Below are 114,053 nucleotides of genomic sequence, written 5' to 3'. Positions count from 1 at the left end.
TGGCCTGACCCCACCGCACATCGCCGCCGGGATCAACCTGAACATGCCGGTGATCGGCAGCCTGCTGCGCCGTGGCGGTGCGTTTTTCATGCGCCGCACCTTCAAGGGCAACCCGCTGTACACCTCGGTGTTCAACGAATACCTGCATACCTTGTTCACCAAGGGTTTCCCGGTGGAGTACTTCGTCGAAGGCGGACGCTCGCGTACCGGGCGCATGCTGCAGCCGAAGACCGGGATGCTGGCGATCACCCTGCGCAGCTTCCTGCGCTCATCGCGCATGCCGATCGTGTTCGTGCCGGTGTACATCGGTTATGAACGCGTACTCGAAGGTCGTACCTACCTCGGTGAATTGCGCGGCGCGAGCAAGAAGAAAGAGTCGATCTTCGATATTTTCAAGGTGGTCGGCGCCCTCAAGCAGCGCTTCGGCCAGGTCGCGGTCAACTTCGGCGAACCGATCAAGCTGGCCGAATTCCTCGACAGCGAACAACCGGACTGGCGTGCCCAGGAGCTGGGGCCGAACTACAAGCCGGCCTGGCTCAACGAAACCACCAACCGCCTCGGCGAACAGGTGGCACGCCACTTGAACGAAGCCGCCGCCGTGAACCCGGTGAACCTGGTCGCCCTGGCGCTGCTGTCCACCACCCGCCTGGCCCTGGACGAACAAGCCATGGCGCGCCAGTTGGACCTGTACCTGGCGCTGTTGCGCCGTGTGCCCTACTCGCCTCACACCACCTTACCCGAAGGTGATGGCCTGGCGCTGATCAAGCATGTGAAGGACATGGATTTGCTGTCGGAACAGAGCGATGCCTTGGGCAAGATTCTGTACCTGGACGAGCAGAACGCTGTCCTGATGACCTACTACCGCAACAACGTGCTGCACATCTTTGCCCTGCCGGCACTGCTGGCGAGTTTCTTCCAGAGCAGCTCGCGGATGAGCCGCGAGCAGATCCAGCGCTACACCCACGCGCTGTACCCGTACCTGCAATCGGAGCTGTTTATCCGCTGGTCGCTGGAAGAGCTCGATACCGTGATCGACCAGTGGCTGGAAGCCTTCGTCGAACAAGGTTTGCTGCGTTTCGAAAACAACGTATACCTGCGCCCGGCGCCGAGTTCACGGCACTTCGTGTTGCTGACGCTGCTGTCCAAGAGCATCGCCCAGACCCTGCAACGCTTCTACATGGCGATTTCGCTGCTGCTCAACAGCGGCCAGAACAGCATCAGCGCCGAAGAGCTGGAAGACCTGTGCACGATCATGGCCCAGCGCCTGTCGATCCTGCATGGCCTCAATGCCCCGGAATTCTTCGACAAGAGCCTTTTCCGACATTTCATCCAGACCTTGCTGGAACAAGATGTGCTGCGCCGCGATGACGCCGGCAAGCTGAGCTATCACGACCTGCTCGGCGAACTGGCCGAAGGCGCGGCCAAGCGCGTATTGCCAGCAGATATTCGCCTGTCGATTCGCCAGGTGGCATTGCATCGTGTGGATGGCGCGGCCGAAATACCCATCGAACCTGAAGAAAACCGCTAGATTTGAAAAGGCGTTGGTTGGATGCCGGCGCCGTTGAAAAGGAGCGACACCGTGAAAAAGATCATCCTCCTGGGCCTTACCGCCCTGCTCGGAGCTTGCCAGTCCATGAGCCCCACCCCCAAGGCCAGCCTCGATGGCGAAGTGTTCTACCTGCAACGCATCGCCCTGCCGCCAACCGCGACCTTGAGTGTGAGCCTGCAAGACGTTTCCCTGGCAGATGCACCGGCTGTGACCCTCGCCGAGCAGAAAGGCCCGGTCAAAGGCCAGGTGCCGCTGCCGTTTCACCTGAGCTACGACCCGGCCCAGGTCAAACCCGGCCACAGCTACTCGGTCAGCGCTCGCATCGAAGTGGATGGCAAGCTACTGTTTATTACCACCGAGCGACACGCTGTACAGCTCAACGGCCAGGATCCTCAACCACTGCGTCTGCGCGTTGACGCGGTGGCCCACTGAATTCGATAAAAAGGAAGCGCCCATGCTCCGTAACTCCCTTCGCCTGACTGCCCTGTGTGCCGGCCTGCTGCTCGGTGCCAACGCCATGGCCCTGGACCTCAGCAGCCTGTCCCAGGGCGACGCCAGCGGCGGCCTCAAGGACGCCCTGACCCAAGGCGCGCAAATCGCCGTGAAACAACTGGGTGTACCCGGTGGTTTCAGCAACAACCCGGAAGTGAAGATCGGCCTGCCTGGCAAGCTGGGCAAAGTCGCCGACAAGCTGAAGATGTTCGGCATGGGTGACCAGGTCACGCAGCTGGAAACCAGCATGAACAAGGCCGCTGAAACCGCCGTGACCCAGGCCCAGCCGATCCTGGTGAATGCCGTGAAAAACATGAGCGTGACGGACGCCAAGGGCATCCTCAGCGGTGGCCAGGATTCCGCTACCCAGTACCTGAACAAAAGCAGCCGTGAACAGATCCGCGCCAAGTTCCTGCCCATCGTCAAGGCGGCTACCGACAAGGTCGGCGTAGCCCAGCAGTACAATGCCCTCGCCGGCAAGGCTGCGGCTTTCGGTGCGGTGGACGCCAAGAGCGCCAATGTGGAGAGCTACGTGACCGAGCAGGCACTGGACGGGTTGTTCAAGATGATTGCCAAGCAGGAAGAAACCATTCGCGAGAACCCGGCGGCGGCGGCTACCAGTTTGGCGAAGAAGGTGTTTGGGGCGCTGTAATACCCGTAATGCCCACGGTTCAAGAAGACGTGGGCATTCGTTAAATTAACGAGAAGTCTTCAACCAGTTTTTTTGTATTTCTGCTTGATCACGCATTGAAAAAACCCATTCACGACCCTGCTTCTTCTTGACGAAGATGTTCAATTCAACAAGACCGTTCAGGACGGCTGACGCCGTGTTGTAGGAACAGCCCAGATTTTCCTTCACATTGACCGCAGTGAACTGCTTCGCGGTGCCACTCTTGGCGACCTGAAATACAGTCTTCTGTTTCTCGTTCAACTCTTTGTAAAGCCCTGACTCCCAGAGCCATTGCTCGAACGACTCAGCCTCCTTAACACTTTTTTCGTAAGACGCCTTGAAGCTATCAACCGCCCGCTGGACCACAGAGCACTGGTAGTCAATAAAGTAAGTCAGATCCAGTTCATCTGTCTCGGTATAGAGGTAAGACGTACCGTACTGAACGGCGGCATTCTTAAGCAGAACACTGATGGAGATATACCTGAATGCCGCGTAATCGCTTTTAAACATAAACCAATAAAACAACGCACGCGCCACGCGACCATTGCCATCCCGAAAAGGGTGCTCGTAACCCAGCGCAAAATGCAGAGAAATACCTTTGATCAACGGATGGAGGTAGCGGCTTGTCGTAGCGTCGTCGTGGCAGGTGTTGATCCAGTCAGCTAATCGCCCCAATCTTTTGGCGATGCCTTCTGCAGGAGGGGGCGTATGGACCACATTGCTATCACCATCTTGGACAACTACGTCATCATTTAGACGAAAGCTGCCGGGAGAATATTTGTCATCGTCAATGCCTTGAACACCCACCTCATGCATTTCAGCGATCAGTTCGGCACTGAGAGGAGCGTTTCTCTTATCCCAAGCGAAACGCATCATCCGGTAATTACCAATGATCATTTTTTCATCGGGTGTTCTGGGTAGCCGCTCTCTTTTCAACATATCTTTTGCTACGAGCGTCGTGGTTGCTGCCCCTTCCAGCTGACTGCTGCTGATGGCTTCATCTTCAATCAAATCATTGAGCAGATACTTGATGTGAGCGGCCTTCCCAATCTTGCTGCTCATGTACTCAAGTGCTGCAGTTGAGGCGTACCTGTCGACCGTGGATACCACGCGCTGTGCGGTCGGTGTCAGTAAAAACTTGCACCAGGCCTCAGGCGTACCGACGGGCAATATTTGCTGGTACAGACGAGAGCGCTCGTATTTTACGATGCCCCAGCATATCGCCTGATCCAAATGCTTTGGGAAGCGGTGACGTAGTTGATCAAAGTGTAAGTAACGCCCCTGGCTATCGGTTGGCTGAGTCAGCTTCATATAGTCAGAAAGATGCTGAAGATGGGGTTCCTGGCCAATTAAAACGAAAACCCCTTCCGGCACCCTCGGTGGCAACTTGATCATCAAAATCTCAATTTTTCGATTTCTGAGACTTGAGTACAGCAGAAAACTGCAACTATCTCAATAAACATCAAATCTGAGACGCGCGCTCCCTCAATTCACCATCGATTCCGCCAACCGCCCCACCATCAGCGTGGCAAAGCAGCCAATCGCAATAGAGGTCGCACGGTTGATCTTCAATGGCGTGAGCCAGGCCTTTTGAATTCCTTCAAAGCGGCTGCCCAGCATGATCCACCCCGCCCCCACTGGAATCACCACCAGCACCAGCGTGGCCATGAACCCGGCATAGCCGGGTAGCGTGGCAAAGGTGCCGAACGGTGCAATGAATGACACGATCAGCAATCCCTTGGGATTCATCACCGTCAGCCAGAAGAAGTACAGCCCGGAGAAACGGTCGGAACCGGGGTGGATGACACTGTTCTTACGCTGCCAAAGCTTGTAGGAGACATAGAGCAAGTAGCAGGCTGCCGCCAATTGCGTTGCCTTCAGCGCCCATGGCGAGTACGCCGACAGGTACAGCAATGCCACGCCCCATACCGAAACTTGCAGCAGGTACGCCAGGCACTCGACAAATGCCAGCCTCCACGAAGCCCGCAAGCCACACAACACACCGGCACGAAATAACAAGGTGTTGGTAGGGCCTGGGGCAAGCAACAACAACATCAGGGCTGAAACGGTGGCCAGCATGATTACGCGACGTCCTTCCTCACTCGGAACCACGCAGCATACAGGGCCGGCAAGAACAAAAGTGTCAACGCCGTCGCCACTATCAACCCGCCCATGATCGCCACGGCCATCGGCCCGAAGAACACACTGCGCGACAGCGGGATCATCGCCAATACCGCCGCGAGGGCGGTCAGCACAATCGGGCGGAAGCGGCGGACGGTGGCTTCGATGATCGCTTGCCACGGCGCCAGCCCCGCCTTGATGTCCTGCTCGATCTGGTCCACCAGGATCACCGAGTTGCGCATGATCATCCCCGACAGCGCAATGGTCCCGAGCATGGCGACGAAACCGAAGGGTTGGCGGAATACCAGCAGGAACAAGGTCACCCCGATCAAGCCCAGCGGTGCCGTCAGAAACACCATCGCGGTACGCGAGAAACTGCGCAACTGCAGCATCAACAAGGTCAGCACGACCACGATAAACAGTGGCACCCCGGCTTTCACCGAATTCTGTCCACGGGCGGAATCCTCCACGGTCCCGCCCACGTCGAGCAGGTAGCCATCCGGCAGTTCGGCACGCACGCCTTCCAACGTCGGCAGGATCTGCTGGACCAGCGTCGCGGGCTGTTCCTTGCCGTAGATATCGGCGCGTACGGTCACCGTCGGCAAGCGGTTGCGGTGCCAGATGATGCCTTCTTCGAAACCGTATTCGAGGGTGGCAATTTGTGACAGCGCCACGCTTTTGCCGTTGTCCGTCGGCACTGCCAGGCTCGGCAGCAATGACAGTTCGGTGCGTTCGTGCACGGTGCCGCGCAGCAGGATTTCGATCAACTCGTTGTCCTCCCGGTACTGGCTGACGCTGGAACCGGTCAATGAACTCTGCAGGAATTTCGACAGGTTGGCCGTGCTCACGCCGAGGGCGCGGGCGCGGTCCTGGTCGATATTGAGGTAGACGATCTTGCTCGGTTCTTCCCAGTCCAGGTGCACGTTGACCACGTGAGGGTTTTCGCGAACCTTGGCCGCCACTTTGCGGGCGAGCGCGCGGACCTCTTCGATATGTTCGCCGGTCACACGGAACTGCACCGGGTAACCCACGGGCGGGCCGTTTTCCAGGCGGGTGACCCGTGAGCGCAGGTCGGGGAATTGTTCGTTGAGGGTTTCGATCAACCAGGTACGCAGGCTTTCGCGCTCTTCGATGGTTTTGGCCAGCACCACGAACTGGGCAAAACTGGCGGCCGGCAGTTGTTGATCCAGCGGCAGGTAGAAACGCGGCGATCCAGTACCGACATACGCCACGTAGTTGTCGATGCCGGCGTGATCCTTGAGCAGGGTTTCCAGGCGCTTGACCTGCTCGGCGGTGTTGCTCAGGGAGGCGCCTTCGGCCAGCTTCAGGTCGACCATCAGTTCCAGGCGACCGGAAGCCGGGAAGAACTGCTGCGGCACAAAACGGAATAGCGCGACCGAGCCGATAAACAGCAACAGGGTCAGGACGATCACGGTTTTGCGGCGACGCACGCACCACTCCACCAAACCTCTTACGCGCTGGTAGAACGGTGTGCCGTAGGGGTCAGGACCATCGGTGCCATGTTTGGCTGCGTGAATTTTCGCCAGGTCCGGCAGGAGCTTTTCCCCCAGGTAGGGCACAAAGACTACGGCAGCCACCCACGAGGCGAGCAACGCAATGGTCACCACCTGGAAAATCGAGCGGGTGTATTCGCCGGTGCTCGACTGCGCAGTGGCAATCGGCAGGAAGCCGGCGGCGGTGATCAACGTACCGGTGAGCATCGGGAACGCGGTACTGGTCCAGGCAAAGCTGGCGGCCTTGAGCCGGTCGTAGCCCTGCTCCATTTTGATCGCCATCATCTCCACGGCGATGATCGCGTCATCCACCAGCAAGCCCAACGCCAGCACCAGTGCGCCCAGGGAAATCTTGTGCAGGCCGATGCCGAGGTAATACATGGTGGCAAACGTCATCGCCAGCACCAGCGGAATCGCCAGGGCCACCACCATGCCGGTGCGCACGCCGAGAGAGAAGAAACTCACCAGCAACACGATGGCCAGCGCTTCGGCCAGTACCTGCACGAATTCGCCGACGCTGGTCTTCACCGCTGCCGGTTGGTCCGACACCTTGCGCAGCTCCATACCCGCCGGAAGGTTCTTCTGCAGGCGTGCGAATTCACCTTCCAGGGCCTTACCCAATACCAGGATGTCGCCGCCATCGCGCATCGCCACGGCCAGGCCGATGGCGTCTGCGCCCATGTAGCGCATGCGGGGTGCCGGTGGATCGTTGAACCCACGGTGGATGTCGGCCACATCACCGATGCGGAAGGTGCGGTCACCCACGCGGATCGGGAAATTGCGGATCTCTTCCACGCTCTTGAAGTTGCCCGATACACGCAGTTGCACACGTTCACTCGGGGTTTCAAAGAAGCCCGCAGTGGACACCGCATTCTGTTCCTGCAACGCCTGTTGCACCGCCGCCAAAGGCAAGCCGAGGGTGGCGAGCTTGAGGTTGGACAGCTCGATCCAGATTTTTTCATCCTGCAGGCCGAGCAACTCGACCTTGCCCACATCCGCCACGCGCTGCAGTTGGATCTGGATGCGGTCGGCGTAGTCCTTGAGCACCGCGTAGTCGAAACCGTCGCCGGTCAGGGCGTAGATATTGCCGAAGGTGGTGCCGAATTCATCGTTGAAAAACGGCCCCTGGATATCCGGCGGCAAGGTCTGGCGGATGTCGCTGATCTTCTTGCGCACCTGGTACCACAGCTCGGGGATCTGCGCCGAATGCATGGAGTCGCGGGCCATGAAGGTGACCTGGGATTCGCCGGGGCGCGAGAAGGAGACGATACGTTCGTACTCGCCGGTCTCCATGAGTTTTTTCTCGATGCGTTCGGTGACCTGCCGCGAGACTTCCTGCGCCGTTGCGCCAGGCCAGTTGGTCTTGATCACCATGGCCTTGAAGGTGAACGGCGGGTCTTCACTTTGCCCCAGCTTGGAGTAGGACAGGGTGCCGACCACTGCCAGCAGGATCATCAGGAACAGTACGATCTGGCGATTGCGCAACGCCCATTCGGAAAGATTGAAACCCATCGGGGACTACTCCTTGGCCGCCAGATTCACCACACGGTTGGAGCGGTCCACCGGGCGCACTTGCTGGCCCTCGTGAAGCACGTGCACACCGGCGGCGATCACCCAATCCGTCGGGGCCAGGCCTTCCAGGACCGGGACGGTTTTCTCACCGAAGGCACCGATGCGCACCGGCGTGCGCTTGAGCGTGTTGTCGGGCTGGACGCGCCATACGTAGGACGCACCGTTCTCCGCACTGAGGGCAGACAGCGGCACCGACAACGGAACATCGCCGTCGACCTGTATGAATACCCGTGCGCTCTGGCCCAGTTCGGCCGGGACCTTGCCGCCGGTGAACGCCACACGCGCCGCAAACGTGCGCGACTTGGGATCGGCCGCCGGTGACAGCTCGCGAATACGCCCAGTAAAACGCTGATCCGGCTGGCTCCACAACTCCACAGAGACCGGCTGGCCGATCTTGAAGCGGCCGAAACCTTGTTCCGGCAGGCTGATCAGCACTTCGCGCTCACCATCGGTCGCCAGGGTAAACACAGTTTGCCCGGCGGACACCACTTGGCCGACTTCCACCGCACGCTTGGCCACCACCCCGTCCTGAGGTGCACGCAGAACGGCATAGCCGGCCTGGTTGCTGGCCACGTCGAACTCGGCCTTGATCTGCTTGAGGCGTGCTTCACCGGATCGGTAGAGGTTTTCGGAATTGTCGTACTGGGAACGGCTGACCATCTGACGGTCCATCAGTCTCTTGTAGCGGTCGCGCTCGGCCCGCACCAGGCTCAGGTTGGCCTCAGCGGCGGCAACCTGGGCGCGGGTCGCTTCCAGTTGCAGGCGCACGTCCTGAGGGTCCAGCTCCGCCAGCGGCTGGTTGGCCTTGACCCTTTCGCCCTCCTCCACCAAACGCTTGCTGACTTTGCCACCGATGCGAAAGGCCAGGTCCGGTTCATAGCGGGCGCGCACTTCGCCGGGGTAGCTGTCCATCGACTGCGAAGAAGGCTGAGGCTGCACCACCATGGCTGGGCGGATGGTAACCTGGGCCGCTTCTTCATGGCCGCAGGCGGCCAACAGCACGACCAAACTGACAGGCAAAGCAAAGGGCAGGAAGGTGCTGCGCATGCTGTAGGACCTTTCGCGAGTAGAGCTAGGAATAATTATACTGGCAGGTATGGTATTAATACCAAACTCGCCAGTCCAGTATTAAAGGTGAAAATGTCCGACAATCCTCTGAACACCAATAGCCCCGGGCGCCCCAAGGACATGGCAAAACGCCAGGCAATCCTCGAAGCAGCGAAAATCCTGTTTTTGAGCAATGGCTACGCCAGTACCAGCATGGACGCGGTGGCACTGGAAGCTGGCGTGTCGAAACTGACCGTCTATAGCCACTTCAACGATAAAGAGACCTTGTTCACCGCCGCGGTGGTGGCCAAGTGCGAAGAACAACTGCCGGTGATGTACTTCGAGTTGCCCGAGGGCATACCCGTACAAACTGTGCTGTTGAATATCGCGCGGGGGTTCCATCGGCTGATCAACAGTGAAGAGTCGGTCAACCTGCATCGCCTGATGATGACCACCGGCAACCAGGACGTGAAACTCTCGCAGATCTTCTTCGAGGCCGGCCCCATGCGCATGCTGCAGGGCATGGAACGCCTGCTCGGCAAGATCAACCAGAGCGGCGCGCTGAGCATCGACAAGCCATTTACGGCGGCCGAGCACTTCTTCTGCCTGCTCAAAGGCACGGCGAATTTCTGCTTGCTTTATGGCTGCGGCGGGCAACTGAGCGAAGAAGCCGCCGAAGCCCATGTACAGGAGGTGGTGGGGCTGTTTATGCGGGCTTATAGGAGAGAGGCAGCGGTAAGTTGTTAGCTGCAAGCTGAAAGCACTTTAGCTTGCAGCTTGTGGCTTAAGGCTTGAGTGCTTTTTTAGGGTAGATGTCATAGCGACTGGATTTGCCATCCAGCGCATGGCTCGGCTTTGGCCCGTCAATGCACGGCGCCTTGCGCGGGCGCTTGACCACCACGCGGTGGCTGGCCAGGGCCAGGGCGGCGGCCAGTAGCGCGGGGGCGTCAGGATCATCGCCAACCAGCGGCCGGAACAGGCGCATTTCCTTCTTCACCAGGGCAGTTTTCTCACGGTGCGGGAACATCGGGTCGAGGTAGATCACCTGGGGCGGCTCGCCTTCCCAGTTACGCATCACGTCGATGGAATTGCCCTTGAGCAGCTTCATGCGCGCCACAATCGGCGCCACTTCAAAATCCTCCGCGCCGCGCGCCAGCCCATCTTCGAGTAAGGCGCCGATCAGCGGCTGGCGCTCGATCAGGCTCATCTCGCAACCCAGGCTGGCCAGTACGAAGGCGTCCTTGCCAAGGCCAGCCGTAGCGTCGAGTACCCGTGGGCGCACGCCTTGGGCGATGCCCACGGCCTTGGCGATCATCTGCCCGCTACCGCCCCCATAGAGGCGCCGATGCGCCGCGCCACCCTCGACAAAATCCACGCGCACCGGCCCCGGTGCATCAGGCCCGAGCTGTTGCAATTGCAGGCCATGCTCCCCCACTTGCAGGGAAAAGTCCGCATCCGCCTGCAGCAACGGCAAGCCAAGCCGCTGCGCCCATTGCTCGGCGCGGGCCTGGAAAAACTTGCCCAAGGCCTCGACCTGGATGCGGCTGGCCGCTGGTTGTTCGCTCATCAATCGCTACGCTCAAAAATATTAAGGATCGGCAAACAGCGGCCGATAAAAACAACAGTCAGGTATTTTGCCAGAGCTGAGCGTCGACCGAGAAAAATGTCAGACATTCTTCCCCTAACCATCGGTGTACTGCCGACCCACAACCACTACGGCCTGCGCAATACTCAAGCGCTGGCCGGGGTGAGTCATGTGTGGCAGGACTTCTTCGCCCGGGCACTGGCCGAGCAGCTCGGCGATACGCCGGACACGCTCGCCGTGCAGGCGCCAGCACCGGCGGACCCGGCGGTAGAACCCAGCGAAGGCGCCGACCTGCTGTCGCAGATCCTCACCCAGCGTGAGTGCGACGTGAAAGATACCGAGATTGCCCCGCCGGAGCCGCTGTTCCTGCCGATTGCCGAGTTCGAGACTGACTTGCTGCCACCGGCCGCCACACCGTATCCGGAAGAAGAAATCGTCGCGCAGCAACGCCAGCAGAATTTCGAAAGCGGCTGGGTCCGCCCCATCGTGCTGACGGCCGGCCAGCCGCTGCCGGAACCGGGCCCAGCCCCGGAGCCGCGCCCTCTGCACCTGCCCATCGCAGAATTCGAACTGGACCTGCTGCCTCCACCTGCCACGCCATTCCCGGAAGAAGAGCTGGTCGCGCAACAAAAGGCCCTGGATTTCGATTACTACTGGGCTCGCCCACTGGTCACCCAGAACCTGCGCCTGGCCGCCTGAGTCTCAGCGACACACCCACCAACGCCCCATATCCAGGTGGAAGTGGTTGCGGTGCGCGGCGTTGTAGTCAGGGCTCAGCACGACATTGAAATCATCACAGGCACTGTCGCGGACCTGACGCAGGAACCGCGCCTTATCGCCCTCCCCCGGCCAGTCCTTGAGCACGCTGATGCTGCGCCCATCCGCCAGGCGAAAGCCGGCAATATCCAGCGCATTGGCCGACGCATGCTGGCTGAGTCGCCCTTCGGCACGGTTATACATATTGCGACAGGCAAAGCTGCCCAGGTGATCGACCCGCGTCACTGCCTGGCCGAATACCGACTGGGCCGCCGGTTGCAAGCTGTGACGCTCAAACAGGGCGAACGCCACCGCCAGTGGGCAACTGGCGAGAAAACTGCTGCTCAGCCCCACCGCCGAACCCTGTACGCGCAAGGTATTGCGCAGGGGGCAAGCGGCATCTGCCGGCGAGTCCGCCTGATGACTGACGCGCAGGCCCGAGGTTTCCAGCACCTGGTCGCACAATGCCGGATCATCCTGCAGACGACCCAATTTGTAGCGGGTCAACACGTTAGGGGTCGCCCGCACGTCCAGCGGCGCCCATGGGTTCCAATCGGCCGGCAGTGGGACCCATCCACGCCAGACACCCACGGCAACGGCACCCGCCAGGATCAGCAGCATGCCCATGACTTTGAAAAAACGCACCGCCTAGCCCTTGAAGAACTGGTTGGCCTGGCTGAACGGCATCTTGCGCTCGGTAAAGGTGAACGTGCCCCGTTCATAGATTTCCTGGGCTGCGCGATAGAACTCACCATAGGCGGCCAACGCCAGCGCCGAGCCGACGCTGATCCGCCGCACGCCCATCTCGCTCAACTGCGCCACGCTCAGGTTCAAGCCACCGGACATCAACACATTCACCGGCTTGGGCGCCACGGCCTTGACCACCGCCAGCACTTCCTCGGCACTGCGCAGGGCCGGCGCATACAGCACGTCGGCACCGGCTTCGGCGTAGGCTTGCAGACGGCGGATGGTGTCGGGCAAATCCAGGCGGCCATGCAGGAGGTTTTCCGCACGGGCCGTCAGGGTGAAGGCAAAAGGCAGGCTGCGGGCGGCGGCGACGGCGGCTTCCACACGCTCGACCGAAAGTTCGAAGGGATAGATCGGGTCGGCGGCAATGCCCGTGGCGTCCTCGATGGAGCCGCCGACAATGCCGACTCCCGCTGCGCGCAGGATGGTCTGGGCGCAGCCTTCAGGGGTGTCGCTGAAGCCGTTTTCCAGGTCGGCGGCCACCGGCAACGGGGTGGCGTTGGCGATCATACCGGCATTGACCAACGTGTCCTCCAGGGACAACGCGCCTTCCGCATCCGGTCGCCCCAGGCTGAACGCGTAGCCTGCACTGGTGGTAGCCAGCGCTTCGAAACCCAGGCTGGCCAACATTACAGCGGAGCCCGCATCCCACGGGTTGGGCATCACGAATGCGCGGTCGCGCTCATGCAAGGCCTTGAAGGTTTCGGCGCGAAGGGTTTGGGCATCCATGTCGGGCTCCTGGCGGAAAAAGGAGCCCTAGAGTAACCCCAGTTGCTCCACGGCGGGGGCACGATCCAGCACGGGCAGGGGCTGCAGGCCTGGTAGGCGCGCCATCAGTTGATCGTGGAAACGCAGGGCCAGTTGCGCGGCCAGGCGGTTATCCGAGGTGTGCAGGAACACGTAGGGGGTGCGCCCTTCTTCGATCCAGCCCGCGACTTTTTCCACCCATGGCATCAGGAACGAATCGTTGGCCTCCAATTCGGGATGGCCAATAAAGCGTACCTGGGGAAACTGCGTCAGCGCCGCCGGGCGGGGTGGCACCTTGGGCTTTTTGGATTGGGCGTGCAGCACGGCGGCCGAGGTGGACGTGCAACTGAACAACGCACGCGGATCCAGGCAGATGCGCTCCACGCCGCGGTCACGCAACAAACGGTTAAGCATGCGCTCGGCATCCCCCTTGGCGAAGAATTCCAGGTGGCGCACTTCCACCGCCATCGGCCGCTCCAGGCCATCGATAAAGCCTGCCAACTCCCCCAGGCGCTGCGGGGTGAAAGACGCGGGCAGTTGCAACCACAGCGGCGATACCCGCTCACCCAACGGGCTCATCAAGCCCACGAAGCTTTCCGCTGCCGGTAGCTGCTCGATCAGGTTGCCACTGTGGCTGATATCACCGGGAAATTTGGCGGTGAAGCGAAAGTCCTCAGGCATGATTTCGGCCCAGCGCTGCACGGTGGCGGCGGAGGGGCGAGCGTAAAACGTGGTGTTGCCTTCAACGGCGTTGAAGACCTGGGAGTACAGCGCGAGGTAATCGCTGGAACGGGCATCGGCGGGGTACAGGTACTCGCGCCAGGCATTTTCACTCCAGGACGGGCAACCGAGGTAGTAAGGCAGACGCATCAGATATGGATGTCGAGGCCCAGCACTTCCATATCCCATTCGACAAAGCCGGCGGTGGTCAGGTAGCTGGCCAGGGCGGTGGCGACGCTTTTGCTCATGGAGCGCGGGAAGACCATGTCTTGCTGACGGGCGGGAAGACCGCTGATACGGGCTTGGGCGTTGGCTTGCGCATCGGCTTGGACTTCGATGAAGTCCGGCGAGTCCTCGACCGACTCATCCACCGTGACGTTCGCCTTACGCGGCTTGCGCTTGATTGGGTAAGACTGTGAGGAAAAGCCATCAATACGCATGGGCGCGAACTCGCTATCAGTAATGGCATTTTGGCAGCACTGTCCGTAGTGCGCAAATGCTCTGGTGATAACTAGAACACATAATTTGAAAAAGGTTTAAAACCCAGGGGAAATTCTGACGATTGGTGCAAGTTTGGGGGATTTTAGCGCTGCTTCGCAGCCCAATGCGGGGCAAACCCGCTCGCCACAATTAAAGGCCGCGCTCTGCCTTGGTCTGCGCCACTTTATCGCGCAGATAGACCGGCGCCGCCTGGTCGGCCGGAATCGCCTCGCCACGCGCAAAGGCAAAACGTGCCAATGTCAGCAAGTCCTCGGCGTGAGGCAACATCGCCGCGTCCTGGCCCACCAACGGCACAGCGAGGCGCTCGCCATACCCCCAACCAGTACCAGCCCCGAACCAATCGCCGCTGGCGTCGGCTGGCAATTGCGATGACTCCGGCGGTTGCACGGCTTCCACGCCGACCAGACGCATCTCGCCCGCCGTTTCGCGGTAGCAACCCCAATAGACTTCATCCATGCGCGCATCGATAGCCGCCGCCACCTGATGCGCGCCATGTTCACGCAAGGCGCGCTGGGCCAGCACGGCCAGGTTGGACACCGGCAACACCGGACGCTCCAGCGCAAACGCCAGGCCCTGCACCACGCCAATGGCGATACGCACACCCGTGAATGCACCCGGTCCGCGACCGAAGGCGATGGCATCGACCGCAGCCAGAGTGGTGCCGGCGTCTTCCAGCAGTTGCTTGATCATCGGCAACAGCTTCTGCGCGTGCAGGCGCGGGATCACCTCGTAGTGGCTCGTTACCTTGCCATCGTGCAGCAAGGCAACGGAGCAAGCTTCAGTCGCGGTGTCCAGGGCCAGCAGGGTGCTCATCGGTGTAGGTGTCCAAGTCGAAAAAAAGTGCGCCAGTATAAACAACAACGGCCCGCAAGCGGGCCGTTATCCATGAAGCCGGTCGAGGGATCAGCTCAGTGCTTGCAGCACTTTGGCGGTGATCGCCTCAACCGAGCCGACGCCAGGAATGTGGCTGTACTTCGGCTTGCCTTGGGCGGCGGACAGCTTCTGGTAGAAGTCCACCAGCGGCTTGGTCTGGGAATGGTAGACCGACAGGCGATGACGCACGGTTTCTTCGGTGTCGTCTTTGCGCTGCACCAGGTCTTCGCCGGTGACGTCGTCCTTGCCTTCCACCTTTGGCGGATTGTAGACGGTGTGATACACGCGCCCCGAGGCTTCGTGGACGCGACGACCGGCGATACGCTGGACGATTTCTTCGTCTTCAACCGCGATTTCGACCACGGCATCCAGCTCGACGCCGGCCTTCACCAGGGCCTCAGCCTGGGGAATGGTGCGCGGGAAGCCGTCGAACAGGAAACCGTTCTTGCAGTCTTCCTGGCTGATGCGTTCCTTGACCAGGTTGATGATCAAGTCATCGGAAACCAGGCCACCGCTGTCCATCACGCTCTTGGCGATCAGGCCCAGCTCGGTGCCGGCCTTGACGGCCGCGCGCAGCATGTCGCCGGTGGAGATTTGTGGAATGCCGAATTTTTCAGTGATGAACTTTGCCTGAGTACCTTTACCGGCCCCGGGAGCTCCCAGCAGAATGACGCGCATTGATGTGCTCCTCAATTTTTTATAGAGATGACGCTCGGATTCGCCGCGGCGGGCCAATCGCGTAAAAATAGAATTCGGGCCGCCCAAACGGCCAAAGGCTGATCAAGATACACAGCAGGCCTTAAGCACACAAGCCGCCAAAAGTCGCAGGAACCCGTGCAGCGCTTACGTCATAGGTAGGGTGTGCCTGGGTGCAACCCGACGCCATAAACGCCGACCGCCCTTTTCAGGGCGGCCGCCGTGGTTTATCTGCAAGCCGTTGAGAACATGCAAAAAACCTTAGCCGGTATTACGCAAACCGGCGGCAATACCGGCCACGGAGACCAGCAGCGCCTGTTCCAGAGGGCTGTCCTGTGCCGCTTCCTGCTGGCGCGAACGCGCCAGCAACTCGGCCTGCAACAGGTGCAGCGGGTCGAGGTAGGTGTTGCGCAGGCGGATGAACTCCAGGGTGTCCGGGCTATGGGCCAGCAGCTGCGACTGGCCAGTCAGGCCAAGCACCACCTTGCAGGCCTGCGACAATAGGTCGCGCAAATGCGCACCCAGTGGCAACAGGTCCGGCTGCACCAGGCGCTCGTCATACAGACGGGCGATGTCGGCGTCGGCCTTGGCCAGCACCATTTCCAGCATGTCGATGCGGGTGCGGAAGAACGGCCACTGCTCACGCATCTGCCCCAGCAAGTCGCCTTCACCACGTTCCAGGGCCTTGCTCAGCGCCGCTTCCCAGCCCAGCCAGGCCGGTAGCATAAGACGGGTCTGGGTCCAGCCGAAGATCCACGGAATCGCACGCAGGCTTTCAATCCCGCCCGCACGGCGCTTGGCCGGGCGGCTGCCCAACGGCAAACGGCCCAGCTCTTGTTCCGGCGTGGACTGGCGGAAATACTCGACGAACTGCGGATTCTCGCGCACCACGGCGCGGTAAGCGCTGACACCGTCTGCCGCCAATTCGTCCATCAAATGGCGCCAGGCCGGTTCGGGCGGCGGCGGTGGCAACAGGGTCGCCTCCAACACGGCGGCCAGGTAAAGGTTGAGGTTCTGCTCGGCAATATCCGGCAGGCCGAACTTGAAGCGGATCATCTCGCCCTGTTCGGTGGTACGGAAGCGCCCCGCCACCGACCCAGGCGGCTGCGACAGGATCGCCGCGTGGGCCGGGCCGCCGCCACGCCCCACGGTGCCACCACGCCCGTGGAACAACAGCAGTTCCACTTGCTGTTCACGGCAGATATCCACCAGGCGTTCCTGCGCCCGGTACTGCGCCCAGGCAGCGGCAGTGGTGCCGGCGTCCTTGGCCGAATCCGAGTAGCCGATCATCACTTCCTGCGGGCCTTGCAGCCGCGCGCGGTAGCCCGGCAGCAGCAACAGTTGCTCGATCACCGGGCCGGCGTTATCCAGGTCGGCCAGGGTTTCGAACAGCGGCACCACGCGCATCGGCCGTTGCACGCCTGACTCTTTAAGCAGCAACTGCACCGCCAGCACGTCCGACGCAGCGCCGGCCATGGAGATGACATACGAGCCCAGGGACGCCGCCGGGGCCGCGGCGATTTCCTTGCAGGTGTTGAGCACCTCGGCGGTATCCGCCGACGGTTTGAAATAACCCGGCAGCAACGGTCGACGGTTGGCCAGTTCCTTCATCAGGAAGCTGATGCGCATCTCTTCGTTCCAGTCCTCGTAGCGACCGAGACCAAGATAATCGGTGATTTCGGTCATGGCCGCGCAATGGCGACTGGAATCCTGGCGCACATCCAACCGCACCAGGAACAGGCCGAAAGTCACCGCCCGCCGCAGGCAATCGAGCAACGGCCCATCAGCGATCACGCCCATGCCGCATTCGTGCAGCGACTGGTAGCACAGCTCCAGCGGCTCCAGCAGGTCGCGGTTGTTCTGCAATACCTCGGCAGGCGCTGGCGTGCTGCTGCTCAACGCCGTATGCGCCCATTGGCGCGTGGCACGCAGGCGTTCACGCAGTTGCTTGAGCAAGGCACGATAGGGTTCGACGCTGTCGCCGACCCTGGCCTGCAACGCCGGGCTGGCGCGCTGCATCGACAGCTCGGAGGCCAGGTGATCGATATCGCGCAGGTACAGATCCGCAGCCATCCAGCGCGCCAGCAGCAACACTTCGCGGGTGACCGGTGCAGTGACATTCGGGTTGCCGTCACGATCGCCGCCCATCCAGGACGCAAAGCGGATCGGCGCCGCTTCCAGCGGCAATCGCAGGCCTGTGGCGGCGTGCAGGGCCTGGTCGGCCTTGCGCAGGTAATTGGGAATAGCGTGCCACAGCGAATGCTCGATCACCGCGAACCCCCACTTGGCTTCGTCTACCGGCGTGGGCCGGGTGCGGCGGATTTCTTCGGTGTGCCAGGCCTCGGCGATCAAGCGTTGCAGGCGCTGGCGGATCTGCTCACGCTCGGCCGTGGTGAGGTCGCGGTGATCCTGCAGTGCCAATTGGGCGGCGATGGCATCGTATTTCTGGATCAGGGTGCGGCGCGCCACTTCGGTGGGGTGGGCGGTGAGGACCAGTTCGATCTCCAGGCGCCCCAACTGGCGGGCCAGGGATTCGTTGCTGTGGCCTTCGGCTTGCAGGCGCGCCAGCAACTCAGGCAATACGCGGGATTCGAAGGGTGCCGGTTGCGACTCATCGCGTCGATGAATCAGCTGATACTGCTCGGCAATGTTGGCCAGGTTGAGGAACTGGTTGAAGGCACGGGCGACCGGTAGCAGCTCATCTTCCTGCAACTGGTTGAGGCTGGTGCTCAGTTCATCGCCTGCGCCACGGCGGTCGGCCTTGGCGCCCTTGCGGATCTGCTCGATCTTGTCGAGGAAATCATCGCCGTATTGCTCTCGAATGGTGTTGCCCAACAGTTCACCCAGCAGGTGAACATCCTCACGCAAGCGTGCATCGATATCACTCATCAGCCAATCTCCAGCCAGAAATCCGGGACGCGCAGGTTTGCCAGAGTGCCGCCAGCGCTCATTTATGACAAGACTTTAAACCTTGCGAGTTGCAGCTAGTCTCAACACTAAGTCGCCGCGTTTATCCGCGCGAGCGGCGGGTCACTCATCACCGCCTGCTATCGCAGGCTTTACTGAGGTTGCCATGAAAATCCGAGAACTGGCCCAGCATTGGGAAGAGAACGCCAAGGGTCGCCTGACCAAGACCGAGTACGCCATCCATCTGGATGTGGAAGCTGCGGCACGCCTGGCAGCGATCGCCGAGATGTACCCCAAGCGCAGCACCGAAGAACTGCTCGGCGAACTGATCGGCGCCGCACTGGAAGAGCTGGAAGCCAGCTTTCCGTATATCAAGGGGCAGCAGGTGATCGCGACTGATGAAGAGGGCGACCCGCTGTACGAAGATGTCGGCCCTACTCCGCGCTTTCTGACACTGTCGCGTCGCTATCTGCATGACTTGTCAGCAAGCAGCGACAAACCGAACCACTGAAACCCCTTGTACGCCGGACTCTTTATGGGTCCGACGTACCGCTGCGCAACGCAGAAGTTCCAAGTTTTTTCGCTGACCGAACAGTCAGATATTTTTTTAGGCAAATCGCCATCTTCTCTGAACTTTTGAAAAAAGCCTCCGGTCACAGCCAGTAAGCCATCACTTGGAACGGCCGTTTTAAAGGGCTTTTTGTACATCACCCTGAAGCCCCGGCCGAGTACCAGTGACATGGATTTTGATGTTTTTCAGGAGTTATCCAATGGAGTTGAAGACGATGAAGACCAGCACTGCCAAATCCTCGTTTAACCACCTGCGCGGGCTCAAATTGGCCGCGCTGGCAATCGGCACCAGCTTCGTTCTGGCGGGCTGCGCCGGCAACCCTCCGACCGAGCAGTACGCGGTGACCCAGTCCGCAGTCAACAGCGCAGTCAGCGCTGGCGGCACTGAGTTTGCGGCTGTGGAAATGAAGTCGGCTCAGGACAAGCTCAAAGAAGCTGAAATCGCCATGCACGACAAGAACTACGACAAAGCTCGCCAGTTGGCTGAACAAGCCGAGTGGGACGCTCGCGTCGCAGAGCGCAAGGCCCAGGCTGCCAAGGCTCAACAGGCTGTGAAGGATTCCCAGAAGGCTGTTGACGAACTGCGTAGGGAAGGCATGCGTCCGGCTGCTATCCAGCCGAAGTAAGACGCCCCTTGACTGCTTCGCACTTGATATCGAATTGAAAGGACGACACGACTATGCGTAAACAATTGATGATCCCTGCCCTGCTGGCGATGAGCGTTGCCCTGGCGGCCTGCTCCACCCCGCCTAACGCGAACCTGGAAAACGCACGGACCAACTTCTCTTCCCTGCAGACCAACCCGCAGGCCACCAAGCTCGCGGCGCTGGAGACCAAAGACGCCAGCGAATGGCTGGACAAGGCAGACAAGGCCTACCGCGACAAGGAAGACGAGAAGAAAGTTGACCAACTCGCCTACCTGACCAACCAGCGCGTTGAAGTGGCCAAAGACACCATCGTGCTGCGCGAATCCGAAGCCAAGCTGAAAAATGCCGGTGACGAACGCGCCCGCGCCCTGCTGGAAGCCCGTGACGCGCAGATCAAGCAACTGCAAGACAGCTTGAACGCCAAGCAGACCGATCGTGGCACCCTGGTGACCTTCGGTGACGTGCTGTTCGCCACCAACAAGTCCGACCTGAAATCCAGCGGCCTGGTGAACATCACCAAGCTGGCGCAGTTCCTGCGCGATAACCCGGACCGTAAAGTGATCGTCGAAGGCTACACCGACAGCACCGGTTCCGATGCGTACAACCAGAGCCTGTCGGAGCGTCGTGCGGCCTCCGTACAACGCGCACTGGCGCAACAGGGCGTGGATATCTCGCGCATCGTGACCCAGGGTTATGGCAAAGAATACCCGGTTGCCGATAACGGCAGCGTTTCCGGTCGTGCCATGAACCGCCGCGTTGAAGTAACCATCTCCAACGACAACCAGCCGGTCAAGCCACGGTCTTCCGTCGCCAACTGATGCTGGATGCCCTAAAAGCCCCGTCTATATAGACGGGGCTTTTTAATTTCTTGTGTATTTGAAAGGCACTGAGATTTTAGTAGTTGATACCCACACGGCGATTGCCGTTCTGACCAGAGTTGATGTAACTGCTGAACCCGCCGAAGTTGCCATTATTCCCATAGTTTCCGTAGTTGCCGAAACCCGCGTAGTCACCGAGCGAGTCCCTCCACCGCCCGATCATTTCATTGCCGTTCTGCCCGTGATTTGCATAGTGACTGTGTGCGCCGCGATTTCCGTTATTGCCGTAGTTACCGTAGTTACCGTTATCACGGCCACCTTGTGCACGACCCCATACCCGTTGCCCTCCCACCGTCTTCCAAGTGTGCTCATCAGAATAACGCGGATAAGATTGAGTGTAGTGGTCATATCGCGAGCCTAATCGCTGAGTCATATTGATACCCTCTCCAAACTGAATAATTTATAAACCAGGCCATAACAAGCCACACTGTATTAATACGCTCTGAACTTTGACGCCTCAGGCGCGAATGCGCTAGGCCAGGCCAGGCTGGGAGAACCTGGCGCTTGCGGAATTTCGAAGATTGCCGTTGCTACCGTGATTGGCATAACGGCTGCCACTTCCGCTGTTGCCGTTATTTCCATAGTTCCCGAAATTGCCGTTATTCATACTGCCGTTGCCGCTATTGACGTGCACGCCGACCTGGGATGACTTAACATCCCCGACACTCACATAATTCGTGTTGAACACATAGTTGATATGGTTGACCGTAGACGGTTGTTGCAACGCCGGCGGTTGGGCGCCGGAAAACCTTGGTTGCTGGCTCGGTTGAGAGCGGGAGTAATGAAGTGTGTTGCCGCTCCACCTGCCACCTCTACCCTGCCCTGTAAAAACATTCCATGTCGTGTGAATAGTCGCGAGGGTATTCATCAAAACCGTACTCATCAACGAGTCCAATCTCATTATTTCACTCCAAATTTAATTTCCCATGAGTCCGGGTTTGATCTCCTGACCGATATAGCAGTGGTCGCTGACAGCTATCAGTTCCCGACGGTATACGCTGGTAATAAATGTTGGGATGAAAATAAAAAACCCACCAGGAACGGTGGGTTTTTCACACTTAGAATTTGATCGGACGCTTGTCGCTTTCGAAGCCTGCATAGCCAGGTTTCTCCTGGGACCGCTCCCCCTGCTCCTTTTTCGCGATATCGTCGACGGCTTCACGGAGCGCTTCAACGAGCTCCTGCGTCCTGGACATCTTCAACATCCTGTCTATCGCGCTTATCTCACCCAACATAACCATGACACTCCCCTGGCTGGCGGTTCGCAAATCTCACCATGAACGCTGACAAGCCCTTGAGTGGTCTGTTACGCAAAACGGTTCCAGATATTCCAGGTGCGATGCGTCCGGCTTACTGCTGGAGTTGTGGTGTTTCCTGCCCCAGGCAGCGCACAGCCTGTTTCTTGTTATTCACCAACACACCGCTCAGGCCTTTCTGCTCAGTGTCGAACATCACCAGTACACCATCCACGCATTGCGCCACCTGAGCGGCTGGCGCCAGGGAGATCTTGTAGTCCTCGCCGGGCACGGTCTTGAGCATGGTGAAGTCGCTGAGCAACAACGCATCTTCCGGCTTGGCGAAGTGCAGGTAGCCGTAATACCACAGGCAACCGACAGTACCGATGATGGTGCCGATACCGGTGAGGATCAGCGGGATCATATTGCGTTCTTCGCTCATTGCGGGCTCTCTGATGAGTCAACTTTAGGAATCGGGTAATTCGGGATTTCGCCCAGGCGACGCAGGCCGTTGAAGTGCTGAGGGTCATCCAGGTAACGCAGCATCACGGTTTGCCAGGTCTTGTCGGCAAAGGTCTGCACATGCCCGCCGCGGGTCAACTGCAACACCCTGGGTGGCGGTGCGGCCTGGTACAGGCGGATCCCGTTGGCCACCGGCACAATCGGGTCATCCAGGCTGTGGAACAGCAGCTTGGGTACTCCTGTCAGCCGGGGCATGGCGTAAATGGCACTGTCGGCGTCCGGGACCAGCCAGGACAACGGCACCTGAAACGGCCATGTTAACCAGGAGGTACTCAGGGCGAATTGTCCTACGTCACGATAACTGGCGGGCACGCCGTCCAGCACCAGCGCCTTGAGCCGGGGTTGGCGCTCCGGGTGGGCGGCCAGGTAATGCACCGCCAATGCGCCACCCAGGCTCTGGCCCAGTACTATCAACGGCTGGCCTTGGGTTTCGGGAGCCTTGTCGATCCATTGGAACGCCGCGTCCAAATCCTGGTAGATCGCCGGTAATGATGGCTTCCCCTCCGACAAGCCATAACCGCGATAGTCCACCAACAGCACTTGGTAGCCCTGCTCGGGCAACCACCAACTGCCGCCCAGATGCCAGGCCAGATTGCCGCCGTTGCCATGCAGGTGCAGCACCGTTCCCTTGAGCGGCACTCCGGGGTTGGCCGGTAGCCACCAGGCGTGGAGCTTTATGCCGTCGGCAGTGGTGAGGGTGACGTCACGGTATTGAAGGTGAGCTTTTTCCGGCGTGAACGGCAGGCCGGGCTCGGGGTAGAACAGCAGGGAACTGCAGCCGTTCAATGTGAGTAGCAGGCACAGAATGCCGAGGATTCTCATCCGTTGAAGCCTCGCGAATAGCACGGTTTAAAGGATATTGGAGTAATCCGCCTCGATCCGATCCAGGCTCAGGTGGTTGAGGAAGTTGGAGAAGCACATCCACGCCGCCAGCGCGTTCATGTCGCGGAACTGCTCGGGCAGGTACTTGGGTGGCACCACCAGGCCTTCGTCGACCAGTTGGCGCAGAGTACGCATGTCTTCCAGGGTGGTCTTGCCGCAGAACAGCAGCGGTACTTGTTCCAGCTTGCCTTTGCGCACGGCCAGCTGGATGTAGTTGTAGACCATGATAAAGCCCTTGAGGTAGGACAGGTCCTTGGTGAACGGCAGACCGGTCGGCACCGAACCACGGAAAACACGACTGGCGTTGCCGTAGCTTTCAGCCATCTCAAAGCCTTGCTCACGGAAGAACTCGAACACCTGCAGGAAGTCGGCGCCCTCTTCCACCATATGGATGGCGCGGGTGCGGTTGGTCAACTTGCGCAGGCGGCTCGGGTAGGAGGCGAAGGTGATGATCTCCATCAAAATCGCCAAACCTTCCTGGGTCACGGTGGACGAGGGCGGGCCCTTGGACAGGAAGGTGCAGATCGGCTGGTTCTGGCCATTGAGGGTAGTGCCGACATGCACCAGGCCTTCATGCACCTCCAGGGCGCGCACGTCGCGGTCGTTGAACATCGCGTCGGCGCGGATCTTGATGTAGTCGGCGCCCGCTGCGGCGTCAGCGACAATACCGTCGGACTCGAACACGCGGATGGTCTCTTCGGCCTCACCGAACACCTTGTTCAGGCGGGTTTGCAGCAAGGCGACGGCGTCCTTGGCGGTGAGCGTCTTGGCCTCATCCTTCAGGTCACCACGGCCATCGATATTGTTAAGGTAATCGGAAAGCATCAGGCCCAAGTCAGCCAGGGTCGGGTCGCCGGCGTGAAACGCATCGGAGGCAGCGCCATACAGTTCCTGGGAAATCAGGCCGAAATCCTCGGTACCACGCGCTTCGAGCATGCGCACCACCATGCGGTATTCCTTGCACATGCGGCGCATGATCTGCCCCACCGGGCTGAATTGGCCGAGGCGGCGGGTGATGTCGCGCTCGATGTTCTGGAACTCCAGCTTCACCGCACTGGAGTCGAACGACAGTGGCCGATTGAGGTAGTAGTCGCGGCTCACCGCCGGCATTTCCTTGCCCTTGGCCTTGAGGAATCCCTGGCGAATGTTTTCGTCCCACTTCACGGCGTCGAGGACGCGAATCGGTGTTTGCGCCAGCACAATGCGATCAGACAAGGTGCGTATCGTCTGCTGGTAATCGTCCACCCGGTGCTTCCTCTTTAAACGTTATTGGCCCGTGTGCTGGTAGCGCACGGCTTCCACGAATACATCGGCATTGGCCGGGTCATCCAGGTAGGCAAACACCTGGTCCAAGGGGCTGTCGACCAGCACCCCGGCGCCCTCGACCGTGTCCACGGTGCTGCCGTGCAACGCCTGCTGGCCTATGGCTTGGTGGATCTGCTCAAGGTCGAGGTTGTAGACCACCAATTCGTGCTTTTCGTTGATCTCAAACCCCGCCAGGATGAAATGCCCACCCAGCTTGGCCGGCAGCGGCGCCGACAAATACCAGCGGCTGCCATGGCGCGAAACGGTAAACAGGTATTCGTCACGCTGGCCGGGCTTGGCTGTAGGGTAGCTCACGGCTTTATAGCGGTGTTCACCAACGGCACTGATATGCAGGTTGAGCGGCTCGCCCCAGGCATTTTTGCTCGACCACTGGCCGAGCAGGGCCGGCGGCGCGGCCTCATGGGCTGGCAGCGGGTCCTTGAAGGTCACCAGGCAACCGCTGAGCAGCAGGAACGACAAGGCGATTGCAACCACGCGCCAGGCTTTCATTGGACATCCCCCGGTGTCAGACCGAAGCCAACACCAAATGCATATAGCGCTTGAGGATCTCAAGCATCTCTTCACCGGTCAGAGGCTCTGCGCTGCCCAGCAGGCCCTGATATTCCATCCGACTGATTATCGCCGTCAACACTTTGGCATCCTGTTGCGGCTCGCGCGAGCCCAACACCTGGAAGAACTGCCCGGTCCCCTGCAACAGAATCTGCTGGTGGGAACGCACCAGCTCCGCCAGGCGCGGGTTGAGCAGGGCTTCCTGGCGAAACGCCTGCTCGGCCATCAGGTATTCACGGCGGTTGGTCAATTGGCGCAGGACGTAATCAGCGGTCAGCCGTGCAATGTCATCGGCCAGTTGTGAACGCGATTCGGGGCTGCCATCGCCATAGGCGACCATTTCGCGCAGCAGGCCTTCGTTACGCACCCACAGCTTGCCCATGAATGCGGCGCTGCGCTCGACGTATTGGGCGAAGGTATCGGTGAGCAGGTCATCGATATCCTTGAAGTAATAGGTGGTGGCGGACAGGGGCACGCCCGCCTCCGCCGCCACCGCTCGATGGCGCACGGCCCGTACGCCGTCACGTACCACGATGCGCATGGCCGCATCGAGAATGTCTTGCCTGCGTTGCTCGCTGCCCCGACGACTGGCCTTGCGGCCCTGGTACTGGACGCTTTCAGCCACGGCAGCGGCAATGCCGGCGGCGCCTTCTTGAGCGGTTACGCGGTTCACGACACACATCCTTGAATAGATCAAAACCTGGCGCTGTTTGCTTGACGCTTATTAACGCCACATAAAAAAGCCGCCTTATAAAAGGCGGCTTCGGATTTCGCTACGGTTACGCTTGTGGCCGCATGTGCGGGAACAAGATCACGTCGCGGATCGATGGCGAGTTGGTCAGCAGCATCACCAGGCGGTCGATGCCGATCCCTTCACCGGCGGTCGGCGGCATGCCGTATTCCAGGGCGCGGACGAAGTCGGCATCGTAATGCATGGCTTCGTCATCGCCGGCGTCCTTGTCGGCCACCTGGGCCATGAAGCGCTCGGCCTGGTCTTCCGCGTCGTTCAACTCGGAGTAGGCATTGGCGATCTCACGGCCGCCGATGAACAGCTCGAAACGGTCAGTGACGTTCGGGTTGTCGTCGTTGCGACGGGCCAGCGGCGACACTTCGAACGGGTACTGGGTAATGAAGTGCGGCTGTTCCAGCTTGTGCTCCACCAACTCTTCGAAAATCATCACCTGCAATTTGCCCAGGCCTTCGAAGCCCAGCACCTTGGCGCCGGCTTTCTTGGCGATGGCGCGGGCCTTGTCGATGTCGTTCAGGTCGTCGGCGGTCAGTTCAGGGTTGTACTTGAGGATCGAGTCGAACACCGACAGGCGCACGAACGGCTCGCCGAAGTGGAACACCTTGTCGCCGTACGGCACGTCGGTGCTGCCCAGGACCAGCTGCGCCAGTTCGCGGAACAGTTCTTCGGTCAGGTCCATGTTGTCTTCGTAGTCGGCGTAGGCCTGGTAGAACTCCAACATGGTGAATTCTGGGTTGTGACGGGTCGAAACGCCTTCGTTACGGAAGTTGCGGTTGATCTCGAAGACTTTTTCGAAGCCGCCAACCACCAGGCGCTTGAGGTACAGCTCCGGCGCGATACGCAGGAACATTTCCATGTCCAGGGCATTGTGGTGGGTTTCGAACGGCTTGGCTGCGGCGCCGCCAGGAATGGTCTGCAGCATCGGCGTTTCGACTTCCAGGAAGTCGCGCTTCATCAGGAAGCTGCGGATGTGCGCGATCACTTGCGAACGCACGCGGAAGGTCTGGCGTACTTCTTCGTTGACGATCAGGTCAACGTAGCGCTGGCGGTAGCGCTGTTCGGTGTCGGTCAGGCCGTGGTGCTTGTCCGGCAGTGGGCGCAGCGACTTGGTCAGCAGGCGCACGTTGGTCATTTCCACGTACAGGTCGCCCTTGCCGGAACGGGCCAGGGTGCCTTCGGCGGCGATGATGTCGCCCATGTCCCAGGTTTTCACCGAGGCCAGGGTTTCTTCCGACAAGGTCTTGCGGTTGACGTAGACCTGGATACGCCCGGTCATGTCCTGGATCACCATGAACGAGCCACGGTTGAGCATGATGCGACCTGCCACCTTGACCGGGATCGCAGCCTCTGCCAGTTCTTCCTTGGTCTTGTCCGCGTACTGTTTCTGCAAGGCATCGCAGTAGTTTTCGCGGCGGAAGTCGTTGGGGAAGGCATTGCCCTTGGCGCGCTCGGCAGCAAGCTTTTCCTTGCGCAGGGCGATCAGGGAGTTTTCTTCCTGTTGCAGGGCTTGCGGGTCGAGTTGTTGGTCGCTCATGTCTTTTGAAATTCCATCACAGATACGTTTTCCCCAGCCTTCGGCTGGGGATCGCGGGCAAGCCCGCTCCTACAAGGTTCTTTAGAGGCCGGATTTCAGGCTGGCTTCCAGGTATTCGTCGATATCGCCGTCGAGCACCTTGTCACAGTCGCTGCGTTCGATGTTAGTGCGCAGATCCTTGATCCGCGACGCATCCAGCACATAAGAGCGGATCTGGTGACCCCAGCCGATGTCCGACTTGGTGTCTTCCAGCGCCTGGGATGCGGCGTTGCGTTTCTGCATTTCCTGCTCGTACAACTTGGCCCGCAGCATTTTCATGGCGGTGTCCTTGTTGGCGTGCTGGGAACGTTCGTTCTGGCAGCTGACCACGGTGTTGGTCGGTACGTGGGTGATACGTACGGCCGAGTCGGTGGTGTTTACGTGCTGGCCACCGGCACCGGAGGAGCGGTAGGTGTCGATGCGCAGGTCGGCCGGGTTGATCTCGATCTCGACCTTGTCGTCGATCTCCGGCGAGACGAACACCGCGCAGAACGAGGTGTGGCGACGGTTGCCGGAGTCGAACGGGCTCTTGCGCACCAGGCGGTGCACGCCGATTTCGGTACGCAGCCAGCCAAAGGCGTACTCACCCTTGATGTGCACGGTCGCGCCCTTGATTCCGGCAACTTCACCGGCGGACAGCTCCATGATGGTCGCTTCGAAACCGCGCTTGTCCGCCCAGCGCAGGTACATGCGCAACAGGATGTTGGCCCAGTCCTGGGCCTCGGTGCCGCCGGAACCGGCCTGGATGTCCAGGTAGGCGTTGTTCGGGTCCATTTCATGGCTGAACATGCGGCGGAATTCGAGTTTGGCGAGGTTTTCCTCGAGACGGGCCAGCTCGGCGACGACATCGCCCACTGCGCCTTCGTCGTTTTCTTCGACGGCCATGTCCAGCAGGTCACGGCAATCGGCCAGACCGGTGTTCAGCTCGTCAAGTGTATCGACGATCTGCGCCAGCGCAGCGCGCTCGCGCCCCAGTTCCTGGGCGTATTCAGGTTTGTTCCAGACAGCAGGATCTTCAAGCTCGCGATTGACTTCGGTCAGACGCTCATGCTTTTGATCGTAGTCAAAGATACCCCCGAATAGTTTCGGAGCGCTCGGACAGGTCCTTGATGGTGTTAAGGATCGGGTTGATTTCCATGGCGGGCAGCACTCGTTGGCGAACTTTTGAAAGCCGGCGAGTATAACGGCAAATGGGGGGGAACGGCAGTCCGCTGGGCGAAAAGGCAGGATTTGTACACAACCCAAGACCCATCAAGATCCCAATGTGGGAGGGGGCTTGCCCCCTCCCACATTGAATGGGGTAAGACTTCAGGTCACTCGATACCGACCTGATTGCGCCCATTATGCTTGGCCGTATACAACCCCTTGTCCGCCGCCACAATCACCTGCCGACAATCCGTGCCCTGCTGCGGCGTCATCGTGGACAAACCAATGCTGATGGTCAGGCTGGAACCCTCGGTCGGCGCAATGTGCGGAATTTTCAGCGCAGCCACCGCCATCCGCAGCTTCTCGGCCACCAACCGCGCCCCGCCCGGCGAGGTATTCGGCAGCACCAGGGCAAACTCCTCACCGCCATAGCGCGCCGGCAAATCCGAAGGCCGACTGCTGGCCTCTCGGATGGTCGCCGCCACCTTGCGCAAAGCCTCATCACCTTCGACATGCCCGAAGCTGTCGTTGTAAGTCTTGAAGAAATCCACATCAATCATCAACAACGACAACTGAGTCTGGTCACGCATGGCACGCCGCCATTCCAGTTCCAGGTACTCGTCGAAATGGCGACGGTTGGACAGCCCGGTGAGGCCATCGGAGTTCATCAGCCGTTGCAGCACCAGGTTGGTGTCCAGCAGTTGTTGCTGGCTGACCCGCAACGCACGGTACGCCGCATCCCGCTGCAACAGGGTCATATAGGAGCGCGAGTGATAGCGAATGCGCGCCACCAATTCGATGTTATCCGGCAACTTGACCAGGTAATCATTGGCCCCGGCCGAAAACGCCGCGCTCTTGATCAGCGGGTCTTCCTTGGTGGAAAGCACGATGATCGGGATGTTCTGCGTGGCCGGATGGTTGCGGTATTCGCGCACCAGGGTCAGGCCATCGAGGCCGGGCATTACCAGGTCTTGCAGGATAACGGTCGGCTTGATGCGGATCGCCTGGGCAATCGCCTGGTGCGGATCGGCGCAGAAGTGGAAGTCGATATTTTCTTCATGGGCCAGGCCACGCCGCACGGCTTCGCCGATCATGGCCTGGTCGTCGACCAGCAACACCATGGCGGCGTTTTCGTCGGTCTTGATGTCGTCGATCTGTAAATCATTCATGTGCAGTCACCTGAATTACTGCCTGCAAGCCAGCACCGCAAGAGGCCTTGTTCATTTGGCAAAGACCTCCAGCAATCGGGGCGCAATTCTATCCAGTGGGCGAATTTCAACAGCAGCATCAATCGCCGCCGCCGCTTTGGGCATGCCGTACACCGCCGAGCTCTGCTGATCCTGGGCGATGGTCAAATAACCTTGTTCACGCAGCAATTTTAGGCCCTGGGCCCCGTCGCGCCCCATGCCGGTCAGCAACACGCCGACGGCATCGCCATTCCAGTGGCTGGCCACGCTTTCGAAAAACACGTCGATCGACGGCCGGTAAATCTCGTTCACCGGCTCTGCGGTATAGGCTAGCGTGCCATTCTTCAATAAACGAATGTGGTGGTTGGTACCGGCCAGCAGCACCACCCCGCTTTGCGGTGGCTCGCCCTCGCGGGCCAGGCGTACCGGCAGGCCGGAGGCGCTGCTCAGCCACTCGGCCATGCCGGCGGCGAACACCTGGTCCACATGCTGCACCAGTACGATGGCGGCGGGAAAGTCCCGGGGCAAGCCCTTGAGCAGGATTTCCAGGGCAGCCGGGCCACCTGCCGAAGACCCGATGGCCACCAGGCTCTGGCGTTTGCCGGTAGTCCGCGGCGTGACGGTTTCGGCGCGTACACGGCTGCCGCGCTGGCCGATCAGCCAGCCGATATTGAGGATCTTGCGCAGCAGCGGCGCCGCCGCATCCTTGGGATTGCCCACGCCCAGGGTCGGCGTGTCCACCACGTCCAGGGCGCCATGGCCCATGGCTTCGAACACCCGGCTGACGTTGGCCTGGCGGTCGACGGTCACGATGACGATGGCGCACGGGGTCTCGGCCATGATCTGGCGGGTAGCCTCCACGCCGTCCATCACCGGCATGATCAGGTCCATCAGGATCAGGTCCGGGGTCAGCTCGGCGCAGCGCTGCACCGCTTCCAGGCCGTTGCTGGCCACCCACACCACTTCGTGCGCGGGCTCGAAACTCAAGGCGCGGCGCAAGGCCTCTACCGCCAGGGGCATGTCATTGACGATCGCAATCCTCATGCCCGTGCGCCTCCGATCAGCTCCACCACGGCGTCCAGCAGGGCGTCATCGTGGAAACTGGCTTTGGCTAAATAATAGTCGGCGCCGGCGTCCAGTCCACGACGTCGGTCTTCTTCACGGTCTTTGTAGGACACCACCATCACCGGCAACGATTGCAGGCGACTGTCACGGCGCAAGAGTGTGACCAATTCAATACCGTCCATACGAGGCATATCAATATCAGTGATCAACAGGTCAAAGTCTTCGGAACGCAAGGCGTTCCAGCCGTCCATCCCATCGACCGCCACGGCCACTTCATAACCACGATTAAGCAGCAATTTGCGTTGCAGTTCGCGCACTGTCAGCGAGTCGTCCACCACCAGCACCCGCTTGCGCGGTGCCTCGGTGGCTTGCTGGCTGCGCCGGGCAATGCGCTCCAAGCGGCCGGTGTTGAGCAGTTTGTCCACCGAGCGCAGCATGTCTTCGACGTCGACGATCAACACCACCGAGCCGTCGTCCAGCAAGGCACCGGCGGAAATATCCTGGACCTTGCCCAGGCGATCATCCAGCGGCAACACCACCAGCGTACGCTCGCCGACAAAGCGCTCCACGGCAATCCCATACACCGCATCACGCTCGCGGATCACCACCACTTTCAAGGTGTCCGACTGACTCTGCCCCGCCGGGCGCTGCAACAACTGGCTGGCGGCGACCAGCCCGACATGCCGGCCCTCGTGCCAGAAATGCTGGCGGCCCTCCAGTTGCACGATGTCGTCGGGCGCCAGGTCGCACATGCGTTCGATATGGGCCAGCGGGAACGCGTAGGCTTCTTCGCCGACCTCCACCACCAGGCTGCGCACCACCGACAGGGTCAGCGGCACCTCCAGGTGGAAACGACTGCCCTGCCCTGCCGTTTGCTCCAGCACCACCGCACCACGCAGTTGGCGGACCATATGCTGCACCGCATCCAGGCCGACCCCGCGCCCGGACACTTCGGTGACCTTGTCGCGCAGGCTGAACCCCGGCAGGAACAGGAACGTCAGCAGTTCTTCTTCGCTCAGGCGCAGGGCGGTTTCCACCGGTGACAGGTGCCGGTCGACGATGGTGCCGCGCAGGCGCTCCAGGTCGACGCCATTACCGTCATCGCTCAATTCCAGCACCAGCAACCCGGCCTGATGGGAGGCGCGCAGGCGGATCAAACCTTCCGCCGGCTTGCCCGCCAGCAGACGTTGCTCAGGCATTTCGATGCCGTGGTCGACGGCATTGCGCAATAAATGAGTGAGTGGCGCTTCGAGCTTTTCCAGCACGTCGCGGTCGACCTGGGTCTTTTCGCCTTCGATCTCCAGGCGTACCTGTTTGCCCAGGCTGCGACCGAGGTCGCGCACCATGCGCACTTGCCCGGCCAGCACATCGGCAAACGGGCGCATGCGACAGGCCAGCGCGGTGTCATACAGCACTTGGGCGCGCTGGCCGGCTTGCCAGCCAAACTCGTCCAGTTCAGCGGTTTTTTCCGCCAGCAGGGCCTGGGCTTCGCTGAGCAGGCGGCGGGTGTCGGCCAGGGCTTCCTGGGCTTCGAGCGGCAGTTGTTGAGTCTTGAGTTGCCCGTCCAGCGTATCCAGCGCTCGCACGCTCTGGCTCTGAAGGCGCTTGAGACGCTGCAGGCTGGCCAGATACGGCTTGAGCCGCTGGGTCTCCACCAGGGATTTACTCGACAGGTCGAGCAGGCTGTTCAAACGCTCGGCGGTCACCCGCAGCACGCGTTCGCCGCCTTCGGTCATGCGTTTGTTCTGGCGTGGCGGCTCGGCGACCACCGGCGGCGCGGGCTCCGGTTCGGGTTCGGGCTCCGGCAGCAGTGTTTCGACGATGGGCGCTGGCTCTGGCACAGGCGCCTGGGACGGGTCCAGCAAGCGCTCCATCAACGCCACATAGGCGTCGATGTGCGCCGGCCCCACATCATTGCCCGGCGTGGCAATGCGCATCAGCAGGTCGGTGCCTTGCAGCAGCGCATCGATATGTTCGGGTTGCAGGTACAGGCGACCTTCCTGGGCACTGACCAGGCAATCCTCCATGACGTGGGACACGCTGACTCCGGCGTCCACCCCAACGATCCGCGCGGCGCCTTTGAGCGAGTGCGCCGCGCGCATGCATGCTTCAAGCTGATCGGCCTGGGTCGGGTTGCGTTCCAGGGCCAGCAGGCCCGCGCTCAATACCTGAGTCTGCGCATCGGCTTCCAGGCTGAACAGTTCCAGCAGCGAGGCATCGCGCATCTGGTCGGGGGTCATGTGAGGCTCCGGGTCACGGCAGACAACAATTGCGCCTCGTCCAGCCAACGCAGGCTGCGGCCTTTCCACTGCAACACGCCTTGGGTGAAGCGCGCACTGGCCTGGGCGCCCGAGGCCGAGGCGGCCTTCAAGGTGCGCTCATCGATGGCATGGATGCCGTCGACTTCATCCACCGGCACCACCACCGGACCATCCTGCGCGGCGATGATCAACATGCGCGGCATGATGCGCCCACCGCTGGCGCCGTTGCCGGTGGCATCCAGGCCCAGCAGTTCCACCAGCGACAGGCACGCCACCAGCGCACCACGGACATTGGCCACGCCGAGCAAGGCGCGGGAACGCTGGTGGGGCAGCGAATGAATCGGTTGCAGCGGCGCAACTTCCACCAGGCAGCGGGTGGCAATGCCCAGCCATTCCTCACCGAGGCGGAACATCAGCAGGGAGCGGGTGACCACGTCTTCGCCGACGTCAGCAGCGGCAACCGGACGATGATCATCCTGCTGCAAGGCATAACGGTCCAGCAAACGTGTGGCCGCTGCCGAGTACACCGAGCAGTTGCGGCAGTGAATATGGTCCGCCAGCAGCGGGCAGGACTTGTCGCCATGGATGCCGATGCGGTTCCAGCAGTCGTCGATGGCCTGGGTATCGGCCAGGGTCAGGTCCAGCCCTGCGGTATCGAGTGCGTCGGTGTTACTCATCGTTTGGACTCACTGTCAGCTCGCTCACTCCGCGCGGCACGCGCCTGCAAGCGGCGCGCCCCCGCACTGTCGCCCTGGGACTCGAGCAACGCCGCCAGGTGCATCAAGGCCTGCGGGTGCTGGGGTTCCAGGTACAAGGCTTTTCGATAATAACCCTGGGCTTCCAGGGCGCTGCCGGCCACATCGCTGAGCAGCCCCAGCCAGTAGAACACCTGGGCGGCCGGCGGATGGTTACTCAAATACTGTTCGCATGCAGCGCGGGCTTCGGCGCTTTTGCCTTCGTTGGCCAGGGTAGCGATGCGGCTGAGCAAGTCGCCCGCATCGGTTTGCACCGTCTTGATCGGCACCACCTGGGCGCTGGCCTTGCTGAAAGGCCGTGGCTTGCTCGGGATCGGTGCCGCACTGCGTTGCGGGACGGGCGCGGCGCTCGGCACAAATACCGGCTCGGGCTTGACCGGCTCGGCATGCCGACTGAACGCAAAGGACTGCGGCACACCAATCGAACGCATGCCGTGGCGCCCCAGCAGGCTGCCCTCGGCCGGACCGATAAACAGCACGCCGTCCACGTGGGTCAGGCCCTTGAGCACCTCGAACACTTGTTTCTGGGTCGGCTGGTCGAAGTAGATCAGCAGGTTGCGACAAAACACGAAGTCGTAGCTCGCCTCATTGGCCAGCAGTGTCGGGTCGAGCAGGTTGCCGACTTGCAGGCGCACCTGTTCGCGCACGCGGTCGGCAATGTGATAACCGTCACCGTACTCGGTGAAATGGCGGTCACGGAAGGCGATATCGCCGCCGCGAAAGGAGTTTTTGCCATACACCCCACGCCGTGCGCGCTCCACCGACAACGGGCTGACATCCACGCCCTGCACCTTGAACTGATGCGGCGCCAGCCCGGCATCCAGCAACGCCATGGCGATCGAATAAGGTTCTTCACCGGTGGAGCACGGCAGGCTGAGGATGCGCAGTGCGCGCATCTGCTTGATTTCGGCCAGGCGCGCCTTGGCCAGGCGGGCCAGGGTCGCAAAGGATTCGGGGTAACGGAAAAACCAGGTTTCCGGGACGATCACCGCTTCGATCAGCGCTTGCTGTTCATCCTGGGAGCTTTGCAGGTACTGCCAGTATTCGCCGGGGGTCTGCGCGTTGACAGCCTGAGTGCGTTGGCGCACCGCCCGCTCGATAATGGCTTCGCCGACCGAGGCAACGTCCAGGCCGATGCGTTCTTTCAGGAAGGCAAAGAACCGCGGATCGTGGCTCATAGGCTCAACCCGGGGCAAAACAGCACGGCGCGCACGTCGTCGGTCAGCAGGTCATTCACGCCGATCCACTGCATCAGGCCCTGCGCATCTTCGCGCACCGGTCCCAGGTACGGCGCCTGGCGGTTGTCCAGGCCATAGGGCTGGAACTGGGCCGGGTCGCAGCGCAGGGTGTCGGTGGCCTGTTCCAGGATCAACCCCAGCCAACGCGGCTCGCGCCAGGGCTCCGGCTGGTAATTGACCAGCACCAGCCGCGTGCTGGTACGCGCCTGGGCAGCGGTGCCGAAAGTCAGAGCGCTGAGGTCGATCACCGGCACCAGCGCGCCGCGATGGGCAAAGATGCCCGCCACCCACAGCGGCGCATGGGCAATCGGTTTCAATGGCAGGCGCGGCAGCACCTCGGCCACTTCCGTGGCCTTGAGGGCATAACGTTCGTTGCCGATGTGGAACACCAGGAACAACGCCTTTTTCGCTGCCGGGACGGCGCCGCGTTTAGCCGCGAGGTCGCTCATCAGACTTTGAAACGCGACACGCCGCTGCGCAGACCGACCGCCACCTGGCTCAACTCATCGATGGCAAAGCTGGCCTGGCGCAGGGACTCGACGGTCTGGCTGCTGGCATCGCCCAGTTGCACCAGGGCGTGGTTGATCTGCTCGGCACCGGTGGCCTGGGCCTGCATGCCTTCATTGACCATCAAAACCCGCGGCGCCAGCGCCTGTACCTGGTGGATGATCTGCGACAGTTGCTCGCCCACTTGCTGCACTTCGAACATGCCGCGGCGTACTTCTTCGGAGAACTTGTCCATGCCCATCACGCCCGCCGACACCGCCGACTGGATCTCGCGCACCATCTGCTCGATGTCGTAGGTGGCCACGGCAGTCTGGTCGGCCAGACGCCGCACTTCGGTGGCAACCACGGCAAAACCACGCCCGTATTCACCGGCTTTCTCGGCTTCGATGGCGGCATTCAACGACAGCAGGTTGGTCTGGTCGGCGACCTTGACGATGGTCACCACCACCTGGTTGATGTTGCCGGCCTTCTCATTGAGGATCGCCAGCTTGGCGTTGACCAGGTCGGCGGCGCCCATCACCGAGTGCATGGTTTCTTCCATGCGCGCCAGGCCTTGCTGGCCGGAACCGGCGGCAACCGAGGCCTGGTCGGCGGCGGTGGACACTTCGGTCATGGTGCGCACCAGGTCCTTGGAGGTGGCCGCGATCTCGCGGGAGGTAGCGCCGATCTCGGTGGTGGTGGCGGCAGTTTCGGTGGCGGTGGCCTGTTGCTGCTTGGAGGTGGCGGCAATCTCGGTCACCGAGGTGGTCACCTGCACCGACGAGCGCTGGGCCTGGGACACCAGGGCCGTGAGCTCGGTCATCATGTCGTTGAAGCCGGTTTCGACCGCGCCGAACTCGTCCTTGCGTTCCAGGTTCAAGCGTTTGCTCAGGTCACCGTCGCGCATGGTTTCGAGGATATCGACGATGCGCTGCATCGGCGCCATGATCGCGCGCATCAGCAGCAGGCCGCACAGGCCGGCAGCGAGGATTGCCAGGGCCAGCGATACAAACATGCTGATTTTCGCGGCGGATACTGCATCATCGATCGCGTTGGTCGCACGGTCGGCGACGTTCTTGTTCTCGGTGATGATGTCGTTGAGCTTCATGCGGCCTGCGACCCAGCTGGGCGTCATCTGCGTGTCGAACAGTTTGCGTGCGCCAGCTATGTCCTTGTTCTGCAGGCGCTCTACGACGGCAGCCAGCGCCTTGTTGTAGGCCTGGTGCTGGATTTCGAATTTATCGAACTCGGCCTGGTCCTCGCCCCCACTGATGGTCGCCTGGTAGTTGGCCATCTGCTGCAGGATGCGCGCTTCATAGGACTTGAAGTCGGCTTTGTCGGTGTCGGTGAGCCCCTTGTCTTCACGCAGGCCGATCAACTCCAGGGTCTGCAGGTAACTGTCGACCCACGCGCTACGGATCATGGAGCTGAGGTAGACCCCGGGCACCGCGTCGTCGCGCACCGCGACTTCACTGGTTTCGATCTTCAGCAACCGTGAATAAGAGACCACGACCATTAACAGCATGATGGCGATAATGACCGCAAAACTTGCCAGGATGCGTTGGCGCAAGGTCCAGTTCTTCACAGTAATTCCTCGGAGGGCCATTCAAATGGAGGGGAGTATAGCTGAGCAGAAGCCCTCATTTATCAACGGGTTTTGCTGTAGCGTCCACAGAATGCAAATGTGCGAGGGGACTTGCCCCCGATGGCGATGTGCCAACCAACTGTAAATAGGCTGAAACACCGCTACCGGGGCGAGTCCCCTCGCACATTTTGATCGCTGCACGCCCCGTCTTTACGCGTTCAGCCGCACCTGTTTTTCCAGTTCCAGCTTCAAGCCGGGCTCGAGCTTCAGTTGGCGGGCCAGCTCGTCAAGGTAGGCTTTCTCCATGAAGTTCTCCTCGTCCACCAGCATCACGCTGGCGATGTACATCTCGGCCGCCATTTCCGGAGTGCCGGCAGCCCGCGCCACATCGGCCGGGTCCAGGGGTTTGTTGAGTTCGGCGTGCAGCCAGCTTTGCAGCTCGCGGTCGTTGTCCAGTCTGGTGAATTCGCCTTCGATCAGCGCACGCTCGCGCTCGTCCACATGGCCATCGGCTTTGGCCGCCGCAACCAGCGCCTTGAGGATGCCCTGACTGTGTTGCTCGACCTGGGCCGGTGGCAGGCGATCGATAGTCTGTGGCTCGCCCTGGGGCGCGCTGGCCTGATTGGCCTGCCAGTTGCCGTAGGCCTTGTAGGCGATAACGCCCAACGCCGCCAGACCGCCGTAGGTCAGCGCCTTGCCGCCGAATTTACGCGCCTTCTTGTTGCCCAGCAGCAGGCCCATGGCCCCCGCCGCCAGCGCGCCGCCGCCAGCACCACCGAGCAGGCTGCCCAGGCCGCCACCGCCGAGCAGACCGCCCAGAGCACCTTTGTCGTCCTGCCTACGCTGGCCGCCAGCCTTGTTTTGCAGCATGTCCTGGCCAGACTTGAGCAACTGATCGAGCAATCCACGGGTATTCATTCGCAGCCTCCAGACACTTGGGTTCATAGGACCAATAGGCCCCCAGCGTAAAACTAAGTGCCAAAAAGCCCTGATCTAGAGTGCTTCCAGATGTAACGCGACCGCCCTTCACTTAAATCGATATACACTCGAACAAATCTATAAAAACACCCCACTGGTAATTCCAGCATGATGACCTTGCGTCAAATCCGGCACTTTATTGCCGTGGCCGAGACTGGTTCGATCTCCGCCGCCGCGCAGACGGCGTTTATTTCCCAGTCGACCCTGACCCTGGCGATCCAGCAACTGGAACAGGAAATCGGCGTCAACCTGTTCAACCGTCACGCCAAGGGCATGACCCTCACCCACCAGGGCCATCAGTTCCTGCGCCAGGCGCACCTGATCCTCGCCACCGTCGACAACGCCAAGCGCAGCCTGCAACAGAGCACCGACCAGGTCGCCGGGCAGTTGATCATCGGCGTGACCAGCCTGGTGGCCGGTTATTACCTGGCCGATTTGCTGACTCGCTTCCAACGCGCCTACCCCAATGTGGAAATCCGCGTGATGGAGGACGAACGCCCGTATATCGAGCATTTGCTGGTCAGCGGCGAAATCGACGTGGGCGTGTTGATCCTCTCCAACCTCGAAGACCGCCACGCCCTGCAGACCGAAGTGCTCACCCACTCCCCGCACCGGCTTTGGCTGCCCGCACAGCATCCGCTGCTGGAGCACGACAGCATCAACCTGGCCGACGTGGCGCGCGAGCCCTTGATCCAGCTGAACGTCGATGAAATGGGCCACAACGCCCAACGCCTGTGGACCAGCGCCGGCCTGCAACCGCGCGTGACCCTGCGCACCGCCTCCACCGAAGCGGTGCGAAGCCTGGTGGCGGCAGGCCTGGGCGTGTCGATCCAACCCGACATGACCTACCGCCCCTGGTCGCTGGAGGGCGACATTATTGAAGCGCGGCCGATTGCCGACCTCAGCCAGACCCTCGACGTGGGCCTGGCCTGGCGCCGTGGCACGGCGCGCCCGGCGCTGGTGGACCCGTTCCTGACCGTTGCCCGCGAACAGCCGCACCCGCGCAAGCCATCTATTTAATCGAATGCTGTATTCAGTATTTAGTATTTGTTGACCTCGCGCCTGACCTCTAGTCTCTGCTTATCCCCTAAGAGAAAGGTCAGGCCCTCGTAAGAGAACGCCCATGGCCGCACAAGAAAAGAGATCACGAAAAATGTCCGGCGCGCCCACCCCGCTGCTCACTGCGTTGCTGATCGACGGCGAACTGGTCCCGGGCCAGGGTTTTGCCGAGCCGATCCTCAACCCGGCCACCGGTGAAATCCTCACCCAAATCGCCGAAGCCAGCGCCGAGCAGGTCGAGACCGCGATCCTTGCCGCCCACCGTGCCTTGGCCGGTTGGTCGCGGACCACGCCGCAGCAACGTTCGAACATCCTGCTGGGCATTGCCGACGCCATCGAAAAACACGCCGATTACCTGGCCCGCCTGGAGTCCCTGAACTGCGGCAAGCCGCTGCACCTGGCACGCCAGGATGACTTGAGCGCCACCGTGGATGTGTTCCGCTTCTTCGCCGGGGCCGTGCGTTGCCAGACCGGGCAACTCAGCGGTGAATACCTGCCGGGCTACACCAGCATGGTGCGTCGCGATCCGATTGGCGTAGTGGCCTCGATTGCGCCATGGAACTACCCGCTGATGATGGCCGCGTGGAAAATCGCTCCGGCCCTGGCGGCCGGTAATACGCTGGTGTTCAAGCCATCGGAACACACGCCGCTGTCGATCCTCGCCCTCGCCCCGGTGCTCAAAGACCTGTTGCCGCGTGGCGTGATCAACATTCTGTGTGGCGGCGGCGAAGGTGTCGGCAGCCATCTGGTCAGCCACGCCAAGGTGCGCATGGTTTCGCTGACCGGCGATATCGTCACCGGACAGAAGATTCTGCAGGCTGCCTCCAAGACCCTGAAACGCACGCACCTGGAACTGGGCGGCAAGGCGCCGGTGATCGTATGCAACGACGCCGACCTGCAAGCCGTGGTCGAGGGTGTGCGCGCCTACGGTTACTACAACGCTGGCCAGGACTGCACCGCCGCATGCCGCATCTACGCCCAGGCGGGTATCCACGACAAACTGGTCGCCGAGCTCGGCGCCGCTGTCAGTAGCCTGCGCTTTGCCGGCAAGCGCGACACCGACAATGAGCTGGGGCCGCTGATCAGCACACGCCAGCGCGACCGCGTGGCCAGTTTTGTCGAACGCGCCCTCGGCCAGCCACATATCGAACGCGTCACCGGCGCCGCCGTGCATTCCGGTGCCGGCTTCTATTACCAGCCGACGCTGCTGGCCGGCTGTAAACAGAACGATGAAATCGTGCAGCGCGAAGTGTTCGGCCCGGTGGTCACCGTAACGCGCTTCGACGAACTGGAACAGGCGGTGGACTGGGCCAACGACTCCGAGTACGGCCTGGCCTCGTCCGTGTGGACCCAGAACCTGGACAAGGCCATGCAAGTGGCGGCGCGTCTGCAATACGGCTGCACCTGGATCAACAGCCATTTCATGCTGGTCAGCGAAATGCCCCATGGCGGCTTGAAGCGCTCGGGGTATGGGAAGGATCTGTCCAGCGACTCGCTGCAGGACTACAGCGTGGTGCGGCACATCATGGCGCGCCACGGCCAGCATCTTTAAAACAACAACTAAGCTCTTGCGTTACCGGTTCAAACAACTGCCCCGACCATAATTAAAGAAGAGGGAACCCCCATGTCTGCGCACAAGACCGCACTGCTCAGTGCTTTGACTACCGCGCTGCTGGCCAGCGCCAGCCTGCAGGCCGCCGAACCGCTCAAAGCGGTGGGTGCCGGTGAAGGCCAACTGGATATCGTCGCCTGGCCCGGCTATATCGAACGCGGCGAAAGCGACAAGGCCTACGACTGGGTCAGCGGTTTCGAGAAGGAAACCGGCTGCAAGGTCAACGTGAAAACCGCCGCTACCTCTGACGAAATGGTCAGCCTGATGGCCAAGGGTGGCTATGACCTGGTGACCGCGTCGGGCGATGCGTCGCTGCGGCTGATCGTCGGCAAACGGGTGCAGCCAATCAATACCGCACTGATCGCCAACTGGAAGAACATCGACCCCCGCCTGAAGGACGCGCCGTGGTACGTGGTTGGCCAGCAAACCTACGGCACCCCGTACCAGTGGGGGCCAAACGTGTTGATGTACAACACCAACGTATTCAAGACCGCGCCCACCAGCTGGAATGTGCTGTTCGACGCGCAGAACCTGCCGGACGGCAAGCCGAACAAAGGCCGTGTGCAGGCGTATGACGGCCCGATCTACATCGCCGACGCGGCGCTGTACCTCAAGTCGGCCAAGCCGGAACTGGGCATCCAGAACCCGTACGAACTCACCGAAACACAGTACAAGGCCGTGCTTGAATTGCTGCGCGCCCAGCAACCGCTGATCCACCGCTACTGGCACGACACCACCGTGCAAATGAGTGACTTCAAGAACGAAGGCGTGGTGGCCTCCAGCGCCTGGCCGTATCAGGTCAACGGCCTGCAGAACGAGAAGCAGCCGATTGCCTCGACCATTCCGAAGGAAGGCGCCACCGGCTGGGCCGACACCACCATGCTGCATGCCGAAGCCAAGCACCCGAACTGTGCCTACAAATGGATGGACTGGTCGCTGCAACCGAAGGTCCAGGGCGATGTGGCCGCCTGGTTCGGTTCGCTGCCAGCCGTGCCGGCAGCCTGTAAGGAGAGCGAGCTGCTCGGCGCCGAAGGCTGCAAGACCAACGGCTTCGACCAGTTCGACAAGATCGCCTTCTGGAAAACCCCGCAGGCGGAAGGCGGCAAGTTCGTGCCCTACAGCCGCTGGACCCAGGATTACATCGCGATCATGGGTGGCCGCTAGACACCATCGGTCTCCTGTGGGAGGGGGCTTGCCCCCGAGTGCAGTGTGTCAGTCAGCACATCTGTAACTGATCCACTGCTTTCGAGGGCAAGCCCCCTCCCACATTGACCGCATTCACAGATGTTTTGTTTTTTCAGAAGTCCAGGCCGGGCCGCTGCGACGACCCGTGCCTTTTCGGAGCACCGCACCATGACACTTGCAGTCCAATTCACTCACGTTTCCCGTCAGTTCGGCGAAGTGAAAGCCGTTGACCGGGTTTCCATCGATATCCAGGACGGCGAGTTCTTTTCCATGCTCGGGCCTTCCGGCTCGGGCAAGACCACCTGCCTGCGCCTGATCGCCGGGTTCGAGCAGCCGAGCGCAGGCTCGATCCGTATCCACGGCGAGGAAGCCGCCGGCTTACCGCCCTACCAGCGCGACGTGAACACCGTGTTCCAGGATTACGCGCTGTTCCCCCATATGAATGTGCGCGACAACGTCGCCTACGGCCTCAAGGTCAAGGGTGTGGGCAAGACCGAGCGCCTCAACCGCGCCGAAGAAGCCCTGGCCATGGTAGCCCTCGGCGGCTACGGCGAGCGCAAGCCGGTGCAGCTCTCCGGCGGTCAACGCCAACGGGTGGCCCTGGCCCGCGCCCTGGTCAATCGCCCGCGTGTGTTGTTGCTGGATGAACCCTTGGGCGCCCTCGACCTCAAGCTGCGCGAGCAGATGCAGAGCGAACTGAAAAAGCTGCAACGCCAGCTGGGCATCACCTTTATCTTCGTGACCCACGACCAGACCGAAGCGCTGTCGATGTCCGACCGCGTCGCAGTCTTCAACAAAGGTCGCATCGAGCAGGTCGACACCCCGCGCAACCTGTACATGAAACCGGCCACCGCCTTCGTCGCCGAGTTCGTCGGCACCTCCAACGTGATACGCGGCGAACTGGCGCAGCGCCTCAGCGGCAGCACGCAACCCTTCTCGATCCGCCCGGAACACGTGCGCTTCGCCGATGGCCCGCTGGGCGCCGGCGAAGTGGAAATCAGCGGCCTGCTCCACGACATCCAGTACCAGGGCAGTGCCACCCGCTATGAACTGAAACTGGAAAACGGCCAGGCGCTGAACATCAGCCAGGCCAACAACCAGTGGCTGGACATCAGCAGCGGCCACCAGGTCGGCCAGTCCATCACCGCCCGTTGGGCGCGGGAAGCCATGACCCCGCTGACCGACAGCGCAGGCGAGGTGTGACATGAGCCTGGCTATTTCCCACCCGCCGATGCGCAGGTTTTCCAACCTGCTCTACCGCAAGCCCAACCTCTACCTGGCAATGCTGCTGGTGCCGCCGCTGATCTGGTTCGGCGCGATATACCTCGGTTCGTTGCTGACCCTGCTGTGGCAAGGTTTCTATACCTTCGACGACTTCACCATGGCGGTCACGCCAGACCTGACCCTGGCCAACTTCGCCGCGCTGTTCCAGCCGTCGAACTTCGACATCATTGTGCGCACCTTGAGCATGGCGATCGTGGTATCGATCGCCAGTGCCATCGTGGCCTTCCCCATCGCCTACTACATGGCGCGCTACACCACGGGCAAGACCAAGGCGTTCTTCTACATCGCGGTGATGATGCCGATGTGGGCCAGCTATATCGTCAAGGCTTATGCCTGGACCTTGCTGCTGGCCAAGGGCGGCGTGGCGCAGTGGTTCGTGCAGCACCTGGGCCTGGAGCCTGTGTTGCAGTTCGTGCTGGGCGTTCCCGGCGTGGGCGGCAGTACCTTGAGCACCTCGCATCTGGGACGGTTCATGGTGTTTGTCTATATCTGGCTGCCGTTCATGATCCTGCCGATCCAGGCGTCCCTGGAGCGTTTGCCGCCGTCCTTGCTGCAAGCCTCTGCCGACCTGGGCGCCAAACCGCGCCAGACCTTCATGCAGGTGATATTGCCGCTGTCGGTGCCAGGGATTGCCGCAGGTTCCATCTTCACCTTCTCGCTGACCCTGGGCGATTTCATCGTGCCGCAACTGGTCGGCCCGCCCGGCTACTTCGTCGGCGGCATGGTCTATGCGCAGCAAGGCGCCATCGGCAACATGCCCATGGCGGCGGCGTTCACCCTGGTGCCGATCGTGCTGATCGCGGTTTACCTGTCCATCGTCAAACGCCTGGGGGCCTTCGATGCACTCTGAAAAATCCTCATTGGGCCTGAAGATCGCCGCCTGGGGCGGGTTGGTGTTTCTGCACTTCCCGATCCTGATCATCTTTCTTTATGCCTTCAACACCGAAGAAGCTGCGTTCAGCTTTCCGCCCCAGGGCTTCACCCTGAAGTGGTTCAGCGTGGCGTTCGCGCGGCCGGACGTACTGGAGGCGATCAAGCTGTCGCTGCAGATCGCCGCCATCGCCACGCTGATCGCCATGGTGCTCGGCACGCTGGCCTCGGCGGCGCTGTATCGCCGCGAGTTCTTCGGCAAGCAAGGCGTGTCGCTGATGTTGATCCTGCCGATTGCCCTGCCGGGGATCATCACCGGTATCGCACTGCTGGCGACGTTCAAGACGCTGGGTATCGAGCCTGGGATGTTCACCATCATCGTCGGCCACGCGACCTTTTGCGTGGTGATCGTCTACAACAACGTCATCGCCCGCTTGCGCCGCACCTCCCACAGCCTGATCGAGGCCTCGATGGACCTGGGCGCCGACGGCTGGCAGACCTTCCGCTACATCATCATGCCCAACCTGGGCTCGGCGCTGCTGGCCGGCGGCATGCTCGCCTTTGCATTGTCGTTCGACGAAATCATCGTCACCACCTTCACCGCCGGCCACGAGCGCACCTTGCCGCTGTGGCTGCTCAACCAGTTGAGCCGCCCACGGGATGTGCCGGTGACCAACGTGGTGGCGATGCTAGTGATGCTGGTAACGATGTTCCCGATTCTCGGTGCCTATTACCTGACCCGCGGCGGTGAAAGCGTGGCCGGGAGTGGCGGCAAATAACGATGCTATTGAAGGAACACGGTTCAAATGTGGGAGGGGGCTTGCCCCCGATGGCAGTGGGTCAGTTGTAGAGGGTGTGACTGGAAGATTGCTATCGGGGGCAAGCCCCCTCCCACATTTAGAGCCAGTTTATTCAAGGAAATAACGATAGTTGGTGGAGAGCTGAACCATGCAAACCAAATTACTGATCAACGGCCAACTGGTCGAAGGCGAAGGCCCGGCACAAGCCGTATTCAACCCGGCGCTCGGCCGCGTACTGGTAGAAATCAAGGAAGCCAGCGAAGCCCAGGTCGACGCCGCCGTGCGCGCCGCCGACGCGGCCTTCGAAGGCTGGTCGCAAACCGCGCCCAAGGATCGTTCGCTGCTGCTGCTGAAACTGGCGGACGTGATCGAGGCCCACGGCGAAGAGCTGGCCAAGCTGGAATCGGACAACTGCGGCAAGCCCTACAGAGCCGCGCTCAACGATGAAATCCCGGCGATTGCCGATGTATTCCGTTTCTTTGCCGGCGCCAGCCGTTGCATGAGCGGTTCGGCCGGCGGTGAATACCTGCCCGGCCACACCTCGATGATCCGTCGCGACCCGGTGGGGGTGATCGCCTCCATCGCGCCGTGGAACTACCCGCTGATGATGGTCGCCTGGAAAATCGCCCCGGCCCTCGCCGCCGGTAATACCGTGGTGCTCAAGCCGTCGGAGCAAACCCCGCTGACCGCATTGCGCATGGTCGAACTGGCCGCTGAAATTTTCCCGGCCGGCGTGCTCAACCTGGTGTTCGGCCGTGGGCCTACCGTGGGCAGCCCACTGGTGACGCACCCTAAAGTGCGCATGGTGTCGCTGACCGGCTCCATCGCCACCGGCGCAAATATCATCTCCAGCACCGCCGACAGCGTGAAACGCATGCACATGGAGTTGGGTGGCAAGGCGCCAGTGATCATCTTCAACGATGCGGACATCGACGCCGCCGTGGAAGGCATTCGTACCTTCGGTTTCTACAACGCCGGCCAGGATTGCACGGCGGCCTGCCGGATTTACGCGCAGGCGCAGATCTACGACAAGTTCGTCGAAAAACTCGGCGCGGCGGTCGCCAGCATCAAGTATGGATTGCAGGATGACCCGGCCACGGAGTTGGGCCCGTTGATTACTGCGCAACATCGCGACCGTGTTGCCGGGTTTGTCGAACGCGCCGTGGCGCAACCGCACATTCGCCTGGTCACGGGTGGCAAGGCGGTGGAAGGCAATGGTTTCTTCTTTGAACCCACCGTGCTGGCCGACGCACAGCAGGACGACGAGATCGTGCGCCGCGAAGTATTCGGGCCGGTGGTCTCAGTGACCAAGTTCAACGACGAAGCGCAGGTGCTGGGCTGGGCCAACGATTCGGACTACGGCCTGGCGTCGTCCGTATGGACCGCCGATGTAGGACGTGCCCACCGCCTGGCGGCACGCCTGCAGTACGGCTGCACCTGGGTGAACACCCACTTCATGCTGGTCAGCGAAATGCCTCACGGCGGTCAGAAACTGTCTGGCTATGGCAAGGACATGTCCATGTACGGGCTGGAGGACTACACCACCGTGCGTCATGTGATGTTCAAGCACTGACGATTCAACCCGGCATTCCCTCTGGATGCCGGGAACCTATAACAATAATTTTCAGGATCCCCCATGGATATCACCCGCCGCGACTTCCTCAACGGCGTCGCTGTCACCCTCGCCGCCGGCATGACCCCACTGCAAATCCTGCAAGCCGCCCCTGATGGCCGTTACTACCCACCCGCCCTTACCGGCCTGCGCGGCAGCCATGCGGGCTCGTTCGAAGTGGCGCACCAGATGGGCTGGGAAAAGAAGGTGTTCGACACCGACAAGCTGCCGGTCACCGAAGACTATGACTTGGTCGTCGTGGGCGGTGGCTTGAGTGGGCTGTCGGCGGCGTGGTTCTATCGCGAGAAGCACCCCAAGGCGAAGATCCTGATCCTGGAAAACCACGACGACTTCGGCGGCCACGCCAAGCGCAATGAATTCCAGGCCGGTGGCCGCATGATCATCGGCTACGGTGGCAGCGAGGCGTTCCAGTCGCCCAACCACCTGTACAGCAAGGAAGTGAACGGGCTGCTGAAAAAGCTCGGCGTGAACATCAAGCGCTTCGAAACCGCCTTCGACCGCCGGTTCTACCCCGGTCTCGGGCTGTCGCGCGGGGTGTTTTTCGACAAGGAGAACTTCGGCGAAGACAAGCTGGTGACCGGCGACCCGACGCCGATGGTCGCCGACGACATCGCCCCCGACCAACTCAACGCACGGGCGATTCGCGATTTCATCAATGACTTCCCGTTGCCGGCGGCAGACCGTCAGGCCCTGATCGAGCTGCACACCGCGCCCAAGGACTACCTGCCGGGCAAGACCGCCAAAGAAAAGGCCGACTACCTGGCAGCCACCAGCTACCGCGATTTCCTGCTCAAGAACGTCGGTTTGTCGGAAGGCGCGGTGAAGTACTTCCAGAGCCGCACCAACGACTTCATGGCGCTGAGCATTGATGCCGTGGCGTCGGCCGATGCCTACAGCGTGGGTTTCCCAGGTTTTGCAGGGATGAACCTGGCGCCAATCAGCGAAGAAGCGGCAGCCGAAATGGAAGAGCCCTACATCTATCACTTCCCGGACGGCAATGCGTCGGTGGCACGGTTGCTGGTACGCAGCCTGATCCCGGGCGTGGCGCCGGGACATACCATGGACGATATCGTGCTGGCGGCATTCGACTACGCCAGGCTCGACCAACCCAAGGCGGCGGTGCGGCTGCGCTTGAACAGTACGGCGGTCAGCGTGCGTAACGTCGGCGACGGCGTGCATATCGGCTACAGCCGTGGCGGCCAACTCGCACAGGTGCGTGGAAAACGCTGCATCCTGGCCTGCTACAACATGATGATTCCGTATTTGTTGAAGGATTTGCCGGCACCGCAGGCTCACGCCTTGAGCCAGAACGTGAAGTACCCGCTGGTGTACACCAAGGTGGTTATCCGCAATTGGCAGTCCTTCCAGAAGCTCGGCGTTCACGAGATTTACGCGGCAACCCAGCCCTACAGCCGGATCAAACTGGACTACCCGGTGAGCATGGGCGGCTATGACCACCCGCGCGACCCGACGCAGCCGATCGGCTTGCACATGGTCTACGTGCCCACCAGCCCCAACAGCGGCATGAACGCCCGCGACCAGGCCCGCGCCGGGCGTGGCAAGTTGTATGGGCAGACGTTCGAACAACTGGAAGCGCAGTTGCGCGACCAGTTGCAACGCATGCTCGGGCCCGGCGGTTTCAATCATGAGACCGATATTCTGGCGATCACTGTCAACCGCTGGTCACACGGTTATGCGAGCTTCTCCAACAGCTTGTTCGATCAAGCCGATGAAACCGAAGCGTGGATGCAACTGGCGAAAAAGCCGGTGGGGCATGTGAGCATCGCCAACTCGGATGCGGCGTGGAGTGCGTATGCCCATGCGGCGATTGATGAGGCTTACCGAGCGGTGGGTGAAGTCGCCTGAAATGCAGTCTAAATGTGGGAGGGGGCTTGCCCCCGATTGAGTTGGACCTGCGCAGTATTCAGTGACTGGCACACCGCTATCGGGGGCAAGCCCCCTCCCACATTTGGATCTTCATATTTCTTAACTGATGTGTTCGGTCACAGAATCGGAAATGTCTTGTCGCATTTGCAACGCCATCACCACGCTATCAATCAATTTTCCTGCGTCATCGAACCGCTTAAGCTATCCGGCGTCTGTTTAATGTCCGTTGCGTTTGGTCGAAGGCATGTCCGAACCGTAATTTCTGATCCGCTACGTGCCAGGAACGGCGCGGGATTTGCTCACGACAGGTTGTCTCTATGCACCGCAGGAATTTGCTCAAAGCGTCCATGGCCATTGCGGCTTACACCGGCTTGTCGGCCAGCGGCCTGCTCGCCGCCCAGGCCTGGGCCGGGAACCGTGCTGCCGATGGCAAGGCCGTGGCGTTCGACTTCGACACGCTCAAGGCCCAGGCCAAACAACTCGCCGGGACCGCTTACAAGGACACCAAACAGGTGTTGCCGCCCACGCTGGCGACCATGACCCCGCAGAATTTCAACGCCATCGGCTACGACGGCAACCATTCGCTGTGGAAGGAATTGAACGGCCAACTGGACGTGCAATTCTTCCACGTCGGCATGGGCTTCAAGACGCCGGTGCGCATGCACAGCGTCGACCCCAAGACCCGTGAAGCCCGTGAGGTGCATTTCCGCCCCTCCCTGTTCAACTATGAAAAAACCACGGTCGACACCAAGCAACTGACCGGCGACCTGGGCTTCTCCGGCTTCAAGCTGTTCAAGGCGCCGGAACTGGATCGCCATGACGTGCTGTCGTTTCTCGGTGCCAGCTACTTCCGCGCGGTGGATTCCACCGGCCAGTACGGCCTTTCTGCCCGTGGCCTGGCCATCGACACCTACGCGAAAAAACGCGAGGAATTCCCCGACTTCACGCAGTTCTGGTTCGAAACCCCGGACAAGAACGCCACCCGCTTCGTGGTCTACGCACTGCTCGACTCGCCGAGCGCCACCGGCGCGTACCGCTTCGATATCGACTGCCAGGCCAACCAGGTAGTGATGGCCATCGACGCCCATATCAATGCGCGTACCACCATCGAACAATTGGGCATCGCGCCGATGACCAGCATGTTCAGTTGCGGCACCCACGAACGCCGCATGTGCGACACCATCCACCCGCAGATCCACGATTCGGACCGCCTGGCGATGTGGCGCGGCAACGGCGAGTGGATCTGCCGACCGCTGAACAACCCGGCCAAGCTGCAATTCAACGCATTTGCCGACAAAGACCCGAAGGGGTTCGGCCTGGTGCAGACCGACCATGAGTTCGCCAGTTACCAGGACACCGTGGACTGGTACAGCAAGCGCCCGAGCCTATGGGTCGAACCGACGACCGCCTGGGGCGAAGGCTCGATCGACCTGCTGGAAATCCCGACCACCGGCGAGACCCTCGATAACATCGTGGCCTTCTGGACGCCGAAAACACCCGTGGCCGCTGGCGACTCGCTCAACTACGGCTACAAGCTGTACTGGAGCGCGCTGCCGCCGGTGAGCACACCGTTGGCGCAAGTCGATGCAACCCGTTCGGGCATGGGTGGCTTCACCGAAGGCTGGGCACCGGGTGAGCACTATCCGCAAGTCTGGGCGCGTCGTTTTGCCGTGGACTTCAAGGGCGGCGGCCTGGATCGCCTGCCGCCAGGCACCGGGATCGAGCCGGTGGTGACCTGTTCCCATGGCCAGGTGAAGGACTTCAGCGTGCTGGTGCTGGATAACATCAAGGGCTACCGCATCCTGTTCGACTGGTACCCGACCAGCGACAGCGTGGAGCCAGTTGAGCTGCGCCTGTTCATTCGCACCCAGGACCGCACCTTGAGCGAAACCTGGCTGTACCAGTACTTCCCGCCGGCGCCGGACCAGCGCAAGTACACCTGATGCACCGCGTTCCCACGCTTGCGTGGGAACGCCCCCTCTTCGGTTCAGAACCGCGACACACTCTTCATTGCCCCAATCAAATAGCGCATCGCCACCTGATCGTTCTCGGTCAGCGCTCGATACTGCGCCAGCAACTCCATTTCATCCGAGCTCAACCTTCGCCCCCGCAATGACACCCTGCGGGTCAGAAAAGACGCTACCGCACCCGCCACACCATAGGACTTGGCCATGGACTGCTTCTCCTGTTATCCAACAAATACTCCTGGTGCCCATAACCCCTTCCCGTGAAGCGCAATGCCTGCGTGGGAAAACCGACTGACTCCCTGGGCCAGAAATCAGGCTTACCCTAAGCGTAGAAACGATCTCGCCAAGCGTGCGATTTTTTTAGAGTAATCACTTAAATAATTACATCGGTAACGAATACCTACAGTGCTATCCCACGCTATGACCGTAAAAAAACCCACCGGGTCAGGGTGGGTTTCGGCGGAGCGTGTCAGGGCTCAATCTCTCAAATCCGACTCGTGGATGGGTTGGTCACGATGGGTAGCACGCTGGTACTGCGCCGGCCAGATCGCCTTGCGCCCGCCCAGGTCATCATCGGCGTGCAACGGCCAGTACGGGTCGCGCAACAGCTCACGGGCAAGGAAGATAATATCGGCCTGACAGGTGCGCAGGATGTGCTCGGCCTGGGCCGGCTCGGTGATCATGCCCACGGTGCCGGTGGCGATGCCCGACTCCTTGCGCACGCGTTCGGCGAAGCGGGTCTGGTAGCCGGGGCCAGTGGGGATCTCGGCGTTGGCGGCGGTACCGCCTGACGAAACGTCGATCAGGTCCACGCCCAGCTCTTTCAGGCGACGCGCCAGCTCCACGGTTTCATCCGGGTTCCAGCCGTCTTCCACCCAGTCGGTGGCCGACACCCGCACAAACAGCGGCAGCTCCTGGGGCCAGATATCACGCACGGCCCTGGTCACTTGCAGCACCAGGCGGATGCGGTTTTCGAACGAGCCACCGTACTGATCCTGACGTTGGTTGCTGATCGGTGACAGGAATTGATGCAGCAGGTAACCATGGGCGGCGTGGATTTCCACCACTTCAAAACCGGCGGTCAGCGCACGTTTGGCAGCGGCGACGAAATCGGCGATCACTTGCTGGATCTGCCCTTCGTCCAACTGCCTGGGTTGGGTGTGCTGAGGGTCGAAGGCAATCGGCGACGGCCCCACCGGCACCCAGCCGCCGTCCTCCGGCTTGACGCTGCCATGCTTGCCGATCCACGGCCGATGGGTGCTGGCCTTGCGCCCGGCGTGGGCCAGTTGAATGCCGGCCACCGCGCCCTGGGCGGCAATGAAGCGCGTGATGCGTTGCAGCGGTTCGATCTGGGCGTCGTTCCAGAGACCCAGGTCCTGTGCGGTGATGCGGCCATCGGCGGTCACGGCGGTGGCTTCGGTGAAAATCAGCCCGGCGCCACCGACGGCGCGGCTGCCAAGGTGCACCAGGTGCCAGTCATTGGCCAGGCCGTCATCGCTTGAGTATTGGCACATCGGTGAGACCGCGATGCGGTTGAGCAGGGTCAATTGACGGAGGGTATAGGGTTCGAGCAGCTGACTCATGGCGCACCTCTTCTGGGTTCTGTGGGCACTATTCAAACGGTGCTTAGAGCCTAGTCGACAACGCTGGATTGCACAGGGTTCAGAAGGAAAAGCGGGAGCCGATTGCCGGCCCCCGGTTGGCTGCCGCTTACATTTCGACCTGGGTGCCCAGCTCGATCACGCGGTTTACCGGCAGTTTGAAGAAGCGCAGGTTGCCGTTGGCGTTCTTCAACATAAAAGCGAACAACGCTTCGCGCCAGCGGGCCATGCCTTTGATTCGCGAAGCGATCACCGTTTCGCGGCTGAGGAAGTAGGTGGTGCGCATCGGGCTGAAGTCCAGGCCATCCAGGTGACACAACTTCAGCGCTTCGGGCACGTCCGGCTCATCGGTGAAACCAAAGTGCAGGATCACGCGGAAGAAGCCTTCGCCGTAGGAATCCACCTCGAAACGCCGTGTGGCCGGTACGCGGGGAATATCCTCGTAGACCACCGTCAGCAGCACCACTTGCTCATGCAACACCTGGTTATGCAGCAGGTTGTGCAACAGCGCGTGGGGCACGGCGTCCGGACGCGCCGTGAGGAACACGGCGGTACCCTGCACGCGATGGGGCGGTTGCACGCGGATACTGCCGATAAAGATCGGCAGCGGCAGGCCGCCTTCGTCGAGGCGCTCAACCAGCAATTGCTTGCCGCGCTTCCAGGTGGTCATCAGCACGAACAGCACAATCCCCGCCAGCACCGGGAAAGCACCGCCCTGGATGATCTTCGGCACGTTGGCGGCAAAGTACAGCCCGTCGACCAGCAGGCAGCACACCAACACCGGCACGGCCAGGATCGGGGGCCATTTCCACAGCAGCAGCATCACCGCCGACACCAGGATGGTGGTCATCAGCATGGTGCCGGTCACCGCCACGCCGTAGGCCGATGCCAGTGCGTTGGAAGATTCGAAGCCGAGCACCAGCAGGATCACGCCGACCATCAACGACCAGTTCACCGCGCCGATGTAGATCTGGCCCTGTTCGGCGCTGGAGGTGTGCTGGATATGCATGCGTGGGATGTAACCCAACTGGATCGCCTGGCGCGTCAACGAGAACGCACCGGAAATCACCGCCTGGGATGCGATCACCGTAGCCAGGGTGGACAACACCACCAGCGGGATCAGTGCCCAGCTCGGGGCCAGCAGGTAGAACGGGTTGCGCGCGGCTTCCGGATCGCCCAGCAGCATCGCACCCTGGCCGAAGTAATTGAGCACCAGCGCCGGCAGCACCAGCATGAACCAGGCCCGGGCGATGGGTTTGCGCCCGAAGTGGCCCATGTCGGCATACAGCGCTTCGGCGCCGGTCAGTGCCAGCACCACCGCGCCAAGGATGGCCACGCCAATGCCGGGGTGAGCCTCGAAGAAGCGCACGGCCCATATCGGGTTCAGCGCACTGAGCACTTCAGGGTGCAGGGTGATGCCATACACACCGAGGCCACCCAGCACCAGGAACCAGGTCACCATCACCGGCCCGAACAACTTGCCGATGTGATCGGTGCCGTGCTTCTGGATCAGGAACAGCGCCACCAGCACCACCAGGGCGATGGGCACGACCCATTTCTCCAGGCCGTCGAACGCCAGTTCCAGGCCTTCAACGGCGGACAATACGGAAATGGCTGGGGTGATCATGCTGTCGCCATAGAACAGCGCCGCGCCACACAGGCCGCACACCACCAGGAAACTGCGCAGCTTCTTGCGCTCCCCTGCCGCCCGCCGTGCCAGAGCCGTAAGGGCCATGATGCCGCCCTCGCCCTGGTTGTCGGCGCGCAGCACGAACAGCATGTACTTGATCGAGACCACCCAGATCAGCGACCAGAAGATCAGCGCCAGGATCCCCAGCACGCCATCATGGTTGACCTGAACCCCATAACCGCCGTTGAACACCTCTTTGAGGGTGTACAGCGGGCTGGTCCCGATATCGCCGTAAACCACCCCGACCGCTGCCACCAGCATGCCAATCGGCTTGGCGTTTGACTGCTCGGCACCTGCTGCCTGACTACTCGCGTGACCCATCAACCACTCCTGCCCTTTGACCTGCGGTCTTTTATTAACAACGCGTCTAAGCTGACCCTAGCATGCGCCGTTTTACTTCTCGTAACAGACGTTTTGTTGACCTTAGGGTTTTACCTACGCACAACGGCGCGAAGCATAGCGCAGCACTCGTCGCATTTCCCTGCATAAAGCTGGTCAAGTGCGCTGCCCGTCGCTAGAATTGCGCACTTTTTGATCAGAGGCGCGCCAAGCGCCCGTCCGCAGCCCTGTCGTGCCCGATGGGCGGCGTCATTCAATACCGAGGTTAGACATGTCCACCACCATCGCAAAAGCCAACCCCAAGGTTGGCTTTGTTTCCCTGGGTTGCCCGAAGGCTCTGGTCGACTCCGAGCGCATCCTCACGCAACTGCGTATGGAAGGCTATGACGTTGTGTCCACCTACCAGGACGCTGACGTGGTGGTGGTCAACACCTGCGGCTTCATCGACTCGGCCAAGGCAGAGTCGCTGGAAGTGATTGGCGAGGCCATCAAGGAAAACGGCAAGGTCATCGTGACCGGCTGCATGGGCGTGGAAGAAGGCAATATCCGCAACGTGCACCCGAGCGTGCTGGCCGTGACCGGCCCGCAGCAGTACGAGCAGGTAGTCAACGCCGTGCACGAGGTGGTGCCACCGCGCCAGGACCACAACCCGCTGATCGACCTGGTACCGCCGCAAGGCATCAAGCTGACGCCGCGTCACTACGCTTACCTGAAGATTTCCGAAGGCTGCAACCACAGCTGCAGCTTCTGCATCATCCCGTCGATGCGCGGCAAGCTGGTCAGCCGTCCGGTCGGTGACGTACTCGACGAGGCCCAGCGCCTGGTCAAATCCGGCGTCAAAGAGCTGCTGGTGATCTCCCAGGACACCAGCGCCTACGGCGTCGACGTGAAATACCGCACCGGTTTCTGGAACGGCGCGCCGGTGAAAACCCGCATGACCGAACTGTGCGAAGCCTTGAGCAGCCTGGGTGTGTGGGTGCGCCTGCACTACGTCTACCCGTACCCGCACGTGGACGAGCTGATCCCGCTGATGGCCGCCGGCAAGATCCTGCCGTACCTGGACATCCCGTTCCAGCACGCCAGCCCGAAAGTGCTCAAAGCCATGAAACGCCCGGCCTTCGAAGACAAGACCCTGGCGCGCATCAAGAACTGGCGCGAGATCTGCCCGGAATTGATCATCCGTTCGACCTTCATCGTCGGTTTCCCCGGCGAAACCGAAGAAGACTTCCAGTACCTGCTGGACTGGCTGACCGAAGCCCAACTGGACCGCGTCGGCTGCTTCCAGTATTCGCCGGTGGAGGGCGCCCCGGCCAACCTGCTGGACCTGGCCGTGGTGCCGGACGACGTCAAGCAGGACCGTTGGGAGCGTTTCATGGCGCACCAGCAGGCCATCAGCTCGGCGCGCCTGCAACTGCGCATCGGCAAGGAAATCGAAGTGCTGATCGACGAAGTCGACGAGCAAGGCGCCGTTGGCCGCTGCTTCTTCGACGCACCGGAGATCGACGGTAACGTGTTTATCGACGATGCCAGCGGCCTGAAGCCGGGCGACAAGGTCTGGTGCACCGTGACCGATGCCGATGAATACGACCTGTGGGCTGAAAAGCGCGACTGATCGGCGTAAAAATTTGAAAAAGCCCTGCTTCTGGACAAGATGCGGGGCTTTTTTAGGTCTATCGTTTTGCCCATCAACGCCGATCATCGGCAAGGGGCAGCGGGCATGCGTCAGCATTCGGTTATCCACACACCTAAAACCAGCGACTACACCGAGTTGGCGCGGATCTGGGAGGCCTCGGTACGCGCCACCCATGACTTCCTGCCGGACAGTTACATCGAGTTGCTGAAAAACCTGGTGCTGACCCGCTATCTGGATGCCGTGATGCTGATCTGCACCAAGGACGCCCGTCAGCGCATCACCGGGTTTGCCGGGGTCGCGAGCGGCAAGGTGGAGATGCTCTTCATCGACCCGCAGCACCGGGGCCAGGGCCTCGGGCGGCAGTTACTGCGCTATGCCATCGAACACCTGAATGCCGACGAACTGGATGTCAACGAGCAGAATCCCCAGGCGCTGGGGTTCTACTTCAAACAAGGCTTCGAGGTGATCGGACGCACGGAGCATGACGGCCTGGGCCAGCCTTATCCGTTACTGCATATGCGTCTGGTAACGCCTGACACAATGGTGAACAACTGTGGGAGGGGGCTTGCCCGCGATAGCCGATCACCAGCCACTGGTTTCTTTGCTGATACACCGCCATCGGGGGCAAGCCTCCTCCCACATTCAGACCGGGTTGAGCCAAATAAGACCGCGCCCTGAAATGGAGCCGGGATTAACCGGCGCCAGGCAGGTACAATAGCCACCCCCTTTTGTTACGGCCCTTGTCATGACTGACCCCATACGCCTCTCCAAACGCCTCATCGAGCTGGTCGGTTGCTCCCGTCGGGAGGCTGAGCTGTTCATCGAAGGCGGCTGGGTCTCGGTGGACGGTGAAGTGATCGACGAACCGCAGTTCAAGGTCACCACCCAGAAGGTCGAACTCGACCCCGAGGCCAAGGCCACCGCGCCCGAGCCGGTGACCATCCTGCTGCACGCCCCGGCCGGCGTGGATGCCGAAACGGCCATGGCGTCGATCAGCGCCGAAACGCTCTCGGAAGAACACCGCTTCGGCAAGCGCCCGCTCAAGGGCCACTTCCTGCGCCTGACCGCCAGCGCCGACCTGCAGGCCAAGGCCAGCGGCCTGCTGGTGTTCACCCAGGACTGGAAGATCCTGCGCAAGTTGACCGCCGATGCCGCCAAGATCGAGCAGGAATACGTGGTGGAGGTTGAAGGCGACATGGTTGCCCACGGCCTCAACCGCCTGAACCACGGCCTGACCTATAAAGGCAAGGAACTGCCGGCCGTCAAAGCCAGCTGGCAGAACGAAAACCGCCTGCGCTTTGCGATGAAAAACCCGCAACCGGGAGTGATCGCACTGTTCTGCGAAGCGGTTGGCCTGAAAGTCATCGCCATTCGCCGTATCCGCATCGGTGGCGTGTCCATCGGCAAGGTGCCAGTCGGCCAATGGCGTTACCTGTCCGGCAAAGAGAAGTTCTAAGCCGCCGCACTTTTTCCGACACCGCCTGATTGGCGGTGTCCTCAGTTGAATACCAGGATTGCCCACCATGATTCACAACGACGTACTGCGCAGCGTGCGCTACATGCTCGACATCAGCGACAACAAGATGGTCGAGATCATCAAGCTCGGCGGCATGGACGTGACCAAGGACGACCTGCTCACCTACCTCAAGAAGGACGAGGAAGAAGGCTTCGTGTTCTGCCCGGACGACGTCATGGCGCATTTCCTCGATGGGCTGGTGATCTTCAAGCGCGGCAAGGACGAAAGCCGTCCGCCGCAGCCGATCGAAACGCCAGTGACGAACAACATCATCCTCAAGAAACTGCGTGTGGCCTTCGAACTGAAGGAAGACGACATGCACGCCATCCTCAAGGCCGCCGAGTTCCCGGTGTCCAAGCCGGAACTGAGCGCGCTGTTCCGCAAGTTCGGCCACACCAACTACCGTCCATGCGGCGACCAGTTGCTGCGTAACTTCCTCAAGGGCCTGACCCTGCGGGTTCGTGCGTAAGCCATGAGTTACCAGGTCTCGCCCGTCGGGTTCGTGCGCTCCTGTTTCAAGGAGAAGTTCGCCATTCCGCGCCAACCGCAGTTGGCGCCAGCCGCCCGTGGCATATTGGAGCTAGTGGCGCCGTTCGACAGCGGCGAGGCGGTGCAGGGCCTGGAGCAGGTCAGTCATGTGTGGCTGCTGTTTCTGTTCCACCAGGCCCTGGAAGACAAGCCACGCCTGAAAGTGCGCCCACCTCGCCTGGGCGGTAACACGTCCATGGGCGTGTTTGCCACCCGCGCAACCCATCGCCCCAACGGCATCGGCCAATCAGTGGTGAAGCTGGACAAGGTGGAACCGGGGCGCCTGTGGATTTCCGGGATCGATTTGCTGGATGGCACGCCGGTCCTGGATATCAAGCCGTATGTGCCGTATGCCGACATTGTCGACACGGCCACCAACAGCATCGCCAGCGCAGCGCCGCAGCTGATCCCCGTGCAGTGGCTGAAGACTGCGCTGCAACAGGCACAAGGGCATGCTCACCGCCTTGGCGAGCCCCTGGTGGAACTGATTGATCAGTGCCTGGCGCAGGATCCACGACCGGCGTATCAGGTGCCGGGACCGGAGCGCGAATACGGCGCGCAGTTCTGGGATGTGGATGTGCGTTGGCACTATCCCGAGGCGGGGGTGATTTGTGTGTTGGAAGTGCTACCGGCTGGATAAACCGAAAACCCAATGTGGGAGGGAGCTTGCCCCCGATAACAGTGTGTCAGCTACAGATGTATCAACTGACACGCACTCATCGGGGGCAAGCCCCCTCCCACATTTGGATACTCTGTGTTGCACAGCCAGCACATGGCCTGACTCTCTTACTTCTCGACGAACGCGCGCTCGATCAGGTAATCACCCGGCTCACGCATGCGTGGCGAAACCTTCAGGCCGAAGCTGTTCAGCACTTCGCTGGTTTCATCCAACATGCTTGGGCTGCCGCACAGCATGGCGCGGTCGTCCTCGGGGTTGATCGGGGGCAGGCCAATGTCGCTGAACAGCTTGCCGCTGCGCATCAGGTCGGTCAGGCGGCCTTCGTTCTCGAACGGCTCGCGGGTCACGGTCGGGTAATAGATCAGCTTGTCACGCAAGGCCTCGCCGAAGAATTCGTTCTGCGGCAGGTGCTCGGTGATGAATTCGCGGTAGGCGACTTCGTTGACGTAACGCACGCCGTGGCACAGGATCACCTTTTCGAAACGCTCGTAGGTTTCCGGGTCCTGGATCACGCTCATGAAGGGAGCAAGGCCGGTACCGGTGCTGAGCAGGTACAGGTGTTTGCCTGGCTTCAAATCGTCAAGCACCAGGGTGCCTGTCGGTTTTTTGCTGATGATGATCTCGTCGCCTTCCTTCAGGTGTTGCAATTGGGAAGTCAGCGGGCCATCAGGCACCTTGATGCTGAAGAACTCCAGGTGCTCTTCCCAGTTCGGGCTGGCAATGGAGTAGGCGCGCATGAGCGGGCGGCCGTTGGGCTGTTGCAGGCCGATCATCACGAACTGACCGTTCTCGAAGCGCAGGCCCGGATCGCGGGTGCACTTGAAGCTGAACAGAGTGTCGTTCCAGTGATGAACACTGAGGACACGCTCGTGGTTCATGTTGCTCATGTACGGGGGACTCCTGGAAATGGGTCTGCGCCAAATGTAGTTGCGCAATTGCACAGCATTCTAATGGCGGCGACAATATCTGTTAACTGGATTATTAAGATAAGGGTTATCGGTTATATCGATATGCGATTTACTCTCCGTCAACTGCAAGTCTTCGTCGCCGTCGCCCAGCAGGAGAGCGTCTCCCGCGCTGCTGGCCTTCTGGCCTTATCTCAATCCGCCGCCAGCACTTCCATTACCGAGCTGGAGCGTCAATCCAGCTGCCAATTGTTCGACCGTGCAGGCAAACGCCTGAGCCTCAACGCGCTCGGTCATCAACTGTTGCCCCAGGCGGTAGCGCTGCTGGACCAGGCCAAGGAGATCGAAGATCTGCTCAACGGCAAGTCCGGCTTCGGCTCCCTGGCGGTCGGCGCCACCCTGACCATCGGCAACTACCTGGCCACCCTGCTGATCGGCAGCTTCATGCAGCAGCACCCCGAGAGCCAGGTGAAACTGCATGTGCAGAACACTGCACATATCGTGCACCAGGTTGCGCATTACGAAATTGACCTGGGTCTAATCGAAGGCGACTGCAGCCACCCGGATATCGAGGTGCAAACCTGGGTGGAAGATGAACTGGTGGTGTTTTGCGCGCCGCAGCATCACCTGGCCAAGCGTGGTATGGCGAGCATGGATGAGTTGACCCACGAGGCGTGGATCCTGCGGGAGCAAGGCTCGGGCACACGCTTGACCTTCGACCAAGCCATGCGCCATCACCGCAGCGCGCTGAATATCCGCCTGGAGCTGGAACACACCGAGGCGATCAAGCGTGCGGTGGAATCGGGACTGGGGATTGGCTGTATTTCGCGGCTGGCGCTGCGCGACGCGTTTCGCCGCGGCAGCCTGGTGCCGGTGGAAACCCCGGACCTGGACTTGGCCCGGCAGTTCTACTTCATCTGGCATAAACAGAAGTACCAGACCTCGGCCATGCGCGAGTTCCTGGAGTTGTGCCGCGCCTTCACCGCCGGGGTTCAGCGCAGCGACGAGATCGTGTTGCCGAGCATTGCCTGAGGCTCAGATCAGGATGACGGCCCACACCAGGGTGATCATGGTCAGGGCCACGAATTGCGCAGCGCTGCCCATGTCCTTGGCGTTTTTCGACAGTGGGTGGCGGTCCAGGGAGATGCGGTCGATCGCCGCCTCTACCGCTGAATTGAGCAACTCGACGATCAACGCCAGCAGGCACACGGCGATCAACAACGCTCGCTCGACCCGGCTGACATTCAGGAAGAAGCTCACCGGGATCAGGATCACGTTGAGCAACACCAACTGACGGAACGCCGCCTCGCCGGTGAACGCCGCGCGCAGGCCATCCAGGGAATATCCCCCAGCATTGAAGATACGTTTGATACCGGTTTGACCCTTGAAAGGCGACATAGATGTAGGCAACTGAACCAAAGAAGTGGGGAAACTAGATCACGCAAAGTCAAAAAAGCGTGAATCGGTAACAAGCTAGTGCTGCGAAATTGACTCAAGTTGTTGCAAGAGCAGCGCCGCCTGGGTGCGTGTACGTACGCCCAACTTGCGGAAAATCGCCGTCACATGCGCCTTGATCGTCGCTTCCGAGACGCTCAGCTCATAGGCAATCTGCTTGTTCAACAGGCCTTCGCAGACCATGGTGAGCACCCGGAACTGCTGGGGCGTCAGGCTGGCGAGGCCATCACGGGCAGCCTTGGCTTCGTCGGACACGTTGATTTGTTCAAAAGCCTGCGGCGGCCAGGACACGTCGCCATCCAACACTGTGCGCACGGCTTTCTGGATATCTTCCATCGCACTGGACTTGGGAATGAAACCGCTCGCGCCGAACTCCTTGGAGCGCACGACCACGTCGGCTTCTTCCTGGGCCGAGACCATCACTACGGGGATCTGCGGGTATTGGCCGCGCAACAGCACCAGCCCGGAGAAACCGTAGGCGCCCGGCATGTTCAGGTCGAGCAGCACCAGGTCCCAGTCGGACTTTTCGGTGAGGCGGGCTTCCAACTCGGCAATGCTGGCCACTTCAACCAGGCGCACGTCCGGGCCGAGGCCCAGGGTCACGGCCTGGTGCAACGCACTGCGAAACAGCGGGTGGTCATCGGCTATCAGGATTTCGTATGTGGCCATTGATTAAATGATCCTGTTTTCAGGGGTGCCCTGATCGGCGCCCAGCATGCCCAGCGTAGCCTGGAGGGTCAAGCACTACGCCCGTGGGCATTTTAGCGGGTTGCGGGTGCGTGGTGCCATCATGCAAACGTCGTCTGGTTATGCCGTCGGAATATAGGGCGCAAGGCGCGTATGCACAGTGTCCGCAGGATCCAGCGGCATCTGGAACTTGGCGGCCAGGTAATGGGTGCTGAAGACATCCAGATAGGCGTCCAGGACTTCACTGGCTGCCAGATCATCGGCCAGCTCAAGGCACAGGGCAGCGACTTCAGCGGTACAGAAATGGTCGTCGCGCTTGGAGCGGCGCAATTTGTAGCGCGACAGCTGTTCCGGCGCCAGGCTGAGTACCGGCAAATGCTCCAGGTAGGGGCTTTTGCGGAACATCTTGCGCGCTTCACTCCAGGTACCGTCCAACAGGATGAACAGCGGGCGCTTGCCCTCCTCCACCTTCACTTCACTCACAACGCGCTCGGGCACGACGAATTCGCCGGGGAACACGATATAGGGCTGCCAATGCGGATCGGCCAGCAAGGTGAGCAGTTCAGGGTCGACCTCAGTGCGCGACCAGGCGAATGCCGTGGTGTCCTGGATGACATCGGCGATCAACCAACCGGTGTTGCTGGGTTTCATCGGCTCAACGTCATGCATCAGCAGGCACATGGCGGAGCGCGCTTCGACCTTGGGCCGCCAGGCGCATAGGCAGTATTCGGGGATGACTCGGCAGCCAGGGCAGCGTTCGGCACGCGAGCCACGATTGAGAAACGGCCGCACGGCACGGGCCAGGCGCTGGGTGCGCAGGCGGGAAACGGCGTGGCTCATCGGCTGTGCCGTAGGGACGGGTAAATCGACACGGTGAAAACTCGTGGAAGGCGGAAGTGGCGGCAGTTTACCAGCGATACGCCTGGCTGTAGTGGCAACGGCTCACCTATAATTGCGCGCCACTGAACGCACAGCGCAGTGGCTGGTCTATGCACCAGTAACCGAATCAGGAGAGTTTCATGCTGCGTTCCATGCTGCGTCTTGTCGCCCCATCCGTCGCCCTCGCGCTGGTATTGCCCGTGTGCGCCCAGGCGGCCTCGCTGCTGGAGGCCCAAATGAACCGGAAGCTGCAAAGCGTCGCGGCCGAAAGCAACAAGGACCTGCCCCGGGAAATCGACGAAAAAACCCTGGAAGTGGCCTACACCGTGGAAGGCATGCAACTGATCGATCACCTGAGCGTCCTGCCTGACCGCGCCGAACAAATGCGCGCCAACCCCAAGGCGGTGTATTTCCAGCTGGGCCAGAGCGTGTGCCTGAACAAGGGCTACCGCGAGCTGATGGCCAAGGGCGCAGTGATGCGTTACGAAATCACCGAGAACAAGACCAACCGTCCTGTGGCCTCGGTGAAATTCATCGAAGCGGATTGCCCGGCACCGGCGGCGGCAAAGAAGAAAAAGTAACAGCATGGCCTTCGCGCGCTGCCGTCCGGTGGCGCGTACTCCCCCGCTTCAACGTCCTGCCAACGGCTAAACTCCCTGATGAGTGACCAATAAGCGGTTGCCAGCCAAGGGTTTTGCGGCCCATGATCAAGTCATCCCGACCATTCATTCACAGCACTTTTCATGCTGTTCTGTAATATTTTCAGGGCAAAAGAAGGTTGCCCCCTGCGGCAAGCTACGACACATGCAGTGTCGTCGCCTCCGGCGAACGGCTCGTCGGCCACCCGGGCCCTGCAATAAGGAGAAGTTGAATGCCTTACGAACCGAATGAGCGCCTGCTTCGGCACTTTGAAGAAAACGGTGCTGACCTCACGCAGCAGGTCGACGCTCAACTCCAGCTGATCGCTCCCAACAGCCCGAATATTCCCCTGTATCGCGACATGATCCTCACCGTGCTGCGCATGGCCCAGGACGACCGCAATCGCTGGAACGCCAAGATCACCCTGCAAGCCATCCGTGAACTGGACAATGCCTTCCGCGTGCTCGAACAGTTCAAGGGCCGCCGCAAAGTGACGGTATTCGGCTCGGCCCGTACTCCGGTGGAAAGCCCGCTGTACGCCCTGGCCCGCGAAGTCGGCGCTGCGCTGGCACGCTCTGACTTGATGGTGATCACCGGCGGTGGTGGCGGCATCATGGCGGCGGCCCACGAAGGCGCGGGCCTGGAACACAGCCTGGGGTTCAACATCACCCTGCCGTTTGAACAGCATGCCAACCCGACCATTGATGGCACCGAGAACCTGCTGTCCTTCCACTTCTTCTTTACCCGCAAGCTGTTCTTCGTCAAGGAGGCCGATGCGCTGGTACTGTGCCCAGGCGGTTTCGGCACCCTGGATGAAGCGCTGGAAGTACTGACCCTGATCCAGACCGGCAAGAGCCCATTGGTGCCGGTGGTGTTGCTGGACGCGCCCGGCAGCGGGTTCTGGCAAGGCGCCCTGGACTTTATCCGCAGTCAGTTGGAAGCCAACCGCTACATCCTGCCTACCGATCTCAAGCTGATACGCCTGGTGTACAGCGCCGAAGAGGCCGTGGAAGAGATCAACCAATTTTATGCCAACTTCCACTCCACCCGCTGGTTGAAGCGTGAGTTTGTGGTGCGTATGCATCACCCTCTCAGCGATGGGGCATTGACTCATTTGCAGACTGAATTTGCCAGCCTGCGGTTGAGCGGAGAGTTTCAACAGCTCGCGTACACCGGCGAGGAACATGATGAGCCACGGTTCAGCCATTTGACGCGGCTGGTGTTCAACTTCAATGGCCGCGATCAGGGCCGGCTGCGGGAGTTGGTGGATTACATCAACCTGCCGGAGAACTGGGCGCAGGCTCAGGGGAAGGCGCAGCAGCGGGTTACGCCGGAGCCGGCTTGATTTTTTGAGGGCAAAAAAAAAGACCCACTATTTTCATAGTGGGTCTTTTTGGTGGTGTTTCAGGTGGAGTGGAGGCGAGGCATTTGGGGCTGCTGCGCAGCCCAACGCGGGGCAAGCCCGCTCGCCACAACAAGCTCGCTCGCCACAGCAAGCCCGCTCACCACAACAAGCCAGCTCACCACAACAAGCCAGCTCGCCACAACAAGCCCGCTCACCCCAACAAGCCAGCTCGCCATAGAAGTCTGCTCATCAATGCGGCCAGCATAGCAAGGTGTTCAGTCGTCCATATCCCGACCACTCAACAAGCGGCTTATCATTTCCATCGAAAACCCGCGATAACTCAGGAAGCGACCTTGCTTCGCACGCTCCCTGGCATCAATCGGAAGATGGCCAGCGAACTTGCGTCGCCAGGTGTCTTCCAACTGCACCTGCCAACTGATGCCGCACTCACGTAGGGCAAGGTCGATATCAGCTCGCTGCAGGCCACGCTGGCTCAGCTCTTCGCGAATACGCGCCGGGCCGTAGCCTGACCGGGCTCGATAGGAGACAAAACTTTCAAGGTAACGGGATTCGGAAAGCAGCCCCTCTTCCGTCAAGCGGTCGAGGGCGGTTTCGATCATCTCGGGCTCCGCGCCGCGCTGACGCAGTTTACGCGTCAGCTCGACTCGACCATGCTCGCGGCGAGCGAGCAGGTCCATTGCGGTGCGCCGAACGGCGACGAGTGTATCCAGTACAACGGTCATCGTTTGCTTCAGATATCAGTGTCAGCTTCTTCCACTTCTTCAACCGGCTCGCGGTTGGCGGCAGCTTTCACGTCTGGTGCTGCGGTCAGCAGCTTGTCGCGAATCTGCTTCTCAAGCGTGGCGGCGATGTCCGGGTTATCCGCCAGGAACTTGGCCGAGTTGGCCTTGCCTTGGCCGATCTTGCTGCCGTTGTAGGCATACCAGGCACCGGATTTCTCGACGAAACCGTGCAGTACGCCCAAGTCGATCATCTCGCCGTTCAGGTAGATACCCTTGCCATAGAGAATCTGGAACTCGGCCTGACGGAAAGGCGGAGCCACTTTGTTCTTCACGACCTTGACGCGGGTTTCGCTACCCACAACCTCGTCACCTTCTTTCACCGCGCCGGTACGGCGGATGTCCAGACGGACCGAAGCGTAGAACTTCAGCGCGTTACCACCGGTGGTGGTTTCCGGGCTGCCGAACATCACACCGATCTTCATACGGATCTGGTTGATGAAGATCACCAGGCAGTTGGCATTCTTGATGTTACCGGTGATTTTACGCAGCGCCTGGGACATCAGACGGGCTTGCAGGCCCACGTGCATGTCACCCATCTCGCCTTCGATTTCAGCCTTGGGTACCAGGGCTGCCACGGAGTCGACCACGATCACGTCGATGGCGTTGGAGCGCACCAGCATGTCAGTGATTTCCAGGGCCTGCTCACCGGTGTCCGGCTGGGAAACCAGCAGGTCGTCGACGTTGACGCCCAGCTTGCCGGCGTATTCAGGATCCAGGGCGTGCTCGGCATCGACGAAGGCGCAGGTGGCGCCCATTTTCTGTGCCTGGGCAATCACCGACAGGGTCAGGGTGGTTTTACCAGAAGATTCAGGACCGTAGATTTCAACGATACGGCCTTTTGGCAGGCCGCCAATGCCGAGCGCGATGTCCAGACCCAGAGAGCCAGTGGAAATAGCCGGGATCGCCTGACGGTCGTGATCGCCCATACGCATTACGGCACCCTTGCCGAATTGACGTTCGATCTGACCCAGGGCCGCAGCCAAGGCTTTCTTCTTGTTGTCGTCCATTAAAGTCCTCACGTAATCAATAAGGCCTGGTCGGCCAACACCTGTATAAGTAGACAGTATTGTTCCACAAAGATCAGAGATCGCCTACCCCTGATTTTCTATTTCTGCTGCAGCTCGTCGCAACAAGCCCTCTAGCGCGGCCTTTACCGTTTGTCGGCGGACCTCATCGCGGTTGCCGGTGAAGTGCTCAAGCTCGGCCGTGATCTCTTCGCCCACGCCAAACGCCAGCCATACGGTGCCGACCGGTTTGTCTGGCGAACCACCGTCCGGCCCTGCCACACCACTGACGGCGACAGCAAACCGCGCCAGGCTTTTTTCCTGGGCGCCACGAACCATTGCCTCCACCACTTCCTGGCTGACCGCCCCGACTTTTGCAAACAATGTCTCCGGCACATTCAATTGCCGGGTCTTCTGCCGATTGGAATAGGTGACATAGCCCGCCTCGAACCAGGCCGAGCTGCCCGGAATTCGCGTGATGGCCTCCGCGATACCGCCGCCGGTGCAGGACTCGGCCGTGGTGACATGGGCGTTGAGCACCTGCAGGCGGCGGCCCAGTTCGGCAGCCAGTTGAGTGATTTCCTTCACGGTCGTCTCCAGTCGTGGGCGGGGGTTCGCCTACCCTACAGGAGACAATCTCACACGCAAGTGACGGACTGTCTCAAGACACTAACGGGCGACGGCGCGCACATACGCCTGGCAGGCGCGCAAGGCAATCAGGGCGCTGTCGCCGTCGTCGGTGATGCGGATAATTCGCTGAGCATGCGCTGGGTCAAGTCGGGCTCGCGGGGCTGCATGAACCACGCTGCCGGCGGCGGTGGCGGCCGGCATTGGACAGCCACTGGAAGCGTCGAGAAGGACTGACAGCCGCACATCAGCAGTAGCCAGGCGATCACGCAAAGCTGCTTGAGTACGTTGGGCATCGCTCAACTCCCGCGCATGTTGTTGGTCGATGGCACTGAGCTGTTGCTCAAGGGCCAGCCGTCTGTCTTGTTCGGCCTGCTGTAGATGCAGGGCTTTCTGGGTCTGTGCGGCCGACAAGCGTTCAATCTGTGCCCCGTACCGCCACGCCTGCACCTGCCAGACAACGACCACCAGCACGCATACGCCAATCGCAACTAAGAAACGCATAACACCGCCTTCGCCCGCGCCCACAGCTGCAAACGATCCTCCAGGCCATTGAGCCCGCCGTTGATGCGCCGGGTGATGGTGGTGAACTGGTCCTTGTCGGCGAGTTCATTCAAGCCATTGCTTTGCCAGAACCAGGCGGCGGATTCACAGGCCCATTGCGGTTGCTCCAGCAGCTCGGGTTGTTGCAGCAAGCGTTCGTCGCCAAACAGGGCCTGGCTGCAGGCCAGGTAGTTGCGGCGACCGGTGATCTGGATCAGACCCCGGCCCCGGTACTTCTGGCCGTCGCCGTCCGCTTCGGGGGTATTGCCCAGGCGCGCAGCCAGTGTGCCGGTGTCGTACTTGCTCAAATAAGTATCGCTGCCGAGTTCGCGCACGTAGTGCAGTTCGCCGGACTCGTGGCCGATCTGCGCGAGAAAAGCAGCAGCGCGCAATACGCTGTTGATTTCGTACCGAGCAAAAGTCGCATTCAGCGCGGTTGAAAAAAGGCCCGCCATACGGCGAGCGCCTGGCATGATTTGAATCAATTGAGGCTGCGTTATCAACACCACAGTCACCTTGAAAGCCCCCCTAGGTAGACAAACCAACGTCCGTGTTGGAACTGCGATAGGCACTGACCATCCCAGTCAGGTGCAACGAACTCGCGCCCCCCCCTGTGATTAAGAAGATCACCCAGGCATGCCAATCCGCCAGGTAGTCCTTGTGCCACCAACTGGCGATCACCGCCCCAACGAGGCCCGCGATCAATAATTCGAACCTGTCGATCTTGTCGAGCAGGCGCTGTAGATACTCCATGCGCTCGACTCCGTGGGGCATGTTTGAAATAGGTCAGCCCCAGCAGCACTCCCAGCTCGGAGCGATGTGTGTGGAGGAGCCGAAAACGGAAAGGCCCCGCACGATGGCGAGGCCTTGGATAGTTGCGCGGCCTATGCCGCGCGGTATTGCCTAAAAGCCCAGTACGAGATCAGGGCTATGTCCTTCAGCGCGGCCTATGCAACGGTACCGTCTGCGTTCAGGGTGTCCCACGACAGTTTGGTTGGCAGAACGTAGTTCTGAATGTTGTAGATATAGACACCAAGCCCAGCCGGTACGGCCAAATCGTTGTAGGCGAGGACGTTTGGGGCAACTTCCTGCAGAACACTATCGTCCCGATCTTTGACGGTAGGAACCTTTGGCCCAAAAGCCATGGTGCCGGCACCGTAGAAAGATCGAAGGATGACGCCATTCACATTATCTGCTGGAGAGATCAGCACTGTGATGGGATTAGTCATCCCGTTGATGGTCTGGTTTTTGAATTTTTTACCAAGTTCGCGTACAGGCATTTCTGTTCACCTATTAAGTCGAATGAATTGTCGCGGAGGATTCCGCTTTCATGTCGCTCAAAGGCGATGGGAGAGGTTCATGACCTTCTGGTTGGTGGGCCCGAGAAACTACTACTTACGGCAGCAGGTCGTAGGTCACATAAGCAGTACCGCCGCCATTCTGAGTCATTGCTACCCACAGGCCCTGACCGGCAGGGATGGTCACAGAGAACGGGAGAGTGGAAGAACCGCCAACGGCGGACAAGATAACGGGCACGTTTGTCACCCAGCGCCCTTCCGGAATGGTCGTGCCTGTACTAATAAATCCATTCCCGACGGGGCTGATCATCGTAGCTGTTCGAACTACCGCGCCATTGACGTTCTGCGCCGGAGTAAAAACTGCCTCTGCGTAGCTTGTTGCGATCGATTTGAAACGGCTGCCGATTTGTACTGGTTCCATATCTTCACCTATTGAGTCGACTGATTGTTCGCGGAAGATTCCGCATTCATGTCGCTCAAAGGCGATTGCTCGAGGCTCATGGCCTTCACATGATTCAACGTGCCGCATCGGGGACACTTGATCTGGAGCTCTGTAAACCCACCCGTACGGGCGAGAAGTCGGTTGCAGTTACCGCATCTGAATTCTTTCAACATCTGCAAATTCCTTTTACTGAACCACCTTTTCCGTGTGATTGAGTAGAAAGCGGCGTTACATTCGCCGCCCTCTCACACCCACCTACATACAGGTCCGTAGACGGCGGCATGCCTGCGGGATTTTTGAGCAGAGACCGTCCGAGGTAGAAGTTCTGGGTAAAGGATACAAACCAAGTGTCGTAATCCGTTTCCGCACCGTTGAGCACGGAAGGTGCCGCGACAATCGCAGTGGGCAGGTCGCATTGCTCGGGCGGCAGGCCCCAGCGGTTATCCAGAGCCAGGTCCATCAATTGACTGGCCAGATCGCAGGCATCAAACGGTGCCGAGCCGCCGGCGACCATGACCTTGAGTGAAACCGACAAGGCGTGCGCCTTGCGCCCGGCAAGGGAGCGAACGCCCGGGCCATTGCGATCCACGCTGATCAAAATGCCCGTTTTATCGCCCGCTCCAGAAAAGTCATGATGATTACCAACCCGCAGCTGTGGGAACGCACTCTTCAGTGCGTCCCCAATCGCCACAGGCAGTTGGGAAGGTTTTTCGAGAAGTGTCATCTGCTTGCATCCTTGCAGCGCTTACTGCTGATCCGGGCGAGAGTTCGGGGCCTGGTTGACCCCGATGCGCTTGGCGGCCCAGCGTTCATAAAGGCCGATGGCCACGTCCGCACCGGCCATGGCGGTGAGGCAACCAATGGCCCCGGCGGTCCAGATCGACATGCCGGCGGCGTAGCACAGCATCAAGGCCGAGACCCCGCAGACCATGCACGCCCCGGACCGCAGGGCCAGGCGCCGGATCAACGACCAACCGCGGGCGCCCTCCTTGTCGGCGCGCCACATTTCGCCGGACACCCCGCCGATCAGGGCCAGTACGATCACCAGCCAGATAGGCATTTCCGCTAACGCTTGCTGCTCGTTTGTCATGTCACGCCTCCTGGCTGAGCACTACCGGCGCCGGGCCGGCTCTTGGGTAAATCCATTTCGTAGGTAGGCATTCCAAAAAGCCCGGTTGCCCGGGCTTTTCAGTAATGCGGTCCATATTCGATCTTTCGGCGCTACTGGCGCGGTACGGATCTTTCCTTGATGTTTTTCCGACCACGATCCCTGTCTGCCGGATAACTGCTTCTGGTGCTTTACGCTGCACACCCGGGTCAGTTGCCAACCCTCTGAACCGTTATGAGGCCGGTTCATCGCTGCCTGTGTTGGTCATGCTTTGAAACTAAAGAGCGTCGGCATCCTTGCCGGTATTGCCTGACATCCCTGCCATCGCTCAGATGGCGTCCTTGCCGGTGTTGCGTGCCTTCCTTGTCTTTCCTGGCAGCATCCTTGCCGCCTCCACCAAGCCTTGTTTGGCTGGCTTGAGATGAAGAATAGATATGTATGCATATACAGTCAATGCACAAATGCATTTATTTTTACCAAATAAATGCATTGGCGCATTTACAGCCTTGTAGGACGGGGGTTTGGCGATTTTCTGCAGACGGAAAAAAGCCCGCTCGTTGGCGGGCGTTGTCTTACGCGGGAAGGTTAACGGGCGTACATACCCCACCAGAACACATGACCCAGAATGCTGATCTGCTCATCCTGGATTTCCTGGAAGCTGTAGTCCTCATCCGGGTGCTCATCGCGGTTGAAACTGCGCAGGCGGATCCCTGAAGGCAGGCGATAGAGCTGTTTCACGCGCAATTGGCCGTTGTGATTGATGGCATACAAGTCACCATCGACGATATCGCCGATGCCACTCTTGCCCGCGTTCACCCCGACCGTCGCACCGTCGCGCAGCACCGGCAACATGCTGTTGCCGCGCACCGTCACGCACTTGGCCTGGTCGAACTGCACACCGTTATGCCGCAGGCTGCGCTTGCCGAACCGCAGGCTGGCCTTCTCGCTTTCCTCGATGACGAATCTTCCTGATCCAGCAGCCAATTCAACCTCGCGCAGAAAGGGGATCGACACCTCGTCATCATTGACGGGCGTGTCGTCGTCCCACAGGCTTATGTCCTTGAGTTCCGAATGCATCGGGTCGCGCGCGTCATCGCGCAACGCGCCCATCGCCGCGCGCCCGCGCAGGTAATCGGTACTGACACGGAAGTACTCGGCGATACGGGAGATGTGCTTGTCCGACGGATCAACGATCTTGCCGCTGAGAATCCGGGACAACGTGGATTGTGGCACGCCGGTGCGCCGGTAAAGCTCCGTGGGGGAGATCCGGTCGCGGTCCAGCAGTTCTCTTAAAACGATAGAAACGTTGCGTTTTTGCATAACGAGGATAGTGACGGGAGTTTTTTGGCTTGGCAAATGCTAATTTGCATTTTTTATGCATACTATCACGCACTATGACAATCAGAACCTCCGTCCACGCCTCCCGCGCCGAGTACGCCCGGCGCATGAACCGCGTACTCAACTACATCGACACCCACCTGGAGACCCCCTTGGAGGGTGCCCGGTTGGCCGATATCGCCAACTTTTCGCGCTTCCATTTTCATCGGATTTTCGCGGCGTGGATGGGCGAGACATTGGGCAGTTATGTCCGCCGGCGGCGACTGGAGAAGGCGGCGTTCCGCCTGTCCTGCGGCAACCACGAAACCATACTGGAAACAGCATTGGCCAGCGGTTTCAACTCGGGCGAAGCATTCGCACGGGCTTTCAAAATACAGTTTGGCTGCACGCCATCAGAGTGGCGCACCAACACACCGCAGCGACTGGCAGCGCAGGCGGCTGCCATCGGCCCGCGCCCGGGTGCGCAGCAGAGCAATCCTGATCAGGTCTTCGGCAATGCCCATCAGGCACATGAGCGTACGTTCGACGACGCTGGGCTCTCTTCTCCTTCAACGAAAGAGCCCACCATGGACGTACGCATCATTGATTTACCCAAGGTACGCGTTGCCTACCAACGCCTGATCGGCCCCTATGGCCCCGCAATCGGCCACTTCTGGCGCGGGACCATGGCGCCGTGGATGCACTCCAATGGCCTCGGCGATGAACGGTGTTACGGCATAGGGTATGACGACCCATCCATCACGCCCCCGAACAAGTGCCGCTACGATGCTTGCGTTGAAGTGCCAGCCTCTTTTGTGACCAGCGCCCAGGCAGACACCCAGACCCTGCCGGGCGGCCGCTATGCCGTAGCGAGCTTCAAAGGGAAAACAGAAAAAATAGCCGATGCCTGGATGTGGCTGACGCGAGAATGGATGCCTTCCAGCGGTCTGCAATGCGATGACCGACCATGTTTCGAGATGTTCTTTGCGGCAACCGCAACCGATTCTGACACCGGTGAGTTCATCTGCGACATCTGCATCCCTGTGCGGTCGCTGTAATACAAAGGCATGAAAGATACCGGCGGCGCGTTTACTTGCAGTTAAGTAAATGCAGCGCCGGCTTTTGCGTTTTACCTATCCGTTTGCGACCTGCGAAGCTCCGACCTCGCATGTTAACCTTGCGCCCATCGCAAAATCGCAGGGCGGAATGCCCCACATTTGCCCCACTCCTTTCAACGAATTTGCCTACGACCAATGAGTAAAACCACTTCAGACCTGTCCTCCCACACCCCGATGATGCAGCAGTACTGGCGCCTCAAGAACCAGCACCCTGATCAGTTGATGTTCTACCGCATGGGCGACTTCTACGAGATCTTCTACGAAGACGCGAAGAAGGCCGCCAAGCTGCTGGACATCACCCTGACCGCGCGCGGGCAATCGGCGGGGCAGTCGATTCCGATGTGTGGGATTCCTTACCATTCGTTGGAGGGTTACCTGGTCAAGCTGGTGAAGCTGGGCGAGTCGGTGGTGATCTGTGAGCAGATCGGCGACCCGGCGACCAGCAAGGGGCCGGTTGAACGCCAGGTGGTGCGAATTATTACGCCGGGAACGGTGAGTGATGAGGCGCTGCTGGATGAGCGTCGCGATAACCTGATTGCCGCCGTGTTGGGCGATGAGCGTCTGTTTGGCCTGTCGGTACTGGATATCACCAGCGGCAACTTCAGCGTGTTGGAGATCAAGGGCTGGGAGAACCTGCTGGCGGAGCTGGAACGCACCAACCCAGTGGAGCTGTTGATCCCGGATGATTGGCCAAAGGATCTGCCGGCAGAAAAACGTCGTGGGGCCAAGCGCCGTGCGCCGTGGGATTTCGAGCGTGATTCGGCGCTGAAAAGTCTGTGCCAGCAGTTCTCCGTACAGGACCTCAAAGGCTTCGGGTGCGAGACCCTGACCCTGGCCATCGGCGCCGCCGGTTGCCTGCTTGGCTACGCCAAGGAAACCCAACGCACCGCCCTGCCGCACTTGCGCAGCCTGCGTCATGAGCGTCTGGACGATACCGTGGTGCTCGATGGCGCCAGCCGTCGCAACCTGGAGTTGGATACCAACCTGGCCGGTGGTCGCGATAACACCTTGCAATCGGTGGTCGACCGCTGCCAGACGGCCATGGGCAGCCGCCTGCTGACCCGCTGGCTGAACCGTCCGCTGCGGGACCTGACAGTGCTGCAAGCACGCCAGACGTCCATTACCTGCCTGCTGGACGGCTATCGCTTTGAAAAGCTGCAGCCACAGTTGAAGGAAATCGGCGATATCGAGCGCATCCTGGCGCGGATCGGCCTGCGTAACGCACGACCCCGTGACCTGGCGCGCCTGCGCGATGCCCTCGGTGCCCTGCCGCAACTGCAGGTGGCGATGACCGAGCTGGATACGCCGCACCTGCAACAGCTTGCAACTACAGCCGGGACTTACCCGGAGCTGGCGGCCTTGCTGGAAAAAGCCATCATCGACAACCCGCCGGCGATCATCCGTGACGGCGGCGTACTCAAGACCGGTTACGACAGCGAACTGGACGAACTGCAGTCCCTGAGCGAAAACGCCGGGCAGTTCCTGATCGACCTGGAAGCCCGCGAAAAAGCCCGCACCGGTCTGGCCAACCTGAAAGTCGGCTACAACCGTGTGCATGGCTACTTTATTGAGTTGCCCAGCAAGCAGGCCGAATCGGCGCCGATCGATTATCAACGTCGCCAGACCCTCAAAGGCGCCGAACGGTTTATCACCCCGGAGCTGAAAGAATTCGAAGACAAGGCACTGTCGGCCAAGAGCCGCGCCCTGGCTCGAGAGAAGATGCTCTATGAGAATCTGCTGGAGGACTTGATCAGCCAATTGGCACCGCTGCAGGACACTGCCGCAGCGCTGGCCGAACTGGACGTGCTGAGCAACCTCGCCGAGCGTGCGCTGAACCTTGATCTGAACTGCCCGCGTTTTGTCAGCGAGCCGTGCATGCGCATCGTGCAAGGTCGTCACCCGGTTGTAGAACAGGTGCTGACCACGCCGTTCGTTGCCAACGACCTGTCCCTGGACGACGATACCCGTATGTTGGTGATCACCGGTCCGAACATGGGCGGTAAATCCACCTACATGCGTCAGACCGCTTTGATCGTGCTGTTGGCGCATATCGGCAGCTTTGTGCCGGCGGCCAGTTGCGAGCTGTCCCTGGTGGACCGCATTTTCACCCGGATCGGCTCCAGCGATGACCTGGCCGGTGGGCGCTCGACCTTTATGGTGGAAATGAGCGAAACCGCCAACATCCTGCATAACGCTACCGAACGCAGCCTGGTGCTGATGGACGAAGTGGGTCGCGGCACCAGCACCTTCGACGGTTTGTCCCTGGCCTGGGCGGCAGCCGAACGCCTGGCGCACCTGCGTGCCTACACGCTGTTTGCCACGCACTATTTCGAGCTGACGGTGTTGCCGGAAAGCGAGCCGCTGGTAGCCAACGTGCACCTGAACGCCACTGAGCACAACGAGCGCATCGTGTTCCTGCACCACGTGCTGCCAGGGCCCGCCAGCCAGAGCTACGGCCTGGCCGTGGCGCAACTGGCGGGGGTGCCGAACGATGTGATCACCCGCGCTCGCGAGCACCTCAGCCGCCTGGAAACCACGGCCCTGCCCCATGAGACGGTGGTCGCCAGCCCAGCCAAAGCCGCCAGCAAACCGGCTGCGCCGCACCAGAGCGACATGTTTGCCAGCCTGCCCCATCCGGTGCTGGATGAATTGGCTAAGCTTGACTTGGATGGCTTGACGCCGCGAAAAGCGCTCGAAATGTTATATGCACTGCAAGTTCGGATATAACGCAGACGCTTGCAAGCTGGTAGACTCTCGCGCGGTTTGGGATGCTGCAGGCTATTAGCCTGGCCTGCAGACTATCGCTCCCAAACCTCGCGAGCCCTGCCACAAAGGGTTTCGCTGCCGCCGCCTGAGGAGAAAATTAGAAATGACCTTCGTCGTTACCGACAACTGCATCAAGTGCAAGTACACCGACTGCGTCGAAGTGTGTCCGGTGGACTGCTTCTACGAAGGCCCGAACTTCCTGGTTATCCACCCGGATGAGTGCATCGATTGCGCCCTGTGTGAACCTGAATGCCCGGCCGTCGCTATTTTCTCCGAGGATGAAGTCCCGGCGGAGATGCAGGAATTCATTCAGTTGAACGTCGAGCTGGCGGAAGTCTGGCCGAACATCACTGAGCGCAAAGATCCGATGCCGGATGCAGCGGAGTGGGATGGCAAAAAAGGTAAGATTGCACACCTCGAACGCTGATAGCGTCGCCCCATCCAAAAGGCCCCTTGCGGGCCTTTTTGCGTTTCTAGGTGGCCGGTTTCTCTTTCCTACAGGCAAAAAAAAGGGGCGGTATGACCCGCCCACATTTTTTCCCTAGTCCCTGTATTCCTTTTCATCATCCTGATGAATCGCATCCTGCGACGTTCCTTCAACCATCGTTCCTTGATGGCCGTGCCAATCCGTGGACACAGGGCTGATCTTAAAGAGTTCCAAAGGAAGTTCAACGGGATCCTACCCATGAACTGACATGCAATCGCCCTGAATACGGAATAATTAATTGTTAATTTTCAATTGGTTAGAAAAAAGCTTCGAAGAAAACCGACGTCCGTGGAAGGTAAAAAAACCAAACACTTACGAAAAAGTAAGCAAATGCTTACACGACCAACTGCGTGATTGAGAAACAAACACACCTTGACCATCTTCCAGACATGAAAAAGCCCCGACACGTCGGGGCTTTTTTCCCTTCAACCGCCTCAGTCGTCGCTGACGGTGATGGTCGGCATGGCTGGCGTGGCTGCTTCCTGCAGGACGATCCGCGCACCTACATGACGCGCCAGCTCCTGATAGATCATGGCGATCTGGCTGTCCGGTTCAGCCACGACGGTAGGCTTGCCACCATCCGCCTGCTCGCGGATGAGCATCGACAGCGGCAACGAGGCCAACAGTTCCACGCCGTACTGAGTGGCCAGCTTCTCGCCGCCGCCTTCGCCGAACAGATGCTCGGCATGACCACAGTTGGAGCAGATGTGCACCGCCATGTTCTCCACGACGCCCAGCACCGGGATGTTGACCTTGCGGAACATCTCTACACCTTTCTTCGCGTCGAGCAGCGCCAGGTCCTGGGGCGTGGTAACAATCACCGAGCCGGCCACCGGGACTTTTTGCGCCAGGGTCAACTGGATATCGCCGGTGCCTGGCGGCATATCGATCACCAAGTAGTCCAGGTCGCCCCAGGCGGTCTGGGTAACCAGCTGCAGCAAAGCGCCGGAGACCATCGGGCCGCGCCAGACCATCGGCGTGTTGTCATCGGTGAGGAAGGCCATGGACATTACTTCCACGCCCAGGGACTCGATCGGCACGAACCACTTCTGGTCCTTGACCTTCGGCCGTGTGCCTTCGGCGATGCCGAACATCACGCCCTGGCTCGGGCCGTAGATATCCGCATCGAGAATGCCCACGCGCGCACCTTCGCGGGCCAGGGCCAGGGCCAGGTTGGCCGCCGTGGTGGATTTACCCACGCCGCCCTTGCCGGACGCCACGGCCACTACGTTCTTGACGTTGGCCAGGCCAGGGATCTGTGCCTGGGCCTTGTGCGCGGCGATCACGCACTGGATGTCGACCTTGGCCGAGCGCACGCCGTCGAGGCCTTCAATGGCCATTTGCAGCATCTGTGCCCAACCGCTCTTGAACAGACCAGCTGCATAGCCCAGTTCCAATTGGACCGACACCTGGTCACCCTGGACGTCGATGGCGCGTACACAGCCGGCACTGACCGGGTCCTGGTTCAAATAAGGGTCGGTGTACTGGCGAAGCACGGCTTCCACCGCTGCGCGATTGACGGCGCTCATGGGCTACTCCCGAAAAAGACTGACTGAAACAGGCGGCTATCCTAACCGTTCCAGCGGCGTTACGGCATGCTTTCGCAGGTTGGGAAGATTCTGAAACAGCACCACGGGGTGAAATATATTTCCCGGCGCTTTATAGTGGCCGACCTCCGTTTCATCAAGTAGCCGAGCCCCATGTCCGAGCCACGCAAGATCCTCGTCACCAGCGCCCTGCCCTATGCCAATGGTTCCATCCATCTTGGCCATATGCTTGAGTACATCCAGACCGATATGTGGGTGCGCTTCCAGAAGCATCGCGGCAACCAATGCATTTATGTCTGCGCGGACGACGCCCACGGTTCGGCCATCATGCTGCGCGCCGAAAAGGAAGGCATCACCCCGGAGCAACTGATCGCCAATGTGCAGGCTGAACACAGCGCCGACTTTGCCGAGTTCCTGGTGGATTTCGACAACTTCCACTCAACCCACTCCGAAGAAAACCGTGAACTGTCGAGCCAGATCTACCTGCGGCTCAAGGAAGCCGGGCATATCGACCAGCGTTCGGTGACCCAGTATTTCGACCCGGAAAAGAAAATGTTCCTGGCCGACCGTTTCATCAAGGGCACCTGCCCGAAATGCGGCACTGAAGACCAGTACGGCGACAACTGTGAAAAGTGCGGCGCAACCTATGCACCCACTGACCTGAAGGATCCCAAGTCGGCGATCTCCGGTGCTACCCCGGTGCTCAAGGATTCCCAGCACTTCTTCTTCAAGCTTCCGGATTTCCAGCAGATGCTGCAAACCTGGACCCGCAGCGGCACCCTGCAGGATGCCGTGGCCAACAAACTCTCCGAATGGCTCGACAGCGGTCTGCAGCAATGGGACATCTCCCGGGATGCGCCGTACTTCGGTTTCGAGATCCCGGGCGAGCCGGGCAAATACTTCTATGTATGGCTGGATGCGCCGATCGGTTACATGGCCAGCTTCAAGAACCTTTGCGACCGCACGCCGGAGTTGGACTTCGATACGTTCTGGAGCAAGGACTCCAGCGCCGAGCTGTACCACTTCATCGGCAAAGACATCGTCAACTTCCACGCCCTGTTCTGGCCGGCGATGCTCGAAGGTTCGGGCTACCGCAAGCCAACCGGCATTGCCGTACACGGCTACCTGACGGTCAACGGCCAGAAAATGTCCAAGTCCCGTGGCACTTTTATCAAGGCGCGCACCTACCTGGACCATCTGTCACCGGAATACCTGCGCTACTACTACGCGTCCAAACTGGGCCGTGGCGTCGACGACCTGGACCTGAACCTGGAAGACTTCGTACAGAAGGTCAACTCGGACCTGGTCGGTAAAGTCGTCAACATCGCCAGCCGTTGCGCTGGGTTTATCCACAAGGGCAACGCGGGTGTACTGGTAGCCAAGAACGCTGCGCCGGAACTGACCGACGCCTTCCTGGCCGCCGCGCCGAGTATTGCCGACGCCTATGAAGCCCGCGACTTCGCCCGTGCGATGCGCGAGATCATGGGCCTGGCCGACCGCGCCAACGCCTGGATCGCCGACAAGGCACCATGGTCGCTGAACAAGCAGGAAGGCAAGCAGGCGGAAGTCCAGGCGATCTGCGCCACAGGCATCAACCTGTTCCGCCAGTTGGTGATCTTCCTCAAACCCGTGCTGCCACTGCTGGCCGCAGACGCCGAGGCGTTCCTCAACGTGGCGCCGCTGACCTGGAACGATCACGCCACCCTGCTCGGCAATCATCAGTTGAACGAGTTCAAGCCACTGATGACCCGTATCGACCCGGTGAAAGTCCAGGCCATGACCGACGCTTCGAAAGAAGACCTGGTCGCCAGCCAGACCGACACTGGCGAATCGACGCCAGCGGGTAATGGCGAGCTGGCCAAGGATCCGATTTCCGCGGAAATCGACTTCGACGCTTTTGCTGCAGTGGACCTGCGTGTCGCGCTGATCGTCAAGGCCGAAGCCGTGGAGGGTGCCGACAAGTTGCTGCGCCTGACACTGGACCTCGGCGGCGAGCAACGTAACGTGTTCTCCGGGATCAAGAGCGCTTACCCGGACCCGTCCAAACTCGATGGCCGCCTGACCATGATGATCGCCAACCTCAAGCCTCGGAAAATGAAGTTCGGCGTGTCTGAAGGCATGGTAATGGCGGCCGGCCCTGGTGGCGAAGAGATCTACCTGCTCAGCCCTGACAGTGGTGCCAAGCCGGGTCAGCGCATCAAGTAAGCTACCTTGCATGGGCATGTTGTGGTGAAGGAGCTTGTTGTGGCGAGCGGGCATGCCCCGCTCACCACAACAAATCCCTGCCCTCCCATTAAACCCAGTTTGCTATGCCTGTGATCACAGCATGAACCTCATTCAACGCATCGACGCACTGCTGCCGCAGACCCAATGCGGCAAGTGCGGGCACCCGGGTTGCAAGCCTTACGCCGAGGGCATCACCCGTGGCGAGGCGATCAACAAGTGCCCGCCCGGTGGCCAGGAAACCATCGCCGACGTTGCACGGTTGCTGCAGGTGCCGGTGCTGGATCTGGACGCCAGTCGCGGGGAAGCGCCCGCCCAGGTTGCCTACATCCGCGAAGCTGAGTGCATCGGTTGCACCAAGTGCATCCAGGCCTGCCCCGTAGACGCAATCGTCGGCGCCGCCAAGCTGATGCACACCGTCATCATGGATGAATGCACCGGTTGCGACCTCTGCGTCGCGCCCTGCCCCGTCGACTGCATTGAAATGCGCCCGACAACCACTGTATTGCCGATTGTCGGTGGCCTGGCGACAAATGATCAGCAACGCCATGAACGCCACCTCAAGCGCGACCGGGCAAGGCGACGGTATGAGCAACGCAATGCGCGCCTGCAACGGGAGGAAGCGCAAAAACTCGCTGAACGCCAGGCCCGGACCAAGCGCTCCGTGCCGGTTTTACCTGTGCAAGCCGATACGGCACAGGATGTCGCGATCAAGAAAGCTAAAATCGCTGTCGCAATGAGCCGGGCCCAATTGCACAAATCCTTGAAGGCGTTTGGTCACCCTCCGACCTTTGAACAGCAGTCGCAGTTGATCATCCTGCAACGGCAATTCGAAGCGGCGGAACAAGCGCTGGCCGCCTTGGAGGTGGGTGTCGTACCGAAAGCAGCGACGTCATCCAGCAACACTGCTGATCTGAAACGCGCCAAAATCCAGCTGGCGATGCGTCGGGCGGAACTGAAGAAAGCCCAGGACCTGAACATCGAACCTCGGCAACTGGCCGAGGCGCAACGCAAGCTGGAGGACGCGCAGCGCCAAATGGATGCGCTCAACAACGCCTGATCTGCAAACCGGGTGTGTGTTGATACAATCCCGCCGACCTTCTGCAAGGAACCCACCGCCCCATGAACGCCGCAAAACGCCTGGAAATATTCCGCAGGCTTCACGAAGACAATCCAGAACCCAAGACCGAACTGGCCTACACCTCGCCGTTCGAGTTGCTGATTGCGGTGATCCTGTCGGCCCAATCCACCGACGTCGGCGTCAATAAGGCCACGGCCAAGCTGTATCCCGTGGCGAACACACCAGAGGCGATCTATGCCCTGGGTGTGGAAGGGTTGTCTGAGTACATCAAGACCATCGGCCTCTACAACAGCAAAGCCAAAAACGTTATCGAGACTTGCCGCCTGCTGGTGGAACTGCATGGCGGTGAAGTGCCACAAACCCGTGAAGCCTTGGAAGCCCTGCCAGGAGTCGGTCGTAAAACTGCCAATGTGGTGCTCAACACCGCGTTCAGGCAACTGACGATGGCGGTGGACACCCATATCTTCCGGGTCAGCAACAGAACCGGCATTGCCCGTGGGAAGAACGTGGTTGAGGTCGAAAAGCAGTTGATGAAGTTTGTACCCAAGCCCTATCTACTGGACTCTCACCACTGGCTGATCCTTCATGGACGCTACGTTTGCCAGGCCCGCAGGCCGCGTTGCGGCAGCTGTCGTATCGAAGACCTGTGCGAATACAAGGACAAGACGTCCGACGATTGAGGGATCATTGGTTTTCTCGATCAGCCGATTGAAAAAATCTTTTTTACCCGATCATGGATTATCGTTATAAGGAGCGCCAACGGCAGTCCTAGCCCGGAGTGAACCTTATGAGCACTGGCAAAGAACAACTGGAAGTGGAAGACGACCTTGTTGAGTCGGATGACGATGGGGCAGAAGCACCCATTGAGGTAGCCAAGACCAATTTGAGCAAACGCCGCACCATCGACAATCTTCTGGAAGAACGACGCTTGCAAAAACAGCTGGCAGATTACGACTTCGATCTGTGATCGAACGGTCGACGGCCGGAAGCCTCCCTTACGGAGGCTTTTTTCTGCCGGTCACCCAGACAATGTGCGCTGCAGTGCCCTCCTCTATACCAAGCCGTTACGCTGGGCCAGTTCGATCAGGTCCACAAGGGAGCGGGCGTTGAGCTTGAGCAGCAAACGTGTCTTGTAGGTGCTGACGGTCTTGTTGCTGAGGAACATGCCGTCGGCAATCTCCTTGTTGGTCCGGCCCCGGGCCAACTGCTGCAATACCATCATTTCCCGACCCGACAGACGCTCGACCATATCGGCCTCGCTGGCATTGCCCATGGTGGAGCGTACCGAGTTGAGTGCCTGGTTGGGGAAGTAGCTGTAGCCCGACAGCACCGCCTTGATCGCACTCAGCAACTCGGTCAGGTCCTGTTGCTTGCACACGTAGCCGGCAGCCCCCGCCTGCATGCAACGCATGGAAAAATGGCCAGGGGCCTGGGACGTCAGCACCAGCACCTTGAAGGGCACGGATTGCTTGGTAGAAGACAGCCGGCAAATAACTTCCAGCCCGTCAAGTTTGGGAATCCCAATATCCAGTATGACAATGTCCGGCATATGCTCCCGTGCAAGTTGCAATGCATCGACACCGTTATCGGTCTCGGCAACGACCTCATAACCATGACGCTCCATTAGCATACGCACAGCAAGACGAATGACGGGATGATCATCCACGATCAGCACTTTATTCATGAGAAAGTCCAATTTCGCTGTTCGAATTATTTAGAGCAAGCACAATAGCCTAGTCGTTTCCTGGTTGGCATAGCGTTCCCCCCCGAGCAACAGCAAGCAGAGACCCACCCCACAGCGATAAAGGAATCGCCCTACAAAAAAACGCCAACTCAGATGTATCCAGTTTTATAGATCCTTTCAGACCTTTCCGGGGACTTACATATTTTGAGTGAAATATCCATGGAGCATCAGGGGGTGGGTAAACGTGCCGCACACAACTCTCAGGAAATGCCCCTTCCCTCTGCACTCCACTCAAGAATCCCGACAAGAAATGTCCGACTGTTTTAGTTCCATTTAACATATTCTCTTACACCCTTAATTCCTACAGCGTATTCCGTGCTTTATACGTTTGCCTCACTTTCATGAGTGAATCTTCTGTAAGACCAGTTCCTAGTCAGGTGTAAAAAAATCATTCGCCCTACAAACTTTCAACAACAGCACCCTCGAAGGTGCATTTGAAAATGCGTCGACTGAAAAACATCAACAAATGTTTAACCAGCTATAAACATCGCAATTCCACACAAAATCCATAGACAAAAAAATGGCCCCTGAATAAGGGGCCATTCTTAAAACCGGCTGAGACTTAGAACAACGAGCGACCTTTGTTGGCCGCAATGCGCATGCGCAGTGCGTTCAACTTAATAAAGCCTGCTGCGTCCGCCTGATTGTAGGCGCCGCCATCTTCTTCGAAGGTAGCGATGTTGGCGTCGAACAACGACTCATCAGACTTGCGACCGGTGACGATCACGTTGCCCTTGTACAGCTTCAGGCGCACAACGCCGTTCACATGCACCTGGGAAGCATCGATCATCTGTTGCAGCATCAGACGCTCAGGGCTCCACCAGTAGCCGGTGTAGATCAGGCTGGCGTACTTGGGCATCAGCTCGTCTTTGAGGTGAGCCACTTCGCGGTCCAGGGTGATGGATTCGATGGCCCGGTGGGCGCGCAGCATGATGGTGCCGCCTGGGGTTTCGTAGCAACCACGGGACTTCATGCCCACGTAGCGGTTCTCGACGATGTCGAGACGGCCGATACCGTGTTCGCCACCGATACGGTTCAAGGTCGCCAGCACAGTGGCCGGGGTCATTTCGACGCCGTCCAGCGCGACGATGTCGCCATTGCGGTAGGTCAGTTCCAGGTATTGCGGCTTGTCTGGAGCGTTCTCCGGGGAGACGGTCCATTTCCACATGTCTTCTTCGTGCTCGGTCCAGGTGTCTTCCAGCACGCCGCCTTCATAGGAGATGTGCAGCAGGTTGGCATCCATCGAGTACGGGGACTTCTTCTTGCCGTGACGCTCGATCGGGATCGCGTGCTTTTCAGCGTAATCCATCAGTTTTTCACGGGACAGCAGGTCCCATTCACGCCAAGGGGCGATCACTTTCACGCCTGGCTTGAGTGCATAGGCGCCCAGCTCGAAACGCACCTGGTCGTTGCCCTTGCCGGTAGCACCATGGGAAATGGCGTCGGCGCCGGTTTCGTTGGCGATTTCGATCAGGCGCTTGGCAATCAGCGGACGTGCGATGGAAGTACCCAGCAGGTACTCGCCTTCGTAGACGGTGTTGGCGCGAAACATCGGGAAGACGAAATCGCGGACGAACTCTTCGCGCAGGTCGTCAATGTAGATCTCTTTCACGCCCATGGCTTGCGCCTTGGCACGTGCAGGTTCGACCTCTTCGCCCTGACCCAGGTCAGCGGTGAAGGTCACCACTTCACAGTTATAAGTATCCTGCAGCCACTTTAGGATCACCGAAGTGTCCAGGCCGCCGGAATACGCGAGAACGACCTTGTTTACGTCGGCCATGCCATCACTCCACGGGGTTGTACGGAAAGGCGTCGATTCTACCGACCAAAACCGTGGATTTACAGGGGCGCGACAGCAAATGAAGATAAAGCGACAGATTATGTCGAACGGGCGACCGATGGTCGCACCTTAAGACGTGTGTGCAGGATTACTTGCGCCAGTGGCTTGGGGCGCCGGCTTCTCGGGGGCTGCCACGCGTTCAAGCTGGATATTCACACGACGATTGCGTGCCCGGTTGGCCGCATTGGTGTTGGGCGCAAGGGGGTAGCTTTCGCCATGGAAGCGCAGGGTGATCTGCGACTCCTGGATACCGTTGGCCTTGAAGTAGTCCATCACCGCCAAGCCACGGCGGCGAGAGACGTCGCGATTGGTCAGGCGGTTGCCGCTGTTGTCCGAATGGCCATTCAACTCGATATGGTTGACCGTCGGGTCGGCTTTCATGAATGCAAGAATCACGTCGAGTTTCTTCTTGGCGGCTGCGTCCAACTCGATACCGCCACCCGGGAATCCGACTTCGGTCTGTTTGACCTGATCGTAATTCATCGGCAACAGCTTGGCGGTGCACAGCTGGTAGTCGTTATAAGCCTTATTGAATTTCACCGGCAACAAGCGGATTTCGGAGTAGCCGCCTTCACGGCCGTAGTGGCGGACCGTCGGGCTGCGCCCTTCCAGCAGTCCGGTGAACAGGCGACCGGCCTGGGCCTGCGAGCTATTGAACAACACATCGCCACTACCGGCACGCACGGCGCCGAGGTTGATATCGCCTCGGCCTGGCTGCCAAGGGGCGGCGGCGGCCAACAAGGTGGCCGAGCCTGTGCCCAGCGAACCGTTATAGGCTTTCAGACGAAATGTTGCCTGCTCACCCGCCCGGCGCACGAACTCACCCGAACCGAAGTCTGTGATCGGCTGGGTCAGACGGCACTCGAACTGGTCGCCCTCTACCTTCCACTCAATGTTCTCCAGACGTGTCTGGAACGTGAGGGCCATCGCGGGCAGGCTGGCGAACACACTGAGCAGGGCTAGATAATGCTGGCGCACGGGAGGCTCCACTGGTTTCTACAACACTTCAAAGCGTCATACATCGATAAGGCATACAAAAGGCTATCGGTTGCATCCTGCAAAACTTGATAGCGAGTGCCTGATAGAGTCTTTTCCGGTAGCATTCCCCCCAGATTGACCCGCCTGGAATCCCCAATGTCCGACCGCCTGACCCTGCTGCGTCCCGACGACTGGCATATTCATCTTCGCGATGGTGCTGCGTTACCCCACACCGTGGCCGATGTGGCGCGTACCTTTGGCCGCGCCATCATCATGCCTAACCTGGTTCCTCCGGTGCGTAACGCCGAGCAAGCCGATGCCTACCGCCAGCGTATCCTCGCTGCACGGCCGGCCGGCAGCCGGTTCGAACCGCTGATGGTGCTGTACCTTACCGACCGCACCCAGCCCGAAGAAATTCGCGAGGCCAAGGCCAGTGGGTTTGTGCACGCCGCCAAACTGTACCCGGCCGGCGCCACCACCAACTCCGATTCCGGCGTGACCAGTATCGACAAGATCCTGCCGGCCATCGAAGCCATGGCCGACGTCGGCATGCCGCTGCTGATCCACGGTGAAGTCACCCGTGGCGATGTGGACGTGTTCGATCGCGAGAAGATCTTCATCGACGAACACATGCGTCGCGTGGTGGAGCTGTTCCCGACCCTCAAGGTCGTGTTCGAGCACATCACCACTGCCGATGCAGTGCAGTTCGTCACCGAGGCCTCGGCCAACGTCGGTGCGACCATCACCGCGCATCACCTGCTGTACAACCGCAACCACATGCTGGTAGGCGGGATTCGGCCGCACTTCTATTGCCTGCCGATCCTCAAGCGCAACACGCACCAGGTGGCCTTGCTGGATGCGGCGACCAGCGGCAATCCGAAGTTTTTCCTCGGCACCGACTCCGCGCCTCACGCCCAGCACGCCAAAGAAGCCGCGTGCGGTTGTGCCGGCTGCTACACCGCCTATGCCGCCATCGAGCTGTACGCTGAAGCGTTCGAACAACGCAACGCGCTGGACAAGCTCGAAGGGTTCGCCAGCCTCAATGGCCCGCGTTTCTACGGCCTGCCGGCGAATACCGATCGCATTACCCTGGTTCGTGAAGACTGGACCGCCCCTGCCAGCCTGCCGTTTGGCGAGCTGACTGTCATCCCGCTGCGCGCCGGTGAAACACTGCGCTGGCGCCTGCTGGAGGAAAGCAAGTGAGTGAAGACCATTACGATGACGAACACGAGCACAGCGGTGGCGGATCCCGTCATCCGATGGCCGAGCGGTTCCGCGGCTATCTGCCGGTTGTCATCGACGTAGAAACCGGTGGTTTCAACTGCGCCACCGATGCGCTGCTGGAAATCGCCGCGACGACTATCGGCATGGACGAACAGGGTTTTGTGTTCCCGGAACACACCCACTTCTTCCGCGTCGAGCCGTTCGAAGGCGCCAATATCGAAGCGGCTGCCTTGGAGTTCACCGGTATCAAGCTCGATCACCCATTGCGCATGGCAGTAAGTGAAGAAGCGGCACTGACCGATATCTTCCGTGGCGTGCGCAAGGCATTGAAGGCCAATGGCTGCAAACGCGCGATCCTGGTCGGCCACAACAGCAGCTTTGACCTGGGCTTCCTGAATGCCGCCGTGGCGCGGTTGGACATGAAGCGCAACCCGTTTCACCCGTTCTCCAGCTTTGACACCGCTACTCTCGCCGGGCTGGCGTATGGCCAGACCGTGCTGGCCAAAGCCTGCCAGGCAGCCGGCATCGACTTTGACGGTCGTGAGGCTCATTCGGCCCGCTACGACACAGAGAAGACGGCCGAGCTGTTCTGCGGCATCGTCAACCGCTGGAAACAGATGGGCGGCTGGGAAGACTTCAACGACTGAAGTGGAATCCCGCGCATAAAAAAACCGGCCTTCTCAGGCCGGTTTTTTTTGCCGCAAACGTGGCTTACAGCTTGCCAGCGTTCTCGGTCAGGTAAGCCGCAACACCTTCCGGCGAAGCGTTCATGCCTTTGTCGCCTTTTTTCCAATTGGCAGGGCAGACTTCGCCGTGCTCTTCGTGGAATTGCAGGGCGTCTACCAGACGGATCAGCTCTTCCATGTTACGACCCAGTGGCAGGTCGTTGATGATCTGGGAGCGAACCACGCCTTTGTCGTCGATCAGGAACGCGCCACGGAAGGCCACGCCGCCTTCGGACTCAACGTCGTAGGCCTTGGCGATGTCGTGCTTCATATCGGCAGCCATGGTGTATTTCACTTTGCCGATGCCGCCATCATTGATGGCGGTGTTGCGCCAGGCGTTGTGGGTGAAATGGGAATCGATGGAAACGGCTACCACTTCAACGTTGCGCGCCTTGAAATCGTCCATGCGGTGGTCCAGAGCGATCAGCTCCGACGGGCAGACGAAGGTGAAGTCCAGCGGGTAGAAGAATACCAGGCCGTATTTGCCTTTGATGGCTTCAGACAGTTTGAAGCTGTCTACGATTTCGCCATTGCCGAGGACGGCAGGTACGTCGAAATCCGGGGCTTGTTTGCCGACGAGTACGCTCATTGGTTATCTCCTGATGTAAGGGTGACGATTGAAGTAAAAGGACAGGCCTCGAGTCTGCCGTTTATAAGCGACAGCCCTGTGACGCAGTCACGCTTCGTGAAGACCGACCATCATACACTGAAAAAACCGTTCGTCAGTGCGGGCACGGTGCCAGTGAATACCCTACGATTCTACTTTGACAATCATTCTCGTTAACATTAAGATCCACCGCACTTAAGCCTTAAACCCGCGATGGTTCTCCCTTATGTATGTGTGCCTTTGTACTGGCGTCACCGACGGAAAAATCCGCGAAGCAATCTATGAAGGTTGCTGCAGCTACAAGGAAGTGCGTGAAGCCACCGGCGTTGCCAGCCAGTGTGGCAAATGTGCTTGCCTCGCCAAGCAAGTGGTACGGGAAACCCTGACACAGCTGCAGACCGCTCAGGCTGCGCTCCCCTATTCAGCAGAATTTACACACGCCTGATTAGGCATGTTTTAAAGAACCGGACTTAGTGTCCGGTTTTTTTATGCCCGCAATTCAATAAGTTAGCGCTAAGACGCGGAACACAAACATTCTTATTCCGATTAATTTTCATTTATTATTCAATAACTTAGGTTTGACACTAGGGATTTCGCCGCTCAAACTCCGCTTTATACACAGCTATTACAGGGCAGGACCCCAGTCATGAAAGGCGACATCTCAGTCATCCAGCAACTCAACAAAATCCTTGCCAATGAACTGGTCGCGATCAATCAGTACTTTCTGCATGCACGCATGTATGACGATTGGGGCCTGGAAAAGCTGGGCAAGCGCGAATACAAAGAATCGATCAAAGCCATGAAGGACGCGGACGCGCTGATCAAGCGCATCCTGTTCCTGGAAGGCCTGCCGAACGTGCAGGACCTGGGCAAGCTGAACATCGGCGAGCACACCCAGGAAATGATAAGCAGCGACCTGGGTTTCGAGCGCAAGAGCCACAGCGACCTCAAGGCCGCCATTGCTCACTGTGAAACCAAAGGTGACTTCGGCAGCCGCGAACTGCTGGAAGACATCCTGGAAGACCAGGAAGAGCACATCGACTGGCTGGAAACCCAACTGGGCCTGATCGATAAAGTCAGCCTGGAAAACTACCTGCAGTCGCAGATGGGCGAGTAACCCCGCTTCCTGTAGAAGCAAAAAAGCCCCGCTCTCTCTCGAGAAGCGGGGCTTTTTATTGCAGGCCAATCACGCGTCGGTCTTGGCCGCCGCATTTGCCGCTGCTTCTTTGATCAGCGTTTGCAACGAACCATCAGCCGCCATCTCAACGATGATGTCGCTGCCGCCGACCAGTTCACCGGCAACCCACAGTTGTGGGAAGGTCGGCCAGTTGGCGTACTTCGGCAGGTTGGCGCGGATTTCAGGGTTTTGCAGGATATCCACGTAAGCGAATTTCTCGCCGCACGCCATGATGGCCTGGGAAGCTTTCGCGGAGAAACCGCACTGAGGAGCATTAGGCGCGCCCTTCATGTAAAGCAGAATGGTGTTGTTGGCAATCTGCTCTTTGATCGTTTCGATGATATCCATGGAACACCTCGGCTGGAACTTTGCGACTCACAGGTCGGCACGGTGGCGCATTGTAACGCAAAATTCCAGCGTGGTGCTCAGGCGGCTGCTACCTGCACCGGAACGCCATTGAGTGCGGCATTGCCCGACAACTCATCCAACTGCCGCTCGTCGGTCAAATCGTTGGCGCTCGCCCCCGGCTGTCCGCTGGCGATTGTCATCTGCACGCCTGGACGGCCATGGCCCCAACCATGCGGAAGGCTGACTACGCCGGGCATCATGTCCAGGCTGGCCAGGACTTCCACTTCAATCATGCCGATGCGCGAACTCACGCGCACGCGCTGCCCATCGCTCAACTGCCGACTGGCCAGATCATCCGGGTGCATGAGCAATTGATGACGTGGCTTGCCCTTCACCAGCCGATGGTAGTTGTGCATCCAGGAATTATTGCTGCGCACGTGACGGCGGCCGATCAACAGCAGTTCGTCAGCCGCCGGCACTGGCTGCGCGGCAAAACGCGCCAGGTCGGCAAGGATCACCCCCGGCGCCGCCTGTACCTTGCCATCAACGGTTTTCAAGCGTGCCGCAAGATTGGGCTGCAGCGGCCCCAAGTCCACACCATGAGGATGGTCCGCCAGCACGGCCACCGACAACTTGTGGCTGGACGCATCACCGTACACCCCGGCACGCAGCCCGAAGTCGATCATCTGCGCAGGCGGCATGGTCGGCTTGAGCGCCGCGCCCGTCTGTGCGGCAAAGGCCTTGGCCAGTCCGACAAAGATCTCCCAGTCATGCAGCGCGCCCGCAGGCTTGGGCAGGATTGCGCGATTAAAGCGGGTGACATTGCGCACCGCGAACATATTGAAGGTGGTGTCGTAGTGATCATTCTCCAGCGCCGACGTGGACGGCAGGATCAGGTCGGCATAGCGCGTGGTTTCGTTGATATAAAGGTCGATGCTGACCATGAACTCCAATCCGTCGAGGGCTTGCTCCAACTGCCGTCCGTTGGGCGTCGACAACACCGGGTTGCCCGCCACCGTTACCAACGCACGGATTTGTCCTTCCCCTTCGGTGAGCATTTCTTCGGCCAATGCTGACACCGGAAGCTCGCCGCCATACTCCGGGCGCCCGGAAACCCGGCTCTGCCAACGATTGAAATGCCCACCACCAGTCGATGCCACCAGATCCACCGCCGGCGTGGTGCACAGCGCCCCCCCCACGCGGTCCAGGTTGCCGGTCACCAGGTTGATCAGTTGCACCAGCCAATGGCACAGCGTGCCGAACGCCTGGGTCGATACCCCCATGCGTCCGTAACACACCGCCTTGTCGGCGGCAGCAAAGTCCCGCGCCAACTGGCGGATCTGTTCGGCAGGCACCGCACACTGACGGCTCATGGCCTCGGCGGTAAAGCCAGCGATGGCGCGACGAACCTCCTCAAGGCCTTCAACCGGCAAATGGCTGGTGCGGGTCAGGTTCTCGCTAAACAACGTGTTGAGCACTCCGAACAGCAATGCCGCATCACCACCCGGGCGCACGAACAGGTGCTGGTCGGCCATCGCCGCCGTCTCGCTGCGCCGTGGGTCGACCACCACCACTCTGCCACCCCTGGCCTGGATCGCCTTGAGGCGCTTCTCCACATCAGGCACGGTCATGATGCTGCCGTTGGACGCCAGTGGGTTGCCGCCCAGAATCAACATGAAGTCGGTGTGATCTATATCCGGGATTGGTAACAGCAGGCCATGGCCATACATGAGGTAGCTGGTGAGGTGATGGGGTAACTGGTCTACAGAGGTGGCGGAAAACCGATTGCGCGTCTTCAACTGGCCCAGGAAGTAATTGCTGTGGGTCATCAGTCCGTAGTTGTGCACGCTGGGATTGCCCTGATACACCGCCACTGCATTCTGCCCGTGCCGCGCCTGAATCCCTGAAAGCCGCTCGGCTACAAGCGCAAAGGCGTCTTCCCACGCAATCGGCTGCCATTCACGGCCCACCCGCAGCATCGGCTGGTGCAGGCGGTCGGGGTCATTCTGGATATCCTGCAGCGCCACAGCCTTGGGGCAGATATGCCCGCGACTGAATGTATCCAGCGGATCCCCTTTGATCGAGGTGATCGCCAGGCTGCCGTCGTCGGCCTGGGTGGTTTCCAGGGTCAGGCCACAGATGGCTTCACACAGATGGCAGGCACGGTGGTGGAGAGTCTTGGTCATGGCCAGTCTCTTTTATAGGGGCTTTGATCCCACTATGGGCCGGGAGCGGCAGGCGCGCCAGCAACGTTCGCCACGTGAATCGACCAGCATCAGGCCCGGCCATGAGCAAGCGTGAGCAAATGTTTCAAAACCCGCCCCATAGCCTCTGAAACCGACGCAGCCCGGTCTGCGCCCGCCTCCGCGCATTGCAAAAGGTCTCGGCGCCAGTGTACAAATGGCCCGCTGCTGTCTGGAATTCATCTTCAAAAGCGCTTCGGCGCCCTGCTTGAACACCCTTAAAAACCGTAGCCCTATTGGTAAGACGCGACATTTAATTATAAGATCGCGCCTTCCCCTATTTCGTCGCCCCGTGCGGCTTTCGCCGCAGGTCTCGCCCGTTGTCACAACAAACAAGGCTTTGAGTATCTGCGGTCTGTTGCAAAAAGGTAGTTAATGATGAGCGCAAGGCACTTTCTCTCCCTGATGGATTGCACGCCCGAAGAGCTGGTCAGCGTGATCCGTCGAGGCATTGAGCTTAAAGACCTGCGTAAGCGCGGCGTACTGTTCGAGCCTTTGAAAAACCGCGTGCTCGGCATGATCTTCGAGAAGTCGTCGACCCGCACCCGTGTGTCGTTCGAAGCCGGCATGATCCAACTCGGTGGCCAGGCTATCTTCCTGTCCTCGCGCGACACCCAACTGGGCCGTGGCGAGCCGATCGCCGACAGCGCGAAAGTGATGTCGAGCATGCTCGATGCCGTGATGATCCGTACCTTCGCCCACAGCACCGTGACCGAATTTTCCGCCAACTCCCGTGTACCGGTGATCAACGGCCTGTCCGATGACCTGCACCCGTGCCAACTGCTGGCCGACATGCAAACCTTCCTTGAACACCGTGGCTCGATCCAGGGCAAGACCGTGGCCTGGATCGGCGACGGCAACAACATGTGCAACAGCTATATAGAAGCGGCCATCCAATTCGACTTCCAACTGCGCGTGGCCTGCCCGGCAGGCTACGAGCCTGACGCGCGCTTCCTGGCACAAGCCGGCGACCGCGTGACCCTGGTCCGCGATCCGCGTGACGCGGTGATCGGCGCCCACCTGGTGAGCACCGACGTGTGGACCTCCATGGGCCAGGAAGACGAAACCGCCAAGCGCCTGGCCCTGTTCGCCCCGTATCAGGTGACCCGCGCCCTGCTCGACCTGGCCGCGCCCGATGTCCTGTTCATGCATTGCCTGCCGGCCCACCGTGGTGAAGAGATCAGCACCGACCTGCTCGACGACCCTCGCTCGGTCGCCTGGGACCAGGCTGAAAACCGCCTGCATGCACAAAAGGCCCTGCTCGAATTCCTCGTGCCACCGTCGTACCACCACGCATGAGCCATCCATTACTGCTGAACCTGCGCAACCTGGCATGCGGCTATCAAGATCAACGGGTGGTACAGAACCTCAACCTGCACCTCAATGCGGGCGACATCGGTTGCCTGCTGGGCTCCTCGGGCTGCGGCAAGACCACCACGCTACGAGCGATTGCCGGGTTTGAGCCGGTGCACGAAGGTGAAATCAGCCTGGCCGGCGAAGTGATCTCCAGTGCCGGCTTCACCTTGGCCCCTGAGAAACGTCGCATCGGCATGGTGTTCCAGGACTACGCGCTGTTTCCTCACCTGAGCGTGGCCGACAACATTGCCTTCGGTATTCGCAAGCACCCGCAAAAAGACCGGGTGGTTGCCGAGTTGCTGGAGCTGGTAAACCTGAAGAACCTGGGCAAGCGCTTCCCTCATGAGCTATCCGGCGGCCAGCAACAACGCGTCGCCCTCGCCCGTGCCCTGGCGCCAGAACCGGCCTTGCTGTTGCTGGATGAGCCTTTCTCCAACCTCGATGGCGAGTTGCGACGCAAGCTCAGCCACGAAGTGCGCGACATCCTCAAGGCTCGCGGCACCAGCGCGATCCTGGTGACCCATGACCAGGAAGAAGCCTTCGCCGTCAGCGACCAGGTCGGCGTGTTCAAAGAGGGCCGTCTCGAGCAGTGGGACACGCCCTACAACCTTTATCACGAACCGCAGACACCTTACGTCGCCAGCTTTATCGGCCAGGGTTACTTCATCCGTGGTCAATTGAGCTCGCCGGAATCGGTCAGCACCGAACTGGGTGAGCTGCGCGGCAACCGCGCCTACACCTGGCCTACCGGCGGTGCGGTGGATGTGTTGCTGCGCCCGGATGACATCGTCTACGCGCCGGACAGCGGATTGAAAGCGCGGATCGTCGGCAAGACGTTCCTCGGCGCATCGACGCTGTACCGCCTGCAACTGCCGACCGGCGCGCAGTTGGAGTCGATTTTTCCGAGCCATGCCGATCATCAGGTCGGTGCGGATGTGGGAATTCGAGTGGCCGCCGAGCACCTGGTGTTGTTCCAGGCGTCCGGCAGCACGGCCGCACACCTCCCTCCAGTCGAATCCGGCGTACGGCGTTACAGCCCGGTATAAAGCCCCGTCATACCCGGCCAATTTCCGCGAACTTGGCCTGGGTATGCTCAGCCAGCACCGCCGCCGGCAGCTCAACCTCCAACCCGCGCCTCCCCGCGCTCACAAAAATCGTCGCGAACGGCTGCGCCGTCACATCGATAAACGTGCGCAGACGCTTTTTCTGACCCAGCGGGCTGATGCCGCCCAACAGATAGCCAGTGGAGCGTTGCGCGGCCGCCGGGTCGGCCATTTCGACTTTCTTGACGCCTGCCGCGTGCGCCAGGGCCTTCAGATCCAGACTTCCGACGACCGGCACCACTGCCACCAGTAATTCGCCCTTCTCGCTGCTGGCCAGCAAGGTCTTGAACACCTGCGCCGGGTCCAGGCCCAATTTTTCCGCGGCCTCCAGCCCATAGGACGCCGCCTTTGGGTCATGTTCGTAACTGTGGACTCGATGTTCGGCGCGAACTTTTTTCAACAGGTCCAATGCGGGCGTCATGGTATCTCCGAGGCATGGCAAACAGATGGCCAATTCTAGGCCAAGCCCACGTAAAACGCTCTAGTCCGCACACTCTTGTGCTACAAGCGCAATGTGACAAGCGTGATCATTCACCAGACCAATAGTTTGAAAGTGACTGACAGTTCACTTTCGACCTTTGACAGCCGTCATTCTTGTCTATATTTTTTCGTTTCCGAATACTGTAGGAATACACCCGCAGCGTTCAAAGCAGTAAGCCATGGTCGGGATGGGGATCCCTGCCACGGTGAAAATCGCGCAACAGCCCGTTGAGGTTGTGCGCCAGACAAGAACAACAACTGAGGTTTTCCATGACAACTGCTCTTCAACAGCCTTCACTTTCGAGCCAATGCATGGCCGAATTCCTGGGGACTGCGCTTTTGATCTTCTTCGGTACAGGATGTGTCGCTGCGCTCAAGGTCGCGGGTGCCAGCTTTGGCTTGTGGGAGATCAGTATCATCTGGGGGGTCGGCGTCAGCATGGCGATCTACCTGAGCGCCGGTATTTCCGGAGCCCACCTCAACCCGGCTGTCAGCATCGCGCTGTGCATTTTCGCCGACTTCGAAAAGCGCAAACTGCCCTTTTACATTCTCGCCCAGATCGCCGGCGCCTTCTGCTCGGCGGCCTTGGTATACACGCTCTACAGCAACCTGTTTTTCGATTACGAACAAACCCACCATATGGTGCGCGGCTCCCAGGCCAGCCTGGAATTGGCGTCGGTGTTCTCCACCTACCCCCATGCGCTGCTGAGCACCGCCCAGGCGTTCCTGGTGGAAATGGTCATCACCGCCATCCTGATGGGCGTGATCATGGCCCTCACCGATGACAACAACGGCCTGCCACGCGGCCCGTTGGCGCCCCTGCTGATCGGCCTGCTGATCGCAGTGATCGGCAGCGCCATGGGCCCGTTGACCGGCTTTGCGATGAACCCGGCGCGGGATTTCGGGCCCAAGCTGATGACCTTTTTTGCGGGTTGGGGTGAAATGGCCTTCACTGGCGGCCGCGATATTCCTTACTTCCTCGTACCGATTTTCGCGCCGATTGTCGGCGCATGCCTCGGCGCCGCAGCCTATCGCGGGCTGATTGCCCGTCACCTGCCGAGCGCCGCACCTGCTATAGCTGAAGCAACACCTGACACGGCTGTCAACGGCAAGACCCGTATTTCCTGATAGCGCCAGCCTGAACGTACCTGCCCTTTTTACGGCCCAGGCTGATTACCGACTTTCTTATTTTCCAAGGCATTCGACATGACCGATATTCAGAATAAGAACTACATCATCGCCCTTGACCAAGGCACCACCAGTTCCCGGGCGATCATCTTCGATCGTGACGCCAACGTGGTCTGCACCGCCCAGCGCGAATTCGCCCAGCATTACCCGCAGGCGGGCTGGGTCGAACATGACCCGATGGAAATCTTCGCCACCCAGAGCGCCGTGATGGTCGAGGCCCTGGCTCAAGCGGGCCTGCACCATGACCAGGTCGCCGCCATCGGTATCACCAACCAGCGTGAAACCACCGTGGTGTGGGACAAAGTCACCGGTCGCCCGATCTACAACGCGATCGTCTGGCAGTGCCGCCGCAGCACCGAGATCTGCCAGCAGCTCAAGCGCGACGGCCACGAGCAATACATCGGCGACACCACCGGCCTGGTCACCGACCCGTACTTCTCCGGCACCAAGCTCAAGTGGATCCTCGACAACGTCGAAGGCAGCCGCGAGCGTGCGCGCAACGGCGAGCTGCTGTTCGGCACCGTCGACAGCTGGCTGATCTGGAAATTTACCGGCGGCAAGACCCACGTCACCGACTACACCAACGCTTCGCGCACCATGCTCTTCAACATCCACACCCTCGAGTGGGATGCGAAGATGCTGGAGATCCTCGACGTGCCGCGCGAAATGCTGCCGGAAGTGAAGTCCTCCTCGGAAATCTACGGCCGTACCAAAAGCGGCATCGCCATCGGCGGTATCGCCGGCGACCAACAGGCCGCCCTGTTCGGCCAGATGTGCGTCGAGGCCGGCCAGGCCAAGAACACCTACGGCACCGGCTGCTTCCTGCTGATGAACACCGGCGACAAAGCGGTGAAGTCCAAGCACGGCATGCTCACCACCATCGCCTGCGGTCCGCGTGGCGAAGTGGCCTACGCCCTGGAAGGTGCTGTATTCAACGGCGGTTCCACCGTGCAGTGGCTGCGTGATGAGCTGAAAATCATCAACGATGCTCACGACACCGAATACTTTGCCGGCAAGGTCAAGGACAGCAACGGCGTGTACCTGGTACCCGCGTTTACCGGCCTGGGCGCGCCCTACTGGGACCCGTATGCCCGTGGCGCACTGTTCGGCCTGACCCGCGGCGTACGCGTGGATCACATCATTCGTGCCGCCCTGGAGTCGATTGCCTACCAGACCCGCGACGTGCTCGACGCCATGCAACAGGACTCCGGCGAACGCCTCAAGGCCCTGCGTGTGGACGGCGGCGCGGTGGCCAACAACTTCCTGATGCAATTCCAGGCCGACATCCTCGGCACCCAGGTCGAGCGCCCACAAATGCGTGAAACCACCGCACTCGGCGCCGCCTACCTGGCCGGCCTGGCATGCGGTTTCTGGGGCAGCCTGGACGAGTTGCGCGGCAAGGCGGTGATCGAGCGCGAATTCGAACCGCAACTGGACGAAGCCGCCAAGGAAAAACTCTACGCCGGCTGGCAAAAAGCTGTCAGCCGCACCCGTGATTGGGAGCCGCACGAAGGCGCTGAATAAGCCAACGTCGGGTTGTAACTGGCAGGGAGCGGATTCCTGCGTCATCATGGGCCACTTTTGTATGGCAGCCCAAAGGACGCCCCATGAATCTGCCTCCCCGCCAACAACAAATCCTCGAACTGGTCCGCGAACGCGGCTATGTCAGTATCGAGGAAATGGCGCAGCTCTTCGTTGTTACCCCGCAAACCATCCGCCGCGATATCAACCAGCTGGCGGACGCCAATCTGCTGCGCCGCTACCACGGCGGCGCGGCCTATGACTCCAGCGTCGAAAACACCGCCTACGCCATGCGGGCCGACCAGATGCGCGACGAGAAACAGCGCATCGGCGAAGCCATCGCCGCGCAGATCCCCGATCACGCCTCATTGTTCATCAATATCGGCACCACCACCGAATCCATCGCCCGTGCGCTGCTCAACCACAACCATCTGAAAATCATCACCAACAACCTCAACGTCGCCACCATGCTCAGTGCCAAGGACGACTTCGACGTGCTGCTGACCGGCGGCAATGTGCGGCGTGACGGGGGCGTGGTCGGTCAGGCAAGTGTCGATTTCATCAACCAGTTCAAGGTCGACTTTGCCTTGGTGGGCATCAGTGGTATCGATGAAGATGGCAGCTTGCTCGACTTTGACTATCAGGAAGTCCGGGTTTCCCAGGCGATCATCGCCAATGCGCGCCAGGTGATCCTGGCGGCGGACTCCAGCAAGTTCGGGCGCAATGCCATGATTCGCCTGGGGCCGATCAGTTTGGTGGACTGCCTAGTGACTGACCAGCAGCCGGTGCCGGCGTTGGTGCAGTTGCTCAATGACCACAAGGTTCGTCTGGAAGTGGTGTAGCGTCTGCACTGACGCCATCGGGGGCAAGCCCCCTCCCACATTGGAATGTGATCAGCCTGTGGGAGGGGGCTTGCCCCCGATAGCTATTGACCTGACCACCCATTTCTCCAGCCAGCACTGGCTGATGTTCAAAAATCTTCCTTTCTCCGCCCTTCGATGAGTTTTTTCAATCGAACTCAGGTGGCTGCGCGCGCGTTTATCCGCTACCATTTTCGCAAATGAACATTAATGTTCGAATTCCAATACGAAAAAGATCGCGAGGCCAGCCGATGAACCCTTCTACCTTGCCTGCTCCACCGCTCGCCGAAGTCTATGACGTTGCCGTTATCGGTGGCGGAATCAATGGCGTCGGTATTGCAGCAGACGCAGCCGGTCGCGGTTTGTCGGTATTCCTTTGCGAAAAGGACGACCTGGCCAGCCACACCTCCTCCGCCAGCAGCAAGCTGATCCACGGCGGCCTGCGCTACCTCGAACATTACGAATTCCGCCTGGTGCGCGAAGCCCTGGCCGAACGTGAAGTGCTGCTGGCCAAGGCCCCGCACATCGTCAAGCAGATGCGCTTCGTGCTGCCGCACCGCCCGCACCTGCGTCCGGCGTGGATGATCCGCGCCGGCCTGTTTCTGTACGACCACTTGGGCAAGCGCGAAAAACTGGCCGGTTCGAAAAGCCTCAAGTTCGGCGCCGACAGCCCGCTGAAAAGCGAAATCACCCAAGGTTTCGAATACTCCGACTGCTGGGTCGATGACGCCCGCCTCGTGGTGCTCAACGCCATGGCCGCCCGCGAAAAAGGCGCACACATCCACACCCAGACCCGTTGCATCAGCGCCCACCGCAGCAATGGCATGTGGGAAATGAACATGGAGCGCGCCGACGGCAGCCTGTTTTCGATCCGCGCCCGGGCCCTGGTGAACGCTGCCGGCCCGTGGGTCGCCAAGTTCATCAAGGACGACCTGAAGCTGGATTCGCCCTACGGCATCCGCCTGATCCAGGGCAGCCACCTGATCGTGCCGAAACTGTATGAAGGCGCCCACGCGCATATCCTGCAGAACGAAGACCAGCGCATCGTCTTCACCATTCCGTACCTGAACCACCTGACCATCATCGGCACCACCGACCGCGAATACACCGGCGATCCGGCAAAAGTGGCGATCACCGAAGGTGAAACCGACTACATGCTGAAAGTGGTCAACGCGCACTTCAAGAAGCAACTGAGCCGCGATGACATCGTGCACACCTACTCCGGCGTACGCCCGCTGTGCAACGACGAATCGGACAACCCGTCGGCCATCACCCGTGACTACACCCTGGCACTGTCCGGTGGCACGGGCGAAGCGCCGATCCTGTCGGTGTTCGGCGGCAAGCTGACCACCTATCGCAAACTCGCTGAATCGGCCATGGCGCAACTGGCACCGTACTTCACCCAGATGCGCCCGAGCTGGACCGCCACCGCCAGCCTGCCGGGCGGTGAAAACATGACGACGCCAGAAGCCCTGGCCGAAGCGATTCGTAGCAGGTTCGACTGGATACCGAGCGAGATCGCCCGCCGTTGGTCCACCACCTACGGCAGCCGCACCTGGCGCCTGCTGGAAGGTGTGCAGTCGCTGGCCGATCTGGGTGACCACCTGGGCGGTGGCCTGTATACCCGCGAAGTCGATTACCTGTGCGCCGAAGAGTGGGCCACCCAGCCCCAGGACGTGCTGTGGCGCCGTACCAAGCTCGGCCTGTTCACCACCCCGGAAGAACAGGACAACGTGCAACTTTACCTGTCCAAGGTCGAGCAGACCCGTGCAAAGATTGAAGCGGCCTGATCAGGTCGCCCCGCAAAGCCCCTGCGCCGGAAGGCCCAGGGGCTTTTTTATGCAAGATAAATCCCACACGCCCTATTCGGTTTTCCGAACGCCATACCACAGCCTATTCGGATTGCCGGATCACAATGTGACAAATTCCTCGAAGAAAAAATTTAATACCCTTATAAATCAAAGATATAACCTTTTATTCGAGGTATGGCACGACTCATGCTCTACACTCCCTGACGATTGCCTGAGACGCCTCAGGAGCCGTCACGGGCATTCGCTGTACAAGAGAGCCGTCTAGCCGGCTTCATAAAAAAAACAAATGTCGAGGAAGTATTGATGCGCATCGTTCCCCATATCCTGGGCGCAGCTATCGCTGCTGCTCTGATCAGCACTCCAGTTTTCGCCGCCGAACTCACCGGCACACTGAAGAAAATCAACGACTCCGGCACCATCACCCTCGCTCACCGCGACAGCTCCATTCCGTTTTCCTACATCGCGGATGGCTCGGGCAAACCTGTGGGCTACTCCCACGACATTCAGCTGGCTATCGTTGAAGCCCTGAAAAAAGACCTGAACAAACCCGACCTGAAGGCCAAGTACAACCTGGTCACTTCGCAAACCCGTATTCCGCTGATCCAGAACGGCACCGCGGACCTCGAGTGCGGTTCCACCACCAACAACGCCGAACGCGCCCAACAAGTTGATTTCACCGTCAACATCTTCGAAATCGGCACCCGTCTGCTGGTCAAGAAAGACAAGGATGGCAAGCCGAGCTACGCCGACTTCGCCGACCTGAAAGGCAAGAACGTCGTGACCACCGCTGGCACCACGTCCGAGCGCATCATCAAGGCGATGAACGCCGACAAGCAGATGGGCATGAACGTCATCTCCGCCAAAGACCACGGCGAATCCTTCCAGATGCTGGAAAGCGGCCGCGCCGTAGCGTTCATGATGGACGACGCCCTGCTGGCCGGTGAAGAAGCCAAGGCCAAGAAGCCGGACGACTGGGTCATCACCGGCACTCCACAGTCCTTTGAGGCCTACGCCTGTATGGTTCGCAAAGGCGACCCGGACTTCAAGAAGGCTGTAGATGACGCCATCGTTGCCCTGTACAAATCCGGCGAAATCAACAAGATCTACAGCAAATGGTTCGAGAGCCCGATCCCACCAAAAGGCCTGAACCTGAACTTCCCGATGAGCGACAAGGTGAAGGAGCTGATCGCCAACCCAAGCGACAAACCAGCCCCTGACGTAAAAATCTGATACCTGACTAAGCTTATCTCCTGAGGGAGCCAACCTCCCTCAGGCGTCTGTTACTACCTGCTGGCTTTATTGTGGAACACTCGACCTGGCGGTTTTCGAGCCGATCGCGTGTGCCTGGCGTTCATCGCCAGGCGGGAAAGGATCTTCCCCAAGCGGGTGCTTGTACATCGATCGATCTCGAGGGGAGACCCTAATGAATTACAACTGGGACTGGGGCGTGTTCTTCAAGTCCACTGGCGTGGGCAGCGAGACTTATCTCGACTGGTACATCGCCGGATTGGGCTGGACCATCGCCATCGCTGTCGTGGCATGGATTATCGCCTTGCTGCTGGGGTCCATTCTGGGCGTCATGCGCACCGTGCCAAACCGCATCGTAGCGGGCATCGCGACCTGCTACGTGGAACTGTTTCGTAACGTGCCGCTGCTGGTTCAGCTGTTCATCTGGTACTTCCTGGTACCCGACATGCTGCCGCAGAACCTGCAGGACTGGTACAAACAGGACCTCAACCCGACCACCTCGGCCTACCTGAGCGTTGTCGTGTGCCTGGGCCTGTTCACCGCCGCCCGTGTGTGCGAGCAAGTGCGTACCGGCATCCAGGCGCTGCCACGCGGCCAGGAATCCGCTGCACGCGCCATGGGCTTCAAGCTGCCGCAGATCTACTGGAACGTGCTGCTGCCCCAGGCCTACCGGATCATCATTCCGCCGCTTACCTCGGAATTCCTCAACGTCTTCAAGAACTCCTCCGTGGCGTCCCTGATCGGCCTGATGGAACTGCTGGCGCAAACCAAACAGACCGCCGAGTTCTCGGCCAACCTGTTTGAAGCCTTCACCCTGGCCACGCTGATCTACTTCACCCTGAACATGAGCCTGATGTTGCTGATGCGCGTGGTCGAGAAGAAAGTCGCAGTGCCCGGCCTGATCTCCGTGGGGGGTAAATAATGGACTTCGATTTCAGCGGCATCATCCCCGCCATCCCGGGCCTGTGGAACGGCATGGTCATGACCCTGCAGTTGATGGTCATGGGCGTGGTCGGCGGTATCGCGCTGGGTACGGTCCTGGCGCTGATGCGCCTGTCGTCCAGCAAACTGCTGTCGCGCGTTGCCGGCGCTTATGTGAACTACTTCCGCTCGATCCCGCTGCTGCTGGTGATCACCTGGTTCTACCTGGCGGTGCCGTTCGTATTGCGCTGGATCACCGGCGAAGACACCCCGATCGGGGCGTTCACCTCCTGCGTCGTGGCGTTCATGATGTTCGAAGCCGCGTACTTCTGTGAAATCGTGCGGGCCGGCGTGCAGTCGATCCCCAAGGGCCAGATGGCGGCTGCACAGGCCATGGGCATGACCTACGGCCAGACGATGCGCCTGATCATCCTGCCCCAGGCGTTCCGCAAGATGACTCCGTTGCTGCTGCAACAGTCGATCATCCTGTTCCAGGACACCTCGCTGGTCTACACCGTGGGCCTGGTGGATTTCCTCAACTCCGCCCGTTCCAACGGCGACATCATCGGCCGCTCCAATGAGTTCCTGGTTTTCGCCGGTGTCGTCTACTTCATCATCAGCTTTTCCGCCTCGCTGCTGGTCAAGCGTCTGCAAAAAAGGTTTGCCGTATGATCTCTATCAAGAACATCAACAAGTGGTATGGCGACTTCCAGGTGCTGACCGATTGCAGCACCGAGGTTAAAAAAGGCGAAGTGATCGTGGTGTGCGGGCCGTCCGGCTCGGGTAAATCCACCCTGATCAAGTGCGTCAACGCGCTGGAACCGTTCCAGAAGGGCGACATCGTGGTCGACGGCACGTCCATCGCCGACCCGAAGACCAACCTGCCGCAGCTGCGCTCGCGCGTCGGCATGGTGTTCCAGCACTTCGAACTGTTCCCGCACCTGACCATCACCGAAAACCTGACCATCGCGCAGATCAAGGTGCTGGGCCGCAGCAAGGAAGAAGCCACCAAGAAAGGCCTGCAACTGCTCGAGCGCGTCGGCCTGTCGGCACATGCGCACAAGCACCCGGGCCAGCTCTCCGGCGGCCAGCAACAACGTGTGGCGATTGCCCGCGCCCTGGCCATGGACCCGATCGTCATGCTGTTCGACGAACCGACCTCGGCGCTGGACCCGGAAATGGTCAACGAAGTGCTCGACGTGATGGTGCAACTGGCCCAGGAAGGCATGACCATGATGTGCGTGACCCACGAAATGGGCTTCGCCCGCAAAGTGGCCGACCGCGTGATCTTCATGGACGCCGGTAAGATCATCGAAGACTGCCCGAAAGAAGAGTTCTTCGGCGACATCAGCGCCCGCTCCGAACGCGCGCAGCACTTCCTCGAGAAAATCCTGCAGCACTAAGAAGCAACTCGCTGCTCTGTCTGTGAAGACGGGCTTGTTGTGGCGAGCGGGCTTGCCCCGCGTCGGGCTGCGCAGCAGCCCCGGTACTGAAAAATGCCGTGTATCAGGCATCTCTCAGTACCTGATTTTGGGGCTGCTGCGCAGCCCGACGCGGGGCAAGCCCGCTCGCCACAGAATAAGCACCATCAGCACAACTGGTTGACCCAAGGCATCTGTGATGAAATGCGACCCCAACCAATTTCGCGCCGCACCGCCATCACTTGCCGTGAAACCACGCCTGATCCGCCAACTGTTCCTGCCGCCACTGATCATCGCCCTGATGATCGGCCTGGGTTTCATCGGCTTCTGGGTCAGTGAGTACTACGGCATCCGCACCCTCAGCGACACTGGCGAACGCCAGTTGGAGTTGCATGCCCGCACCGTCGAAAGCGAGCTGAGCAAATACACCTACCTGCCCAGCCTGCTGGAACTGGAGTCCAGCGTCTCCACGCTGCTGGCCGACCCGAACCAGGAAACCCGCAAGACCGTCAACGAGTACCTCGAAGGCCTGAACCGACGCAGTCGCAGTCGGGCCATCTACGTGATGGACACCACCGGCCGCGTGCTGGCCACCAGTAACTGGCGCGATGCCGACAGTTACCAGGGTGAAGACCTGTCCTTCCGCGCCTATTTCCAGAACGCCGTGCGGGGCCAGCCAGGTCGCTTCTACGGCATCGGCAGCACCAACGGCGAACCCGGCTACTACCTGGCCCACGGCCTGGAAGAGCATGGCAAGATCATCGGCGTCGCGGTGGTCAAGGTACGCCTCGAAGCCCTCGAAGAGCGCTGGCAACGCGCACGCCTCGAAGCGTTCGTGAGCGACGAAAACGGTATCATCATCCTCTCCAGTGACCCGGCCCGGCGCCTCAAGGCCGTGCGCCCGCTGAGCGATGACACCAAGGACCGCCTGGCCCACAGCCTGCAATATTATTGGGCGACGCTGAACGAGCTGGAGCCCCTGGCCCGCGAGCGCCTCAACGAAGGTACCGAAAAGCTGACCTTCCCAGCCAACAGCGAAGTGGTCAACGACGCCCACGAAGTCAGCTACCTGGCGCAGACCCGTCCGCTCAACGACACGCCGTGGAATTTCACCCTGCTCACTCCGCTCAACGACCTGCGCCGCGCCGCAATCAACCAGGGCATCCTGGTGGCCGTTGCGTTTGGCCTGGTGGCGTTTTTGCTGATTGCCTGGAACGAGCGACGCAAAGTCATCGCCACCCGCCTCGCCGCACGGGAAGCCTTGCAGGAAGCCAACAGCCAGTTGGAACGACGGATCGCCGAGCGCACCGCCGACCTGCGCGCCAGCAACGAACGGCTCAAGGGCCAGATCCGCGAACGGCGCCAGGCCGAAGAAACCCTGCGCCGTGCCCAGGATGAACTGGTGCAGGCCGGCAAACTGGCGGCCATCGGCCAGATGTCCACCAGCATCGCCCACGAATTGAATCAACCACTGGCCGCGCTGCGGACCCTGTCCGGCAACACCGTGCGCTTCCTGGAGCGCGGCGCCCTGGATACCGCCAGCGCCAACCTCAAGACCATCAATGAACTGATCGACCGCATGGGCCGTATCACCGCCAGCCTGCGCTCCTTCGCCCGGCGCGGAGACGACCAGGGCGAAGCCAGCCTGGCCAAAGCGGTAGACGCCGCGTTCCAGGTGCTCGGCGCACGCCTGGACAGCCTGCCACTGACCCTGCACCGCGACTTTTCCCACGCCCAATTGCAAATCGACCAGACGCGCCTGGAACAGATCCTGGTCAACCTGATCGGCAATGCCCTCGACGCCATGCAAGCCCAACCGGCCCCGCAATTGTGGCTGGAGGGCAGCAGCAGCGAGGGCAAATACCGCCTGCAAGTGCGCGACAATGGCCACGGCATCGATCCCGAGGCGCGCAAGCATTTGTTCGAACCGTTCTTCACCACCAAGCCCGGCGAGCAAGGCCTGGGCCTGGGCCTGACGCTGTCCGCCAGCCTCGCGGCGGCCACCGGCGGCAACCTCGCCGTGGAACACCCGGCCAGTGGTGGAACGGCCTTTGTCTTGTGCCTGCCGCTGGCGGGCACTCAACAAGCTGAGTCGACATGAATACAAACGCTACCGCCGTTAAAGAAGACCTCACCGTGCTGATCGTCGAAGACGACCCCCACGTGTTGCTCGGCTGCCAGCAAGCCCTGGCCCTGGAAGATATTCCCAGCGTCGGCGTGGGCAGTGCCGAAGAAGCCTTGAAGCGCATCGGCGAAAACTTCGCCGGCATCGTGATCAGCGACATCCGTTTGCCGGGCATCGACGGCCTGGAGCTGCTCACCCGCCTCAAGGCCCTGGATAAAAGCCTGCCGGTGGTGCTGATTACCGGGCACGGCGATATTTCCATGGCGGTCGGCGCGATGCGCAACGGCGCCTATGACTTCATGGAGAAACCCTTCTCCCCCGAACGCCTGGTCGACGTCGCCCGGCGCGCCCTGGAGCAGCGCGGGCTGGCGCGGGAAGTCTGGTCGCTGCGCCGCCAATTGGCCGAGCGCGATTCGTTGGAAGGCCGCATCATCGGCCGTTCGCCGGCCATGCAGAACCTGCGCGAACTGATCGCCAACGTCGCCGACACCTCGGCCAACGTGCTGATCGAAGGCGAGACCGGCACCGGCAAGGAACTGGTCGCGCGCTGCCTGCATGATTTCAGCCGGCGTCACGCCCACCAGTTTGTCGCCCTGAATTGCGGCGGCCTGCCGGAGAACCTCTTCGAAAGCGAGATTTTCGGCCACGAAGCCAACGCCTTCACCGGTGCCGGCAAGCGCCGCATCGGCAAGATCGAACACGCCCACGAAGGCACGCTGTTCCTCGATGAAGTGGAAAGCATGCCGATCAACCTGCAGATCAAGTTGCTGCGGGTATTGCAGGAACGCACTCTGGAACGCCTGGGGTCGAACCAGAGTGTCGCAGTGGATTGCCGGGTGATCGCCGCCACCAAGTCCGACCTCGACGAACTGAGCCGCGCCAACCAGTTCCGCAGCGACCTGTACTACCGTCTCAACGTGGTGACCCTGGAACTGCCGCCCCTGCGCGAGCGTCGCGAAGACATCCTGCAACTGTTCGAACACTTCCTGCAGCAGTCATCCCTGCGTTTCGACCGCACCGCGCCGGAGCTGGACAACCAGACCCTGTCGAGCCTGATGAGCCACGACTGGCCGGGCAACGTGCGCGAATTGCGCAACGTCGCCGAACGCTTCGCCCTCGGCCTGCCCGCCTTCAAAAAAAGCGGCGCCGGCAGCGGCGGCCAGGGGCTGGCCTTTACCGAGGCAGTGGAGGCCTTCGAACGCAACCTGCTCAACGATGCACTGCAACGCAGCGGCGGCAACCTGACCCAGGCCAGCCAGGAACTGGGGATGGCCAAGACCACGCTGTTCGACAAGGTCAAGAAGTACGGGTTGAGTCACTGATGGACTTGCTATTGAAAGCCGCCCTTGGCGCGGCAGTAGTGCTGATTCTGGCGGCGCTGGCCAAGACCAAAAACTATTACATCGCAGGGCTGGTGCCGCTGTTTCCGACCTTTGCGTTGATCGCCCACTACATCGTCGGCAAAGGGCGCTCGGTAGACGACTTGAAGACCACGATCCTGTTCGGGATGTGGTCGATCATTCCGTATTTTGTGTACCTGGCGACCTTGTATGTGATGGTCGATCGGATGCGGCTGGAAGCATCACTCGCCGTGGCTGCCGTGGCTTGGTTGATGGCCGCGACGGTGCTGGTGAGCATCTGGGTACGCGTCCACACCTGACCCAACACGGTCAAAACTGTGGGAGGGGGCTTGCCCCCGATGGCGGTGTATCAGAGACAGAAAAGCTGTCTGACCCACTGCAATCGGGGGCAAGCCCCCTCCCACATTTTTATCCCGGTTGAGTCAGCGGACGATCTTGTCGACCTGGATACCCAGCTTCTTCAGGCGATACCAGAAGCTGCGCTCGGAAATACCGATCTTCGCCGCCGCTGCGGCCTGCACCCCGTTGCTCTCCTGCAACGCTGCCAGAATATAGGCCTTCTCCACCTCTGCCAGCGCCGCATCCAGGTCCTGGGGAATGCCCGGCCCATCGCTGAGGATCGCCGTCACACCCCCCTCGCTCGGTTTGGATGCAAACAGGTAACCCGGCAGGTCGATATCCTCGATTACCGGTGAGGCCGCCACGATGGTCGCGCGCTCCACGCAGTTCTGCAGTTCACGGATATTGCCCGGCCAGTGATACGCCGCCATGGCCTGCAAGGCTTCCGGGCTGAAGCCAGTGATACGTTTGCCGGCGGTGGCACTCAGGGTGTGGGCGAAGTGGCGGGCCAACGGCGCGATGTCTTCCACTCGCTCGCGCAAGGCCGGCAATGGGATCGGGAACACGTTGAGGCGGTAATACAGGTCTTCGCGAAACTCTTTGTTGGCCACCGCGTCCAGCAAATTCTTGTTGGTGGCGGCAATCACCCGCACGTCCACCTTGCGCTCGCGCGGGTCGCCCACCGGTTCGATCACCCGCTCCTGCAATGCACGCAGGATCTTCGCCTGCAACGCCAACGGCATGTCGCCCACTTCGTCGAGAAACAACGTGCCCTTGTCGGCCTGCTGGAAGCGCCCTACCCGGTCGGCCACGGCGCCGGTAAACGCGCCTTTGCGATGGCCGAACATTTCGCTTTCCAGCAGCCCTTCCGGGATCGCCGCACAGTTGACCGCCACGAACGGCTGGTCGGCACGGCTGCCGTGTTTGTGGATGGCGCGGGCGACCATTTCCTTGCCGGTGCCGCTTTCGCCGGTGAGCAGGATGGTGGCGCTGCTGTCGCGCACCGAGTCCACCGCCTGCAGCACTTTGCGAAACGCCGGGCTGTCGCCCACCAGGCTGTCGAACTGTGCGTGCTCGTCCAGTTCGGCGCGCAGGCGCGCGTTGTCGCGCATGATGTCGCGAAACTGCAGGGCCTTGGCCACGGTGATGTCCAGCTCGTCGATATCGAACGGCTTGGCGATGTAGTCGTAGGCGCCATTGCGCATCGACTGCACCGCGTTTTTCACGGTGCTGTAGGCAGTCATCACGATCACCGGCACGTGGGGGTAACGCACCTTGATCTCGGCCAGCAGCGCCGGCCCGTCCATGCCTGGCATGCGCCAATCGCTGATCACCAGGTCGATGTCTTCCTGCTCCAGCACCTTGAGCGCGTGCAGGCCGTTGCCGGCGATGAACACCTGCACGTTGTTCTGGCCCAGGGCCGACGCCAGCAGGTCGCAGAGCTTGGGTTCGTCGTCGACTACCAGAATGTTATGCGTCATGACTGTCCTCGTCGTCTTCGCCCATCGCCGGAATGTACAGGCTGAACGTGGCGCCGGCATCTTTTTCACTGGCGCATTCGATGCTGCCGTCGTGACTTTCCATGATCGAATAGACTTTGGCCAGGCCCAGCCCGGTGCCCGAGGCCTTGGTGGTGACGAAAGGGGTAAAGATACGTTCGATCATGTCCGCCGGAATGCCCTGGCCGGTGTCGGCGATGCTGATCACTGTGTTGTCGTCCACCGAGCGAATGCCCAACGTCAGCCGCCCGCCTTCGGGCATCGCGTCGACAGCGTTGAGAATCAGGTTGAGACACGCCTGCTTGAGCTGCTTGGCGTCAGCATAGATGGTCGCTCCCGGCGCCTGGTCATCGACATGCGCATCGATCGCATGGGTGGCCAGTTCCGGCGCGCAGAAGCCGAGGATCTCGTCCACCAGCGCGCGCGCCGGTTGCAACACGCGCAGTGGCGGGTTGGGCTTGGCGAAGTCGAGGAACTCGGTGATCAGGTCGTTGATGCGGCTGACTTCACTGACCACGTATTCCAGGTGACGCTTGTCGGTTTCCGGCAGATCGGCACGCCGATGCAACAGTTGCGTGGCTGTCTTGATGATGCCCAGCGGGTTGCGGATCTCGTGGGCCAGGCCCATGGCGACTTCGCCCAGGGCGTGCAGGCGATCGCGTCGGCGCAACTGGGCCTCGAGGTAATGCAACTCGCCCAGGCGCTCGGTCATATGGTTGAAGGTGCTGCTCAACTGCGCCAGCTCATCGCCGCCGCTGACCGGCACACGGTGTTCGTAGTGACCCGAAATCACCGCGTCCACACCTTGGGACAGGTCGCGCAGCGGTTTGGTCAGGCGCCGCGACACCAGCACCCCGGCCGCCAGCGACAAGGCCGAGCTAAGCAGGAAGATCAGCACGAACAGGTTGCTCTGGTTGACCAGCCCGACCAGGCTGGTGTGGCGCAGCAGGCCGCTGAAAATCACGCCCTGCAAATCCCCCGCATCATTGAAGATCGGCCAGTACAGTCCGCTGTAGTTGTTGGTGAACTGCTCGCTGGGCTGGCGGGTGCTGCGCATCGCCGCTTCGACGCTCTTGGGGATGCGCGAGGGGTGATCCACGAAGCGCTGGGTCGAGAAGATCTCGGAAAAACCGTCGGGGTTGGCCAGGTACAGGCGCAGGTCGAGGGAATGCACATCGGCCACGCTGGTGAGGAAACTGCTGTCCAGGTAGGTGGCGACCAGCAACAGGTAGTCGACACCGTCACGGCTGGTTTCAAAGGTCGACACCACCAGGCCGGTATTCACCCCGGCCACCTGCACGGTCTGCAACACCGCGTTGCTGGTCAGGTTGATCTGTTTGACGATGTCATCGGAGGCGGTGCTGAATTCGACCTTGTGGTCGCTGGCGCGAATCAGCGCCACCACGTCGATGTCGGTAGCGTCGGCAATGTCGGCGGTCAGGCGGTCGTGCTTGGCGGCTTGCCGGCTTGACGGCGGGCTCGTGTAGCGCAGGAACAACTTGGCCATGCGCGCGTTGTCGTGAAGGATGTCGCCGATTTCGTCCTTGACGATCTTGGTCGACTCCTGCAGCCAGATGCGCACGTTGCTGTCGAAGATCTGCGACAGCGTGGTCGCGGCCAGCTCGGCCGCGATCATGGTAGGAATCACGCTGACCAACCAGAACGCCAGCACCAGCTTGCGCTGGACGCTCCAGCGCGAAATGGCAAAGGGGCGGGCTTTCTGGCGGGTCTTGGTGATCATCAGGTTTCGCTTATCGCAGCAGCCATGGCAGGGTCGGAACGGTCCGGTCGAATAAACAGTTTTACAAGCTTGAGCAGGCCGTTGACCAGCCGGTTGCGGTGACGGAAAAACACACTGTTGCCCTGGAACTCGCAACCCAGGCGCAGCTTACTGGCATACCCGGCCTGGCCGCACTCATACACGGCAATATTGTGTTGAATACAGTAGTCGACATTGGTCAGCCAGCTGCGGAAGTACAGGTTGTAGTCGCGGGTGAACGCCACGTCATGCCCGAAAAACTTGTCCACCAGCCGGTGTTGGTCGACCAGCACCAGGTTGAACGCCACCAGTTGCTCGTCCACCCAGTAAAGAACACAGACCGCGCGCTCATCCAGGCGTTCGAGCACACCGGTGAAGTAACCGGCGGGCAGCCGTTCGAACTGCAACTCGGCACGCGTGAGCGTGGCCTCGTACAAGCGCATCACCTCGGGCAGCACGTCGTCGATATTGCGCCGCCACTCCACCCGCGGCCCCGGCGCACGCAGCTTGCGGCGCAGGTCCTTGCGCGTGGATTTGCCCAGCGAACCCAGGTAGGCATCCACCGAGCCGTACGGCAGCGGCAACACGCCGGTGGGCAAGCTCGGCATGCTCTGGAAGCCTGCCGCGCGGCAGCTCTGGAGCCAATGCGGGTCCTTGCTCGGCGCATCCTTGACCGCCACCAGGCCGATGCCGAAGTCATTGGCATCCTGGCGGGCGGCGCCCAGCAGGTGCTTGAGCAACAGCGGACGCTGGGCGTCCGGCACGCTGCTGGCGAAACCCGCGTCGCAGCGTTCGGCCACCGGCGATCCGAGGGCATACAGCCCCAGCTGCAAAAGCCCCGGCCACAATCGCTCGACACGTTCGGTCAAGCGCTTGCCGGCGCCCGACACCGTGGTGTCGAGGCGATAATGCGTGATGAACGCGGCAGCCACGGCCACCAGCGTTCCATCTTGATAAACCGCGAGATAACGCCACTGGAAATCATCAATGGCGGCGTTTTCCACGGCGACGTAATAGTCCCAGTCCTCCAGGGCCCCCGGGAAACAGTCGTTCCAGGCACTGCGCTGGATAGCCCGGATGGTCGGGAAGGCTTGGGCGGTGATCACATCGTGTCCTTTGTCAGAGTCTATGGCCGAGAGTGGGCTTGCTGTATCGAGTGGGCTCGCCACAAAGTGAACTGGCGCCCATGGCGGAGGTGTGTTGTTCGACGAAATCGGCGCTCAATTCGATCACCCGGCGGTATTGCAGGTCGACGGTGATCATGTGGTAGCAGTTGTCCAGCAGGATCTTGGTCACCGGCCCGCCGAGGTGGCGTTCCACGTAATCGGCGTTCCAGCGGCTGGTGATGTCGTCCTCGATGGAGTGCAATACCAGCGCCGGTACGTTGATCGACGGCATGCGTTTCTTGACCACGGCGTTCATCCAGTGCAATTCACGCACCGTCACGCCCTCCATCGTCAACAGGCCCGCCTCGCTGCTTTCGCCTTCCTTCATCTGCCGTTCAACGATGGCGCGCAGGCGTTCGTTCTTGATGCCGTAGGGCGGCTTCTCGGTAAAGCGGAACAGGCGCACGCCGAACGGGATACGGATGAGCAACGGCGTGATAAACGCCATTTTGTTGATGCTCCACCCGTCGTACTTGAGCGTGGTGGAATACATCAGCAAACCGGCCACCTGGCCCGGATGCTCCGACGCCAGGTACATCGACATCACCGCGCCCATCGACAAGCCGCCGACAAACACCTGCGCGTGGCGTTGCTTCACGCCCACGAAGGTCTTGCGCACGCCTTCGTACCAGTCCATCCAGCCCGTGGCCTGCAGGTCGCTGTTGTCACCGCAGTGCCCGGCCAGGGTGGGCACGTACACCGTGCAATTGCCCACCTTGGCCAGGCCCTTGGCGACCTGGCGCAACTCCGTCGGGGTGCCGGTCAGGCCGTGGATCAACAGGATCCCGACCGGACCGTCACCGAGAACGAAACCGGCATCACCTTCACCGAGGTCGATCCCGACGCTGTTCACCGGTTGGTCGCCCGCACCAGCAGTTGCTCGAGCAGCTTCAGGCCCAGCTCGATTTCCGGGTAGCTGATTTCCAGGGACGGTGCCAGGGTGATCACGTTCTTGTAGTAGCCGCCCACATCGAGGATCAGCCCGAGTTTCTGGCCGTCCACCACCATGTCGCCCTTCATGCCTTCTTCGACCATGTAGTCCAGGGTCGCCTTGTCCGGTGTAAAACCATCCGGGGCGCAGATTTCGCAGCGCAGCGCCAGGCCCAGGCCGTCGACATCGCCAATGATCGGGAAACGTTTCTGCAGGTCCTGCAGGCCTTCGAGGAAGAACTTGCCCTTGGCCATGACCATCGCGCCGTAGTCGATCTCGTTGGTCATCTTGAACATTTCCAGGCCTACCGCCGTGCCCAACGGGTTGGAGGCGAAGGTGGAGTGGGTCGAACCTGGCGGGAAGATCTTCGGGTTGATCAACTCTTCACGGGCCCAGATGCCGCCCAGTGGGTTGAGGCCGTTGGTCAGCGCCTTGCCGAACACGATCACATCCGGCTGCACGTCAAAGTGTTCGATCGACCACAGTTTGCCGGTGCGGTAAAAGCCCATCTGGATCTCGTCGGAGACCATCAGGATGCCGTGTTGATCCAGCACGTGCTTCAACTCGCGGTAGAAGTTCATCGGCGGGATCACGTAGCCGCCGGTGCCCTGGATCGGCTCGACGTAGAACGCGGCGTATTCGCTGGAGCCGACTTTCGGGTCCCACACCCCGTTGTATTCAGTCTCGAACAGGCGGGCGAATTGCTGCACGCAGTGGCTGCCGTATTCTTCCTTGGTCATGCCTTTGGGGCCACGGAAGTGGTACGGGAACGGGATGAACTGCGCGCGCTCGCCGAAGTGGCCGTAGCGGCGACGGTAGCGGTAGCTGGAGGTGATCGACGAAGCACCCAGGGTGCGCCCGTGGTAGCCGCCCTCGAAGGCGAACATCAGGCTCTTGCCGTTGGTGGCGTTACGCACCACTTTCAGGGAGTCTTCGATGGACTGCGAACCGCCGACGTTGAAGTGCACGCGACCGTCGAGGCCGAATTTCTTCTTGGCGTCGACCGCGATCATTTCCGACAGCTCGATCTTGCCCTTGTGCAGGTACTGGCTGGCGATTTGCGGCAGCGTGTCGATCTGCTGTTTCAACGCGTTGTTCAGGCGCGGGTTGGCGTAGCCGAAGTTGACCGCCGAGTACCACATTTGCAGGTCGAGATAGGCCTGGTCTTCGGTGTCCCACACGTAGGAGCCTTCGCAACGGCTGAAAATACGCGGCGGCTCGATGTAGTGAACGGTGTCGCCGTAGGAGCAATACTTGGCTTCTTTGTCCAGAAGGATCTGGTCTTCGGCGGTAGCGATACGGATATCAGACATGATGGAAGAGTTCCTGGTTGTCAGCAGTAAAGGTGGTGGCGTTGGCGGCGATGCCCTGAGGCAGCAGGGCCAGCAATGCA

General features: G+C 60.4%; 110 protein-coding genes and 2 pseudogenes (2 of these 112 cut by a window edge). 49 read left to right on the top strand and 63 right to left on the bottom strand.

Annotated elements, in window-relative coordinates; genetic code table 11:
- The 3 genes in view from plsB to BM017_RS02910 are tightly spaced (at most 51 nt apart) and all read left to right on the top strand, a layout consistent with a single transcriptional unit that may run on beyond the window.
- Positions 1-1,528: the 3' portion of a glycerol-3-phosphate 1-O-acyltransferase PlsB gene (gene plsB / locus BM017_RS02920; RefSeq protein ID WP_092241150.1), read on the top strand. 977 nt of this gene lie to the left of the window's left edge; 1,528 of the gene's 2,505 nt are visible here — the last part of the coding sequence; the start codon falls outside the window, past its left edge; its stop codon occupies positions 1,526-1,528.
- 51 nt (positions 1,529-1,579) lie between these two features.
- Positions 1,580-1,981 (top strand): YbaY family lipoprotein, encoded by a 402-nt coding sequence (locus tag BM017_RS02915; RefSeq protein ID WP_092241388.1) that lies wholly within the window; start codon positions 1,580-1,582, stop codon positions 1,979-1,981.
- Positions 1,982-2,003: 22 nt separating this feature from the next.
- Positions 2,004-2,693 (top strand): DUF4197 domain-containing protein, encoded by a 690-nt coding sequence (locus BM017_RS02910; protein WP_071488787.1) that lies wholly within the window; start codon positions 2,004-2,006, stop codon positions 2,691-2,693.
- Between the two features lie 45 nt (positions 2,694-2,738).
- On the opposite strand, the gene BM017_RS02905 is transcribed toward BM017_RS02910, so the two are convergent.
- The 4 genes from BM017_RS02905 to BM017_RS02890 form a co-directional block, all read right to left on the bottom strand.
- On the bottom strand, positions 2,739-4,103 hold the full coding sequence (locus BM017_RS02905) for a Fic family protein (RefSeq protein WP_371914360.1): 1,365 nt from the start codon (positions 4,101-4,103) through the stop codon (positions 2,739-2,741).
- A 93-nt stretch (positions 4,104-4,196) separates the two neighbouring features.
- The gene (locus tag BM017_RS02900; RefSeq protein WP_071488786.1) at positions 4,197-4,790 is read right to left on the bottom strand and encodes a LysE family translocator; all 594 of its coding nucleotides are present in this window, start codon (positions 4,788-4,790) and stop codon (positions 4,197-4,199) included.
- Between the two features lie 2 nt (positions 4,791-4,792).
- Positions 4,793-7,858: an efflux RND transporter permease subunit gene (locus BM017_RS02895; RefSeq protein WP_092241147.1), complete on the bottom strand. Its 3,066-nt coding sequence runs from the start codon at positions 7,856-7,858 to the stop codon at positions 4,793-4,795.
- Between the two features lie 6 nt (positions 7,859-7,864).
- Complete coding sequence (locus tag BM017_RS02890; protein ID WP_092241145.1) at positions 7,865-8,965, bottom strand: efflux RND transporter periplasmic adaptor subunit; 1,101 nt, start codon at positions 8,963-8,965, stop codon at positions 7,865-7,867.
- A gap of 93 nt (positions 8,966-9,058) precedes the next feature.
- On the opposite strand from BM017_RS02890, the gene BM017_RS02885 reads away from it, so the two are divergent.
- Positions 9,059-9,712, top strand: a complete 654-nt coding sequence (locus BM017_RS02885; RefSeq protein WP_092241142.1) for a TetR/AcrR family transcriptional regulator — start codon at positions 9,059-9,061, stop codon at positions 9,710-9,712.
- Between the two features lie 37 nt (positions 9,713-9,749).
- Here BM017_RS02885 and BM017_RS02880 read toward each other — a convergent pair whose 3' ends face one another.
- Positions 9,750-10,532, bottom strand: a complete 783-nt coding sequence (locus BM017_RS02880; RefSeq protein WP_092241140.1) for a class I SAM-dependent methyltransferase — start codon at positions 10,530-10,532, stop codon at positions 9,750-9,752.
- Between the two features lie 96 nt (positions 10,533-10,628).
- Between BM017_RS02880 and BM017_RS02875 the strand changes: the two genes are divergently transcribed.
- Complete coding sequence (locus BM017_RS02875) at positions 10,629-11,249, top strand: energy transducer TonB (RefSeq protein WP_092241138.1); 621 nt, start codon at positions 10,629-10,631, stop codon at positions 11,247-11,249.
- Positions 11,250-11,252: 3 nt separating this feature from the next.
- Here the strand turns inward: BM017_RS02875 and BM017_RS02870 are convergent, their stop codons facing one another.
- The 7 genes from BM017_RS02870 to ppc all read right to left on the bottom strand — a co-directional run bounded on the left by BM017_RS02870 (position 11,253) and on the right by ppc (position 18,479).
- Complete coding sequence (locus tag BM017_RS02870) at positions 11,253-11,933, bottom strand: extensin-like domain-containing protein (protein WP_219731699.1); 681 nt, start codon at positions 11,931-11,933, stop codon at positions 11,253-11,255.
- 21 nt (positions 11,934-11,954) lie between these two features.
- Complete coding sequence (locus tag BM017_RS02865) at positions 11,955-12,782, bottom strand: isocitrate lyase/PEP mutase family protein (protein WP_092241134.1); 828 nt, start codon at positions 12,780-12,782, stop codon at positions 11,955-11,957.
- Between the two features lie 27 nt (positions 12,783-12,809).
- A complete protein-coding gene (locus BM017_RS02860; RefSeq protein WP_092241131.1) occupies positions 12,810-13,670 on the bottom strand; it encodes a DUF72 domain-containing protein in 861 nt (286 codons plus the stop codon).
- On the bottom strand, positions 13,670-13,960 hold the full coding sequence (locus tag BM017_RS02855; protein ID WP_058425317.1) for a hypothetical protein: 291 nt from the start codon (positions 13,958-13,960) through the stop codon (positions 13,670-13,672). The genes BM017_RS02860 and BM017_RS02855 overlap by 1 nt, the downstream gene beginning before the upstream one ends.
- Positions 13,961-14,150: 190 nt before the next feature.
- Positions 14,151-14,834, bottom strand: coding sequence for a tRNA (adenosine(37)-N6)-threonylcarbamoyltransferase complex dimerization subunit type 1 TsaB (gene tsaB / locus BM017_RS02850; RefSeq protein WP_092241129.1), 684 nt, complete (start codon positions 14,832-14,834; stop codon positions 14,151-14,153).
- Positions 14,835-14,924: 90 nt separating this feature from the next.
- Positions 14,925-15,572, bottom strand: a complete 648-nt coding sequence (adk, locus tag BM017_RS02845; RefSeq protein ID WP_010212617.1) for an adenylate kinase — start codon at positions 15,570-15,572, stop codon at positions 14,925-14,927.
- A 279-nt stretch (positions 15,573-15,851) separates the two neighbouring features.
- Positions 15,852-18,479 (bottom strand): phosphoenolpyruvate carboxylase, encoded by a 2,628-nt coding sequence (gene ppc, locus BM017_RS02840; protein ID WP_092241126.1) that lies wholly within the window; start codon positions 18,477-18,479, stop codon positions 15,852-15,854.
- A 184-nt stretch (positions 18,480-18,663) separates the two neighbouring features.
- Between ppc and BM017_RS02835 the strand changes: the two genes are divergently transcribed.
- The 3 genes from BM017_RS02835 to BM017_RS02825 all read left to right on the top strand — a co-directional run bounded on the left by BM017_RS02835 (position 18,664) and on the right by BM017_RS02825 (position 20,532).
- Positions 18,664-19,008 (top strand): pilin assembly protein, encoded by a 345-nt coding sequence (locus tag BM017_RS02835; protein WP_092241124.1) that lies wholly within the window; start codon positions 18,664-18,666, stop codon positions 19,006-19,008.
- A 259-nt stretch (positions 19,009-19,267) separates the two neighbouring features.
- Complete coding sequence (locus tag BM017_RS02830; protein ID WP_092241122.1) at positions 19,268-19,693, top strand: DUF4398 domain-containing protein; 426 nt, start codon at positions 19,268-19,270, stop codon at positions 19,691-19,693.
- Positions 19,694-19,746: 53 nt separating this feature from the next.
- Positions 19,747-20,532, top strand: coding sequence for a lipotoxin F family OmpA-related lipoprotein LptF (locus tag BM017_RS02825; RefSeq protein WP_071488772.1), 786 nt, complete (start codon positions 19,747-19,749; stop codon positions 20,530-20,532).
- A 76-nt stretch (positions 20,533-20,608) separates the two neighbouring features.
- Here BM017_RS02825 and BM017_RS28765 read toward each other — a convergent pair whose 3' ends face one another.
- From BM017_RS28765 to BM017_RS02740, 18 genes are all read right to left on the bottom strand, one after another.
- A complete protein-coding gene (locus tag BM017_RS28765) occupies positions 20,609-20,965 on the bottom strand; it encodes a hypothetical protein (RefSeq protein ID WP_139212836.1) in 357 nt (118 codons plus the stop codon).
- 99 nt (positions 20,966-21,064) lie between these two features.
- Positions 21,065-21,475, bottom strand: coding sequence for a hypothetical protein (locus BM017_RS28760; RefSeq protein WP_139216842.1), 411 nt, complete (start codon positions 21,473-21,475; stop codon positions 21,065-21,067).
- Between the two features lie 175 nt (positions 21,476-21,650).
- A complete protein-coding gene (locus BM017_RS29055; protein WP_156682175.1) occupies positions 21,651-21,788 on the bottom strand; it encodes a hypothetical protein in 138 nt (45 codons plus the stop codon).
- A 154-nt stretch (positions 21,789-21,942) separates the two neighbouring features.
- Complete coding sequence (locus BM017_RS02810; protein WP_092241116.1) at positions 21,943-22,269, bottom strand: PA3694 family proteiin; 327 nt, start codon at positions 22,267-22,269, stop codon at positions 21,943-21,945.
- Positions 22,266-23,171, bottom strand: coding sequence for an alpha/beta hydrolase (locus BM017_RS02805; protein WP_092241114.1), 906 nt, complete (start codon positions 23,169-23,171; stop codon positions 22,266-22,268). Before BM017_RS02805 ends, BM017_RS02810 begins: the two co-directional genes overlap by 4 nt.
- 27 nt (positions 23,172-23,198) lie before the next feature.
- On the bottom strand, positions 23,199-24,476 hold the full coding sequence (locus BM017_RS02800; RefSeq protein ID WP_010212629.1) for a flavohemoglobin expression-modulating QEGLA motif protein: 1,278 nt from the start codon (positions 24,474-24,476) through the stop codon (positions 23,199-23,201).
- 21 nt (positions 24,477-24,497) lie between these two features.
- Positions 24,498-25,046 (bottom strand): hypothetical protein, encoded by a 549-nt coding sequence (locus BM017_RS02795; protein WP_092241112.1) that lies wholly within the window; start codon positions 25,044-25,046, stop codon positions 24,498-24,500.
- Between the two features lie 16 nt (positions 25,047-25,062).
- On the bottom strand, positions 25,063-25,779 hold the full coding sequence (locus BM017_RS02790) for a TetR/AcrR family transcriptional regulator (RefSeq protein WP_092241110.1): 717 nt from the start codon (positions 25,777-25,779) through the stop codon (positions 25,063-25,065).
- 106 nt (positions 25,780-25,885) lie between these two features.
- Positions 25,886-27,388 carry a lysine--tRNA ligase gene (lysS, locus tag BM017_RS02785; RefSeq protein ID WP_058425327.1) on the bottom strand — a complete coding sequence of 501 codons (1,503 nt, stop codon included), beginning with the start codon at positions 27,386-27,388 and terminating at the stop codon, positions 25,886-25,888.
- 81 nt (positions 27,389-27,469) lie between these two features.
- Positions 27,470-28,565, bottom strand: a protein-coding gene (gene prfB, locus BM017_RS02780) for a peptide chain release factor 2 (RefSeq protein ID WP_102591687.1) whose coding sequence is annotated in 2 segments (ribosomal slippage) — positions 27,470-28,492 and positions 28,494-28,565 — 1,095 coding nt in all. Because the reading frame shifts where the segments join, the coding sequence is not laid out codon by codon here.
- A 175-nt stretch (positions 28,566-28,740) separates the two neighbouring features.
- Positions 28,741-29,742, bottom strand: a complete 1,002-nt coding sequence (locus tag BM017_RS02775; protein ID WP_012722554.1) for a diguanylate cyclase — start codon at positions 29,740-29,742, stop codon at positions 28,741-28,743.
- Between the two features lie 51 nt (positions 29,743-29,793).
- The gene (locus tag BM017_RS02770) at positions 29,794-30,804 is read right to left on the bottom strand and encodes a chemotaxis response regulator protein-glutamate methylesterase (RefSeq protein WP_092241108.1); all 1,011 of its coding nucleotides are present in this window, start codon (positions 30,802-30,804) and stop codon (positions 29,794-29,796) included.
- Positions 30,801-33,065, bottom strand: a complete 2,265-nt coding sequence (locus BM017_RS02765) for a hybrid sensor histidine kinase/response regulator (protein WP_092241106.1) — start codon at positions 33,063-33,065, stop codon at positions 30,801-30,803. The genes BM017_RS02770 and BM017_RS02765 overlap by 4 nt, the downstream gene beginning before the upstream one ends.
- On the bottom strand, positions 33,062-33,763 hold the full coding sequence (locus BM017_RS02760) for a chemotaxis protein CheW (protein ID WP_092241104.1): 702 nt from the start codon (positions 33,761-33,763) through the stop codon (positions 33,062-33,064). Before BM017_RS02760 ends, BM017_RS02765 begins: the two co-directional genes overlap by 4 nt.
- Positions 33,760-35,019, bottom strand: a complete 1,260-nt coding sequence (locus BM017_RS02755; protein WP_092241102.1) for a CheR family methyltransferase — start codon at positions 35,017-35,019, stop codon at positions 33,760-33,762. Before BM017_RS02755 ends, BM017_RS02760 begins: the two co-directional genes overlap by 4 nt.
- Entirely contained in the window at positions 35,016-35,528 is a 513-nt protein-coding gene (locus BM017_RS02750; RefSeq protein ID WP_092241100.1) for a chemotaxis protein CheW, read from the bottom strand. Before BM017_RS02750 ends, BM017_RS02755 begins: the two co-directional genes overlap by 4 nt.
- Entirely contained in the window at positions 35,528-37,150 is a 1,623-nt protein-coding gene (locus BM017_RS02745; RefSeq protein ID WP_071488761.1) for a methyl-accepting chemotaxis protein, read from the bottom strand. Before BM017_RS02745 ends, BM017_RS02750 begins: the two co-directional genes overlap by 1 nt.
- Positions 37,151-37,360: 210 nt before the next feature.
- On the bottom strand, positions 37,361-38,068 hold the full coding sequence (locus BM017_RS02740; protein WP_092241099.1) for a tellurite resistance TerB family protein: 708 nt from the start codon (positions 38,066-38,068) through the stop codon (positions 37,361-37,363).
- 168 nt (positions 38,069-38,236) lie between these two features.
- Between BM017_RS02740 and BM017_RS02735 the strand changes: the two genes are divergently transcribed.
- The 9 genes from BM017_RS02735 (at position 38,237) to BM017_RS02695 (ending at position 50,401) form a co-directional block, all read left to right on the top strand.
- Positions 38,237-39,148, top strand: a complete 912-nt coding sequence (locus BM017_RS02735) for a LysR family transcriptional regulator (RefSeq protein WP_071488759.1) — start codon at positions 38,237-38,239, stop codon at positions 39,146-39,148.
- 133 nt (positions 39,149-39,281) lie between these two features.
- The gene (locus tag BM017_RS02730) at positions 39,282-40,739 is read left to right on the top strand and encodes a gamma-aminobutyraldehyde dehydrogenase (RefSeq protein ID WP_170856028.1); all 1,458 of its coding nucleotides are present in this window, start codon (positions 39,282-39,284) and stop codon (positions 40,737-40,739) included.
- 72 nt (positions 40,740-40,811) lie between these two features.
- Positions 40,812-41,963 carry a putative ABC transporter substrate-binding protein YdcS gene (gene ydcS, locus BM017_RS02725; protein WP_092241095.1) on the top strand — a complete coding sequence of 384 codons (1,152 nt, stop codon included), beginning with the start codon at positions 40,812-40,814 and terminating at the stop codon, positions 41,961-41,963.
- Between the two features lie 189 nt (positions 41,964-42,152).
- A complete protein-coding gene (locus BM017_RS02720; protein WP_092241093.1) occupies positions 42,153-43,187 on the top strand; it encodes an ABC transporter ATP-binding protein in 1,035 nt (344 codons plus the stop codon).
- A gap of 1 nt (position 43,188) precedes the next feature.
- Positions 43,189-44,118 carry an ABC transporter permease gene (locus BM017_RS02715; protein ID WP_092241091.1) on the top strand — a complete coding sequence of 310 codons (930 nt, stop codon included), beginning with the start codon at positions 43,189-43,191 and terminating at the stop codon, positions 44,116-44,118.
- Complete coding sequence (locus BM017_RS02710; RefSeq protein ID WP_025856826.1) at positions 44,108-44,917, top strand: ABC transporter permease; 810 nt, start codon at positions 44,108-44,110, stop codon at positions 44,915-44,917. The genes BM017_RS02715 and BM017_RS02710 overlap by 11 nt, the downstream gene beginning before the upstream one ends.
- Before the next feature lie 169 nt (positions 44,918-45,086).
- Complete coding sequence (locus BM017_RS02705; protein ID WP_092241089.1) at positions 45,087-46,511, top strand: gamma-aminobutyraldehyde dehydrogenase; 1,425 nt, start codon at positions 45,087-45,089, stop codon at positions 46,509-46,511.
- Between the two features lie 63 nt (positions 46,512-46,574).
- Positions 46,575-48,437 carry an NAD(P)-binding protein gene (locus BM017_RS02700; protein ID WP_092241087.1) on the top strand — a complete coding sequence of 621 codons (1,863 nt, stop codon included), beginning with the start codon at positions 46,575-46,577 and terminating at the stop codon, positions 48,435-48,437.
- 338 nt (positions 48,438-48,775) lie between these two features.
- Positions 48,776-50,401: a glucan biosynthesis protein D gene (locus BM017_RS02695; protein ID WP_092241085.1), complete on the top strand. Its 1,626-nt coding sequence runs from the start codon at positions 48,776-48,778 to the stop codon at positions 50,399-50,401.
- A 44-nt stretch (positions 50,402-50,445) separates the two neighbouring features.
- On the opposite strand, the gene BM017_RS02690 is transcribed toward BM017_RS02695, so the two are convergent.
- From BM017_RS02690 to BM017_RS02680, 3 genes are all read right to left on the bottom strand, one after another.
- The gene (locus BM017_RS02690) at positions 50,446-50,631 is read right to left on the bottom strand and encodes a hypothetical protein (RefSeq protein WP_058423750.1); all 186 of its coding nucleotides are present in this window, start codon (positions 50,629-50,631) and stop codon (positions 50,446-50,448) included.
- 270 nt (positions 50,632-50,901) lie between these two features.
- Positions 50,902-52,008, bottom strand: a complete 1,107-nt coding sequence (locus BM017_RS02685) for an NADH:flavin oxidoreductase/NADH oxidase (protein WP_092241083.1) — start codon at positions 52,006-52,008, stop codon at positions 50,902-50,904.
- A gap of 127 nt (positions 52,009-52,135) precedes the next feature.
- A complete protein-coding gene (locus BM017_RS02680) occupies positions 52,136-54,037 on the bottom strand; it encodes a potassium transporter Kup (RefSeq protein ID WP_071488750.1) in 1,902 nt (633 codons plus the stop codon).
- 289 nt (positions 54,038-54,326) lie between these two features.
- Here BM017_RS02680 and rimO point away from each other — a divergent pair, with 289 nt between their 5' ends.
- From rimO to tsaA, 5 genes and pseudogenes are all read left to right on the top strand, one after another.
- Positions 54,327-55,667: a 30S ribosomal protein S12 methylthiotransferase RimO gene (rimO, locus tag BM017_RS02675; RefSeq protein ID WP_003231334.1), complete on the top strand. Its 1,341-nt coding sequence runs from the start codon at positions 54,327-54,329 to the stop codon at positions 55,665-55,667.
- Between the two features lie 105 nt (positions 55,668-55,772).
- A pseudogene (locus tag BM017_RS02670) lies at positions 55,773-56,213 on the top strand (GNAT family N-acetyltransferase); the annotation flags it as partial.
- A gap of 220 nt (positions 56,214-56,433) precedes the next feature.
- Positions 56,434-57,144: an rRNA pseudouridine synthase gene (locus tag BM017_RS02665; RefSeq protein WP_078047152.1), complete on the top strand. Its 711-nt coding sequence runs from the start codon at positions 56,434-56,436 to the stop codon at positions 57,142-57,144.
- A 67-nt stretch (positions 57,145-57,211) separates the two neighbouring features.
- Positions 57,212-57,673 carry a YehS family protein gene (locus BM017_RS02660; RefSeq protein ID WP_016977930.1) on the top strand — a complete coding sequence of 154 codons (462 nt, stop codon included), beginning with the start codon at positions 57,212-57,214 and terminating at the stop codon, positions 57,671-57,673.
- Positions 57,674-57,676: 3 nt separating this feature from the next.
- Entirely contained in the window at positions 57,677-58,372 is a 696-nt protein-coding gene (gene tsaA / locus BM017_RS02655) for a tRNA (N6-threonylcarbamoyladenosine(37)-N6)-methyltransferase TrmO (RefSeq protein ID WP_092241081.1), read from the top strand.
- 146 nt (positions 58,373-58,518) lie between these two features.
- Here the strand turns inward: tsaA and fpr are convergent, their stop codons facing one another.
- Positions 58,519-59,298: a ferredoxin-NADP reductase gene (fpr, locus tag BM017_RS02650; RefSeq protein ID WP_003189055.1), complete on the bottom strand. Its 780-nt coding sequence runs from the start codon at positions 59,296-59,298 to the stop codon at positions 58,519-58,521.
- Between the two features lie 123 nt (positions 59,299-59,421).
- On the opposite strand from fpr, the gene BM017_RS02645 reads away from it, so the two are divergent.
- The gene (locus BM017_RS02645) at positions 59,422-60,348 is read left to right on the top strand and encodes a LysR family transcriptional regulator (RefSeq protein ID WP_093512263.1); all 927 of its coding nucleotides are present in this window, start codon (positions 59,422-59,424) and stop codon (positions 60,346-60,348) included.
- 3 nt (positions 60,349-60,351) lie between these two features.
- Here BM017_RS02645 and BM017_RS02640 read toward each other — a convergent pair whose 3' ends face one another.
- From BM017_RS02640 to BM017_RS02630, 3 genes are all read right to left on the bottom strand, one after another.
- On the bottom strand, positions 60,352-60,714 hold the full coding sequence (locus tag BM017_RS02640) for a diacylglycerol kinase (protein WP_058423756.1): 363 nt from the start codon (positions 60,712-60,714) through the stop codon (positions 60,352-60,354).
- A 75-nt stretch (positions 60,715-60,789) separates the two neighbouring features.
- Positions 60,790-61,440, bottom strand: coding sequence for a response regulator transcription factor ErdR (gene erdR, locus BM017_RS02635; protein WP_071488746.1), 651 nt, complete (start codon positions 61,438-61,440; stop codon positions 60,790-60,792).
- Positions 61,441-61,578: 138 nt separating this feature from the next.
- Entirely contained in the window at positions 61,579-62,298 is a 720-nt protein-coding gene (locus BM017_RS02630) for a tRNA-uridine aminocarboxypropyltransferase (RefSeq protein WP_071488745.1), read from the bottom strand.
- A 179-nt stretch (positions 62,299-62,477) separates the two neighbouring features.
- Here BM017_RS02630 and BM017_RS02625 point away from each other — a divergent pair, with 179 nt between their 5' ends.
- Positions 62,478-62,918, top strand: a complete 441-nt coding sequence (locus tag BM017_RS02625; RefSeq protein ID WP_071488744.1) for a PA3611 family quorum-sensing-regulated virulence factor — start codon at positions 62,478-62,480, stop codon at positions 62,916-62,918.
- A gap of 290 nt (positions 62,919-63,208) precedes the next feature.
- Entirely contained in the window at positions 63,209-64,321 is a 1,113-nt protein-coding gene (locus BM017_RS02620) for an LOG family protein (protein ID WP_092241077.1), read from the top strand.
- 275 nt (positions 64,322-64,596) lie between these two features.
- On the opposite strand, the gene recX is transcribed toward BM017_RS02620, so the two are convergent.
- The 12 genes and pseudogenes from recX to BM017_RS02565 all read right to left on the bottom strand — a co-directional run bounded on the left by recX (position 64,597) and on the right by BM017_RS02565 (position 71,466).
- Positions 64,597-65,064 (bottom strand): recombination regulator RecX, encoded by a 468-nt coding sequence (gene recX / locus BM017_RS02615; protein ID WP_092241075.1) that lies wholly within the window; start codon positions 65,062-65,064, stop codon positions 64,597-64,599.
- Between the two features lie 8 nt (positions 65,065-65,072).
- Positions 65,073-66,131 (bottom strand): recombinase RecA, encoded by a 1,059-nt coding sequence (gene recA, locus BM017_RS02610; RefSeq protein WP_003189042.1) that lies wholly within the window; start codon positions 66,129-66,131, stop codon positions 65,073-65,075.
- A gap of 84 nt (positions 66,132-66,215) precedes the next feature.
- The gene (locus BM017_RS02605) at positions 66,216-66,716 is read right to left on the bottom strand and encodes a CinA family protein (protein WP_071488741.1); all 501 of its coding nucleotides are present in this window, start codon (positions 66,714-66,716) and stop codon (positions 66,216-66,218) included.
- 81 nt (positions 66,717-66,797) lie between these two features.
- Positions 66,798-67,259, bottom strand: a complete 462-nt coding sequence (locus BM017_RS02600; RefSeq protein ID WP_092241073.1) for a lysis system i-spanin subunit Rz — start codon at positions 67,257-67,259, stop codon at positions 66,798-66,800.
- A complete protein-coding gene (locus BM017_RS02595; protein ID WP_092241071.1) occupies positions 67,247-67,804 on the bottom strand; it encodes a glycoside hydrolase family 19 protein in 558 nt (185 codons plus the stop codon). The genes BM017_RS02600 and BM017_RS02595 overlap by 13 nt, the downstream gene beginning before the upstream one ends.
- 58 nt (positions 67,805-67,862) lie before the next feature.
- Positions 67,863-68,051, bottom strand: a pseudogene (locus BM017_RS02590) (MFS transporter); the annotation flags it as partial.
- 194 nt (positions 68,052-68,245) lie between these two features.
- Positions 68,246-68,578: a hypothetical protein gene (locus BM017_RS02585; RefSeq protein ID WP_058423763.1), complete on the bottom strand. Its 333-nt coding sequence runs from the start codon at positions 68,576-68,578 to the stop codon at positions 68,246-68,248.
- A 115-nt stretch (positions 68,579-68,693) separates the two neighbouring features.
- Positions 68,694-69,017 (bottom strand): hypothetical protein, encoded by a 324-nt coding sequence (locus tag BM017_RS28755; RefSeq protein WP_058423764.1) that lies wholly within the window; start codon positions 69,015-69,017, stop codon positions 68,694-68,696.
- Between the two features lie 8 nt (positions 69,018-69,025).
- Positions 69,026-69,211, bottom strand: a complete 186-nt coding sequence (locus BM017_RS02580) for a Com family DNA-binding transcriptional regulator (protein WP_058423765.1) — start codon at positions 69,209-69,211, stop codon at positions 69,026-69,028.
- Positions 69,205-69,762, bottom strand: a complete 558-nt coding sequence (locus tag BM017_RS02575) for a hypothetical protein (RefSeq protein ID WP_092241069.1) — start codon at positions 69,760-69,762, stop codon at positions 69,205-69,207. Before BM017_RS02575 ends, BM017_RS02580 begins: the two co-directional genes overlap by 7 nt.
- A gap of 21 nt (positions 69,763-69,783) precedes the next feature.
- The gene (locus BM017_RS02570; RefSeq protein ID WP_071488725.1) at positions 69,784-70,128 is read right to left on the bottom strand and encodes a phage holin family protein; all 345 of its coding nucleotides are present in this window, start codon (positions 70,126-70,128) and stop codon (positions 69,784-69,786) included.
- A 603-nt stretch (positions 70,129-70,731) separates the two neighbouring features.
- Positions 70,732-71,466, bottom strand: coding sequence for a LexA family transcriptional regulator (locus tag BM017_RS02565; RefSeq protein WP_092241067.1), 735 nt, complete (start codon positions 71,464-71,466; stop codon positions 70,732-70,734).
- A 125-nt stretch (positions 71,467-71,591) separates the two neighbouring features.
- Here BM017_RS02565 and BM017_RS02560 point away from each other — a divergent pair, with 125 nt between their 5' ends.
- From BM017_RS02560 to fdxA, 3 genes are all read left to right on the top strand, one after another.
- Positions 71,592-72,521 (top strand): AraC family transcriptional regulator, encoded by a 930-nt coding sequence (locus BM017_RS02560; RefSeq protein WP_218189847.1) that lies wholly within the window; start codon positions 71,592-71,594, stop codon positions 72,519-72,521.
- A gap of 195 nt (positions 72,522-72,716) precedes the next feature.
- The gene (gene mutS / locus BM017_RS02555) at positions 72,717-75,308 is read left to right on the top strand and encodes a DNA mismatch repair protein MutS (protein ID WP_092241063.1); all 2,592 of its coding nucleotides are present in this window, start codon (positions 72,717-72,719) and stop codon (positions 75,306-75,308) included.
- A 142-nt stretch (positions 75,309-75,450) separates the two neighbouring features.
- Positions 75,451-75,774, top strand: coding sequence for a ferredoxin FdxA (gene fdxA, locus BM017_RS02550; RefSeq protein WP_071488721.1), 324 nt, complete (start codon positions 75,451-75,453; stop codon positions 75,772-75,774).
- A gap of 494 nt (positions 75,775-76,268) precedes the next feature.
- On the opposite strand, the gene apbC is transcribed toward fdxA, so the two are convergent.
- On the bottom strand, positions 76,269-77,363 hold the full coding sequence (gene apbC, locus BM017_RS02545; RefSeq protein WP_071488720.1) for an iron-sulfur cluster carrier protein ApbC: 1,095 nt from the start codon (positions 77,361-77,363) through the stop codon (positions 76,269-76,271).
- 171 nt (positions 77,364-77,534) lie between these two features.
- Here apbC and metG point away from each other — a divergent pair, with 171 nt between their 5' ends.
- The 4 genes from metG to BM017_RS02525 all read left to right on the top strand — a co-directional run bounded on the left by metG (position 77,535) and on the right by BM017_RS02525 (position 81,652).
- Positions 77,535-79,586 (top strand): methionine--tRNA ligase, encoded by a 2,052-nt coding sequence (gene metG / locus BM017_RS02540; RefSeq protein WP_092241061.1) that lies wholly within the window; start codon positions 77,535-77,537, stop codon positions 79,584-79,586.
- Positions 79,587-79,707: 121 nt separating this feature from the next.
- Positions 79,708-80,664: an electron transport complex subunit RsxB gene (rsxB, locus tag BM017_RS02535; RefSeq protein WP_092241059.1), complete on the top strand. Its 957-nt coding sequence runs from the start codon at positions 79,708-79,710 to the stop codon at positions 80,662-80,664.
- 62 nt (positions 80,665-80,726) lie between these two features.
- Positions 80,727-81,365, top strand: coding sequence for an endonuclease III (gene nth / locus BM017_RS02530; RefSeq protein ID WP_071488717.1), 639 nt, complete (start codon positions 80,727-80,729; stop codon positions 81,363-81,365).
- A gap of 107 nt (positions 81,366-81,472) precedes the next feature.
- Entirely contained in the window at positions 81,473-81,652 is a 180-nt protein-coding gene (locus BM017_RS02525) for a PA3496 family putative envelope integrity protein (RefSeq protein ID WP_092241058.1), read from the top strand.
- A gap of 84 nt (positions 81,653-81,736) precedes the next feature.
- Here the strand turns inward: BM017_RS02525 and BM017_RS02520 are convergent, their stop codons facing one another.
- The 3 genes from BM017_RS02520 to BM017_RS02510 form a co-directional block, all read right to left on the bottom strand.
- Positions 81,737-82,369: a response regulator transcription factor gene (locus BM017_RS02520; RefSeq protein ID WP_058423776.1), complete on the bottom strand. Its 633-nt coding sequence runs from the start codon at positions 82,367-82,369 to the stop codon at positions 81,737-81,739.
- A 622-nt stretch (positions 82,370-82,991) separates the two neighbouring features.
- Positions 82,992-84,209, bottom strand: coding sequence for an argininosuccinate synthase (locus BM017_RS02515; protein ID WP_010212738.1), 1,218 nt, complete (start codon positions 84,207-84,209; stop codon positions 82,992-82,994).
- Positions 84,210-84,338: 129 nt separating this feature from the next.
- Positions 84,339-85,247 carry a flagellar protein MotY gene (locus tag BM017_RS02510; RefSeq protein WP_092241056.1) on the bottom strand — a complete coding sequence of 303 codons (909 nt, stop codon included), beginning with the start codon at positions 85,245-85,247 and terminating at the stop codon, positions 84,339-84,341.
- A 156-nt stretch (positions 85,248-85,403) separates the two neighbouring features.
- Between BM017_RS02510 and pyrC the strand changes: the two genes are divergently transcribed.
- Positions 85,404-86,450, top strand: coding sequence for a dihydroorotase (gene pyrC, locus BM017_RS02505; protein ID WP_071488714.1), 1,047 nt, complete (start codon positions 85,404-85,406; stop codon positions 86,448-86,450).
- Positions 86,447-87,118: a ribonuclease T gene (rnt, locus tag BM017_RS02500; RefSeq protein WP_010564138.1), complete on the top strand. Its 672-nt coding sequence runs from the start codon at positions 86,447-86,449 to the stop codon at positions 87,116-87,118. Before pyrC ends, rnt begins: the two co-directional genes overlap by 4 nt.
- Positions 87,119-87,182: 64 nt before the next feature.
- Here the strand turns inward: rnt and BM017_RS02495 are convergent, their stop codons facing one another.
- Complete coding sequence (locus BM017_RS02495) at positions 87,183-87,785, bottom strand: peroxiredoxin (RefSeq protein WP_003172097.1); 603 nt, start codon at positions 87,783-87,785, stop codon at positions 87,183-87,185.
- A 244-nt stretch (positions 87,786-88,029) separates the two neighbouring features.
- On the opposite strand from BM017_RS02495, the gene BM017_RS02490 reads away from it, so the two are divergent.
- Together BM017_RS02490 and bfr are read left to right on the top strand one after the other, a co-directional pair.
- Complete coding sequence (locus tag BM017_RS02490; protein ID WP_058423779.1) at positions 88,030-88,248, top strand: bacterioferritin-associated ferredoxin; 219 nt, start codon at positions 88,030-88,032, stop codon at positions 88,246-88,248.
- A 201-nt stretch (positions 88,249-88,449) separates the two neighbouring features.
- Complete coding sequence (gene bfr / locus BM017_RS02485) at positions 88,450-88,920, top strand: bacterioferritin (RefSeq protein WP_012722487.1); 471 nt, start codon at positions 88,450-88,452, stop codon at positions 88,918-88,920.
- Positions 88,921-88,989: 69 nt separating this feature from the next.
- Here the strand turns inward: bfr and grxD are convergent, their stop codons facing one another.
- Both grxD and BM017_RS02475 read right to left on the bottom strand, forming a co-directional pair.
- The gene (gene grxD, locus BM017_RS02480; protein WP_016970749.1) at positions 88,990-89,328 is read right to left on the bottom strand and encodes a Grx4 family monothiol glutaredoxin; all 339 of its coding nucleotides are present in this window, start codon (positions 89,326-89,328) and stop codon (positions 88,990-88,992) included.
- A 77-nt stretch (positions 89,329-89,405) separates the two neighbouring features.
- Positions 89,406-91,514, bottom strand: a complete 2,109-nt coding sequence (locus BM017_RS02475) for a molybdopterin oxidoreductase family protein (RefSeq protein WP_092241054.1) — start codon at positions 91,512-91,514, stop codon at positions 89,406-89,408.
- A 435-nt stretch (positions 91,515-91,949) separates the two neighbouring features.
- Between BM017_RS02475 and argF the strand changes: the two genes are divergently transcribed.
- Together argF and BM017_RS02460 are read left to right on the top strand one after the other, a co-directional pair.
- Positions 91,950-92,870, top strand: coding sequence for an ornithine carbamoyltransferase (argF, locus tag BM017_RS02465; protein ID WP_092241052.1), 921 nt, complete (start codon positions 91,950-91,952; stop codon positions 92,868-92,870).
- Entirely contained in the window at positions 92,867-93,973 is a 1,107-nt protein-coding gene (locus tag BM017_RS02460; protein ID WP_071488711.1) for an ABC transporter ATP-binding protein, read from the top strand. The genes argF and BM017_RS02460 overlap by 4 nt, the downstream gene beginning before the upstream one ends.
- 7 nt (positions 93,974-93,980) lie before the next feature.
- Here the strand turns inward: BM017_RS02460 and ybaK are convergent, their stop codons facing one another.
- Positions 93,981-94,451, bottom strand: a complete 471-nt coding sequence (ybaK, locus tag BM017_RS02455) for a Cys-tRNA(Pro) deacylase (protein ID WP_071488710.1) — start codon at positions 94,449-94,451, stop codon at positions 93,981-93,983.
- 329 nt (positions 94,452-94,780) lie between these two features.
- Here ybaK and BM017_RS02450 point away from each other — a divergent pair, with 329 nt between their 5' ends.
- The 11 genes from BM017_RS02450 (at position 94,781) to BM017_RS02400 (ending at position 107,265) form a co-directional block, all read left to right on the top strand.
- Complete coding sequence (locus BM017_RS02450) at positions 94,781-95,638, top strand: MIP/aquaporin family protein (protein ID WP_071488709.1); 858 nt, start codon at positions 94,781-94,783, stop codon at positions 95,636-95,638.
- 78 nt (positions 95,639-95,716) lie between these two features.
- Positions 95,717-97,222 (top strand): glycerol kinase GlpK, encoded by a 1,506-nt coding sequence (gene glpK, locus BM017_RS02445; RefSeq protein ID WP_071488708.1) that lies wholly within the window; start codon positions 95,717-95,719, stop codon positions 97,220-97,222.
- An 83-nt stretch (positions 97,223-97,305) separates the two neighbouring features.
- Positions 97,306-98,061: a DeoR/GlpR family transcriptional regulator gene (locus BM017_RS02440; protein WP_034118315.1), complete on the top strand. Its 756-nt coding sequence runs from the start codon at positions 97,306-97,308 to the stop codon at positions 98,059-98,061.
- A 269-nt stretch (positions 98,062-98,330) separates the two neighbouring features.
- Positions 98,331-99,869: a glycerol-3-phosphate dehydrogenase gene (gene glpD / locus BM017_RS02435; protein ID WP_092241050.1), complete on the top strand. Its 1,539-nt coding sequence runs from the start codon at positions 98,331-98,333 to the stop codon at positions 99,867-99,869.
- Positions 99,870-100,193: 324 nt separating this feature from the next.
- Positions 100,194-101,120, top strand: a complete 927-nt coding sequence (locus tag BM017_RS02430; RefSeq protein WP_058423787.1) for a glutamate/aspartate ABC transporter substrate-binding protein — start codon at positions 100,194-100,196, stop codon at positions 101,118-101,120.
- Positions 101,121-101,313: 193 nt separating this feature from the next.
- Positions 101,314-102,060: an amino acid ABC transporter permease gene (locus tag BM017_RS02425; RefSeq protein ID WP_071488705.1), complete on the top strand. Its 747-nt coding sequence runs from the start codon at positions 101,314-101,316 to the stop codon at positions 102,058-102,060.
- A complete protein-coding gene (locus BM017_RS02420) occupies positions 102,060-102,731 on the top strand; it encodes an amino acid ABC transporter permease (protein WP_071488704.1) in 672 nt (223 codons plus the stop codon). Before BM017_RS02425 ends, BM017_RS02420 begins: the two co-directional genes overlap by 1 nt.
- Entirely contained in the window at positions 102,728-103,462 is a 735-nt protein-coding gene (locus BM017_RS02415) for an amino acid ABC transporter ATP-binding protein (RefSeq protein ID WP_071488703.1), read from the top strand. The genes BM017_RS02420 and BM017_RS02415 overlap by 4 nt, the downstream gene beginning before the upstream one ends.
- 217 nt (positions 103,463-103,679) lie before the next feature.
- Entirely contained in the window at positions 103,680-105,581 is a 1,902-nt protein-coding gene (locus tag BM017_RS02410) for a two-component sensor histidine kinase AauS (protein ID WP_092241048.1), read from the top strand.
- Positions 105,578-106,927 (top strand): two-component response regulator AauR, encoded by a 1,350-nt coding sequence (locus tag BM017_RS02405; RefSeq protein WP_092241046.1) that lies wholly within the window; start codon positions 105,578-105,580, stop codon positions 106,925-106,927. Before BM017_RS02410 ends, BM017_RS02405 begins: the two co-directional genes overlap by 4 nt.
- On the top strand, positions 106,927-107,265 hold the full coding sequence (locus BM017_RS02400) for a GlpM family protein (RefSeq protein ID WP_071488700.1): 339 nt from the start codon (positions 106,927-106,929) through the stop codon (positions 107,263-107,265). Before BM017_RS02405 ends, BM017_RS02400 begins: the two co-directional genes overlap by 1 nt.
- Before the next feature lie 123 nt (positions 107,266-107,388).
- On the opposite strand, the gene BM017_RS02395 is transcribed toward BM017_RS02400, so the two are convergent.
- The 6 genes in view from BM017_RS02395 to BM017_RS02370 are tightly spaced (at most 13 nt apart) and all read right to left on the bottom strand, a layout consistent with a single transcriptional unit that may run on beyond the window.
- A complete protein-coding gene (locus BM017_RS02395; protein ID WP_071488699.1) occupies positions 107,389-108,786 on the bottom strand; it encodes a sigma-54-dependent transcriptional regulator in 1,398 nt (465 codons plus the stop codon).
- A complete protein-coding gene (locus tag BM017_RS02390) occupies positions 108,776-110,545 on the bottom strand; it encodes a sensor histidine kinase (protein WP_071488698.1) in 1,770 nt (589 codons plus the stop codon). Before BM017_RS02390 ends, BM017_RS02395 begins: the two co-directional genes overlap by 11 nt.
- Positions 110,545-111,669 (bottom strand): GNAT family N-acetyltransferase, encoded by a 1,125-nt coding sequence (locus BM017_RS02385; protein WP_092241044.1) that lies wholly within the window; start codon positions 111,667-111,669, stop codon positions 110,545-110,547. The genes BM017_RS02390 and BM017_RS02385 overlap by 1 nt, the downstream gene beginning before the upstream one ends.
- A gap of 13 nt (positions 111,670-111,682) precedes the next feature.
- The gene (locus BM017_RS02380; protein ID WP_092241042.1) at positions 111,683-112,582 is read right to left on the bottom strand and encodes an alpha/beta hydrolase; all 900 of its coding nucleotides are present in this window, start codon (positions 112,580-112,582) and stop codon (positions 111,683-111,685) included.
- Positions 112,579-113,973 (bottom strand): aspartate aminotransferase family protein, encoded by a 1,395-nt coding sequence (locus tag BM017_RS02375; protein WP_071488695.1) that lies wholly within the window; start codon positions 113,971-113,973, stop codon positions 112,579-112,581. Before BM017_RS02375 ends, BM017_RS02380 begins: the two co-directional genes overlap by 4 nt.
- A protein-coding gene (locus BM017_RS02370; RefSeq protein ID WP_071488694.1) for an MtnX-like HAD-IB family phosphatase crosses the window boundary here: on the bottom strand, positions 113,966-114,053 show its end. Its footprint extends 611 nt past the window's final position; the window shows 88 of its 699 coding nt (coding positions 612-699); its start codon lies beyond the right edge, outside the window; the stop codon is at positions 113,966-113,968. Before BM017_RS02370 ends, BM017_RS02375 begins: the two co-directional genes overlap by 8 nt.

The organism is Pseudomonas sp. NFPP04 (genome assembly GCF_900113815.1).
In the GTDB taxonomy this organism is placed as follows: domain Bacteria; phylum Pseudomonadota; class Gammaproteobacteria; order Pseudomonadales; family Pseudomonadaceae; genus Aquipseudomonas; species Aquipseudomonas extremorientalis.
Note: the sequence above shows the minus strand (reverse complement) of the source record. Positions and strands in the feature narration are given on the sequence as shown.

Excerpts from the sequence above, each read along its gene's own strand:
- BM017_RS02910 (WP_071488787.1), top strand. The coding sequence starts at position 2,004 with ATGCTCCGTAACTCCCTTCGCCTGACTGCCCTGTGTGCCGGCCTGCTG.
- BM017_RS02900 (WP_071488786.1), bottom strand. The coding sequence starts at position 4,790 with ATGCTGGCCACCGTTTCAGCCCTGATGTTGTTGTTGCTTGCCCCAGGC.
- BM017_RS02895 (WP_092241147.1), bottom strand. The coding sequence starts at position 7,858 with ATGGGTTTCAATCTTTCCGAATGGGCGTTGCGCAATCGCCAGATCGTA.
- BM017_RS02890 (WP_092241145.1), bottom strand. The coding sequence starts at position 8,965 with ATGCGCAGCACCTTCCTGCCCTTTGCTTTGCCTGTCAGTTTGGTCGTG.
- BM017_RS02885 (WP_092241142.1), top strand. The coding sequence starts at position 9,059 with ATGTCCGACAATCCTCTGAACACCAATAGCCCCGGGCGCCCCAAGGAC.
- BM017_RS02880 (WP_092241140.1), bottom strand. The coding sequence starts at position 10,532 with ATGAGCGAACAACCAGCGGCCAGCCGCATCCAGGTCGAGGCCTTGGGC.
- BM017_RS02875 (WP_092241138.1), top strand. The coding sequence starts at position 10,629 with ATGTCAGACATTCTTCCCCTAACCATCGGTGTACTGCCGACCCACAAC.
- BM017_RS02870 (WP_219731699.1), bottom strand. The coding sequence starts at position 11,933 with ATGGGCATGCTGCTGATCCTGGCGGGTGCCGTTGCCGTGGGTGTCTGG.
- BM017_RS02865 (WP_092241134.1), bottom strand. The coding sequence starts at position 12,782 with ATGGATGCCCAAACCCTTCGCGCCGAAACCTTCAAGGCCTTGCATGAG.
- BM017_RS02860 (WP_092241131.1), bottom strand. The coding sequence starts at position 13,670 with ATGCGTCTGCCTTACTACCTCGGTTGCCCGTCCTGGAGTGAAAATGCC.
- BM017_RS02855 (WP_058425317.1), bottom strand. The coding sequence starts at position 13,960 with ATGCGTATTGATGGCTTTTCCTCACAGTCTTACCCAATCAAGCGCAAG.
- tsaB (WP_092241129.1), bottom strand. The coding sequence starts at position 14,834 with ATGAGCACCCTGCTGGCCCTGGACACCGCGACTGAAGCTTGCTCCGTT.
- adk (WP_010212617.1), bottom strand. The coding sequence starts at position 15,572 with ATGCGCGTCATTCTGCTGGGAGCTCCCGGGGCCGGTAAAGGTACTCAG.
- ppc (WP_092241126.1), bottom strand. The coding sequence starts at position 18,479 with ATGAGTGATATCGATGCACGCTTGCGTGAGGATGTTCACCTGCTGGGT.
- BM017_RS02835 (WP_092241124.1), top strand. The coding sequence starts at position 18,664 with ATGAAAATCCGAGAACTGGCCCAGCATTGGGAAGAGAACGCCAAGGGT.
- BM017_RS02830 (WP_092241122.1), top strand. The coding sequence starts at position 19,268 with ATGGAGTTGAAGACGATGAAGACCAGCACTGCCAAATCCTCGTTTAAC.
- BM017_RS02825 (WP_071488772.1), top strand. The coding sequence starts at position 19,747 with ATGCGTAAACAATTGATGATCCCTGCCCTGCTGGCGATGAGCGTTGCC.
- BM017_RS28765 (WP_139212836.1), bottom strand. The coding sequence starts at position 20,965 with ATGACTCAGCGATTAGGCTCGCGATATGACCACTACACTCAATCTTAT.
- BM017_RS28760 (WP_139216842.1), bottom strand. The coding sequence starts at position 21,475 with ATGAGTACGGTTTTGATGAATACCCTCGCGACTATTCACACGACATGG.
- BM017_RS29055 (WP_156682175.1), bottom strand. The coding sequence starts at position 21,788 with ATGTCCAGGACGCAGGAGCTCGTTGAAGCGCTCCGTGAAGCCGTCGAC.
- BM017_RS02810 (WP_092241116.1), bottom strand. The coding sequence starts at position 22,269 with ATGAGCGAAGAACGCAATATGATCCCGCTGATCCTCACCGGTATCGGC.
- BM017_RS02805 (WP_092241114.1), bottom strand. The coding sequence starts at position 23,171 with ATGAGAATCCTCGGCATTCTGTGCCTGCTACTCACATTGAACGGCTGC.
- BM017_RS02795 (WP_092241112.1), bottom strand. The coding sequence starts at position 25,046 with ATGAAAGCCTGGCGCGTGGTTGCAATCGCCTTGTCGTTCCTGCTGCTC.
- lysS (WP_058425327.1), bottom strand. The coding sequence starts at position 27,388 with ATGAGCGACCAACAACTCGACCCGCAAGCCCTGCAACAGGAAGAAAAC.
- BM017_RS02775 (WP_012722554.1), bottom strand. The coding sequence starts at position 29,742 with ATGAATGATTTACAGATCGACGACATCAAGACCGACGAAAACGCCGCC.
- BM017_RS02770 (WP_092241108.1), bottom strand. The coding sequence starts at position 30,804 with ATGAGGATTGCGATCGTCAATGACATGCCCCTGGCGGTAGAGGCCTTG.
- BM017_RS02765 (WP_092241106.1), bottom strand. The coding sequence starts at position 33,065 with ATGACCCCCGACCAGATGCGCGATGCCTCGCTGCTGGAACTGTTCAGC.
- BM017_RS02760 (WP_092241104.1), bottom strand. The coding sequence starts at position 33,763 with ATGAGTAACACCGACGCACTCGATACCGCAGGGCTGGACCTGACCCTG.
- BM017_RS02755 (WP_092241102.1), bottom strand. The coding sequence starts at position 35,019 with ATGAGCCACGATCCGCGGTTCTTTGCCTTCCTGAAAGAACGCATCGGC.
- BM017_RS02750 (WP_092241100.1), bottom strand. The coding sequence starts at position 35,528 with ATGAGCGACCTCGCGGCTAAACGCGGCGCCGTCCCGGCAGCGAAAAAG.
- BM017_RS02740 (WP_092241099.1), bottom strand. The coding sequence starts at position 38,068 with ATGAATACCCGTGGATTGCTCGATCAGTTGCTCAAGTCTGGCCAGGAC.
- BM017_RS02735 (WP_071488759.1), top strand. The coding sequence starts at position 38,237 with ATGATGACCTTGCGTCAAATCCGGCACTTTATTGCCGTGGCCGAGACT.
- BM017_RS02730 (WP_170856028.1), top strand. The coding sequence starts at position 39,282 with ATGTCCGGCGCGCCCACCCCGCTGCTCACTGCGTTGCTGATCGACGGC.
- ydcS (WP_092241095.1), top strand. The coding sequence starts at position 40,812 with ATGTCTGCGCACAAGACCGCACTGCTCAGTGCTTTGACTACCGCGCTG.
- BM017_RS02720 (WP_092241093.1), top strand. The coding sequence starts at position 42,153 with ATGACACTTGCAGTCCAATTCACTCACGTTTCCCGTCAGTTCGGCGAA.
- BM017_RS02715 (WP_092241091.1), top strand. The coding sequence starts at position 43,189 with ATGAGCCTGGCTATTTCCCACCCGCCGATGCGCAGGTTTTCCAACCTG.
- BM017_RS02710 (WP_025856826.1), top strand. The coding sequence starts at position 44,108 with ATGCACTCTGAAAAATCCTCATTGGGCCTGAAGATCGCCGCCTGGGGC.
- BM017_RS02705 (WP_092241089.1), top strand. The coding sequence starts at position 45,087 with ATGCAAACCAAATTACTGATCAACGGCCAACTGGTCGAAGGCGAAGGC.
- BM017_RS02700 (WP_092241087.1), top strand. The coding sequence starts at position 46,575 with ATGGATATCACCCGCCGCGACTTCCTCAACGGCGTCGCTGTCACCCTC.
- BM017_RS02695 (WP_092241085.1), top strand. The coding sequence starts at position 48,776 with ATGCACCGCAGGAATTTGCTCAAAGCGTCCATGGCCATTGCGGCTTAC.
- BM017_RS02690 (WP_058423750.1), bottom strand. The coding sequence starts at position 50,631 with ATGGCCAAGTCCTATGGTGTGGCGGGTGCGGTAGCGTCTTTTCTGACC.
- BM017_RS02685 (WP_092241083.1), bottom strand. The coding sequence starts at position 52,008 with ATGAGTCAGCTGCTCGAACCCTATACCCTCCGTCAATTGACCCTGCTC.
- BM017_RS02680 (WP_071488750.1), bottom strand. The coding sequence starts at position 54,037 with ATGGGTCACGCGAGTAGTCAGGCAGCAGGTGCCGAGCAGTCAAACGCC.
- rimO (WP_003231334.1), top strand. The coding sequence starts at position 54,327 with ATGTCCACCACCATCGCAAAAGCCAACCCCAAGGTTGGCTTTGTTTCC.
- BM017_RS02665 (WP_078047152.1), top strand. The coding sequence starts at position 56,434 with ATGACTGACCCCATACGCCTCTCCAAACGCCTCATCGAGCTGGTCGGT.
- BM017_RS02660 (WP_016977930.1), top strand. The coding sequence starts at position 57,212 with ATGATTCACAACGACGTACTGCGCAGCGTGCGCTACATGCTCGACATC.
- tsaA (WP_092241081.1), top strand. The coding sequence starts at position 57,677 with ATGAGTTACCAGGTCTCGCCCGTCGGGTTCGTGCGCTCCTGTTTCAAG.
- fpr (WP_003189055.1), bottom strand. The coding sequence starts at position 59,298 with ATGAGCAACATGAACCACGAGCGTGTCCTCAGTGTTCATCACTGGAAC.
- BM017_RS02645 (WP_093512263.1), top strand. The coding sequence starts at position 59,422 with ATGCGATTTACTCTCCGTCAACTGCAAGTCTTCGTCGCCGTCGCCCAG.
- BM017_RS02640 (WP_058423756.1), bottom strand. The coding sequence starts at position 60,714 with ATGTCGCCTTTCAAGGGTCAAACCGGTATCAAACGTATCTTCAATGCT.
- erdR (WP_071488746.1), bottom strand. The coding sequence starts at position 61,440 with ATGGCCACATACGAAATCCTGATAGCCGATGACCACCCGCTGTTTCGC.
- BM017_RS02630 (WP_071488745.1), bottom strand. The coding sequence starts at position 62,298 with ATGAGCCACGCCGTTTCCCGCCTGCGCACCCAGCGCCTGGCCCGTGCC.
- BM017_RS02625 (WP_071488744.1), top strand. The coding sequence starts at position 62,478 with ATGCTGCGTTCCATGCTGCGTCTTGTCGCCCCATCCGTCGCCCTCGCG.
- BM017_RS02620 (WP_092241077.1), top strand. The coding sequence starts at position 63,209 with ATGCCTTACGAACCGAATGAGCGCCTGCTTCGGCACTTTGAAGAAAAC.
- recX (WP_092241075.1), bottom strand. The coding sequence starts at position 65,064 with ATGACCGTTGTACTGGATACACTCGTCGCCGTTCGGCGCACCGCAATG.
- recA (WP_003189042.1), bottom strand. The coding sequence starts at position 66,131 with ATGGACGACAACAAGAAGAAAGCCTTGGCTGCGGCCCTGGGTCAGATC.
- BM017_RS02600 (WP_092241073.1), bottom strand. The coding sequence starts at position 67,259 with ATGCGTTTCTTAGTTGCGATTGGCGTATGCGTGCTGGTGGTCGTTGTC.
- BM017_RS02585 (WP_058423763.1), bottom strand. The coding sequence starts at position 68,578 with ATGCCTGTACGCGAACTTGGTAAAAAATTCAAAAACCAGACCATCAAC.
- BM017_RS28755 (WP_058423764.1), bottom strand. The coding sequence starts at position 69,017 with ATGGAACCAGTACAAATCGGCAGCCGTTTCAAATCGATCGCAACAAGC.
- BM017_RS02580 (WP_058423765.1), bottom strand. The coding sequence starts at position 69,211 with ATGTTGAAAGAATTCAGATGCGGTAACTGCAACCGACTTCTCGCCCGT.
- BM017_RS02575 (WP_092241069.1), bottom strand. The coding sequence starts at position 69,762 with ATGACACTTCTCGAAAAACCTTCCCAACTGCCTGTGGCGATTGGGGAC.
- BM017_RS02570 (WP_071488725.1), bottom strand. The coding sequence starts at position 70,128 with ATGACAAACGAGCAGCAAGCGTTAGCGGAAATGCCTATCTGGCTGGTG.
- BM017_RS02565 (WP_092241067.1), bottom strand. The coding sequence starts at position 71,466 with ATGCAAAAACGCAACGTTTCTATCGTTTTAAGAGAACTGCTGGACCGC.
- BM017_RS02560 (WP_218189847.1), top strand. The coding sequence starts at position 71,592 with ATGAACCGCGTACTCAACTACATCGACACCCACCTGGAGACCCCCTTG.
- mutS (WP_092241063.1), top strand. The coding sequence starts at position 72,717 with ATGAGTAAAACCACTTCAGACCTGTCCTCCCACACCCCGATGATGCAG.
- fdxA (WP_071488721.1), top strand. The coding sequence starts at position 75,451 with ATGACCTTCGTCGTTACCGACAACTGCATCAAGTGCAAGTACACCGAC.
- apbC (WP_071488720.1), bottom strand. The coding sequence starts at position 77,363 with ATGAGCGCCGTCAATCGCGCAGCGGTGGAAGCCGTGCTTCGCCAGTAC.
- metG (WP_092241061.1), top strand. The coding sequence starts at position 77,535 with ATGTCCGAGCCACGCAAGATCCTCGTCACCAGCGCCCTGCCCTATGCC.
- rsxB (WP_092241059.1), top strand. The coding sequence starts at position 79,708 with ATGAACCTCATTCAACGCATCGACGCACTGCTGCCGCAGACCCAATGC.
- nth (WP_071488717.1), top strand. The coding sequence starts at position 80,727 with ATGAACGCCGCAAAACGCCTGGAAATATTCCGCAGGCTTCACGAAGAC.
- BM017_RS02525 (WP_092241058.1), top strand. The coding sequence starts at position 81,473 with ATGAGCACTGGCAAAGAACAACTGGAAGTGGAAGACGACCTTGTTGAG.
- BM017_RS02520 (WP_058423776.1), bottom strand. The coding sequence starts at position 82,369 with ATGAATAAAGTGCTGATCGTGGATGATCATCCCGTCATTCGTCTTGCT.
- BM017_RS02515 (WP_010212738.1), bottom strand. The coding sequence starts at position 84,209 with ATGGCCGACGTAAACAAGGTCGTTCTCGCGTATTCCGGCGGCCTGGAC.
- pyrC (WP_071488714.1), top strand. The coding sequence starts at position 85,404 with ATGTCCGACCGCCTGACCCTGCTGCGTCCCGACGACTGGCATATTCAT.
- BM017_RS02495 (WP_003172097.1), bottom strand. The coding sequence starts at position 87,785 with ATGAGCGTACTCGTCGGCAAACAAGCCCCGGATTTCGACGTACCTGCC.
- BM017_RS02490 (WP_058423779.1), top strand. The coding sequence starts at position 88,030 with ATGTATGTGTGCCTTTGTACTGGCGTCACCGACGGAAAAATCCGCGAA.
- bfr (WP_012722487.1), top strand. The coding sequence starts at position 88,450 with ATGAAAGGCGACATCTCAGTCATCCAGCAACTCAACAAAATCCTTGCC.
- grxD (WP_016970749.1), bottom strand. The coding sequence starts at position 89,328 with ATGGATATCATCGAAACGATCAAAGAGCAGATTGCCAACAACACCATT.
- BM017_RS02475 (WP_092241054.1), bottom strand. The coding sequence starts at position 91,514 with ATGACCAAGACTCTCCACCACCGTGCCTGCCATCTGTGTGAAGCCATC.
- argF (WP_092241052.1), top strand. The coding sequence starts at position 91,950 with ATGAGCGCAAGGCACTTTCTCTCCCTGATGGATTGCACGCCCGAAGAG.
- BM017_RS02460 (WP_071488711.1), top strand. The coding sequence starts at position 92,867 with ATGAGCCATCCATTACTGCTGAACCTGCGCAACCTGGCATGCGGCTAT.
- ybaK (WP_071488710.1), bottom strand. The coding sequence starts at position 94,451 with ATGACGCCCGCATTGGACCTGTTGAAAAAAGTTCGCGCCGAACATCGA.
- BM017_RS02450 (WP_071488709.1), top strand. The coding sequence starts at position 94,781 with ATGACAACTGCTCTTCAACAGCCTTCACTTTCGAGCCAATGCATGGCC.
- glpK (WP_071488708.1), top strand. The coding sequence starts at position 95,717 with ATGACCGATATTCAGAATAAGAACTACATCATCGCCCTTGACCAAGGC.
- BM017_RS02440 (WP_034118315.1), top strand. The coding sequence starts at position 97,306 with ATGAATCTGCCTCCCCGCCAACAACAAATCCTCGAACTGGTCCGCGAA.
- glpD (WP_092241050.1), top strand. The coding sequence starts at position 98,331 with ATGAACCCTTCTACCTTGCCTGCTCCACCGCTCGCCGAAGTCTATGAC.
- BM017_RS02430 (WP_058423787.1), top strand. The coding sequence starts at position 100,194 with ATGCGCATCGTTCCCCATATCCTGGGCGCAGCTATCGCTGCTGCTCTG.
- BM017_RS02425 (WP_071488705.1), top strand. The coding sequence starts at position 101,314 with ATGAATTACAACTGGGACTGGGGCGTGTTCTTCAAGTCCACTGGCGTG.
- BM017_RS02420 (WP_071488704.1), top strand. The coding sequence starts at position 102,060 with ATGGACTTCGATTTCAGCGGCATCATCCCCGCCATCCCGGGCCTGTGG.
- BM017_RS02415 (WP_071488703.1), top strand. The coding sequence starts at position 102,728 with ATGATCTCTATCAAGAACATCAACAAGTGGTATGGCGACTTCCAGGTG.
- BM017_RS02410 (WP_092241048.1), top strand. The coding sequence starts at position 103,680 with ATGAAATGCGACCCCAACCAATTTCGCGCCGCACCGCCATCACTTGCC.
- BM017_RS02405 (WP_092241046.1), top strand. The coding sequence starts at position 105,578 with ATGAATACAAACGCTACCGCCGTTAAAGAAGACCTCACCGTGCTGATC.
- BM017_RS02400 (WP_071488700.1), top strand. The coding sequence starts at position 106,927 with ATGGACTTGCTATTGAAAGCCGCCCTTGGCGCGGCAGTAGTGCTGATT.
- BM017_RS02395 (WP_071488699.1), bottom strand. The coding sequence starts at position 108,786 with ATGACGCATAACATTCTGGTAGTCGACGACGAACCCAAGCTCTGCGAC.
- BM017_RS02390 (WP_071488698.1), bottom strand. The coding sequence starts at position 110,545 with ATGATCACCAAGACCCGCCAGAAAGCCCGCCCCTTTGCCATTTCGCGC.
- BM017_RS02375 (WP_071488695.1), bottom strand. The coding sequence starts at position 113,973 with ATGTCTGATATCCGTATCGCTACCGCCGAAGACCAGATCCTTCTGGAC.